This is a genomic window from Vibrio sp. VPAP30 (genome assembly GCF_001188205.1).
In the GTDB taxonomy this organism is placed as follows: Bacteria; Pseudomonadota; Gammaproteobacteria; order Enterobacterales; family Vibrionaceae; genus Vibrio; species Vibrio bivalvicida.
Genome location: NZ_LBLS01000016.1, coordinates 229,687 through 345,029 on the forward strand (window position 1 = coordinate 229,687; position 115,343 = coordinate 345,029).

Below are 115,343 nucleotides of genomic sequence, written 5' to 3' on the forward strand. Positions count from 1 at the left end.
CTGTATGTGATGCTACGCGCTTATAGCAGTTTCTCTGGCGTTAAAATAAGCGCTACACAACACTAATTAAACTAGCTAGGGAGTGGTACCGCTCTCTAGCTTTTTTCCTTCCTCTACCCGGCAAATAATAATTGGCTTGGCTTATTGATTAATTAGTGACAAATTCACTATACACATGAGAGAAAAACGAATAGTTCTCACTTCTTGAATATTTATTCTAACTTTGTAGGGCTTATAACCCCTATGGAGAGGATAATGAAATACACAAAAACGCTGGTGGCAATGGTACTTACGACGGCATGTGGCTATGCCTATGCTGAAGATAAAGTCTGGATATCAATTGGTGCCGATGCAGCAGGTACAGTCGCTAAATCGAACGCTGAGTCTATCTTGCCCCATTCGATTGCAAGTAGTGGCGATGTATGGGTCGGTCAAGTCGAAACGGAACAACTGGCCGAGCTTTCGCATAATATGCATGAAGAACACCACCGTTGCGGTGGCTATATGGTTCATGCGTCAGCGCAAAGTGCAATGGCGGCGAGTACAATGCCACAAAGTATTGCGCAGTTTGCACTTCCTCAGCCGTCACAGCAGTCGACGGTAAACGCATGGCTACCTTTGGTTAGTGCAACACAGTTAACTGACACTATTCGTTCTTTAACCAGTTTTAATAACCGTTTTTATACCACTACTTCAGGAGCACAAGCGTCAGACTGGATTGCTAATGAATGGCGTAGTTTGTCTTCGGTGATGAGCAAGGTTAACGTAGAACAGATATCACACTCAGGTTATAACCAAAAGTCAGTGGTATTAACAATTGAAGGTAGTGAAAAACCCAATGAGTGGGTAATCGTAGGCGGACATTTAGATTCAACGATTGGCTCACACACAGATGAACATACCATCGCACCTGGGGCTGATGATGATGCCTCTGGAATTGCCAGTGTGAGTGAAATCATCCGAGTACTAGCTGAGAATAATTTCAAACCTAAACGTTCAGTAGCCTTTATGGCTTATGCGGCAGAAGAAGTTGGCTTAAGAGGCTCGCAAGATATCGCCAATAGCTATAAAGCGCAGGGTAAAAACGTTGTTTCGGTCCTTCAGTTGGATATGACCAACTACAAAGGATCGACGGAGGACATCGTATTTATCACCGATTATACCGACAGCAATCTTACTCAGTTTTTGGCTAGTTTGATTGACGAATATCTTCCTTCACTGACTTATGGGTATGATCGTTGTGGCTATGCGTGTTCGGATCATGCTTCTTGGCACAAGGCAGGCTATTCCGCTGCCATGCCATTTGAGTCAAAGTTTAATGACTACAACCCTAAGATTCATACTCCGCAAGATACCTTACAAAACTCTGATCCAACGGGAAGTCATGCGGTCAAATTTACTAAGCTTGGCTTATCATATGTGGTTGAGTTAGCTAATGCGGTTGATATAGATCCGCCAGTTGATAATGTACTAAAAGATGGAGTGCCTAAAACTGGGTTATCTGGAGCGCGTTCAAGCCAGCAAAGCTATACATTTGAGCTTGTTTCTCAAAAAAGCTTATCTTTTACAACTCAAGGTGGAACAGGAGACGTCGATCTTTATGTGAAGTATGGCTCTGCTGCGTCCAAATCAAATTGGGATTGCCGACCTTATCGCAATGGGAACAGCGAAACATGTCGTTTTAGCCAAGCATCACCTGGGACATACCATGTCATGCTCGACGGTTACAGTGCCTACAATGGCGTAACGTTACAAGCGGTTTCTCAGTAGTTGTGAAAACGAAAAAGCGTCACAACGAGGTGACGCTTTTTCGATTCTAGCTATAGAGATTTAAATACTCATTTCGCCACGCAACACTTGCTGCATTCGTACTTTCACTTGATCGTAGTTTAGTCCTTGACTGAGCAAAAAGTGAAGTTTTGCCAGGGCAGCTTCAGGAGTCATATCGTAACCACTGATCACTCCAGATTCAGCAAGAGCGCAGCCTGTAGCGTAGCCACCCATGTTGACTTTCCCTGCCAAACACTGAGTTAGGTTGACCACGATGACGCCACGCTCAGAAGCATCTTTCAGGTGTCCAAGTAGCTCGGGATTTTGTGGCGCGTTGCCCACACCAAATGTCAGCAGGATCATCGCGTTGACTGGTTGCAGCAAAGTATTGCGAATAACTTCGTGAGAGATTCCTGGATACATTGTAATCACACCAATTGGTTGCGGTGTGATGTCATGAACCTTAAACTCGCCTTCTGGCTTGGCGTCCACCTTAATCTCACTACTGATCTGGATGTTGATACCAGCTTCAAGTAGTGGAGGGAGGTTTGGTGAAGTAAAGGCATTAAAACCGTCAGCGTGGGATTTAGTACTGCGGTTTCCGCGCATCAGTTTGTTATTGAAGAACAGAGTTACTTCATTGATTGGGTAGTTGGCAGCGATGTGTAGAGCGTTGAGTAGGTTTGCCTGACCGTCAGAACGCAGCTCAGCCAAAGGAATCTGTGAGCCAGTAACAATAACGGGTTTACCTAGGTTCTCTAACATGAAAGAGAGCGCCGAAGCGGTGTACGCCATAGTGTCAGTACCATGCAAAATGACGAAACCATCGTACTTGTCGTAATTATTGCGAATATCGTCAGCAATTTGCTGCCAATCTGCTGGTGTCATATCCGATGAGTCGATCAGTGGATCATATTCATGAATGGTAAACTCAGGCATTTCTGGTCGATGGAACTCTGGCATGCTTGCTAGTTGTTTCTCCATGAAGCCAGCGACTGGGACGTAACCGTGATCATGTGACTTTTGCATACCAATGGTACCGCCAGTGTAGGCTATATAAATATGTTTTCTTGCCATTGCTTTGAAACCAGTTAGTTGTAGGGGGAACAGAGCGGAGGATTATATAGCAATCTAAGCCAATAAAAAGGGGGCTTTCGCACGGACTGATTCAAATGACAGTAAATACTCGCCGAAGGCAGACACCTCCTTCTCCATTTAAACTCTGGGCTCTTTAGGTGTGAGCGTATTAAGTCGCAACCTACATCTCGCTCTAAAAGATTTTATCCTGCAGCAAATCTGAATAGACCAATAATGGTATAGGTATAAAAAAGCTCACAGCAGATACTGTGAGCTTTTTTTGAAGTAGCCAGAAGTTACTTACCTTAGGATACACTCACTGGTTTTTGGAGTGTATGAGCGTTAAAGCGATACAGTATCGTTAGTCCTGGAATTGTCGCAATCGCAACGTAGACTCCCACATAGGCAGAGCTAAGTAACATCGCTTCTGACACGATCAGTGGCGTGAGGCCTCCGAAAATAGACAACGCGATGTTGTAACCAACTCCTAAGCTGGTGGTTTGGTTAGCGGATTGTTGCCATAGTAGCGCGGCTAAGTTACCCAGAATGATTGCTGCTAAGCTACTGATACCTAACACCGCAAGTGCTTGCCATATGAATTGGCTAGAACCGAGCAGAGCGAAAAGCGGGATAGCAGCAAACAGCATAAATAGAGCCCCCAACTTAAAGGCTTGTTGTGGTGAAGAGCGTTTATCGACAATGAAAGAGAAAGCAAACAGCAAGACCACTAGGATCGAAGAGTTGATCAGCGCCAGGTTTTCGATGTTCATCGCTTTACCAAGGATACCACTCGCTAAGTTCTGAACATAGAACACCACGGCGCCAAGAATAGAGATGCAAAAAACTTTGGCAATGATTTGGCGGCTAGATTTACCCGCTACGATTTCTGCTTTTGGTAGTTCTGGCAAAGATAGGCGTAGGTATAGGCTGACCATGATATTTGCAACCCCCACGAGTAAAGGCACTCTCCATCCCCATTCACTCATTTCTTGCGCCGATAGGTAATGTTCTAGACCAGCAACAATCAATAGGGAAATGATGACACCCACAATCGAACTGGCAACAATCAAACTACTTACTCGTGAACGTTCAGATTTTTTCGCGTCGTACAGTAGGTAGTTGATCAGGGTTGGGTATTCGCCACCAAAACTAAATGCTTGGATCATCTGGAAGAAAAGGAAAACGACCACCACATATTGACCGATCATATCGACGGGGACAAAAGCCATGGCCACCGTTGCCAGACCTGTTAGCAGGTTACAAAAGACCAGTGCTCTTTTACGCCCATACCTATCGGCGTAGCGGCCAATTACGACTCCTCCAAATGGCCTAATCAAAAAACGTAAGGCGAACACGCCCCATACTACGAACTCTGAATGAGCGATGCCTTGGGTGGCAAATAACTGAGAAATGTACATCGATATCGACGCGAACACGGCGATATCATAAAACTCCATGGCATTGCCAAGGACAGCACTGGTGCGCTGTTTCCAAGTGAGTGACATTCTGTTTTACTCCTCTATAACTTCTAATTGATTTCCATCGGGATCTGAACAGAAAAAGTAACGGAAACTACCTAGCCTAGCGTTGTAAATAGTTGTGATGTTGGTGACTTCCGATAATTTTCTATGAAAGGTCTCTAGGTCATTCACCCGCAAAGCAAAATGGGTTATCCCCACCTTTTTTAGCGAGATCAGTGACTCAGGGATTGGGACAGAAACATCCCTATTAAAATGAAAAAGCTCGATTCTCGAGCCTTGGTTTTCCAACATATGGATGATTACCTGCTCGTCTTGAAAACTCCGTTCAAGCTGGTAACCAAACAATGCATAGAAATTGCGACTAGCGATTAGATCACCCACGGTTAGCGATACGTGATGAAACTGTCCAGACATGCGACTGTTACTCCGTGCTCAACCAGTTTCTTGAAAAAGACCGAATCGGGCTGATGCTGACAGTCTAGTTTGCATTTGATGATGTAGATACGACGTGCTTCTTCGGCCTCTTTGCAACCGCGAATTATGGAGACCTCTTTAAAGGTTTTCATCTCAAGAAAGTAACGAACGCTGGTTAGTTCATCGTGAGTTAGAGCGAGGTTGCCAAATATGTACTCTGCCTGCTCGACGTATCCACATTGACTGGTATTTGGTGTAGAAAGGATATCGATTGGAATCTGTATTTCTTTGTCGCTCCAACATTCCAGAGCCAGATGGTTCACTTTCGGTCGAAAGGCAATGGCCTGGCTCACAACATCGCAAGGCAGCGGGGTAATTGGCAGAGAGATCGAAAGGATTTCAAATAGTGAACCTTGGTTGGTGACGATGTCTACTCGGTTATGGCTCGCTTGAGATGACTCTTGGAAGTTCTGCACGCCTTGGCTGTTCCAAAGATTAATTCCCGGCTTTAGGCGCGAGTGGAGCTTTTTGTACAGCTCGTCACCCCAATAAGCTAGGTGCCAAGAGTAGTTGGTTGAAACAGTTTTAACTTGTTGACGTTGAATATCGACGCGAGAGAAAGATACCGTTTGCTCAACTCCCATGTATTCAACATAGCGTTTGAATACATGACAGATTGCCTCCATATCGGTATTGCGCACATCCATGGCTTATTATCGTTAATATTAGTGATGGTGTGCGCATTGTATCTTATGTGCTTAGTTTCATCATTAAAAATAATAATATATGGAATCAAAAAAAGCGCACCCAATATGACTGGAAGGTGCGCTTTAAGACTCAATCTAAGTTTTACTGGGTCTGACAGTTTAAACAGAACGCATACTGGCCTTTAGGATCATTGTAGCTCTGTAACAAGTTGGCATCTTGGATAACTTGCGCTGCGACTGGCTGTAACGCTTGTGGCAGTAGCGCAGTTGCATCAATGCCCAAAGAAACTCTGACTTGATTCATGAAGTCCTGAACAAATTGCTGAGCGGGTGAAAGTGGTTCTTCGACCCAGTACAAGTTGTAGTTTTCAACCTCAGCGAGTTTGGCGGCTAGAGCTACTGCATCATCGAAGTCACCAATTTTATCAATTAGGCCATGTTGAAGTGCGTCTTGTCCTGTCCAAACTCGGCCTTGTGCTATGTCATCGACCTTATCTAACGGAATCTCACGTGACTGGCTCACTAAGCCTACAAAGCGATTGTAACCATGTTCAATCCCCATCTGGAACGCCTGTGAAGCGCCTTTTGAAAGCCCCGTTGTCACCCCGACATCGGAGAAAGGTGAAGTACCAACGCCATCGGTATAAACACCGAGTTTGTTCAACCCTTTTTCGAAAGTAGTGACGACACTAAAGATGCCGATAGATCCCGTGAGTGTGGTTGGCTGTGCAACAATGCTGTCAGCACTCATAGAGATCCAGTACCCGCCTGATGCGGCTAAGCTCGACATTGATACCACAACAGGTTTGCCAGCTTCTTTCAGTGCATCAACTTCGTTACGAATCACCTCAGAGGCAAACGCACTGCCCCCAGGACTGTCGACACGAAGCACCACCGCTTTTACCTTGTCATCATTGCGTGCCTGGCGTAGCAGAGCTGCTACGGTGTCACCACCCACGGTTCCACGTGGTTGCGAACCATCCATGATAGCGCCGCTTGCCACAACAACAGCAATGTCGTCTGATGCTAAATCGAAGCTTGGCGCTATTGATGATTGATATTCATAGTAGTCAACGTAGTTGTAGCTGTCTTCGCCATTACTACCAAATACATCAATCAATTGTTTGCGGACTTGCTGACGCGTCGCTAGTTCATCAACTAGACCGATATTTAAAGAAAGAGCCGCTAAATCACCGTTGTTCTGTTTAAGTAAGGCTAAGAACTCATCCATATTAGGCGTAAGTGCATCAGAAGAAAGCTGACGGTTAGTCGCAACGTCATCCACATAGGCTCCCCAAAGTTGACCAAGCCAACGCGAGGCTGATTCTTTTGCCTCATCAGACATATCATCGCGCACAAATGGCTCGATGGCTGACTTGTAAGTACCCACACGGAATACGTGAGTGTTGACGTCCAGTTTTTCAAGCAAAGTTTTGTAGTACAAGGTGTAAGTGCTGTAGCCCTTAAGCATCACAGCACCATCCGGTGCGAGATAGATTTTGTCTGCGTAGCTTGCGAGGTAGTACTGGCTTTGGTTGTACATATCGCCAACAGCGTAAACAGGTTTGCCTGATGTTTTGAACTCGTTCAGAGCTTTGGCTATATAACGTAACTTAGTCAGGTTCGTTTCTGGCATATCTCGTAGCGCTAAGACTATCCCACTGACTTGTTCGTCATCTTTGGCATGACGAATGGTCTCAACAATATCGAATAGCACGTTTTCTTTCGGTAAGCTCTGACCAAAGAAGGAACCAGTCAAGGAATCCATAGGATTAACATAAGTTGGTTGTTCAACAATTGGGCCTGAAATATTAACAATCAGAGCAGACTCTTTTGGTACTGAAGGGGTAGGTGTATCAGCACTGGTATAGATGAAATAGATGACACCGATACTCGCCAAAAAAATCAAGTTAACCAGGGCAAGTCGAATGAAAGTGATGAGCTTCCATATCCCTTTAAAAAACAGGCCAACGAATTTAAATACTTTTTTCATTTTCTCTCCGCTACGGAAACCGTAGATGTAAGGCTTATCTGCTCTATGAGCATTTAAGTTCAGATTAGCTCCATCCTACTTAAACTAGTATACCCAAACAACCAGAAGATTGATCGGTGTTACAAAAATGTAAACGGGTGTTTGATTTTTGTTTAAGCTCTTCATATTGTGGTCAGACCACAACAATAAAAGAGTAAAGTGATGTCTACCATGTACCCGAACTTACTTCAGCCATTGGATCTAGGATTTACCCAGTTACGTAACCGAGTGTTAATGGGGTCTATGCACACAGGATTAGAAGAGCACAAAGAAGGGCTTGGTAAGCTCGCTGCTTTTTATGAAGAACGAGCAAAAGGTGGTGTAGGACTCATTGTAACGGGTGGTTTTTCACCCAACTTGCGCGGTAGACTGCATCCGTTTAGCGCTGAGTTTAGTAAAGTGAAACACGCTAAAGCACACAAAGTTGTCACGCAAGCGGTACACAAACATGGCGGAAAGATTGCGTTGCAATTGCTTCATGCTGGCCGATATGCGATGCATCCTTTTGCGCAGAGTGCTTCTGCTATAAAGGCGCCAATTGCCCGTTTTGCACCTAGTGAGATGAGTTCGCGCCAAATAAACAAAACCATCGCTGCATTTGCTAATAGTGCTGCTCTCGCTCAACAGGCTGGCTACGATGGTGTTGAAGTTATGGGCTCTGAAGGGTACTTACTAAACCAATTTATTTGTAAACGAACCAACACACGTTACGACGAGTGGGGTGGCAGTTACGATAACCGCATTCGTTTCCCACTTGAAGTGGTTAAAGCGATTCGAGAGGCGGCTGGAAAAGAGTTCATCATTATTTTCCGCCTTTCAATGCTCGACTTGGTCGAAGAAGGAAGCACTTTTGACGAAGTGGTCATGCTAGCAAAAGAGCTAGAAAAAGCAGGCGTGACCATTATTAATTCGGGTATTGGCTGGCACGAAGCTCGAATTCCTACCATTGCTACTCAGGTTCCACGTGGTGCCTTTACTTGGGTGACTGAGAAAGTTCGCCCACATGTCAGTGTACCTATTGTCACTTGCAACCGTATTAATACCCCGGAAGAGGCGGAAAACATCCTCGCTAGCGGCCATGCTGATATGGTTTCTATGGCGCGTCCGTTTTTAGCTGACCCGCACTTTGTGATTAAAGCCGAGCAAAACCGCTCACAAATGATCAACACCTGTATTGGCTGTAACCAAGCTTGTCTTGATAACGTATTTAAAGGTAAACGTGCAGGGTGTTTAGTGAATCCATTAGCGTGTCGAGAAACCGAGTTCACTGTGACACCAACAGTAGTGAAAAAGAATATTGCGGTCGTCGGTGCTGGGCCAGCAGGCTTAGCGTGTGCAACAACTTTGGCAGAAAGAGGCCACAATGTTGATCTGTTTGAGCGCAATGACCGCATTGGTGGTCAGTTCCGTTTGGCAATGCAAATTCCGGGTAAAGAGGAGTTTAGGGAAACGATTCGTTATTTTGCTAACCGCATTGATGAGACTGGTGTGAAGTTACATTTGGAAACAGATGCAAACTATGACTTACTCGCCGAGTACGATGAAGTTGTTATGGCGTCAGGAGTTGAACCGCGTAAAGTCAATATCGATGGTATAGAGACGCCGGAAAAAGTCGTAGATTATCAAACTCTGATCAAAGATAAGACTTATGTGGGCAACAAAGTCGCTATTGTTGGTGCTGGTGGTATCGGCGTTGATGTGGCAACCATGTTGACTGAGCCTGCTGGCCACAACCTAGATGATTGGTTACATGAATGGGGCATCGATAAAGAGATCTCACACCCTGGCGGACTTTTCCCATACCCTGACTCAATGAGCGATAAAACCGTCTGGGTACTCCAGCGCCGCAAAGGTCGTGTTGGTAAAGGGCCGGGTAAGACCACAGGTTGGATTCATAAGCGTACTCTAGAAAAACGCGGCGTGAATTTACTTGGTGGGGTGAGCTACGACAAAATTGACCAACAAGGCTTACATATTAGCATTGATGACAAGCCGCAATTGCTCGAAGCCGACACCGTTATTATTTGTGCAGGGCAAGAATCGGTACGACCGTTTGAAAATCAATGGCATCTACTCGGTGATAAACTCCACGTTATAGGTGGCGCCGATTATGCGGGTGAACTAGACGCAGTGCGCGCCATTAAGCAAGGCGTAGAGCTTGCTATCAAGTTGTAATCACTCTGCAGTTTAGATAGCAAAAGGTCTCTTTTTAGAGACCTTTTGTGTGTTTATTGTGCGTTCTCATCTAGAGGATAACGGTTTTGTTACCGTAAACAAATACGTGATCGTTGAGCACTTTGTTAAGTGCCTTACTTAATACGTTCTTCTCTACATCTCGACCAGCCTGTGCCATATCTTGTGCGCTAAAGTTATGGTCAACTGGGATAACATCTTGTTTGATGATCGGCCCTTCATCCAGATCGTTTGTTACGAAGTGAGCGGTTGCACCAATGATTTTTACACCACGTTCATATGCTTGCTGGTAAGGTTTAGCACCAATAAATGCAGGCAAGAAGCTGTGATGGATATTGATGATCTTATGGTGGTATTTCTCAACAAATGAAGGGGTAAGTACGCGCATGTACTTAGCGAGTACTAAGTAATCGGCTTGGTATTGATCAATCACTTCGAGCATTTTCCTTTCGTGCTCTTCGCGATTTAGCCCTTCATGAGATACATGATGATACGGGATGTCGAATCTCTCAGTCAGACTTTGTAACGTGTCATAATTGCCGACAACTGCTGCGATATCGACATCTAGACTGCCGTCGTAGTTCTTCATAAGAATATCACCCAAACAGTGTGCTTCTTTTGTTACGAGGATGACAACGCGCTTGCGGTTTGAGCCGATCAATTTACGCTTTGCCCCTTCAGGCAATGCTTGGTCGAGATCGGCTAAAAAGGTCTGGTCATTAAAGTAGCCTTCTAGCTCGGTACGCATAAAGAAATGGCCGCTCGTGTTGTCTACGAACTCGTTGTTGTGAATGATATTGAGCTGGTGCTTGTAACAAATATTCGTGATCTTTGAAATAAGACCAGGTGCGTCAGTGCAATGTGTCAGTAGTGTTTTCTTTTCCATTTGGTTAAAACTTCCGTGAATTATTTTTTTTGTATTGTGAATTTTTTACGGGCGTCCGAACGGTGAGATCGCGCGCAGTATTGAAGCTACAATTAAACTAATATCGAGCTGGTTTCAACAAATAATCTGAGTTAACCGATTGGCTAAGGTTATTTGCGGAGTATTTCTACTCTTAGAGTATCTTTTAGGTGGTATTTATGGATAAAGAGCTATTAGCCCGTAAGTTGTATTCTGAACGAGTAAGCGCCTTAACTGGCGGAAAAGAACTAGACGACGAAATCTTAGAGCAAATGTGGGAAAACCGTGCCTCCCCAAGTGAAGCGGCGCGCGCTATGATGGACGACCAAGAAGATGGTTTCTCTGGACCTGCTTGGTTAAATCGTTATCTCAATAAACGCTAACTCTCCAAGTCTGCTAGGGCGCGAAAATCTCATTCGCGCCTTGGTGTAAAAGCTGCCATAATCTCTTCCTCTTTAATAACTCTCTTCTGTGCATGATTTCAAAGACCTTTTCATCTGAGGGCGCGCTGGGTAAAGCCATTCCGGGTTTCCAACCGCGCCAAGCGCAGCTCGATATGGCGGAAGCGGTAGCAAGCGCAATAAAATCGCAAAGTCAGGTGGTGGTTGAAGCAGGTACGGGAACAGGTAAGACCTTCGCCTATCTTGTACCGTCTCTGTTAAGTGGTAAGAAAACCATTATTAGCACCGGCTCGAAAAACCTGCAGGAACAGCTCTTTCATCGAGATCTGCCTTTAATGGTCAATGCCTTAGGCTACTATGGTCAAGTTGCACTACTCAAGGGGCGTGCGAACTATCTGTGCCTAGATCGCTTGAGTCGCCAGATGGTAGAGAGCCACAATCAAACCGCAGATCCAACATTACTGAGCCAGTTAGTTAAAGTACGTAGTTGGTCATCGGAAACCAAAACGGGTGATCTTGGTGACTGTGATGCGATTGCTGAAGACAGTCCCGTGATTCCGACCATTACCTCGACCAATGATAACTGCCTTGGAAAAGAATGCCCAAGTTATCAAGAGTGCTTCGTACTTAAGGCAAGAAAGAAAGCAATGGACGCCGACATTGTTGTCGTCAATCACCATCTGTTTTTAGCTGATCTCGCAATCAAAGAGACTGGGTTTGGTGAGCTGATCCCTGAAGCAGAAGTGTTTGTCTTTGACGAGGCGCATCAATTGCCGGACATTGCCAGCCAATACTTTGGTCAGTCGCTGTCGAGTCGTCAAATCCAAGAGCTTAGTAAAGATATTGAGATAGCCTATCGCACCGAAGCAAAAGATATGCGTCAATTGCAAAAGGCAGGGGAGAAGCTGTATCAAACCGCGATGGATTTAAGGATCGTGTTGGGTGACCCCGGTTTTCGTGGCAACTGGCGTGAGGCAGTCACGTCGCCATCCATAGGGCGAGAGCTTAGACGCTTAGAAGACTCGCTCGATTTCGTTATTGAAGTGCTTAAGCTGGCACTAGGCCGCAGCCAATTATTAGATAGCGCGTTTGAAAGGGCTAATACCATCAAGGTGAGACTGGATAGAGTGTGTGATGTATCCATTACTGGTTACTCTTATTGGTATGAAACTACGCCGCGCCACTTTAGTCTGCACATTACCCCTCTTAGCGTAGCTGACAAGTTCCATGAGCAGATAGAGCTAAAGCAAGGGGCATGGGTATTTACCTCGGCGACTCTGGCTGTCAACGACGATTTTGGTCACTTTACTTCACGGTTAGGTTTGAAACCTCAGGCGCAAATGTCGCTGCCAAGTCCGTTTGATTATCAAATACAAGCACGCTTATGTGTTCCTCGATATCTTCCCGAACCAAACAGCTCGGGGTTGGCGGATAAATTGGTCAATATGCTGACGCCAGTTATAGAGCAAAACCAAGGACGCTGTTTCTTTCTTTGTACCTCTCATAGCATGATGAAAGAGTTGGGAGAAAGGTTTAGAGAGAGGTTAAGTGTCCCGGTACTGATGCAGGGTGAAACCAGTAAACAGAAAACCCTTGCCGAATTTATGGAGCTGGGTAATGCACTGTTGGTCGCGACAGGAGCGTTTTGGGAAGGGATTGATGTTAGAGGTGATACGCTGAGCTGTGTTATCATCGACAAATTGCCATTCACTGCCCCTGACGACCCGCTGTTAAAAGCACGAATTGAAGATTGTCAGCTCAAAGGAGGTGACCCATTTTCTCAGGTGCAAATACCGGATGCGGTCATTACTCTGAAACAGGGAGTAGGGCGACTGATTCGAGATAAGACAGACAAAGGGGCGCTGATTATTTGCGATAACCGACTGGTCACCCGCGATTATGGCGGTGTGTTTCTAGCGAGTTTGCCCCCAATACCGCGCACCCGAGATTTAGCTTTGGTGCAGGATTTTCTCGAACATAACTAAGCGTGCCATGCAGTAAACTGCCATACGATGTGGCATACGCATAGCAAGAAGAACCAGAATATTTAATACAGACCAATAACCAGAGATATCAATGAGTGTAAAGATCCTTGCTCTAGATACAGCGACTGAGAACTGCTCGGTTGCTCTTTTAGTTGATAATAAAGTTTATGTGCGCAGTGAAGTCGCACCTCGTGACCACACCAAGAAAGTACTGCCTATGGTTGACGAAGTGCTGAAGGAAGCAGGTGTATGCCTAACTGAACTCGATGCGCTCGCATTTGGACGCGGCCCTGGTAGCTTTACTGGGGTGCGAATTGGCATTGGTATTGCACAAGGTTTAGCGTTCGGCGCAGATTTACCTATGATTGGTGTGTCGACATTAGAAGCTATGGCACAAGGGGTTTACCGTAAACACGGTGCGAAGCACGTTGCGACTGCCATTGACGCGCGTATGAGTGAGGTCTACTGGGGGCGATTTGTTCGTCAAGAAGATGGCACTTGGAAAACGGTGGATGCCGAATGTGTGGCGCCGCCGCAGCAGGTTTCTGACCACAGCATTGCTGATGAGCAGCAGTGGTTGACTGCCGGAACAGGTTGGGATGCCTACCCAGAACAGCTTGCAGGTGTGAAATTTAACATGGCTAAGAGCGACGTACTGTTCCCAGATGCAGAAGACATTGTTCAACTGGCTAAGTTTGAGTTGGCTGAGGGCAATACCGTGGAAGCAGAAGAGGCTAGCCCAGTTTACCTTCGTGACACTGTTGCTTGGAAAAAGCTGCCTGGCAGAGAGTAGTTTAGCTAGAACCAGTAAGGCATAGACGGATAGTATGGTATCAATTAACGGATTACCTCCTTCGCTTCCCGGCCCAAACAAGGCTAATAAAGCTAACAAGCAGAACGAGGTTAAAAAATCTGGTGATAAAACGCCGGTTAGCCAGCCAACTAAGGTGGCTAACGCCGTGGCGCATTCCATCCGCCATGTTAATGAGTCTGAAATCCATAAAGCGCAAGTTCAATATGACCTTCCTGAGGGCAAGAGTCGTAAAGCGATGGAGGAGTATATGGATGTGATGCACCAAGCAAAGCGTGATGAACTTTCGCAGATGCTCGGTGTCGATATCTATATCTAATTTATGACTTTTGAAGCGCTTATGACTCAGCGACCTTTTCGATTATTATGTGTTCTTGCCAGTGCAGTTTTGCTATCGGCCTGTAGTTCGTTGCCCGACAATCTGAAGTCAGAGAACCCAGATATAATTACCGACTATCAAGTATGGCAATCTGTGGGTGACAAAAGCACAGAGGTGAGATTGGGTGGTTTAATTGCCGATGTAAAAAATCTAGCAGACCAAACTCGCATTGAAGTGGTCAATCTGCCGATTGGTTCTTCGGGTAAGCCAGATATCAATCAAGAGCCGGAAGGACGCTTTGTGGCTTATGTTGATGGTTTTGTCGATCCAGTGGCTCTATCTACCGGCAGATTGATTTCCTTACTTGGCCAAAGTCAAGGTCGAGAGCAAGGTAAAGTTGGTGAATACGCTTACGATTTCCCAGTGATGAAGGCAAATGGTTTCCATTTGTGGCGCATTGAAGAGCGTATCATCGTTCATGATTTCGATAGTTATCTCTATCCTTGTCGAGGCCTATACTGTAGCGATGTACGTTATGGCACGAGACAGGGTAAAGTGATTCAAGAAGTGAAGTAATGCGTTACGAACAAAAGCGTGCTGTCCGAGATGGGCATATTGCGACAATTGAGTATGGACACAGTGAAACGGCCGAAGTATCGGTCGTTTTTTTACATGGATGGTTAGACAACGCAGCGAGCTTTGAATCAGTCATGGCTTCTCTCCATGCTCTTAGCCCGGATTGGCATTTATGCGCAATCGATTTACCTGGACACGGCCTATCTAGCCACAAAAAAGATAGTAATTTCTACCCATTTCACGACTATATAGACGACGTTTATCAGTTATTGGCTAACTTATCACCAAACAGACTGGTATTGGTGGGGCATTCTCTTGGTGCTTTGATTGCAAGTTGTTATAGTGCTGCTTTTCCTGAACAAGTCAGTGGCTTAGTTCAGATAGAAGGATTCGGCCCTTTGGCGGAAAAAACGCAAGGAACAGTTTCTCGTTTAAGAGAGGGAGTACTCAGTCGCCAAAGAATCCGGAGAAAACCGACTCGCGTTATGCTATCAGAGCAAGAAGCGATAGAGCGGCGCGCAAAGGTCAATCAGATTGACGCTGAACTCATTGCGCCTATAGTGCTCCGCGGGCTTGATTCTTATCAGTCAGGCTGGGTATGGCGACATGATGTAAAGCTACAAAGTCAGTCTCTCTACCGTATGTCTTTTGAACACGCCGAGGTGTTTCGTCAACAAGTGCCTTGCCTACAGCAAGTGATTTTTGGCGAAGATGGTTTTTCTTATTTGCAGTCTTTTCAGCATGATGCTTCAGATTCCACTCATTTTGAAATGATCGAAGGCGGTCATCACTGTCATCTGCAAGCCCCTTCTAGAGTATCTAACCTAATTTTTGGTTTAGTTAACAAAATTTAAACAAGTGTTTGAGACTTTCGTGCTCAAGGGCTTCGCCTGTGCTGTAATAGACAACGTTGAAAATAGAGCTTTTCACATGGATAACAGCCAGTTAATTTCGAGGAGTTTTACCGTGGATAAACCTTGGTTATCACGCTATCCAGAAGATGTGCCTGAGCATATCGACCCAGATCAGTACCCATCATTGGTGGAAATGTTTGAACAGTCGGTTCAAAAGTACGCTGACCAACCTGCATTTATGAATATGGGTTCGGTGATGACTTTCCGCAAACTGGAAGAGCGTAGCCGAGCATTTGCGGCGTACTTACAAAATGAACTGAAGTTACAAAAAGGCGATCGTGTTGCTCTCATGATGCCTAATCTTTTGCAATACCCAGTAGCCCTATTTGGTGTTCTGCGCGCGGGGTTAATTGCCGTCAACGTTAACCCGCTTTACACACCTCGCGAACTTGAACATCAGTTGAATGACTCTGGTGCAAAAGCGATTGTTATTGTGTCGAACTTTGCTAATACCCTAGAACAAATTGTCGATAAAACGCCAGTCAAACACGTTGTACTGACGAGTCTTGGTCAAATGTTGCCACGTGCTAAGGGCACCTTGGTTGACTTCGTGGTTAAGTATGTCAAAGGTATGGTGCCTAAGTACGATTTGCCAGGAGCGATTTCGATGCGTAAAGCGCTACATAATGGGCGTCGCTTACAGTACGTAAAACCTTTTATGTCTGGAGACGATATCGCCTTCTTACAGTACACAGGCGGTACGACAGGTGTAGCAAAAGGAGCCATCCTAACTCATCGCAACATGATTGCTAATGTTCTTCAAGCAAAAGGTGCATACGGACCAGTCTTGTCTGAAGGGCGAGAGCTGGTTGTCACGGCTTTGCCGCTTTATCACGTGTTTGCACTGACAGTAAACTGTTTACTGTTCATTGAAATGGGTGGCCAAAATTTATTAATTACCAATCCTCGTGATATTCCGGGCTTTATCAAAGAACTGCAGAAGTATCCATTTACTGCTATCACTGGCGTCAACACCTTATTCAATGCATTGGTGAACAACGAAGACTTTCAGGAGCTTGACTTTAGCAAGCTGAAACTTTCTGTTGGTGGCGGTATGGCTGTTCAACGTGCTGTGGCAGAGCAATGGAAGAAGACGACAGGTATACATCTACTTGAAGGTTATGGTTTAACTGAGTGTTCACCTTTGGTGACGGGCAACCCTTATGACCTTACTGATTATACAGGAGCCATTGGTTTGCCTGTACCGTCAACGGAAGTTCGTATTGTTGATGACGAAGGTAACCCTGTTGCGAATACCGAAGTGGGTGAGCTTCAGGTACGTGGCCCTCAGGTGATGCAAGGCTACTGGCAGCGACCAGAAGCGACCAAAGAGGTTATCAATGCTGACGGTTGGTTATCTACTGGTGATATCGTTAAGTTCGACGATGAAGGCCTAATTCATATTGTTGACCGCAAGAAAGATATGATTCTGGTCTCTGGCTTTAACGTTTATCCAAATGAGATTGAAGACGTAGTCGCACTGCACGGTAAGGTACTTGAAGTGGCCGCAATTGGTCAGCCACACGAAGTGTCCGGCGAGCTGGTCAAGATCTATGTAGTTAAACGCGATCCAAGTTTAACTAAAGAAGAAATTATTGCTCATTGTCGTGAGCACCTAACAGGGTATAAGGTACCAAAACTCGTCGAGTTCAAAGAAGATTTGCCGAAAACCAATGTTGGTAAGATCTTGCGCCGCGTGTTGCGTGAAGAAAATGATGCAAACCTTGCCAAGTCAAAGTAACGCGATGAGAATTAAGCACTGATCAGTGTTTGATGATAGAATGCCGACTATATCCAGTCGGCATTTTTTATTGTCGCAAGAAACCGCTCATAGTGAGAAGTTAGTGAATTATCAGATTATTACCCAATCGGCGCAGCTCGATAGCGTTTGCCAGAGCGCACGAAACGTTGATGTCGTTATGTTGGATACGGAATTTGTCCGTACACGTACATACTACCCGCAACTAGGCTTAATTCAGCTTTTTGATGGACAGAATCTTTCTCTTATAGATCCAACGGTTATTGACGATATGACGCCGTTTGTGGAGCTACTGAAAGATACCTCTGTACTCAAAGTACTGCATGCGTGTGGTGAAGATTTAGAAGTGTTTCACAACAGCTTTGAGTGCTTACCATATCCCATGGTAGATACCCAGATAATGGCCGCTTTCCTTGGCCACGGCTTATCGACAGGCTTTGCCGCTTTAGTTGAAAGTTACCTAAACGTAGAGTTAGATAAAAGTGAGTCTCGTACAGATTGGCTTGCAAGACCGCTAACTGGCAAGCAGCTCGAATACGCTGCGGCCGATGTATATTACTTACAACCACTTTATGAGCAGCTATTTGAGAAGATCACCCAAGCGGGCTGGTGGGGGGCTGCACAACAAGAGAGTGACTTAATTGCCTCTAAGCGGATAAAAACACTTAACCTAGACACGGCTTACCTCGATGTCAAAGGTGCGTGGCAGCTAAAGCCGAGTGAGCTGGCCGTTCTTAAACCGCTCGCCACATGGCGTCTAAAAGAAGCGTTACGTCGCGACTTGGCGCTCAATTTTATATTTAAAGAGAACGATTTACTGACAGTTGCACGATTGGGAATTCAAAATCGTAATCAGATGGAACAAGAAGGGATGGATTACCGCTCAGTCCAAAGGCACAGTACTCGTATTATCTCAATTGTGAAAGCTGCCAAGAAAACACCGGTCGATGAATATCCAGAAAAGCTTGAACGTCTTATGGATATGCCTGGCTACAAGCAGAAATTTAAAGTGCTTAAAGATGAGGTAAAACGTGCCTCCCAAACAAGTGGCTTAGCGACGGAATTTTTGGCTTCTAAGAAGCAACTCAATCAGTTAATTTCCTGGGTATGGAAAAAAGATAGAGATCCAGCCCAGCTTCCAGACGTGATGCAGAGTTGGCGTTTGGAGCTGTTTGGTGAGAAATTAAATAAGCTTCTATAAAAAGTACAAAACAAATAAAACGGGCTTCCAATTGGAAGCCCGTTTCGTATTTAGTTTGATTAACCTGCTAACACGTCAGTAGCAACCTTGTAGCTAGGGTCCTCTTTGACGTTGATCTCAACTAAGCTGCCCGCTTTATCTAGCAGCTTACGACAGTCAGGGCTAAGGTGACGTAGATGAAGCGTTTTACCTTGTGCTGAGTAGCGCTCAGCTAAGGTTTCAATCGCTTCTATTGCTGAGTGATCGGTGACACGTGAATCGGCGAAATCAACAATCACGTCATTTGGATCTTTATACGCATCAAAGATCTCAAGGAAATTTGCGACAGAGCCGAAGAATACTGGACCATGAATCTTGTACTCCTTTGAGCCTTCTGCGTTGATATTGGTATCAGCGTAGATGTGCTTAGCGTGTTGCCATGCAAACATAAGTGCTGAAGCAATAACCCCCACGAATACTGCAATTGCAAGGTCGGTAAGCACAGTTACTACCGTGACGAGCACGATAACAAAGAAGTCTTGTTTTGGCACGCGGCGAGCCAGTTTGAATGTTGCCCACTCAAAAGTACCAATAACGACCATGAACATAACGCCCACCAGTGCCGCGAGAGGAATCATCTCAATGAGAGAGGAAGCAAACAGGATAAACATCAGTAGAGCGACGGCTGCGACGATACCTGATAGACGACCACGACCGCCAGAGTTTACGTTGATCATAGACTGTCCAATCATTGCACAACCACCCATAGCACCAAACACTGAACAGGTCATGTTCGCCATGCCTTGACCGATACATTCGCGGTTAGACTGACCGCGTGAGTTTGTCATCTCGTCTAGTACAGTCAGTGTTAGTAGAGACTCAATCAGACCGATAGCAGCAAGAATGATTGCGTACGGCAGGATAATTTGGAATGTCTCTAGGGTTAATGGAACCGCAGGGATAGAGAAAGTTGGTAACGATCCTGCCAATGTTGCTGCTTCATCACCTGACATAGTGCGCAGGAAGTCAACGACAGTGCGGGTTTCTAGATCTAAACCAACCACTAAAGCAGTTACAGTGACGATAGCCACAAGTGAGGAAGGTACTGCTGTAGTGAACTTAGGCAAGAAATGAATGATTGCCATAGTTAGCGCAACAAGGCCAAGCATGAGCATCATTTGATCCGTTGGCAGCCAGGTTAACGCTCCGGTTAAATCTGGTGCTTTAAACTGACCTAACTGAGCAAGGAAGATTACAATCGCTAAGCCGTTTACGAAGCCAATCATCACCGGATGTGGCACGATACGGATAAACTTACCCAACTTGAATAGGCCCGCTGCAATCTGAAGAATACCTGCAAGCATGATTGCGGCAAATAGATATTGCACGCCATGAGTGGCTACAAGCGAAACCATTACAACAGCCATTGCACCTGTCGCGCCTGAAATCATACCAGGACGGCCACCGAAAATAGAAGTTATAAGACCTACTATAAAGGCAGCGTATAGGCCTACCATAGGGTCAACGCCTGCAACAAAAGCGAAGGCAACGGCTTCAGGAACTAGCGCGAGTGCAACGGTTAAACCTGATAACACATCGTTTTTTACAGAGTGTTTAGAAAATTGGGGAAATTCAAACATATTTGCTCAGTTTGGCTAAGTGTTTAAAAGTATTCCGAATTGTTTCTAGTCGCCGCCGGGCAAAAATGCAATGTAAAAGAGCAGAGGGACCAGATTTCACAATTCAGATCGAGTCGGCGCATGCTACCGAAAAGTGTGATTAAGTTCAAGATTGATACAGATATTGGCTAATATTTGTGACAAATAAATGCTACTGACAGTATAGGCAGTACTTAACGATTATTCTGCGCAATCAGTATTCTAGCACATAAAAAAACAGCCTCTATCTATAGAGGCTGTTTAGTCATGGTATTGCTATTGGCTAGTATTGAGGTTTAGTCATTACTGCGCCCGATTGGTTGCGAGCGACTTGGCTGCCTGCACCGCGAGACTCGTAGCGCTCTGCCTTTAACGGAGCCGCGTTCACAGTGATTTCTTTCATCTCTGTGCTGCCTGGTGCTTTCGCCATTGCCGCTGATGCGTGACCTTTAAAGCTTGGTGCTACAACAATATCTGAAGATTTTGCTTTCACTTCTTCTACAGTAGGCTGTTGAACTTCAGTCGTTACAACTACTGTTTCTGCTTGAACAGGTTGTTCGGCCGCTTCAGACACAGTATTCACAGACTCAGCAATCACCACTTTTTGTGCCGCTTCTACTGCTTCAACTGGCTCTGGCTGAACTGCATCAACGGTAGTTTGTACAGGTTCTGCAGTAACTGGTTGTTCACGACGAACAATCACTTTACCCATCGCCATTTCTGGACACGCAAAGCCACCTAGTGAAGCTGCTGATGTTTCTACAACAGGCGCTTCTACGTTATCAGCTTTAGATTTCTGCTTTGGCGTAGGCTTAGTAATACCATAACTAGGCATCACTTTACCCATTGCCATTTCAGGGGATGCAACACCACCGCTGCGCAGGCGGAATGGGTTAGGACGACGATCACGACCGCGACGACGGCGTTGACCACTTGCACGAAGGTGACGTGGAGAACGACGATTACGGCGCTGTTTTGGCGGCTCGTCAGCGTTGTCTTCAGTCTCAAGTGCTTTCTCTTCAACTGCTTCAGCTTTCGCTTCGATTGAAACCTGCTTTGCTTCTTCCCCGGCTTTCGCTTTTGCAGCCTGATCTTTAACGCGCACCTGTTTTGAAAGTTTGCGACGCTGACGACGCTCTTTCACTTTTACAGCTTTCTCTTCCGTACGCTCTTTACGAGCTTCAGGCTTGTCGCTTTGTTGAGCGTCTGCTGCTAGTTTAAGGCCTTCTTCCGCAACCTTGCTTGATTTCGCTTCATCACGCTTGTTGCGGCGATCTTGCTTAGGCTTGCGATTTTGCTGTTTACGCTCATTAGGTTTAGCTTCAGTTGTTGCATCGTCACGTGTGTTCTTACGCTTGTTGTCGCGCTTGTCTTCACGATTATCGCTGCGGTTGTCGCGATTACCACGACGACGGTTGTCGTTGCGGTTGCGACGATTACGATTGTTGCGGTTACCTTCTTTGCGCTCTTTAGGTTTTTGCTCTTCTTGCTTTTCTTCTTCTTTGGCTGAGCCAAATAGGAAGCTGCCTAGAGCTTTAAAGAAGCGACTTACAATACCCTCTTGAGCCTGCTGTGAATCCACTTTCTTCTCTGGAGCTTTTGGCGCTGGTTTACTTGGAGCTGGCGCTGAATTGCTTGGAGAAGCAAAGCCTTTTAGGGCTGGTTCTTCAATCTTCTTAGGTTTGGCTTCAACTTCTACGGTAGGCTCTTTACCTTCTGCTTCCTTCATCGCTTCTAGCTTGGTAGGAAGTAGGTAAGAAAGAAGATCGAACTCTTCGCCTTCGCGGACACGGATTACATCGAAATGCGGTGTTTCCATGTCTGAGTTTGGTACTACTGTAATCTTAACTTCTTGGATGCGCTCAATATGGTTGACTGAACGACGCTTTTCGTTAAGTAGGTAAGAAGCAATTGGTACAGGAACAACAGCAAGTACTTGGGCTGTGTTGTCTTTTAGCGCTTCTTCTTCAATCAAACGAAGGACTGATAGTGCAAGAGATTCGTTATCACGAACCACACCCGTACCGCTACAACGTGGACAGATATGGTGACTCGCTTCAGCAAGCGATGGGCTTAGGCGCTGACGAGACATCTCTAATAGGCCGAAACGAGAAATTCGACCAATTTGTACTCGAGCGCGATCCATGCGAACGGAATCGCGAAGACGGTTTTCAACTTCACGTTGGTGACGAACTGGCGTCATATCAATGAAGTCGATAACCACTAGGCCACCTAAGTCGCGCAGGCGAAGTTGACGCGCAATTTCTTCTGCTGCTTCTAGGTTGGTGTTTAACGCTGTTTCTTCGATATCGCCACCCTTAGTTGCACGGGCTGAGTTGATATCGATAGAAGTCAAAGCTTCTGTGGGGTCGATAACGATAGAGCCACCAGAAGGCAGGCGAACTTCGCGTTGGAATGCTGATTCAATCTGGCTTTCAATTTGGTAGTGGCTAAATAGTGGTACTTCACCATCGTATTTCTTCACACGGTTTACGAAATCAGGGCGGACTAGCTGGATATGATCAAGTGCGCGTTCGTAAATCGTGTTGCTGTCGATTAGTATTTCGCCAATATCGCGACGTAGATAGTCACGAATTGCACGAACAATCACATTACTTTCCTGGTGAATTAGGAAAGGTGCAGCGTTTGAGTCAGAAGCTTGCTTGATTGCACCCCAGTGATTAAGAAGTACGTTTAGATCCCACTCTAGTTCTTCTGCGCTCTTGCCCACACCAGCAGTACGCACGATTAGACCCATACCTTGAGGTAGTTCCAATGTACTTAGTGCTGCCTTGAGTTGAGTGCGCTCGTCGCCTTCGATACGACGGGAGATACCGCCAGCACGAGGGTTGTTAGGCATAAGAACCAAGTAGCTACCCGCTAAAGAGATAAACGTAGTAAGAGCTGCGCCCTTGCTGCCACGTTCTTCTTTCTCTACTTGTACGATCACTTCTTGACCTTCGGTTAGCACTTCTTTAATGCTTGGACGGCCTTGGTAGGTGTAACCTTCAGGGAAGTATTCGCGGGCAATTTCTTTAAGGGGGAGGAAACCGTGTCTTTCTGCACCGTAGTCAACAAAAGCCGCTTCTAGGCTTGGTTCGATGCGTGTGATACGTCCTTTGTAGATATTTGCTTTTTTAGATTCATGTCCAGGGCTTTCGATATCTAAATCGTATAAGCGCTGACCATCAACCAAAGCAACACGCAACTCTTCTTTTTGAGTTGCGTTAATTAACATTCTTTTCATTGATAAATCTCGTTGTCATTTTTTGTTGTTCTTGTCACTGCTATCGCTTTCATGGTGCCTGATCCCATGGCTTATTCGTTGCAGCCTCCCGGCTGGAGGGATGCTCTGGGGCACTTCAGTCTCACAAGCCTTTCTCGTTCAGCTTGTAAGCCGCATAGTCGGCGGAAAATACTCAACATGATGTGCGACGAGTAGGGTGACAAGATTGCTAATTCCAATAATGTCTTACGCCGTATGCAGCATTTTGGTAAATTAGCGGGCTACTCAATCTATTGCTCAAAATATGGATTGATTTGTATAAAATGCATCCAAACCATATATTGCAGGTGTGAACTATAGCAGTACCCATTAAACTCAGCAATCTGCTTTATTATAAAACGCTAAAAAAGCTGATTTTATTTTCGGTAAGTGACTGTTTTATTGGTTTTATTAGGGGTGTTTTTGAAAATTGTAATAAAGTTGATGGATTTTTATTCGTAGCGGATTTTGAGTCTACTCTTATCGAGCAAATTTCCACAATGTTGCGAAGAAAATGTGAATCTGCGCAACTTAGAGTGTTAGAATAAGTTCATGAATGAAATTAGAACAAAAGTCCAATTCGTTGACATTGACGACGATATGGCGGGGCAGCGTATTGATAACTTCTTACGCAACCAATTGAAAAGTATCCCCAAAAGTGTGATTTATCGTATTCTGCGTAAAGGCGAAGTACGGGTAAATAAAAAGCGTGTAAAAGCTGAATATAAGCTTCAGGCAGGTGATCTTGTCCGTATTCCTCCAGTAACTATTGAAGAAAAACCGGAAGAGGTCGCGCCTAGCACAAAGTTAAACAGGGTTGCCGAGCTAGAGGACATGATCATCTATGAAGATGATCATATGCTGATTCTTAACAAACCTTCAGGCACGGCTGTTCATGGTGGCAGTGGTTTAAAGTTTGGTGCGATAGAAGCGCTTCGCGCTCTACGACCGCAAGCAAGGTTCCTAGAGCTTGTACATCGTATAGACCGTGATACGTCTGGAATATTACTTGTTGCTAAGAAGCGCTCAGCCTTGCGTCACCTTCAAGCTCAGTTCCGCGAAAAAACAGTGCAAAAATACTATTTCGCTTTAGTGATGGGTGAGTGGAAGGCCAGCTGTAAGAAGGTCAATGCGCCGCTACTTAAAAATGAAGTGAACAGCATTGTCCGGGTTAATCCAAATGGTAAACCTTCAGAAACGAGATTTAAAATCCTTGAGAAGTTTGCCAATGCAACACTGATCCAGGCGAGCCCAATTACTGGTCGTACTCACCAAATTCGCGTTCATACTCAATACACGGGTCATCCAATCGCATGGGATGATCGCTATGGTGACCGACGCTTTGATGCATACACTGGTAAGGTTGGCTTAGACCGTTTGTTCCTTCATGCTGCGAACATTAAGTTCCAACATCCATCAAATGATGAGTGGATGGAAATTAACGCGCCGATGGAGCCAAAGTTGGAAAAAGCATTGGCGGGGCTGCGTAAGCTTTAGAAAAAGGAACGGACTTCGTCCTATGGATAACGGGAACGTGCTGCGCCCTGTGGAACGCTGCGTTTCGAGAATAGAGTTCGGACTGCGCCGCCTTTCTAGACAAGAACGATGCTATATGCCGTCATTCCCTAGACTGACGAAGGAAGGAGTAGGGAATCTCCATAAGCTCGCGACTCGCGTTAAGAGATCCCCAACTCGGTCGTACCTCCCCCTCGGGGATGACTGTTTAATCCATTGAAATGAAAAGGGTTGACGCTATGTGCCAACCCTTCAAACTTGTCTCGCATCTCGCATCTCGCATCTCGCATCTCGCATCTCGCATCTCGCATCTCGCATCTCGCATCTCGCATCTCGCATCTCGCATCTCGCATCTCGCTAAAGCACCTCAACCCCTTGCGCTGCGAGCATATCAATCAAGTCAATCAGTGGCAGTCCGACTAACGTGTTTGGGTCTTTACCTTCTAATCGTTCAAATAGAGCAATACCCAAGCCTTCGCTTTTAAAGCTGCCAGCGCAGTAAAAAGGCTGTTCTTTATCAACGTAGCTCTCGATTTGCTTCTTGCTTAAGGATCGAAAGTGGACGGTAAATGCATCGACTTTTATATCCGTACAGCCAGTTAGAGTGTTATGTAGGGCTAAGCCAGTAAAGAACTGAATAGATTGGCCACTTTGTTGGGTCAACTGTTCGATGGCTTTTTCCCTTGTATGCGGTTTGCCGATGATTTTGCCGTTGATGACACAAACCTGATCGCTACCGATAACTAAGCTTGGTTGATTCACTGCGCATGATTCGGCTTTACCTTGTGCGAGTCTTTGAACGAGTGCCAAAGGTGATTCATTTTCGAATGGGGTCTCATCGAACTCAGGGGACGCAGTGTCAAATGCAATTGCTAGTTTATTGAGCAGTTGCTTACGATATGGCGATGTTGAGGCTAAAACTAGTTGGTAATTCGGCATTTTTCTTTACAATCGAAACAGAGTTGGTGTGAGCTTAATTCATATTATGTCTTTTATACTAGCTCTCTCGCTGATAAGGAAAAAAAGTACAAAATTTTGCCCTTTTTCTTTGACTATAAACGATTTGGAAGATAGAATTCGCGCCCTATGCAAAAGGTAAAAATACCGCGTACGATTGATCCGTCACGCGCTGCTCAGAAGCGACTAAATGTTGAAGGTATTATTCAAGTTAGTCTCTTTAAGCGCTTAGATGAATCAGTTGAAGGCGTTAAACGCGACGCCCAAGTGTCACTGTCATTTGACTTAGATGAACAGCGACTCGTTGTTATCTCTGGTAAAGCTAACATCGTAGTCGACTTAGAGTGTCAGCGCTGTAATGAGGTTTTCGCACATGAGTGCGATGTCCAATTCACTTATACACCCTACAAAGGTGAAAAGACTGAAGAGGAAGCACCGGAAGAGTACGATTTGGTAGATCTGAACGAGTACGGTGAGTTAGACCTAATACAGTTAGTTGAAGACGAGTTCATTCTAAACTTGCCTCAAATAGCAATGCATGATGAAGCGGATTGTAGCGTTGATTCAGATAATATGGTGTTTGGTGAGCTTCCAGAAGAAATTGTGGAAGAAGATAAGAAACCGAATCCATTTGACGTTTTAAAAAGCTTAAAGAAGTAATTCTTTAAGAACTTACATAGGAGTAGGGTCAATGGCCGTACAAAAGAGCAAGAAATCACGTTCAATGCGTGGTATGCGTCGTTCACACGATGCCCTAACTACAGCTGCACTTTCTGTAGACGCAACTTCAGGTGAAACTCACCTACGCCACAACGTAACTGCTGAAGGTTACTACCGTGGCAAAAAGGTTATCAACAAGTAAGGTTGACCTTTGCAAAATATAACCGTTGCACTTGATGCAATGGGCGGGGATTTCGGTCCTCGCGTCACAGTGCCTGCCGCCGTGCAGGCATTGTCGCATTTCCCAGAGCTAAAAGTGACCCTAGTTGGTGATCAGCACGCGATCACATCTCAATTATCATCTCTTGGTCATCAGCCGAATGCTCGCTTGAGCATTGAGCACACTGACCGAGTTATCTCAAACACCGAAAAACCTTCCCTCGCATTACGGAATCATCAAGGTAGCTCAATGGGCACTACGATTGATCTTGTCGCCGATAATCAAGCTGATGCTTGCGTAAGTTGCGGAAATACTGGCGCATTGATGGCCTTGTCACGTTTCAAGCTAAAATTGCTGCCAGGTATCGAAAGGCCTGCATTGATCTCTGCTTTGCCGACTTCATCAGGTGGTAGAACATGGATGTTGGATCTCGGAGCGAATGTATCGAGCGATGCAGACTCATTGTTTCAATTTGCAGTGATGGGAAGCGCTTTAGTTGAGCAGTACTTGCAGCGTCCACCTCGGGTAGCAATTTTGAATATCGGCGCTGAAGAAATAAAAGGTAATGACCTAGTCAAGCGCTGTGCAGAAATGCTTTATCAGACACAATCTGTTAATTTTGTCGGCTATATTGAAGGTAATCAGTTGCTGCACGATGCCGCAGATGTTGTGGTTTGTGATGGATTTGTCGGTAACGTTTGCCTGAAAGCGTGTGAAGGAACGGCGCAACTTTTTATCGATAAGTTGAAATCGAGCATGATGACCCAATCTCTAAAGGGTTGGATTGCAAGAATATTATTTTCTGGGCTTTTTAACGAGCTAAAAACCTTGAACCCCGACCAGTATAACGGCGCAAGTTTGCTAGGATTGCGCGGAATTGTCATAAAAAGCCACGGAAGTGCTGATGTAGATGCGGTAATCAATGCGATTGGTGAAGCTCTACATGAGGTCCAACGACAAGTACCAAGCCGTATTAGCGATCGTTTGGAAGCGGTTTTACTCGAGAGGCATTATTAGTCTTCATGTATAGCAAAATTTTAGGTACTGGCAGCTACCTGCCATCTCAGGTGCGTTCAAACGCAGACTTAGAGAAAATGGTAGATACAAGTGATGAGTGGATTGTTACTCGCACGGGTATTAAAGAGCGTCGAATTGCAGCAGAGAACGAAACTGTTGCTGACATGGGTTACCATGCGGCGAAGAATGCTATCGAGATGGCAGGTATCGACAAAAACGATATCGATATGATTCTGGTAGCAACCACTAGTGGCTCTCATGCTTTCCCGTCTGCGGCATGTCAGGTACAAGCACTTCTTGGTATTAAGCATTGCCCTGCCTTTGATATGGCAGCAGCGTGTTCAGGCTTTGTATATGCCTTGTCTGTTGCCGATCAGTACATCAAAACAGGCCATTGTAAAAATATTCTAGTGATCGGCGCGGACGCTTTGTCTAAAACGTGTGATCCCAATGACCGTTCAACGATTATCCTTTTCGGTGATGCTGCGGGTGCTGTTGTCGTTGGAGCAAGTGAAGAGCCTGGCATCTTATCGACAACCATTAACTCTGATGGTCGTTTTGGCGAGCTACTGAGCCTTAAGTTCCCAGACCGCCACGAGAAAGTACCAAGTGAGTCGGAGCACAGCGAAGATATCAATAGTTGGCTGCATATGGCAGGTAACGAAGTATTCAAAGTAGCCGTGACTCAGCTTTCGCGTCTTGTGAAAGAGACGCTAAAAGAGAATGGTATGGATAAATCTGATCTAGACTGGTTAGTTCCTCACCAAGCAAACTTACGAATTATCTCTGCGACAGCGAAAAAGCTCGCTATGTCGTTGGACCAGGTGGTTATTACTTTAGATCGTCACGGCAACACCTCAGCTGCAACAGTACCAACTGCGCTTGATGAAGCGGTACGTGACGGTCGAATCAAGCGTGGTCAAACGCTGCTGCTTGAAGCATTTGGTGGTGGCTTTACTTGGGGCTCAGCTCTGGTTAAGTTCTAATCAACAGAATTCAAATTAAAGATGCTAAAAGGGCATCTTTTCTTTCTTCTCTTTGTATAAAGAAATAGGTTTAAGGAAAAGAAAATGAGCAAGTTTGCTATCGTATTTCCAGGTCAAGGCTCACAAACTGTGGGTATGCTTGCTGAACTTGGCGAACAGTTTGAAGTCGTTAAACAAACTTTTGCAGAAGCATCGGAAGCACTAGGCTACGATCTTTGGGCGCTAGTCCAAAATGGTCCTGCAGAAGATCTCAACCAAACACACCGTACACAGCCTGCGCTTCTAGCATCATCAGTTGCTATCTGGCGCGTTTGGCAACAGCAAGGCCTAGAGCAGCCAACTAACCTAGCAGGTCACAGCTTAGGCGAATACTCTGCACTAGTATGTGCTGGTGTTATTGATTTTAAACAAGCCATCAAACTTGTTGAACTGCGCGGTCAGCTAATGCAAGAAGCGGTACCAGCAGGTACAGGTGCAATGTACGCAATTATCGGCCTAGATGATGATGCGATTGCTAAAGCGTGTGAAGAAGCGGCACAGGGCGAAGTGGTATCACCAGTTAACTTTAACTCTCCAGGTCAGGTAGTGATCGCTGGTAGTAAAGATGCGGTTGAGCGCGCTGGTGCACTGTGTAAAGAAGCTGGCGCTAAGCGTGCTCTTCCACTACCAGTATCAGTACCATCTCACTGCGCGCTAATGAAACCAGCAGCAGATAAGTTAGCAGTAGCACTTGAAGAGATCGAATTTAACGCACCTCAATTGCCAGTGATCAATAACGTTGATGTTATTGCTGAAACTGAACCTGCAAAAATCAAAGCTGCATTAGTTCGTCAGCTATACAGCCCAGTACGTTGGACTGAGAGCGTGCAACTAATGAATGAACAAGGTGTAGAGAAACTGCTAGAGCTTGGCCCTGGCAAAGTGTTAACTGGCTTAACAAAACGAATTGTTAAAACACTAAGCGGCGCAGCAGTAAACGATACTGCCTCTCTTGAAGCTGCTAAGTAATTTTAAGGACATAGGAATAACGAACATGATGAACCTAGAAGGTAAGATTGCTCTAGTTACGGGTGCAAGCCGTGGTATTGGTCGCGCGATTGCTGAACTACTGGTTGAGCGCGGAGCGATAGTCATTGGTACTGCGACTTCTGAAGGTGGTGCTGCTGCAATCAGCGAATATCTTGGTGAAAATGGTAAAGGTCTAGCACTTAATGTGACTAACGTTGAGTCTATTGAAGCAACACTTAAGACTATTAACGATGAGTTTGGTGCGATTGACATCCTGGTTAATAACGCAGGTATCACACGTGACAACCTACTGATGCGAATGAAAGATTCAGAGTGGGATGACATCATCGATACCAACCTAACGCCTATTTTCCGTATGTCTAAAGCAGTACTTCGCGGTATGATGAAAAAGCGCGCTGGTCGCATCATCAACGTAGGTTCTGTTGTTGGTACTATGGGTAATGCAGGTCAGGCAAACTATGCTGCGGCTAAAGCTGGTGTGATTGGCTTCACTAAGTCTATGGCACGTGAAGTGGCTTCACGTGGCGTTACTGTCAACACAGTAGCACCTGGCTTTATCGAAACAGACATGACTAAAGCTCTGAACGATGAGCAACGTGCCTCGACGTTGTCAGCGGTTCCTGCGGGTAGATTGGGTGACCCACGTGAAATTGCATCAGCGGTTGTGTTCCTAGCTTCTCCAGAGGCGGCATATATTACTGGTGAAACTTTGCATGTAAATGGCGGCATGTACATGGTGTAAATCGCTTACCTTGCAGTATTAGTGAACTTTTTCATTAAATTTCATTCAAAATTCTGCGGGTGAAGTAAATTTGCACTTAATGTCGTTAACTTGGCTATTTATTCTCGTAAAAATAGCCTATAGTTTGTGACTGTTGACATGAACATGCGCAAGTTTTGTGCATGATTTAAGTCAAAAATGTATTGAATTTCGGTTAAAATCGCTAAAATTGTGGTTTGACCAGCAAGGTCCCTCTTGCAACTTTCAGTAGTTCGAATAAACTACTGAATCATCGCATTAGGCGAAATCTGTAAAGGAAAAGAAAAAATGAGCAACATCGAAGAACGCGTAAAGAAAATCATTGTTGAACAGCTAGGTGTAGACGAAGCTGAAGTTAAGAACGAAGCTTCATTCGTTGATGATCTAGGTGCTGATTCTCTAGACACTGTTGAACTAGTAATGGCTCTAGAAGAAGAATTTGACACTGAGATTCCAGACGAAGAAGCTGAGAAAATCACTACTGTTCAAGCTGCAATCGACTACGTAAACAGCGCTCAGTAATCTATCTCTCCCAGGCGGCCTTCTGGCCGCCTGTGTTCTTTTTAACCCTTCTATCCTTCCATAGAATCATTTCAATCCCGGAGAATAATATCGTGTCCAAGCGTCGTGTTGTTGTCACTGGCATGGGTATGTTGTCACCGGTAGGCAACACCGTAGAATCATCTTGGAAAGCCCTGCTAGCAGGTCAAAGCGGTATCGAGAATATCGAGCACTTTGATGCTGAAAACTTTTCTACTCGCTTTGCGGGTTTAGTAAAAGGTTTTGACTGTACTGAATACATGTCTAAAAAAGATGCACGTAAAATGGATCTCTTCATTCAATACGGCATCGCAGCAGGTATCCAAGCTCTAGATGACTCTGGTTTACAAATCAACGAAGAAAATGCTGCTCGCGTTGGCGTTGCTATCGGTTCAGGCATTGGCGGTCTCGATCTCATCGAAACCGGGCATACTGCCCTTGTTGAGAAAGGTCCACGTAAAGTGAGCCCGTTCTTCGTACCATCAACCATTGTAAACATGGTTGCAGGTAACTTATCTATTATGCGTGGTCTTCGCGGCCCTAACATCGCGATTTCGACGGCGTGTACTACAGGTCTACACAATATCGGCCATGCGGCCCGTATGATTGCATACGGCGACGCAGAAGCTATGGTTGCGGGTGGTGCTGAAAAAGCATCTACTCCACTGGGTATGGCAGGCTTTGGTGCTGCGAAAGCACTTTCTACTCGCAATGATGAACCTCAAAAAGCATCGCGTCCTTGGGACAAAGACCGTGACGGTTTTGTTCTTGGTGATGGCGCAGGCATGATGGTTCTAGAAGAGTACGAACATGCGAAAGCTCGCGGGGCTAAAATCTATGCGGAGATTGTTGGTTTTGGCATGTCTGGCGATGCTTACCACATGACTTCTCCAAGTGAAGATGGTTCAGGTGGCGCTCTAGCGATGGAAGCAGCAATGCGAGATGCGGGTATCACAGGTACTCAAGTTGGTTATGTGAATGCTCACGGCACCTCTACACCAGCCGGTGACGTTGCTGAGATTAAAGGCGTCAAGCGCGCACTAGGTGAAGAAGGCTCTAAGCAAGTGAAAGTTTCTTCAACTAAGTCTATGACCGGCCACTTGCTTGGTGCTGCGGGTTCTGTTGAAGCGATCGTTACGGTGATGTCGCTCGTAGATCAAATGGTTCCACCAACGATCAACCTAGACAATCCAGAAGAAGGCTTAGATATTGACCTAGTTCCACATACTGCTAAAGAGGTTTCGATGGATTACGCTATCTGTAATTCGTTCGGCTTCGGTGGTACGAATGGCTCTCTAGTGTTTAAAAAAATCTAAATACCTTCTGAGTTAGATTAAATAGACGGCTTAGTGCTTTGGCATTAAGCCGTTTTGTTATTTAATGGGTTATAAATTCGCAATCAGTGATAAAAGGATATGACATGTTCATGGTGAATGGAGTCTATGCAGATTCAATTTCATTGACTGATCGCTCGTTCCAATACGGTGATGGCTGTTTCACGACTATGCTAACGCGTGAAGGCGAGATATGTCGGTGGCCACTGCATGTTGCTCGTATGAATGCTTGTTTGGATACGCTGCGTATTCCACGCCCAGATTGGAACGAGGTTGAAGGTTGGCTCAAACAAGTGGCCCGTAGTGATAATAAAGCCGGACTGAAACTGCATATCAGCCGCGGCGAAGGAGGCAGGGGATATAGCCCTACTCAAGTAACCTCACCAAATGTTACTATTAGCGACTTTATTTATCCGGCACATTATGAACAATGGCAGCAGCAAGGTTTAGTTCTCGGGGTGTGTGACTTACGACTTGGCCATAATCCGTTGCTTGCGGGGCATAAGCACAACAACCGACTAGAGCAAATTCTGTTAAAAGCTGAGCTTGAACAGCGCTCCTTTGCTGATGGAATTGCACTAGACATCGAAGGGAATGTAATTGAGACCACAATGGCAAATTTGTTCTGGTTTAAAGATTCAACCCTGTTTACGCCAGTTTTGGACAAAGCAGGGGTAAGTGGTGTGATACGCCGAGATGTTCTAGAGTGGGCAGCTATTCAAGGGATAAGTACTCAAATTGGAGAGTTTAAACTGGCTGAAGTGATGGAGGCTGATGAGGTCTTTGTGACTAACTCAATTTTGGGCGTTGCACCGATTCGAGCGATTAGTTCGCACCAGTTTGATATTGGAAATACAACCAAACGAATTCAGGAGATGATCGAGTCGTGATTAAAAAAATCACTCTATTTTTACTGCTTGTTGCAGCAATCGCTGCAGGCGGCTACGTCTATATTGTCAAACAAGTTGAGCAGTATCTCAATCAACCACTTCAAATCGAAGAGTCGCAGATTTTTACTATTGCGTCTGGGACCAGTTTTAATCGCGTACTCGAACAACTTACAGAGTCAAAAATGATTGACACGAGCGACGTGGTGAAGCTTGTGCGTCGTTTCCATCCTGAGCTAGCTCAACTGCGTGCTGGCACTTACTTATTGGTGTCAGATTCAACGCTGAAGAGCGCTTTGAAACAGTTTAAACAGGGCAAAGAGCACCAATTCTCGATTACTTTTGTTGAGGGTTCAAACTTTAAAGAGTGGCAAGAAACTATTCAAAACGCTCCTTATCTTAAGCATGAATTAGATGGCTTAAGTGAGGCCGAGATCGCCGAAAAACTGGGCGTTCAGCATCAAAAGCTTGAAGGTCTACTGCTTGCGGAAACCTATCACTATACGTTTGGTGCCTCGGACTTAGATATTCTTAAGCGTGCCGCCGATAAATTACAGATGGTACTTGATGAGCACTGGGCGACTCGCCAAGATAAGTTGCCACTCAAGACTTCTTATGACGCACTTATTCTCGCCTCGATTATCGAAAAAGAAACTGCAGTGGAATCTGAGCGAGAGCGCGTTGCGGCAGTATTCGTTAACCGGTTAAACAAACGTATGCGCTTGCAAACCGATCCAACCGTTATCTACGGAATGGGTGATAAGTACGATGGTAATATCCGCAAGAAAGACCTGCGTACACCGACACCTTACAATACCTATACTATCTTCGGTCTACCACCTACGCCGATCGCTATGCCCGGAGAAGCTTCTATTCAAGCGGCTCTAAATCCAGAAGATAGTAATTATCTTTACTTTGTTGCGAGTGGTAATGGTGGACATGTATTCTCAAAAACATTGGCCGAACATAACCGAGCTGTTCGAGCTTATTTAAAACAATTAAGAAGTAATAAATGAATAACGCGAAATTTATTGTCATTGAAGGTCTAGAGGGTGCAGGTAAAAGTACGGCTATAAAAGCAGTATTAGAAGCACTGAGAAATACTGGTGTCGAACACATAAAAAATACGCGTGAACCAGGCGGTACGGCATTGGCTGAGCAGCTACGCACATTAGTTAAGCAAGAGCATGAAGGCGAAGAGCTGCAAGATATGACGGAGCTGCTGCTGATGTACGCCGCGCGTGTTCAGCTTGTCGAGAATGTAATCAAACCTGCATTGGCTTCTGGCAGTTGGGTTGTTGGTGATCGCCATGATATGTCTTCTCAAGCTTATCAAGGGGGGGGGCGTCAGATACCGCGTGAAACCATGACGGCACTTAAACGCACCACCTTAGGTGACTTTAAACCTGATCTGACTATCTATCTCGATATCGATCCGAGAGTAGGCCTTGAACGTGCTCGTGGCCGCGGGGAGCTTGATCGAATTGAAAAAATGGATATGAGCTTTTTCGACCGTACGCGTGAGCGTTACCTTGAACTTGCAGAGAGTGATGACACCGTCGTTGTGGTCAACGCAGAGCAAAGTATTGACCAGGTCGCTGCAGACATCTCGGCTGTAGTGACCAATTGGGTGAGCGCATAGCATGAATGAGCTATACCCGTGGCTCTCTCCATTATGGACAGAGTGGCAATTAAACCTTCAAGCGGATCGGTTTTCAAATGCCGCTTTATTGATTTCTGATGAAGGGATGGGTTCTGAGCGCTTAGTAGAGCATTTTAGCCGAGCGGTGATGTGTCAGAACTATCCCGCTGAAGCGTGTGGCTTTTGCCACGGTTGCCAACTGATGGAGTCTGAAAGTCACCCTGATTATCATGTTGTTAAACCAGAGAAGCAGGGTAAGGCTATTACAGTCGAACAGATCCGTCAGTGTAATCGAATCGCTCAGGAGTCTTCACAGCTTTCCGGGTTAAGGCTATTTGTCATTGAACCAGCGGAAGCCATGAACGAATCGGCTGCGAACGCCTTGCTGAAAACGCTTGAGGAGCCTTCGGCAACTTGTATGTTCTTACTGGTGACCCACCGTGCTAACTCACTGCTACCGACTATAACTAGTCGATGCCAGCAATGGCACCTTACCGTACCTGAGTCCTCTGTGGTGACGAATTGGCTTAGCGAACAAGCAGAAAAGCCAGTTCCTACTTATGCCGCGCATATAAATGGTAATGCACCATTAGCAACGCTTGAGTTTATCAATCAAGATAAAATGAGTCAGTATGTATCGATTGAATCAGAATTCATCGCACATTGCCACAATCAAGCAGATGTGACTAAGCTTGCTAAAGAGCTAGCTTCAGAGCATGCCGAATATCTGAACTGGTTGTGGTACTTGTTAACCGATACGCAAAAAGTGCACTACGGGTTGGCAATGCCGTTCTTTACTCCGGGTGCTGAAAAGTTGGCTCAGATCGTCGAATATCAACGCCTGTACATCCAGACGCAGGAACTTGTGAAGCTCACGCAACAGTTAAGAACACATACGGGGCTTAACGCAGAGCTGCTTATATTAGATTGGCTTTTCAAATTCAACGGGGAAATATGTTTGTAGATTCTCACTGCCATTTAGACAAACTGGACTACCAAGAACTCCACCAAGGAATAGAAGACGTTGTCGCTAAAGCAAAGGCGGCAAACGTAAATGAGCTTCTATCTGTCGGTGTCACACTCGACTCTTTTCCCAACATGTTGGAAATGATAGAGCCATTTGACAATATCTATGCTTCCTGTGGGGTTCACCCACTGGATGTGGAAAGTGATTTTGCTCTCGATCGTTTGCACGAATATGCCTCACATCCAAGAGTTGTGGCTGTTGGGGAAACAGGACTCGATTACCACTATCAACCTGAAACCGCAGAGCTGCAAAAACTTCGATTCGAGCAACAGGTCGATCTTGCCGTTAAGCTAAATAAGCCTTTAATCATACATACGCGCAATGCACGGAAAGATACGTTAGCTATTTTGAAAAATGGCAATGCAGATTACTGTGGTGGTGTGATTCATTGCTTTACAGAGGATCTCGAGTTCGCGCAAGCGGCGATGGATCTCGGCTTTTACATTTCAGTTTCTGGCATTGTAACCTTCAGACAAGCAACAGAACTCAAAGAGGTGGTCAAAGCGCTGCCGCTAGAAAAGTTACTTATTGAAACGGATTCTCCCTATTTAGCACCTGTCCCTCATCGCGGTAAACAGAACCAACCTGCATATGTTGTAGAAGTCGCCTCTTATATCGCGCAACTGAAGGGGTGCTCATTGGGGGAGGTTGGAGAAAAGACCAGCGAAAACTTCAGGAATCTTTTTTTGAGATAGAAAAAGAGTTTTGGGTAAAAAAGGAGCTTTGGCTCCTTTTTTTTGTAATCAGCATCACAGGTAAACGCTTTTTTGGTGTTGTTTACTAAATTTGTTGAACTTGAGAGTTAAAAAAGTGCCTAGTGTAATTTTGTTACATGAAATAACAAATGACTCTATTTTATTTACCCATCAAAATTAATCGATATTTTTAATAACAAACCTAATATCAATGGTTTATCTCTTTGAAATGCATTTCAAAAGTGTTCTCTGATTGTGATCTAGCTATTAGTTTGAAACTAAATTTCGTAACTCGCTAGAAAGATTGATGAGCAACACTATATATTTAGAGGCAGAAAATATAGTGACATAAGTGGTTACATTTTTTCAGGGTGCTAACATTTAAGGCTACGGGGGTGTGCCGTTAGAGCCCAATAATTCTTATAACTTTTCAGGAGCATAAACATGTTTAATAACCTTTTTGCCAACCTGCAAAAAGTTGGTAAAGCTCTGATGCTACCAGTATCGGTCTTACCAGTTGCAGGTATTTTACTAGGTGTCGGTGCTGCCGACCTAGGCTTCATTCCAGAAATCGTTTCTAACCTAATGGAACAAGCTGGTGGCTCAGTATTCGGTCAAATGGCGCTGCTATTTGCTGTGGGTGTTGCACTTGGCTTTACAAACAACGACGGTGTAGCAGGTCTTGCTGCTATCGTTGGTTACGGCATCATGACTGCAACACTAGGCGTTATGGCTGGTGTTATGGGCGTTGAAAAAATCGACACTGGTGTACTAGGTGGTATCCTTGTCGGTGGTGTTGCTGCTTGGGCATTCAACCGTTTCTTCAAGATTCAACTTCCAGAATACCTTGGTTTCTTCGCTGGTAAGCGTGCTGTGCCAATCATTACTGGTTTCGCGGCTATTGGTCTTGGTATCCTTCTTTCTGTCGTATGGCCACCAATTGGCGGCGCGATTGCATCTTTCTCTGATTGGGCTGCTCACCAGAACCCACAAGTTGCATTCGGTATCTACGGTATCGTTGAGCGTTCTCTAATCCCATTCGGTCTGCACCACGTGTGGAACGTACCATTCTTCTTTGAAGCAGGTACTTGTGTTAACGCTGCTGGCGAAACTCAAAACGGCGTACTTACTTGTTACCTAGTTGCTGATGAAGCATCTCGTGCTGCTGGTAATGGCTTCGGTCAACTAGCGGGTGGCTACATGTTCAAGATGTTCGGTCTACCGGCTGCTGCTATCGCTATCGCTCACTCTGCTAAGCCAGAAAACCGTGCGAAAGTAATGGGTATCATGGCATCTGCTGCACTGACTTCATTCCTAACAGGTATCACTGAGCCAATCGAATTCTCATTCCTATTCGTTGCTCCGCTGCTATACGGTATCCACGCTCTACTTGCTGGTTCTGCATACATTGTTGCAAACACTCTAGGTTTTGTACACGGCACTTCATTCTCACACGGTCTAATCGACTTCCTAGTTCTGTCTGGTAACGCACAGAAGATGGGTCTAATGATTGCTGTTGGTCTAGTTTACGCTGCAATCTACTACGTGGTATTCCGCGCAGTTATTAAGGCAATGGACCTTAAGACTCCTGGTCGTGAAGATGAATCTGAAGAAGCAGTTGCTACTTCTGGTTCAGACATGGCAGGTGAGCTTGTTGCAGCATTCGGCGGCAAAGCTAACATCACTGGTCTAGACGCATGTATCACCCGTCTACGTGTTGCAGTTGCTGATACAGAAGCTGTAAATCAAGACAAACTAAAACAGCTAGGCGCAGCAGGCGTAGTGGTTGTTGCAGGTGGTGTTCAGGCTATCTTCGGTACTAAGTCTGACAACCTGAAAACTGAAATGGATGAGTGGATCCGTAACCACGGTTAATTCCCACTGACTCATCAAGTTTAACAAAGGAGGCTTCGGCCTCCTTTTTGTTTTTGAAGCAGGGACGGGCTGCGCTTCGCTTCGAGAATCGAGATCGGACTTCTTCCTCCGAGAGGTGATTATTGGTGTCTTATCTCAAGTTGTTGACACTCGCTGTTCCTGGAAGGCAAAATCATCTCTCATCTCTCATCTCTCATCTCTCATCTCTCATCTCTCATCTCTCATCTCTCATCTCTCATCTCTCATCTCTCATCTCGCATCCCACCTTCTGTCTTTATCCTCACCTTTCTCTGACATCTTTGCCCCACAAACTCGGACAATCGCACACTGTTTTATTTTGTACTAGATGGCATGGATATGAAAAAATATGGAATCTCCACTGTGGTTGGCGTATTGGCAATGGCGGGCAGTGTTTCAGTGGTCGCCGAAGAACCTAAATCGACAGATCTATCTGTTGGAATGGCATTAGATCAAGGGCTGAGTGTGGTGGTCGAGCTTGATAATCAGTACCGCTTTATTGTTGGCAATGATGGCGGCGCTTTTGATTACATTCTAAAACGTGGCTCATTTGAAGCGAATACCCCAGTGACTTGGTACGTCGGTGCTGGTGCATGGAGTGAGTGGGAAGGTAAAGAGTTTGGTGCCCGCCTCCCTTTAGGGCTTAATTGGAATTTGAGCAAAAGCTGGAATATGTATGGTCAAATACACCCAGAGCTTAACCTATACGGTGGCCCCGAGCTGCAAATTGGTGGTGCAATCGGCGTTAAGTACTCTTTCTAGTTGCCATCATTTTCCTCAGAAAGCTCTTGCGTTAGATGAGATTAGTTAAAATGGATAGTCAATCCTAAGTTGGCCGAAAACTGATTCATCCAATCAGTTTTAAACTTGATGATGCAAGAGTTGTCACCTGTCGTCGGCAAGTTACACACACCGCTTGTGTCGTTGTCGACGACCGTTCCCAACCAGCGGAGCTGAGTATTGATTGCAACAGTATCGGAAAAGTTGTACTCAAAGCCACCAAAAATACTAGCCGAGAACCCTAGTTCTTTGTTGACCCAGTCTGCATCTACGTAAGAGCCGCCAAGCCCTATGCCTAAGTAAGAAGAGATCTTATCTTCAATTGGATAGTAAACGCTGCTTTGAAAGTGTAGGTAGTGAATAGTGGTACTTACGTTGACTGTTTCGACATCTGTGTTTTGAGTGGCATAGAACAGACCTAATCGCCCGGTGTCGAAATCTGTTTCAATAGAGAGCGCGAAACCTTCCGAACCCTTTAAATCAAGCTCTTGTTGATTTTGATCCTCAACGCTTCCCCCCACGGTGTAACCAACCCAAGGGGAGATATACATCTCTGCATTCGCGACTAAACTCATCGTAGATAAAACTAACGTTAACGGTATCAGTGCTGGAGCGTTCATTCTTTATCCTTAATTCGATAACCATATGCTACTAATTGTGATGCTAACGCCATAATTCCGCACGAAAATTAGGTAATAATTGAAGATACCTCACAAGGATGTTATTACTTTGTTACACAATAAGGAGGTGTCTATGGAACACAATCTAAAATACGCCCTAGTGATTACGGCTGTTGTCTTCGCTGTTTTACTAGGTTTTGGTATTACCGCGATTACTACTGCGTAGCCTATCAATGAAGAATTGCGGTGTTATTACCAACGCTGCTGTACAACTTGATGCTCAACGATTGAAAAAGTACACCGGCGGTAAAAATGCATTGGTTGCTCAAGGGGGTGGCCAAAGAGGGATTTTTACTTCTGGTGTTATTGATGCTTTCCTCCTGTCTAATTTTGACCCATTCCACGCTTTCTATGGCACGTCAGCAGGTGCCCTCAATTTATGCGCATTTCTGTGTCGGCAAAGAGGAATAGGGCAATCGTTTATTCTCGATCTTACGACTGACCCTGAGTTCTTCCATCTTTTCCGTTATATTCGACACAATAAATACATGGGTCTAGATTGGGCGCTAGACAAAATATGTGATTACCCTTACCGCCTAGATATAGATATGGGTCGTAAAGTACTGGGCAAGCGCCAGGCGTTTGCGGCCGTAACCGATACCAGCAGGCTGTTCGATCACTACCTTCCGATGCTACAAGACGACTGGAGGAAAGTGCTGATTGCCACCTGCGCGATCCCTCGTTTGTATAATCAACCTGTTCAGTTTTCACATGGAGAATATGTCGATGGCGGTGTCTCTGCCTCTATTCCTGTTCAGGAAGCGTGGCGCAAGGAAGCTCGCTGTATCGTTGTCATCCGCACTGAAGGAGAAGATCTGACAACAGATACCGAAGAAGTCGATCAAGAGCCCCCCGTCGAATGGCTACGAGATTCATTCAACGTGATCCAAGACCACTGGCAAGAAAAGTTAACTCGATGGAAGCAAGACTGGAGTGTGTTTTTTAATGAACAAGTGCAGAAATCTCGGCAAGAGAAAACGGATAAAATGCATCTAGAAGTCCTCAATGGTGGGCGTTGGTTGTTTGGTGCCGATGATATTTATCGCTTAAGCCATTTGTTAGGGGATAAATTTGATTCGGGTTTAGCCGACATGCTGATGGTGCACTACCAGACGTATTCTTTGACTCAAGACTTTTTACATTCTCCTCCTGATGATTGTTTTATTTTACAGATTAAGCCAGACCAACCGCTGCGTTCGAATTCTTTGATGAGTGAAAGACAAGATCTGCTTCATGACTATCAAGTTGGGCTTGATGCGGGTTTCCAGTTTGTTGAGACGTTCTCTAAGTGTATTGATAAACCTACTTTTGCCCTAAAATGCTGAAAGGAGCACAAGGCTCCCTTCAGTGAAATGCCAATCGACGACTATGCGGCGAGTATTCGCATGCAGTTGGTTGAACCGACCACATCCATAACGTCACCTTGGGTAATGATAACCAAGTCACCATCGTCGAGAAGGCCTCTTTGTTTTAATGTTGCTACGGCCGCTTCAGCGGTTTCTAAGCCAATATCCGACTTATCATCAAAGAAGACAGGGAAAACCCCTCTGTAAAGCGCTGAGAGGTTCAGAGTGCTTTCATTACGTGATAAAGCAAAGATAGGTAAGCCTGAACTCAAACGAGACATCATCAACGCGGTACGGCCTGATTCGGTTAAAGTCACAATCCCTTTAACTCCGCGCATATGGTTGGCAGCAAACATTGTCGACATCGCGATGGTTTCTTCTCCGGTTTCAAATACTGAGTCCATTCGGTATCCAGAGCGGTTAACCGCAGACATCTTTTCCGCCCCTAAACAGACTTCAGCCATTGAGCGAACCGTTTCTAATGGATACTTACCTGCGGCTGTTTCACCGGACAGCATTACTGCGTCTGTACCGTCTAATACTGCATTCGCCACATCCATGACTTCCGCACGGGTTGGCATTGGATTCTCCATCATCGATTCCATCATTTGCGTTGCGGTAATGACGGTTCGATTAAGGGCTCGCGCACGACGAATCAGTTGTTTTTGCACCCCGATTAATTCAGGGTCTCCAATCTCTACCCCTAAGTCGCCACGTGCTACCATTACCGCATCAGAGGCGAGAATAATGTCATCGATGTTTTCTTCACTCTCTACGGTTTCAGCGCGCTCGACTTTTGCCACTAAGCGTGTTTGCAGACCAGCATCTGTTGCAAGCCTGCGCGCGTATTTCATGTCTTCGCCGTTACGGGGGAAAGAGACTGCAAGATAGTCAACCTTGATTTCAGCGGCTAGTTTAATGTCATTTTTGTCTTTGTCGGTGAGTGCTTCTGCCGATAACCCGCCGCCTTTCTTGTTGATGCCCTTATTGTTCGATAGAGGGCCACCGATAGTGACTTTTGTCCGAACCTGAGACTCAGTAACTGCAACTACTTGTAGCTGAACTCGGCCATCATCAAGCAATAAGATATCGCCTGTCGAAACGTCATTGGGCAACTCTTTGTAGTCAAGCCCGACAGCGTCTTTGTTTCCTTGCCCAGCTTCCAATTTGTTATCTAGGGTGAATATGTCGCCTATATTGAGCTGGACTTTGCCGTCTTTGAAGGTTGAGACACGAATTTTTGGGCCCTGCAAATCACCGAGTATGGCTATGTGGGTGCCTAGCTTAGCAGCTATGTTGCGCACTCTGGTCGCCCGTTCTCTGTGATCATCCGCGCTACCATGTGAGAAATTCATTCTTACTACATTGACGCCCGCTTCGAGAATTGCTTCGAGCACGCCGGGTATATCGGTAGAAGGTCCAAGAGTAGAGACAATTTTTGTTCTTCTTTGGATTGAGGTCATTCGGAGCTCCTTGATTGATGTTGCCACCGTCAAATTTAGGCGGCACCTATGCTTTGTTTCCATTCTTAAGTGCACTAGGCTCGATATAAGTATATACAGGCATGGCATCTGTGCTGTTATTTAAGATGACATTCTTATGTACGGCTGTGAAAAGGTGATGGAAGACATATTTATTTATGCAAAAAAATACGATTAGTTTTGTGATAATTTGTTCGCTATATGATTAGGTACACAAACAAACATGTTTATACGTGACCCTTGTCACGGCAATCCATCAAAGCTCTTCACAATTACTTCGCAAAGTAAAAAAATTACCAGGTTGTTGATATTTGGAGTACTCCATGTACATGGCTCAACCTGGCCATATTGATCATATCAAGCAGGTCAATGCTGGCCGTGTATATAAACTCATTGATCAAAAAGGCCCAATTTCTCGTATCGATCTCTCGAAACAGAGTGAACTTGCCCCTGCAAGTATTACCAAAATTACTCGAGAGTTGATTGAAGCACACCTCATTCATGAAACCACTGTTCAGGAAGCAACCAGTCGTGGCCGCCCTGCAGTTGGGCTGCAAGTGAACAATGAAGGGTGGCAGTTTCTATCTATGCGTCTTGGACGCGGATATCTAACGATTGCACTGCACGAACTTGGTGGTGACGTACTGATTGATACCAAAATTGATATCCATGAAGTCGACCAAGATGATGTGCTCGCGCGCCTTTTGCACGAAATAGATGAGTTTTTTCAGACCTATTCTGAGCAACTTGACCGTGTTACCAGTATTGCCATCACTTTACCCGGTCTAGTGAATTCTGAGAATGGTGTGGTACTACAAATGCCTCACTACAATGTTGAGAACCTACCACTAGGGCCTGAAATCTATAAAGCGACTGGCCTTCCAGTTTTTATTGCCAACGATACACGGGCATGGGCACTAGCTGAGCGTCTGTTTGGTCATTCGCAAGAAAACGAAAACTCAGTACTTATCTCTATTCACCACGGCTTAGGTGCAGGGATTATCCTTGATGGACGTGTACTTCAAGGTCGTCATGGTAACATCGGTGAACTGGGTCATATCCAAATAGATCCCAACGGTAAGCGCTGTCATTGTGGTAATCTAGGCTGCCTTGAAACCGTAGCTAGCTCACAAGCAATTCGTAATGAGGTGTCTGAGCGAATCGCTAAAGGTGAGAAATCCTCTCTTGCTGATATTGAAGAGATTTCAGTGGAAGATATCTGTGAGGCCGCGGCTAACAGCGATCCTTTAGCTGTCGATGTTATCGAAAAATTAGGACGCTACTTAGGCTCTGCTATCGCGATTGTGATCAATTTATTTAATCCTGAGAAGGTTTTAATTGGTGGGGTAATCAATCAAGCAAAAGATGTGCTTTATCCAGCGATTCAAACCTGTATCGAAGAGCAATGTCTACCTGTTTATCATCGTGACTTAGAGCTGGTTGAGTCGCGCTTCTATAAACAAGCTACCATGCCTGGTGCTGCATTAATCAAGCAAGCTTTGTACGATGGTCTTCTGCTGATGAAAGTTATTGAAGGATGATGTTTTCTGAGCAGTTGCTCTCCTTTATCTTTTAAATAAACCCATATAATCTTTGAATGATATGTGGGTTTATTTTTGTCTTAGTCTTGCTATAGACTACTTTTGTTATATATACATTTGTTGGGAAGCAGTATGTCTGGAGTATTAAATACCGTCGATCAGCGAACTAACCTTGTTGGTGAAAACCGCTTGGAGCTGTTGTTGTTTAGTTTGAATAGCCGACAGATCTTCGCCATCAATGTATTTAAAGTACGTGAAGTGATTAAAGTGCCACCACTGACTAAAATGCCAGGATCGCATCACCATATTACAGGGGTCGCATCGTTACGCGGGGTTTCTGTTCCTGTGATTGACCTGCGGGCGGCTATTGGTTTCCCTCCGTCTCGCCTTGAAGATCAAGAAGAGAATCTAATCATTACCGAGTACAACCGCACCATTCAAGGTTTTTTGGTTGGCCAAGTGCGCAACATTGTGAATACTGCTTGGACGGAGATTCAGCCTCCACCTAAAACGGCTGGGCGTGCAAATTACTTAACAGCGATTACTCATGTAAAGGATGGTAAAGAGACTGCGATCGTTGAGATTATTGATGTTGAAAAGGTGTTGGCGCAAATCATCGATTACGATATTTCGATTTCTGAAGGGGTGTTAGATCACGATTTAGTTAACGAAATGGTCGGGCGTAATGTCTTGATTGTAGATGACTCCTCGACGGCACGCACTCAGGTTAAAGGTACGCTTTCACAGCTCGGTCTCAATATTATAGAGTGTCGCGATGGGCTTGAAGCGTTGAATCTTCTAAAGTCATGGAGTGACGAAGGTAAGAATGTGGTTGAAGAACTGCTACTAATGATTACGGATGCAGAGATGCCTGAGATGGATGGTTATAAGCTAACCCATGAAGTTCGCTCTGACCCAAGAATGAAAGATTTATACATTACGCTTAATACTTCTCTCAGCGGTAGCTTTAATGAAGCTATGGTAGAAAAGGTCGGCTGTGATCGTTTTATTTCTAAATTCCAACCCGATTTGTTGGTTGAAGTCGCTCAAGATCGCTTAAGAGATATAGTATCTAAATAGCATTCAGCACGGACGGTGCTCTGTCAAAATGGATATAAAAGGGAGTCTTCACTCTCTTGTGGCTTTTATCGAGTTAGTGAAATTCGTGCGATTTACTTCTGAGCCCTTGTAGTTTATCTGTCATATCAATCAGTCTACCAGCTATCACATGATGGACATCACCTTCTTTTTCCAAGATGCCTTTTACCTGTAGAATCTTCGCTGTCAGGTAGGCTTGTTTCTGTGCCCGCGCAGTCGCTTTCCAAACCACGACATTAATATTTCCAGTATCGTCTTCTAGAGTGAAAAAGGTTACGCCAGCAGCGGTTCCCGGTGCTTGTTTTCCTGTCACAATACCAGTCACCGTTACCAGTGATTGATGTTCTTTTTCGGCTAAGTCTCTCATTCGGGTAAATCGCCCTAGCTCACCTGCGTTATCAAGTAAGGTTATTGGATGTTTAGCGAGCGACAATCCGGTGGCAGCGTAATCTTCAACTAGGGTTTGGCTCTCTGAGGGCGTAGCAATCACTTGGCTTTCTGGTTCTTCAATATTTTGAAACAAAGGCAAATCAGAGAGTGAGTCCATCATTGCCCAGCGAGTTTGATAGCGGTTGTGGCTTAGGGTATACATCGCATTGGCAGAAGCGAGAAGCTCAATATCTCGCTTGGATAAGCCGATATGTTTGATTTGCCCTGAATGAGTAAATTGCCCTTTGTCTCTGGCATTTAGGATCTGCTCGGCGCTTTGTTGGCTGAGTCCTTTCACTTGCCTTAAACCCAATCGGATAGCTAGTTTGCCTTGGTGGTGGGTGACTTGGTGGTCATACATGGAAGCATTAACGCAAACAGGCAACACGATGACCTTGTGTCGCCGCGCATCCTGTACAAGCTGTGAAGCGCTATAAAAGCCCATCGGCAGGCTATTGAGCAGTGAAGTGTAAAAAGCTTCAGGGTAATAGTGTTTCAACCAGGCAGAGCAATAAGCGAGCACGGCAAAGGAAGCTGAGTGACTTTCTGGAAAGCCATATTCACCAAAGCCTAAGATTTGGTCAAAGATACGCTCGGCAAACTCCAATTGATAGCCACGGCTGAGCATACCTTCTACCAGCTTGGTTTTGAATTTGACTAGGTCGCCACTCTTTTTCCAAGCCGCCATTGCTCGGCGCAGCTGATCTGCCTCACCGCCACTAAAACCGGCAGCAACCATGGCAATCTTGATCACTTGTTCTTGGAAAATAGGTACGCCAAGGGTGCGCTCTAGTACGGCACGAACCTCTTCGGAAGGGTAATCGACGGCTTCTTCTCCATTTCTCCGTTTCAGAAATGGGTGCACCATATCCCCTTGAATGGGGCCGGGACGAACAATGGCGATTTGAATCACTAAGTCATAGTAAGTGGCGGGTTTTAAGCGTGGCAACATGCTCATCTGTGCCCGAGACTCAATTTGAAACACTCCCACGGTATCCGCCCGCTGGATCATCTTATACACCTGCTCATCATCTTGGCGGCGAGTAATTTCGGCAATGGTCAAAGTTTGCTTATGCAGGCGTTCGACCAAATCAAAGCACTTACGAATGGCCGTAAGCATACCTAAAGCCAGCACATCCACTTTGAGTAGTTTGAGGGATTCAAGGTCGTCTTTATCCCACTGAATAACAGTGCGATCTGGCATAGAGGCATTCTCGACCGGCACTAGTTCATACAGAGGACCAGCGGCAATAATAAAGCCACCGACATGCTGTGATAGGTGACGTGGAAAGCCGAGAATCTCGTTGACCAAATTGATGAACTGCTCCCCTTTGAGAGAGTCAGGTTGTAGCCCGAGTTCGACGATTTGAGCTTGCCAGCCGAGTGCACGGTCACGGCGATTAACATTTTTAATAAAGTAATCGAGCTGGCTTTCTTCAATGCCTAGCGCTTTACCCACATCTCGCACTGCACTTTTAAAGCGATAAGAAATCACGGTCGCGGCTAAAGCAGCACGCTCTCGGCCATATTTCTGATAGATGTACTGGATAACTTCTTCGCGTCGTTCATGTTCGAAATCAACATCAATATCGGGTGGCTCATCGCGTTCGGCGCTGATAAATCGCTCGAATAGCACCGAAATTTGTCTAGGGTCTACAGAGGTGATTTCAAGGCAATAACACACCACGGAGTTGGCCGCAGAACCGCGCCCTTGGTAGAGGATTCGGCGACGTTTAGCGAACATCACGATGTCGTGGATGGTGAGAAAATAAAACGGATAATTAAGCTCATCAATCAGTTTAAGCTCTTTGTCTATTGTTGCTTGAATATCGCTTGGAACGCCTTTAGGAAAGCGCAGCTTTTTCCCATACTCAACCAAGTCGATGAGATAACCCATTGGTGTGTAGCCATCGGGAACCAACTCACTAGGGTATTCGTATTGTAGATCGCCTAAGCTAAATTCGCAGCGCTCGGCGATTTTTACGCTCTCTTGCAGCCATTCAGGTTTAAATAACTTGGCGAGTTTTTCCTGACTACGCAGGCTTCTTTCCGTATTGGTTAGTCGCTGTTCGCCTAATTCATTGACACTGCACCCAGACTGAATAGCACTCAGCGTGTGTTGTAGAGGCAAACGGGTCGCAGTATGCATGAGTACACCGCCACAGGCGCTAATCGGTAGCTGTATCTCTTGGGCAAGTTGCTCGCAGTGCTCAAGGTATTGCTTATCGTCAGATTTTAAGTGGCGCTGAATACCTAGCCAAAGTCGATGTTTATGATGCTGAGCAAGCCAGTTTCCCCATTTATGGTCACTGGATTTATGACTGGGTAACCAGAGAATGAGGCAGCGCTTGGCGGACATTAAGTCCCATTCGGAAAGTTGGTAACTGCCTTTTTCGGAACGCCTTCTCGCATTGGTGATAATACGGCAGAGCTCAGCGTAAGCCTCTCGGTTTGGGCACAACAACACGATCTGACACTCTTGGCTAAGCCAGAACATACTGCCAACAATAAGCTCAATATTAAGCTCATGCTTCTTACTTGCCGTGTAGGCACGTACCACGCCTGCAACCGAGCATTCATCAGTGATCGCTAAGGAGTGATAACGCAGAAAATCTGCTTGCAAGATCAGCTCTTCAGCGTGTGAGGCGCCAGTGAGAAAAGAGAAGTTACTTTGACAAAAAAGTTCAGCGTAAGACATCACATGCGCTCCGGACTAACAAAACAATCCATGGACGAACCAGTGCTTGTCTTGATTACGAAATACCCATAACCAACGCCCTTGGTCACTACGAGCGACAAAGTAATCGCGAGTCATATCATCACCGTCCCACCAGCCTGTCACGAAGCGTTCAGGGCCTTGAATAATAGAGACTTTCTCCTGTAAAGGTTCTGGCGCGGGCAAAAGGATATTAGGTCGTAATCTTTGACTTTCCACCTTGGTCGGAATGGGAAGGGTAGGGTCACAGAGAAAGGTGGCTTTTTCTGGGCGAGGATCGTGGCAGTGAGCCACCTTACGTACCTTGTCTTTACCTAGTTTTGCTTGCAATAGGCCAATCAGTTCTAACTCAGTCTGTTCACCTTGGAAGCCTTTAAAAAGGTCGGCGCTGGTGGATTCAAGCTCGCCGCTGCGAATTAAGCGCAGTGTCAGCCCTTGGACGGGGGCATCGAGCTTTAAAGATTCCATCGTTAGCTGGCACAATATCATCCAACGCGCAGCGAGGTAATCACCACTGGCTGAGTAAAAGCGTACGGAAGCATCGTCTTTGTCTCTTTGATGTAAGACCAGCTCCAACTCATAGCCGACTTGGTTACGTAGAGTCAGAAAATACTCAAGCTTGTTGAGCAGCTTAGTGAGAGGTTTCTCTAACCACTGAATATTCTCAATATCGAACAACAATTCTTGATAGTTTTCGAAATGCTCTGGTGGGTGATAGAAATCGATAGGATGCTTAAACTGTCCCATCAATTTGCCCACATAGTTGACCAAATCAATATCAAAGCGGCGAGCGAGCTCTTTGATTGGGATATCGAGCAAATCGGTGAGTGTCGTGATGCCAACCCGTTGGAGCTTTTCCACCGTCTTGTGATCAAGCTCGGTTGCAGTAAGAGGAAAAGGCTTGATGACCTTGATGAGTTGTTCTTTCTCTAGAGTCAGTAGGGCAGTACTGGCTTTTCCTAAGGCGATAGCCGAGAAAGGAGAAAAGCCGCTCGAATAAGAGTAGCTGAGTTGTAGTTGCGTTAAGTGCTGTGAAACGCGCTGCCAATAGGGTTCTAGCCCACCATAGAGTGACAACATATTGGTGGCTTTGAGTAACACGCCTTGCGGTGGCAACAGACAAATATCTGAGGTGACCATATATAGCCACTGGGCAATATCAAGCAGAGTTTGCTGCTCAACCTTTTGATCATAAGGGTGAACTTGAAGCTGGTGACACATCGCACTTGCACTACCTAAACCCATGCCAGTTTGTACTCCTTGCTGACGGGCAATCTCATTACACTGAACGATCTTAAAGCGCTTAGACTCAACAATCGCCAGTGGCAAGGATGCCTGTTCTGAGAAAAGTGCATCAAGTTGTAGAGTTGGAAAGTGTAGGTAGATCCAGCTTTGCATAACTACCCTTGCTGACGAATTGGGAAAGGAATAACCACTGGCGGTTTAGGCTGCAAAGTTAGGTTTGGCCAGGCTGCACTCATATCAATCACAAAGCTGCCTTGAGGCCAACCACCTTTACGCTTGGTGATTGTCACCTCTACGCCTAAAGCGTGCGGAAGGAGTGTCATACTTAAACTGACAGGCAGTGAAAACAGACTTTTTTTGGCGGTTTTAAAGATAAAATGCAAACAGTTTCCATGTTCACTAGCAACCTGTAGTCGTCTTGCTTGATGGACTTCTAATTCGGGGTGCCAGAGTAATACATTGCTGCATGCGCCGCTGCGTAAACATTGTTCGGCAGCCCAAAGAGCCTCTTTATCATTTTGTGGGTAGATAAGTAGGATTTTATTGTTATCTAAACCTTCATTATTAAGCTGCTCAGCACACAGGTAACCAGGAGGTTGAATGAAGACAGATAACCTCTCTTGGCTAGTGTTTTTAAGGTGTGGCAAAAGTAGGCGTAATTCACCAATACTAGATGCACCTTGTAGCTCGACAACTCCATGTTTAGGAAAGCCGCCTTCAAGCTTTTGATCCAACAGTTCATGCCCAGTCGGGTAGTAGTCTCTGTTGTCAGGTGTTTGAGAACCTGACCAAAGCCATTGTTTTTGCTTAAGATGTTCGATTAATTCATACATAACAAAATACCTGTATATACATACAGTATAAATTATTATGAATTATCGGCAAGGGGATGAAAGATCGAATGGATAAAAAAACGCCTTGTGTTTACACATAAAAACACAAGGCGTTGAATTTTATTGGGGTTTGTAAGATCTATTTTTTCGGCTGAGCATCGATACATTCGCCATTAACGGCTTTACCTTCTGGTGCCATCAGGTAGAGATACAGTGGCATAATATCCTGTGGTGTTTTGAGCAAGTCTGCATCTTCAGCAGGGTAAGCTTTAGCACGCATGCCTGTACGAGTCGCACCAGGGTTAATCGCATTCACGCGGATCGTGGTATCGCTAAGCTCATCAGCAAGGATCTGCATCATACCTTCAGTGGCAAATTTCGACATAGCATAAGTGCCCCAGAAGGCACGACCACTGTGACCAACCGTTGATGAAGTAAAGACAATACGCGCGTCTTCTGATTTATGCAGTAGAGGCAGTAATGCTTGAGTCATCAAGAACTGAGCCTTGACGTTGACCTGCATAATATCGTCGTAAGTGTCTTCACCGATTTGGTCGAATGGGCTAATCACACCAAGTAGGCTTGCGTTGTGTAAAACGCCATCTAAGCGACCACATTGACCTTCAATGGTATCAACCATATCAAGGTAGTTTTGCTTAGTCGCGCCTTTCATATCAAGTGGGATGATTGCTGGCTGAGGGTATCCCGCCGCTTCAATTTCGTCGTAAGTCTGTTCCAGTTTTTTCACTGTACGACCAAGTAAAATCACTGTTGCACCGTGCTCAGCATAAGAGAGAGCAGCTTGCTTACCAATGCCAGCACCTGCGCCAGTCACCAGTATGACTTTACCTTTCAAGGCATCTGAAGAAACAGCATATTCCACGATGTGTATCCTTTTGTAATGATTTTCTTTATGATTCCGTAAGATGGTGGTTACAATACACTAATTCGCACAATAGAGGATGCTCACATTGGAATTTTTGTTGGACTATGGGCTTTTTTTGGCCAAGATTGTGACTGTAGTAGTCGCGATTGTAGCGATTTTAGTGATTGCCAAAGCCGTTGGTGGCAAAAGCGGTGGCTCGAAAGGGGAGTTGGAAATTACTAACTTAACGGATCAGCACAAAAATACCGTTGAGCAGCTAGAGCACCACCTGCATGACGAAGCGTTCATTAAAGCGCGCGACAAAGCAGAGAAGAAACAAGAGAAAGAGAAACACAAATCTCGCGAGAAAGAGATCAAGAAAGCCTCAAAAGAGGGCGATCTTGATAGTAAACGTGAACCTCACCTGTTTGTTCTCGACTTTAAAGGCAGTATTGATGCTAAAGAGGTCGCTTCATTACGTGAAGAGGTGACGGCAATCTTAGCCGTTGCCCGTGAAGGTGATGAAGTGCTACTGCGCTTAGAGTCTGGTGGTGGCATGGTGCATGGTTATGGCCTGGCTTCATCACAGTTAGATCGCATTAAAGCAGCCAATCTGCCCTTGACCATTGCGGTAGATAAAGTCGCGGCAAGTGGTGGCTATATGATGGCATGTATTGCGGACAAGATTGTGTCAGCACCCTTTGCCATCGTTGGCTCTATCGGTGTGATTGCCCAGCTACCCAACTTCAATAAAGTGCTGAAAAAGTATGATATTGAGTATGAGCAGCTTACAGCGGGTGAATACAAGCGTACTTTAACTATGTTTGGTGAGAACACGGACAAAGCGCGTGAGAAGTTTAAACAAGAGCTAGAAGAAACACATGGCCTGTTTAAAGACTTTATTCGTGAGCGCCGCCCTGACCTTGAACTGGATAAAGTGGCAACAGGTGAACACTGGTTTGGTACGCAAGCTCACGACCTAGGTTTGGTTGATGAGATCAAAACTTCAGACGATCTTGTAGTTGAAGCATGTAAAGATAAAACCGTACTTGCGATTCACTATGTAGAGAAAAAGAAACTGACCTCAAAGCTTGCTGGATTAGCAGGTGAAGCGGCAGATAATGTATTAATGAAGCTGATTGATCGCGGCCAACGCCCTATCGTCTAATTCGCTGCATATCTAATACTAGAGCGCCCACCTATTTTGGTGGGCGCTTTTGTATCTGCTTAAGATAACTCTTACTTAATATATGAGTCGAGAACCTTGAGCACGATTTCCATATCTGTTTCGCGTTGATCTTTCTCTTCTTCGAGCACGACATGCTCAATTAAATGCCCTTTAATCACTTCCCGCATTAAACCATTTACGGCACCACGAATAGCTGCGATCTGCTGCAAAACATCCTGACATTCATGCTCTTCATCTAGCATCTTTTTTAGACCATTGACTTGACCTTGGATCTTACTCACTCGGGCTTTAAGCTTTTTCTGATCTTTTACTGTGTGTGACATGGCATATCTTCTTTACGTGTTAGGCGGAAAGATTCTAACCGATAATGTAGCATCTAAATTATACTGGGGGGTAGTATTATGTACTGGGGGGGAGTATGATTTCAGCCAGATCGAAACAACAATAGAGAACAGCAATGGATTTTGTAGCACTTTTACAACAAGGTAACGGCTGGTTTTTTATCCCAAGTGCAATCTTACTTGGTGCTTTACATGGCTTAGAGCCCGGGCATTCGAAAACCATGATGGCAGCGTTTATCGTTGCGGTGAAAGGGACGGTCAAACAGGCAGTGATGCTTGGGCTAGCAGCAACACTTTCTCATACCGCTGTAGTCTGGCTAATCGCTGTTGGTGGTATGTACATCAGCCAGAAGTTTACCGCTGAAGCTGCTGAGCCTTGGATGCAGCTCATATCAGGTGTCATCATCGTTGCAACCGGGTTATGGATGTTCTGGAGAACATGGAGTGGAGAGCGCGCATGGCATAGTGCTCACCATCACTCACAGGATTGGAAAACTCAGGTGGTTGATACTGGACATGGTCATGTGGCGCTATCGATTGTCGAAGAAGGGATTGACCAGAGATTTCAGTTGAAAACGCTAAGCAGTAAGCCGTTGAAGGCTGAAAGCGTAAAATTGGTGCCATCTGGTGTGGAGCAGCAAGCTATTGATGCCTATGAATTTGTAGAGCGTGATGGCTACCTAGAATCGACCTCATCTCTGACACAACGGGATGATGTGAAGGTCAAGCTAATGATTGGACATCACGATCACACCCATGACTTTGATGTGCACTTTCACTCTAACTCGGATTTGAACAATGGAGAGAAAGAGTATCAAGATACCCATGAACGCGCTCATGCAATGGATATTCAAAAACGTTTTGCAGACAGAGAGGTGACTAACGGACAAATACTTCTGTTTGGTCTAACTGGTGGATTAATTCCATGCCCTGCAGCGGTCACCGTTCTCTTGATCTGTTTGCAACTAAAGGCCATGACATTAGGCGCGACCTTAGTGGTGTCATTCAGCATTGGCCTAGCGCTGACTCTAGTTGCAGTCGGTGTGGTTGCGGCTATCGGCGTACACAAGGCGACATCTAAATGGAGTGGTTTGAATGATATTGCTCGTCGAGCTCCTTATCTATCAGGCGTTTTAATTAGTGCGGTGGGGTTGTATATGGGTATGCATGGCTACACCTCGCTCATGAACTAAGTGCAGAGATTTTTTGCATGAAATGTGTGCTTTACCTAAATGAAAGCTGGCTGTGAGTACTTAGTCACATGAGGCCCCACAGACAATGTGGGGCAAATGATCGGTCTTATTGGTTTACTAGTTCAACTGCTTCACGTGTGAGCTTGGCAAGCTCATCCCATCGACCTTCAGCGATAAGCTTTTTATCAACCATCCAAGTCCCACCACATGCTAAGACGCGAGGAACAGCGAGATAATCTTTGATGTTGGAAGGGTTGATGCCACCTGTCGGCATAATATGAACGTCCCCGTAAGGAGCAAGCAGTGCTTTAACCATATTGATACCACCTGATGCTTCAGCAGGGAAAAACTTTAATGTAGTTAAGCCCATTTCGAGAGCGGTTTCAATAGTACTTGGATTGTTGACGCCAGGTACGATATCAATACCGATCTCTTGGCATGCGCGAACGGTATTTGGGTTAAAGCCCGGCGAGACAATAAAGGTAGCGCCGGCTTGTTGTGCTACCAGTGCTTGCTCTTTATTTAACACTGTGCCTGCGCCAATTAACATCTCAGGTTGCGCTTCTCTTAGTAATCGAATTGCGTCAACCGCTGCATCGGAACGAAAGGTAATTTCAGCTGCTGGTAAGCCGTTTTCAACTAACACCTTACCTAAAGGCAAAATATCCTCCGCGTTATCGACAGCGATGACTGGAATGACTTTGAGTGCTTTTAGCTGCTCGTTTAAGTTAGACATTGTTTTTTCCTATCTAAAGTTTTGCTTTGCGGTATTCGTATGTGATTTAGAAATGATAGCGCCTTTATGCTGAATCACTTCTCCGGCAAGTTGATTGCCATTCGTGAGTTGGTAATATGGCTAAGCGAACGAACATTCTAGTTAAAGCGAAAGATAAGACGAAGACACCACATACACCAATAACCAACTCTAGCTGTATTTGGTTGCTATATCTAGAGCCGATGAAAGTGACGTGGGAGTTATGAAGAACCAGTTCTATATAACAAGCCCCACATTGAGTGGGGCTGGCATATATGTCGCTACTGAGCTTTTGACTGTGAGCCGCTAGGCTTACGATTTGCAGATTTACGGCGTTGTTGGTTGTTGCCACCTGCATTACCAGCTTTGGGTTTTCCACCCGAAGGTTTACGTTTAGCCTGACCACCATTACCTTTATCATCACCATTTGGTTTACTATGACCAAAGTGACGTTTGTTCTTACTTGCTGGCTTATTGCCACGCGAATTATCGCCAGAACGTTGGCCATCGACGTGGTCGACTTTTGGTTTTTTCGGCTTCTTAGGTTTCTTTGGCTTAATAGGGCGCGTATCAAGCTTAGATTCAGGTAGTTCATTAACTGGCTTGTAACCTTCGAGTTCTATACGAGGAAGCACTTGCTGGATTAGGCGCTCAATACCAAATAGGTCAAAGGCTTCATCTGCTTCAACCAGAGAGATGGCCTTACCCACTTCACCAGCGCGGCCAGTACGGCCAATACGGTGCACATAGTCTTCAGAGACATTAGGCAGTTCGTAGTTTACCACTTGCGGAAGCTGAGGAATATCAATACCGCGCGCGGCAATATCGGTGGCAACTAACACACGAACATCACCTGATTTAAAATCGGCCAATGCACGAGTACGTGCACCTTGGCTTTTGTTACCATGAATAGGCGCGGCAGTAATGCCTTCTTTGTTAAGGAAGAAAGCTAAGCGGTTTGCACCATGCTTTGTTCGACAGAAAACCAGCGTTTGTTGCCAGTTACCATCTTTGATGAGTTTGGCTAGCATTGGTGCTTTCTTACGCTTGTCAGCAGGGTAGATGCTTTGCTCGATCGTAACTGCGGTTGAGTTTTCAGGGCTCACAGACACTTCGACCGGGTCATTGACTAACCCTTTCGCTAGTTGGCGAATTTCTGCTGAAAAGGTTGCCGAGAACAACAAGTTTTGACGCTTAGCCGGCAGTAAATCAAGAATCTTACGGATGTCGCGGATAAAGCCCATATCTAGCATGCGGTCGGCTTCATCTAGTACGAGTACTTCTAACTGGTCAAACTTAACCGCATTTTGTTGGTATAGATCAAGCAAGCGTCCAGGCGTCGCGACCAACACATCACAACCTTTACGCAGCTTCATCATTTGTGGGTTCACTTTAACCCCACCAAAGACGACCTGAGAGGTAAGGCGTTGGTGGCGACTGTATTTAAATACGTTCTCCTGAACCTGAGCGGCAAGCTCACGTGTTGGTGTTAATACCAAAGCGCGAATATGATTGCCTTTTACGCGTTGACCATTGTCTAGGCGCTCAAGAATTGGCAGAGTGAAGCCTGCGGTTTTACCTGTACCCGTCTGCGCTGCTGCCATGACATCTTTACCTGCTAATACTGCAGGAATTGCTTGCTCCTGAATTGGAGACGGTGTGTCATAGCCTTGTTCTTCAATAGCTTTGAGGATTGGGGCAGAAAGGCCTAAAGAGGTAAAACCCATATACTGTTCTCTGTGTAAAGTGGCTCTCGGCAAATTAATTCGACGAGAAAAAGGGCGCCATTCTGCGCCCTTTAGCTTGTAACATCAACTTAATTATTTATTTGTTAGCCACTGACGGCGAGTGAAAAAATATAAGGCGGCAAAGATAAAACCAGAAAGCATACCAAATAGATGTGATTCTACTGCAACACGGGCGTTGATTAATTCGCTAGTGGAGCTTGAAGCGCCCATGGTCAATTCCCAGATGACTTTAGCCATCACGCCAACCACCAACAGCCAACTACTCTTTCTGCCATTCAAGGTTTCTTGTAGGGCAAAGTAAGCAAATAAACCGTGTAAGACACCTGAAAGACCGACATAGCCTTTCATACTACTGAGAAAATTAAGAACCCCAACGGCAAGGCCAATGAAAACTTGACACACAAGAAGTAACCTGGGAGTTGGCTTAAATATGTAGCTTATCACCCACAGTCCTGCTAGGTTCATTCCTAAGTGGGCGAAGTTGGTATGAGTGAAATTTCCTGTTAGGATTCGCCACCACTGACCTTCAAGAATAAAGTTGCGGTGCCAATTGACTTGCGATGCTAAAGGTTCGAATTGAAGGCCTAGACAAACTAAGCTGATAGCGATTAACAGAAATAATAAGCGCACACTATGTCCCGATACTGTTCTCAATGTGGAAAATCACTCAAAGCTTGTATTTGTGAGTGGATACAAAGCCTAACATCGAATGTTGAGTTGGTCATCCTACAACATCACAGTGAAAGCAATAGGCCGATGGGCACAGCGAGAATATTAAAGTTGTCATTGGCAAACAGCCATTGTTTTGCAGGAGAAGATTTTTCTACTCATGATGAGTTGAACAGGTTGCTCAGTGACAGCAGTTACCACCACTTTGTGCTTTATCCAGGTGAAGGTTCTCTCAGCCATAGCGAAGTCGCCGTAAAGTTATCGGCTCAGCAAAAGGTGCGCGTGATCCTATTAGATGGAACTTGGAAGAAAGCTTATAAAATGTGGCAATTATCAACCAACTTGCACCGTTTGCCGCTTATACACTTACCTGATGACTTACAAGGCAACTACCGCATTCGTAAAGCGCCGAGCGATAACAGCCTCTCGACGGTTGAGGCCGGCTACCATATTTTAACTCTACTCGAACCTCACCGAGATTTCTCAGCGTTGATTGATACGTTTAATCAAATGGTTGAGTTCCAAATTAAACAAATGCCACCGGGTGTATTTGAAAAGAACTACCGCCCGTAACGCAAAGGTACACGAGGAATATGCGGCAAAGTCAAATTTAGCAACTAAACTTGATCCAAGTGCGATGTTGTTAATCAGTGCTTTAGAATCAAAACCATTAATTTGACGTACAGATAATCAATGGGATTGGTACAACCAAGTACAATGCCGCGCAATCGTTTAGCTTTTGGTTAGGCGATGCTTCGTATAATCCCGCAGATAGGGTGCGGGAGTCTCTACCTGAAACCGAAAATTTCAGATTACGAAGAGTTAAGTGCACGGCGCTTTTCTCTTTGTATGCCTTCTATTTCTCTAGAGAAAAGCGCTTGTTAGAACTCAATCCATACGAATGGAGAGACAAGCATGAACCAACCCCTTTTTATTCAGCAATTACCTAAAGTTGAACTGCATTTGCATATTGAAGGCTCACTTGAGCCGGAGATGATGTTTAAACTCGCTCAGCGCAATCAAATCTCTTTGCCTTTTACTACGCCAGAAGAAGTAACAGCCGCATACCAATTTACCAATCTACAATCTTTCCTTGATATCTATTATCAGGGTGCGAATGTTCTTATCCACGAGCAGGATTTCTACGATCTGACTTGGGCCTATTTGTTACGTTGTCAGAAAGACAATGTCATTCACAGCGAAATCTTCTTTGACCCGCAAACCCATACTGATAGAGGGATTGCTTTTGATACAGTGATTAACGGTATTCACCGTGCACTAGAAGATGGCCGCGAACAACTAGGTATTACCAGTCAGATTATCATGTGTTTCCTGCGTCACTTAGACGAAGAGAGTGCTTTTGATACCCTGTTTCAGGCTCTGGAATATAAAGACAAGATTGTTGCGGTCGGATTGGATTCGTCAGAATTAGGTCATCCGCCAGAGAAGTTTGCTCGCGTATTTGCCAAGGCATTAGAAGAAGGGTTCTTAACCGTGGCTCATGCAGGGGAAGAGGGGCCGGTCAGTAATATCTATGACAGCCTAGAGCTATTGAAGGTGAGCCGTATTGATCACGGAGTAAGATGTTCAGACGATGAAAACTTGCTGTACGCTTTAGCTCAAAGTCAGATGCCATTAACGGTATGCCCATTATCCAATACTAAGCTCAAAGTATTTGAGGATATGCACCAACATAACATTGTTGAATTACTAAGACGAGGCATTTGCGTCACCATCAACTCTGATGACCCTGCGTACTTTGGCGGCTATATGACGGATAATTTTCTAGCGGTAGCCGAGGCTCATTCACTCACCAATGAAGAGCTGGCTAAATTTACTCGCAATGCTATTTCAGCCAGCTTTATTAGTGATGAAAATAAGCAGAAACTTAGAGAAAGGCTGGGAGATTTTATAAGTTCTGTTTGTTAATGGGTCAAGCAATCAGGCGCTTATCTGAGCGCCTGATTAATATTTAATTGGAAGAGAATAGCTGCTGGTGGAGCCTTTGAGCATGCCCATCGGTCATTGAAGATATGTAGTCAGCAATGACTCGGAATCCTCCGCTTCTGGTCTCTTTTTCCAACCATTCCTGACGCACATTAATTGGTAGTAAGCGCTCGGGATCGGCACTGAGTGCTTCGAAAATATCCATAATGATCTGCTGACCTTTGTATTCTACCACTTGAACGTGGGGCACTTGAATCACATAGTCGCTGACGAACTTTTTCAACACATCGAGCGCTTTAGCCATAGTAGGTTCAAGTACCGCATTAAAGGCTAGTATTTCGCTCTGGAAAGGGGCATCAATCGGTTTAATCGAAATACTGGTCAGTAGTGCGTTAACCATGCCGCCGATCGCATCCTTACGTTGATAATGAGTGCCTGAAAAGAGCATCTCGGTGATCGAGGCAATATGCTTTTCAAACCAAGCATCGCCACACTCAGATAAATGGCTAGAAGCACCTTCAATCCACTGCTGGCGATTAACCATACCCAGGACAATGGCATCTTCAAGATCGTGTACCCCATAAGCGATATCGTCCGCCAGTTCCATAATCGAACAATCAATCGACTTATAGCGCGTTTTGCTATGTTGCCTGTCGCTGATACTTTCAGCCCGCATCTGACTGAACAGTAATCTATCTTGCTCACACAATGGTTCTACCACCCAGTCAAACAGCGTTTTATCACAGTCATAAAGCCCCTTAGCGGGTGACCAGTCTTTTGCTCTCAGTCTGCGCTGGTGAGAAACACTTTCTGGTACATGAGCAGCGCGTGTTTGGCTAATCATGGCTGGGTACTTGATGAGTCCGAGTAAAGTGCGACGTGTGAGGTTCATTCCGAACTGTTCGGTATACGGCTCTAGCTTGGTGACTATGCGAAATGTTTGGGCATTGCCTTCGAAACCACCGTGTTCACGCATCATATAATTGAGAGCGACTTCACCGCCGTGACCATAGGGCGGATGACCAATGTCGTGGGCAAGACATAAAGAGTCAATTAGGCTATCACTGGGTAGTAAGTCCCTGAACTCAGGTTGTTTCTTTTTCAACTGAGCAACAATTCCCGTACCTAATTGTGCGGCTTCAAGTGAGTGAGTCAGGCGGGTACGATGGAAGTCGTCAAAGCTATTGCCATGCACTTGAGTTTTAGCCTGCAAACGACGAAACGCTGCAGAGTGAAGGATGCGCGCGCGATCTCTTTGATATGGGCTGCGATGGTCATCGCGACGAATCTTATGTTCATCATCGTGGCGTTCATGCCATAAATCACTGATTTTAAACGTCATAGGCTGCATCCCCTGTTTTTTCTTACCGTACACGTATACGCTAGTGACTGCAAGGCTAGTCACGCATAGTAAGAATCAGTATCGCAGCGACAGCAAGAAAGCTGGTCATCATCAAGAACACATCATTGTAGGCCATAATCGCTGCGTCTCTTTGCATTGTAGCAACCAAACTGGCTTGAGCTTGCTGCATTGCTGTTGCGGCATCACTGCCCGCCTGGATAAAGAAGCTTTGCTTTTGATGAAGGGTTTCCCAACCTAATTGACTAACAGTGGGTAGAGACTCCTTAATATGAGCGAGATGCTCGCGCGTTTTGTTATCAAGTAGGGTAGCGATAACAGCGATGCTGAAAGCTCCTCCTAGGTTGCGCATAACGTTAGTTAAGGTAGAGGCGTCGGGTGTATCATGCTTGGCGATGTTTTTCATTGCCACTAAAGACAGCGGCACCATAATAAATGGGCTGCCAATGGCGCGTAGTACCATAGATAAAATCAACTGCTGACCACCAAAATCAACCGTCATATGAGTGTTGACGTAACAACTTAAGCCAAACATGGCAAAGCCGAACGTGACCAAGTACTTGGGCTTAATAATTTGGGTTAACTTAGGTACGAGTGGAAAAATTAACAGCTGTGGAAAGCCCATCCACATCAAGACTTCTCCAATCTCCATCGCGTTATATTGTTGAATCTGAGTCAGATACATCGGCAATACATAGATGGAGCCAAGAAGTGCCATCCCTAGGATCAGATAAGCGAGACAAGACATGGCAAACTGCCCATCGCGGAGTAATCGCAAGTTGACCAATGGTTTTTTGTGCTGCAGTTCGTTAATCACAAAGTAGACCAAGCTCACAGCGGAGATGATGCTCAAGGTAATAATAAAGCGAGAGCTGAACCACTCTTCACGATTGCCTTCTTCCAGTACCACTTCTAAGCAGCCCAAGCCAAGCGCCATGGTGGCAATACCGAACCAATCGGCCTTTTTCAGTGTGGCTAATTGTAGCGGCTCGTCATCCAAACCATAGCGAATCATAGCAATCACTAAGAAAGCTGGTGGGATATTGATATAGAAGATGTAGTGCCAAGATAGGTTTTCCGTCAACCAGCCACCAAAAGTAGGGCCAATAGACGGGGCAAAAGTAGCAGTAATACCAAATAAAGCCATGCCTACTGCACGTTTATTAAGTGGCAAAAGCTGTATGACCAATGAAAAGGCTAGGGGGATCAAAGCGCCACCACTAAAGCCTTGCATTGCGCGGAATACGATCATCGAGGTCATGTTCCACGAGAAGGAACACAACAGCGAAGAGAGCGTAAACATCGCGGTTGTCCAAGTCAGATAACGGCGCTTCCCCAACGCTTTGGATAGCCAGCCACTGAGTGGAATCGCGATCATTTCAGCCACAAGATAAGACGTCGAGATCCAAGAACTTTCGTCTAAAGTCGCAGAGAGCGCTCCTTGAATATCTTTCAGTGAAGAGTTGGTGATCTGGATGTCCAGGATTGCCATAAACGCACCGATAAGACCACCAAACAGAGCTATCCAGTGACGGGTTGGGACTTGTTGCTCTTCAATCGTTGGGCTAACAGCAGTATTTGCCATGGTTAGCCTCGGGTATCAATAGTAGCGACAACAGATAAACCAGGGAGTAAACGCCCTTTAAGCTCTTTAGCATCAGGAATGATAATTTTTACGGGTACACGTTGAACGATTTTAGTGAAGTTGCCCGTTGCATTCTCTGGTGGTAGAAGAGCAAACTTGGCTCCGGTGGCAGGAGAAAAACTCTCAACTACCCCCTCAAGTGGTTCTCCAGGGAAAGCATCAAGTTCCACTGCGACTTTCTGCCCTTTGTGAATACCACTGAGCTGAGTTTCTTTGAAGTTCGCTTCTATCCATACTGAGTTATTAGGTACTAAACTCATCAATGGTGCGCCAGACTGAACTAACAAACCTTCACGAACACTGCGTTTACCTATAATGCCGTCAGTTGGGGCATAAACTTTGGTGTAATCTAAATTTAATTGGGCTTGTTTTAGCCCGGCTTGCGCTTCTGTGACCGAAGCTCTTGCTTGCTCTATTTCGCTGGCGATAACATTGAGTTGATCGTTTGCTGCCACCAAGCTTGCTTTTGCTTCTTCGAGTGCTGCCATCGTGACTTTTTGTTGAGCGAGCATACTGTCGACTTCATCTTGAGAAGCATAGTCGCGTTTTAATAGGCTGCGTGAGCGTGCCACTTGTTGAATGGCACGGTCATATTCGGCTTGTGCAGAATCAACACGGCTTTCAGCTTGATGAATTTGGCTGCGTTGTAACTTTTGCTGAGCAACGAGGTTGCCTTCACTCGCTTCGGCAACGACTAGATGAGCTTTGGCTTGCTCTAATGCCGCTTGAAAATCGCGGTCGTCAATCCGCACCAAAAGGTCTCCCTGTTTGACGGCTTGGTTATCCGTGATGTAAGACTGGGCAATATAGCCAGAAACTTTTGGGCTGATACTAGTGATGTCGCCTTGTAGGTAAGCATTATCAGTAGACTCAAAATATTGACCGTAAGTGAGCCAGTAACCACCGCCTAGCAAGCCAAGCGACAGCATGAACACTGTTGCAATTAAAGGGGTTTTGTTACGTTTGCGCGGCTTGGCTTGGGCGTTGTGGTTTTTGGTCATAGTAATTCTCGTTGGGGAAATAAGGGTGTAACAAATTGTAAAGGAAATGGATTGGTTGATAAGATAGAAAAAAATGAAAACACTGTTGCACAGATTGATCTAATGCCTGGAGGGAATAATCGATGGACTTAAACGCGATAAACGTGTTTGTACAAGTGGTTGAGTGCGGAAGTTTTACCCAAGCTGCAGAGTCGTTGAGTATGACTAAGTCTACGGTCAGTCGAAAGTTAGCCGAGTTAGAGCGGCATTTAGGTGTGAGGTTGATCACTCGTTCAACCCGTAGTTTAGTGATCACCCCTGAGGGAGAGCGCTTTTATCAATCTAGCCAGCAAATGCTTGAGCTTCTTAACCAAGCTGAGCTTGAAGTGAGTGCCAACCAAGATTTGATCAGAGGCCCACTGAATGTCGTTTTTCCTGTCGAACTAGGCCAGCAAGTATTAAGTAAGCACATTCATCAATTTTTAGCAGCTCATCCCCATGTCACTTTAAACTTAGAGTTAACCAATCGTGAAGTGGATATCATCGCAGAGGGTATTGATCTGTATGCGCAAATTGGTGAGTTGGCAGATTCAAGCTTGGTATCAAGGTATCTTGCTTCTTCAACACGTATTTTGGTTGCTAGCCCTGAGTACATTGAAAAGTTCGGCCAGATTGATACCCATCATGATCTGAAACCGCCACATCAGCTTGTTGAAGTCTCTAACAAAGGTGCTCGTTTTCCTAAATGGCACCTTGGCTTAGAAGACGTATCCTATCAAATTGACTTACCGTATCAGCTTAGGGTTAATACCATCACGTCGTGCTTGAACGCATGTATTGATGGATTAGGGATATCTGTGTTGCCAGAATTTATTTGCTTAGAGCACCTCAATAGTGGCCGATTAGTGCGACTTTTACCTGATTACATTATGCCGGAAGTGAGTGTTAGTCTGGTGTATGCCGATAGGCGATTAATGCCAAAGCGTAAAAAAGTGTTCATTGATTACCTGCTTGATGCTTTTCATAAAGAGCATCCACGTACTAACTAATCTCATCTAACGAAAGCTCAAAACTTGGCGCAAAGGTGGTGAGGAAATACGCCATCTCTGGCGTTTGACGCTCTTTTAAAGTGACATCTAGGCGCTTTTTAGCTAATGCATATTCGTGGTTTCCCGCACTTAGCTCTTCAAGACATTTCAAATAAGCACAGATGGTATCTGCTTGTTTTACGATTGCTGCATCTTCTGTGTGAGCACACTGAGAGACTAGATACGGTGCAAAATCGTCTCGAAACTCTTCGGGCAGCATCGAAAGCAACTTTTGCTCCGCTGCTGCTTCAATCTTTTTATACTCTTTAGCTATCTCTGGGTTGTAGTATTTGACTGGAGTCGGTAAGTCCCCGTTAGTTCGCATTTAAGAAACCCCCATTAGTTGCTAACCGAATAAAAGGTAAATATAACAATTGTTTGCCAAAAAAATCTGATGACAGCTGTACGTTCGTTTACATCTGCGTTATTGACTTAAAGTTGTACAACATACTACGCCTTAGAGGAGTAAATGAGCTCTACCTCTAGGTTATCAAGTTGTATGTGGAAAGCCTTCTTTAATTGAATAACTTAAGTGATTTTATAAAGCTAGTGCTTTAGTGCTCAAGGTCTCTTCATTATACTAACGATGTAATATGCAACTGTGATAAATTATTGATAGATATTTTAAAAGCTACACAATGATTATGACTGGAAACATAGAACTTACAACACTCACAGATTCAAATGCAGACTCTTTCCTACTAAAACTGTTTGGAACGTCAGGACATAAACATATTTTAATCGATGGTGGCTTCAAAGGGGATGGCAGGAAAGCACTAAAGCAAATAGAGGGGATACTTGAAGAAGGTGGCAAAATTGACGTAGTCATCTTAACGCACGTCGATAAAGATCATGTTAATGGTCTCTTAGCGCTTTTTGAAAGTGATAGCGTTAACCGTGAGAGTATTGGCAAAGTAGTCTTTAATGTGCCTCACAGTGAAGCAGAAATAAAGGTAATCAAAGAAAAGAGTACTCAGTGCGGCTATCAAGAAGGCAACACTCTGCTTGGATTGATCATAAGCAAAGATATAGATCTTGTTCAAGCACATCAAGGCTGCTCGATTGAGATCGATGAGAACATTATTATTGATATTCTGTCTCCAACCAAAGAGGCATTGGAAGCTAATCATGATAATTGGCGAGATACTAACATTGGCCATGATGAAGACGAAGAGTACGACAAAAACGTGCTACTTACTAAGAAGTACAAGGAAGACGATAAGCCACAAAATCTATCAAGTATTGTCTGTTTGATAACTTGTGATGAACAGAAAATGTTGTTTTGTGGGGACAGCGTTCCTAGCCAAATACTAAGTGCTGACATCGAATGTACACCTGTAACCTTGTTCAAGGTTCCGCACCATGGAAGCAAGTACAATATTTCGAAAGAACTGTTGGAAAAATTTCCCGCGGTTAAGTATCTAATACCTGGAAATAGAAGTTCATATCCAAATTATTATACCATTGCTCTAATAGAGGAAAATTCAAAGCATTCGGAAGTTTTCGTACCGAAAGGTTCATGGGTTCATAGTAAACGTCGAAATAACGAGATCGAATTGAATTTTTCGGAATATGAGTTTGGCACAAAGGTTAAACTATAATGGTTGATATTGGTTGTTTTCACTCTGCGTTAGTTAAGGTGAAATCTAAGTTAACTGGAAGCGGTGTGTGGATTAGCTTAGGATTTGCCGAGCATTCCTATGTACTTACGGCAGAGCATAATATTGATAGCCATGATTTTGAAGTTTTCGATAATACAGGTAGAAAGCTTGACTCCAGCTACGTTTGTAAACTGGACGGATTGGATATATCGATTCTTAAAATTAATGAAAGGTGCACAAATAAAATTGAGCTGTGCCTAGAAGATTCCACCAGAATAGATAAAGACTCTAGCTGCTGGATATTGGGATATCCTAAATCTTTGGTTAAAACCTCTGACTTTAAAGCGATTGAACATGAAGGAACAATCCTGTTCGATAATGAGAATGTTTTCTTTAGGATTGATGAAAACCTTCCTAGCTATGCCGATAGGGATAATGTTGAAGGCTTTTCTGGTGGGCCTATATTTCAGGTTACAAAGAACGTAATATATTTGAAAGCTATTATTACTGATAGCTTTGACGATAACTTTTCATATAAAAGAATATACGGTGTGCGGTCGAGGGATATATATACAAAACTTCCTAAAGAAATAGTTAGTGAGTTATATAGTCAGGAGTGCATAGAAGAAATAGTTGATAAGTCATGTAAACTTCTAGATGAGAAAATAATTGAATACATTATTAATGGTAATTTTTTAGATAAATTAAATTGTATAGATTTAAATGGACTGGAAGCTTGTGATTACTTTTACCTTCCTGACGATAAAGATAAAATCACACAACATGTATCATTGTTAAGAAATGAAGAATCTCTTAAGTCATATATACATTCAAGAATTATCTCCATGGTTATGGATGAAACATTATCGAATGTCAGCTTGAATCCGACAAAATTTGAAAGCAATAAATTGTTCACTATACATGTAACGGATTTTACTGAAACACACCAACTGATAGCTAAGTTAATAAAGCAAGAGAATAGTCTCGACTATTCAAATGCAATAATAATGATAATCTACTCTACAGATGACAATGACCTAAGTTATGTAAAGAAAAAAAGAATATCTAAAGTTATTTCTAACTTTGCAGATGGGAGAGAGCCTGAACTATATCATGATTCTATTCCAATTAATGAAAAAGCAAAGTTAAGAAGTTTCCTTGAAACTAGAAAGAGTGCGGATATGAAGTTTTCAATTATAAATATTAAATTCCTAGTGAAAATGGTTGTAGAGCAGATAAGGAACGAGCTATATGATGAGTGTTATAATCAGCAAGATCTTCAAAGAGAAGTTATGGAGGTAGTCAAATATTATGAATAGTATCAATTGTAAAGATTTGCTGTTTGATGATATGCCTTCCGCTGAAAAATTCATTTTGGAAAACGAGATTGAAATATTCTCAGATGAAGGTGATTTGATTCTTTGTTATATGAACTCGCCTGAAGGTATCAAGAAGAATTGGAATGACATAACAACTAGAACTGCGCTTGACTTTCAATCAAATCTTATAGACCAAGTAATATCTAGAAATCTACTATTGGTATTTTGTTCTACTGAAGAAATTGATATTGATACTAAAAAAGAAATACAGTCAGACACATACTGTTGTAGAAAGATAGCTAGAAGTAAAGTCGAGGATTTAGAAAGTAGTATAAAAGACCTGATCTTTTATGGAACAGAAAAAAAAGAAGAAGTAAAAAAAAGTTCCCTAAAAGAAATAATAGAAAAAGAACACAATGAAGTATTTCAATTGATGGCTATATAATGATGAATAAAAACAAAATCAAGAAAATAACACTGGATAGTTTCAGAGCTTTTTCTGATGAGAAAGAGCTAGATTTTGAGATTGATAATAAGGTAGCCGATATAGTTGTTGTATATGCACCTAATGGTACTGGAAAAACTAGCACTATTGAAGGTATAGAATGGGCAGCAACAGGTAAAGTATCTAGGTTAGATACAATTATTTCTAATAATAACGCAAAGAATAGGAACCCCAAAGAGGGGAACATACTCAAAAACAGATACAGTGGCAAAAAGATAGGTTCTGTTAAGTTAGAACTCGAAAGTGGAAAGTTAATACATAGAGAAACAAAACCAAAAAGTAGAAGAAATCATGATTACTGTCCAGGAATTTCGAAAAGCTCTATAAAGGATGTAGAAAACTTCAATAATAACATTCTTAGTCAAGGAACAATTAGCAAATTTTCATATGAAGCTAGTAGTGGTAGCTTATTTCAGTCACTAATTGGTAATAAAGGTAACTCAGAAGATATTGAGGTATATGATAAGATCAACTCTATTAAAAGTAGCATAGATAAGTCCAATTCAGAGAGAAGAACTGAAATATCATATATCAAGTCCTTGATATCAAATGAAAGTAAGGATGTTTCATTACTTGAGGGTAGTATTACTGAGGGGGCTGAGTTTTATTCTTCTGAAGATTATACCTTATTTAAGAAAAACTTTATGTTTTTCCAAGATATTTCTGAAAAGAGTATAAGTGATTCAATTAGCTATCTGACTGAAATTAAAACGTCGTTTGAAAACTTAAAGTCAAAGCTAATAGGTTTTGATTTGGATGAGTACAAAGAACGCTCTAGAGATAACTTAAATGCTTCCAAAGTAATGAAATTAGAAAGTGAGCTTATAGAGAAGAATGCAGATTTTGAACGTATTGAAAAAAAATCTATTAGTATAGAATCAAAAAAAGATGAGTTAAATACACTACTTTCACCTAGAAACATTGAAAATATAAATAATAAAATAGGAGAATTCGATGAGGTTAGTTTTAGTATTGAGAACTGTAAAGATTACATTGAAAGAGTTTCAACTGTAAATGGATTAGTTCAGAAAAAAATAAAAAGTATTAATTTATTAGACTTAATAGACCAAGATAAAAAACTATCAACTTCTGAAGGGTTGATTAATGCATTGTTTGGAAAGGTTGATAATGAAGAAATTACTCTCTTAAGTGAAAAGCTATTTATAAGTAAAATAAATCAGAAAATTTCGTCTAAGTCTAATTTACTTGGCTCTATTACAAAAAAGTCATTTATTGATGCAAACCATGAACTAAAATATGTGTTGGAGTTGAATAAAAAAACGCATGACCTAGAGCAGCTAAATATAAAGATAAAAGATCTGAATAGTGAGAAAGAAAAAGTAATTTCATTTGAAGAGAAGCTTGGTATTATTAAATCTTATGTTATTGAAGTCATAAATGAAAGAACTTTGAGTAGTTGTCCAGCCTGCGGAACAGTCTATGATGATACAAATAAACTAATAGATTCAGTAAACAGTTTAAAAACTGACTCAAGGCAACTTATTGATGGAGCTATAGAAACTCTTAACAAGCAAAAGCTTGAATTAGTCGGTGAAATTAAAAATTTAAATGATACCATCGATAATCTAGTTTCTGAGTTAAAGCAAGGAATTAATAAAGAAATAGATCAGCTTAGGGAACGTAAACAACAAGCATCGAGCTTATACACTTGTTTGTCTGATCTAAATATTAATTATACGCAAATTAATATAATTGGTTTGTTAGAAAAAATTTCATTTATCAAAAAAAATGTTGAAAGTCGATTATCTTTACTTTCTAGAAAAAAAGATAAGTATGAGAATTGGTCGGGGCGGATTACTTTTATCTTATCTGAAAAATCAAAAGAGCAATTGACTTATGAAGCCGAACTTAAACGTTTGAAAGATACAATCAAAGTACAATTTGATTTGAGTATCAATGAACTAATTTTAAAGTCAAAATCATATCATATTTGTTTGTTTGAACGTAACAATCTGATTCTTATGGATAAGAAATCAAAAAGTGATCTTCAAATTTTTGAAAAACAATTAGCAGAGCTAAAAGAAAAAATATCCAATCTAAAAGTCTATGCTGGTTTTTCGAAAGATATGATTATGAGGGATGTTATTGAAATATCTCAGAAAAATAAAAGGGTTATTCGAGCTGATTATAACTATATAAAAAGTCAAATTACATCATATAGAACTAGTAACAATTTCTTTTTCGTCGACCTTATAACCCGAATTGAACAAAAGTGTTCTGCCTTCTTAGCTAATCTATTAACTTCACAAAAAATAGCGAGTAAGAAAGAAAATATTATTGAAAATAGAAAACTATTAGAAATTAAGAATCGGGAATTGAGGGAAGGTAACTCTAATTTGGAAAAGGTTAACCTTGCACTAGATGAGGCAATGTCTTACTTCTCCGAGTTGGCAAGTGATAGCATCAATAGTGAAGTTCTCAACGATATGTTTATGTATGTTGAACCACATTTAAAATATGACGAGATATCATTTCGTGTTGATCTTAATGGTAATAATAAAGGGATTTATATCCAAGCAAGATCTAACTCAATGGATGATGATAATACACCTATCTATTACCTAAGTGAAGCGCAGATCAATATATTGTCGATTTGTATTTTCCTCGCTGACCATGCAAGGTCGGATGAATCAGCTATCAATGCAATTGTAATCGACGACCCCGTACAGAGTATGGATGATTTAAATAGCTATGCTTTGATAGATTTATGTAAGATATTTTCTAGACGATTTAAGAAACAGATAATAATAACTACTCATAATAGAAGTTTTTTCAATTTGTTTAGAAGTAAACTGCCTGAGGAACGTTACTCTACGAAGTTTATTAGCTTGTAGTTTTAAAGAGCCAACTATTGGCTCTTTTTCTTATTTGATGGTTCATTAGGTTACCATTATTCTGGGAGGATTTATGGGGCGTGTTGGTAAAAAGATAAAAATGAAGAAGCTAAAATTAAATGTTCTTAATTTTCAATTCACACATTTAAAAGATATTTTAAATGTTGAGAGTGAAATTAACCTGTATCCGAACATTGCAATGACTTCAATTCTTCATGTTCTTATCGTACCCGATAATGATGATGTACATAGCTATTCACCATTTCAAGGGTACAATCTAAATCTATTTGACTCCAAGTATATAGCTCTTTTACATTTAATGAGTATTATGCCTTCAACCGCCAATGAAGTTTATATGAGCCAAGATGAATTAATAGACTTTAGAAATGGTTACAGTGTAGGTACATACTTATTACTCGATAAGTCAAGTTTCGCAAAGAGGATAGGTGCTTTCGAGGGGCTTCCTTTCATATATTGCTACTGTATAGATGAAGATGCTGTACAGCACGTTAATGACGTTTGTAAGAACTTTAAATACCCTCCAATAACCGTTGGATGGGAAGAAACTTGCGATGTAGTTATTAACAAAGAGTTCAGAACTTTTTCTTTAGATGAATCGATATGTGATAGATTAAAACTTGTGCAAGGTGAAGGGGGGTTGCCAGAAAAAGCTGATTTATTCTTTGATGATTCCTGTAGGAGAGAGGCGGTTTTTAATGATATCAAGTTACCATCATATAATCATGCTGTAACTAATCCCAATGAAGCAGTCTTATATAGTTTAGGTTTTCAATTACCTAATCAAGAGAAACTAAAAAGCGGTACTGACAGAGGTGCATATATTGAAGCGATGGTTAACAGTTCAAATGCTGTTAAAGAGCTTACGAGTACCTGCGTCCAATCATCTAGCAAGTCAGACTTGATTCTATATTGTCCGAGCATTTATACCTATTTGTATGATTTCAATAGTCAATTCTGGAATAACATAAAGATGAAGGAAAAGAGCAAGGTTGTTAGAGATTTTATCATGAATGGATTATTTAAAAATCCAAATTATTCAGGGTTTGATTTCTCGGTAAAGAATGACCAACAATCTAAAGAGTTGCAAAAAAGTGATCTTGTCAGACAAATAGCTGAGATTCGAAAGTTTGAACTGGCATTTTCTTCTGGAGCTATTAACTTTCTGAGCGTATCTAATAATGCACCTGCACTTAGGTTGCCAAATAAGCTGAATTTTTATCATAGTAGTCTAAGAGACATAGAAAGTTTGTCGAAGTCAGACAAACAAAAATCTGAAACAAAGCTTAAGCGAAAATTCGACCAATTTACTTCTGGTATGAAGGACGAAATCGGAGAGGTTCTATCCGACTATATAGTAACAAAGTCTTCCTCTCTAACTATTTGTACGGACTCTATACTAGAGTGGGTCTGCCTTGACCGAATTCCTCTCATGTTCACACATGAAATATCAAAAATTTCGACTACCCCAGGCAACAAGTTCCTTCAAGAAGCAACTAACTTTTCGAGTTTTTCCCTATCTAGAAAGCAATTAAACTCTATCACAGTCATACGCTCATTTAAGGATAATGACCCCATAAAGCATGTCTTGGAAGAAGCTATAAACAGCTATATAGACGATGAGAGCGTTCTTAACATAGAGTTTAAAGATGTATCCAATATGGAGGAATTTGTTGAAGCAGTTAATAGTTGTGATGATAATATTCTAATACTTGATTGTCACGGTAACCATGGTGGAGAGGATTCTCATGGATGGTTACAGATAGGTTTAGATCGAGTAGATACCTGGACTTTGCCAGTTGTCTATCCGCCTATTGTTATATTAAGTGCTTGTCTAACGGCAGCAATTGGAGGCTCACATGCTTCTGTAGCTAATGGATTTTTATCCAAAGGTAGCTTATCTGTTCTAGGCACTCTATTGCCTGTGGATGCAGTTAAGTCTGCGAATTTCATTGGTTCGTTACTAAGGCGTACAAGTGTTTATTTGGATGCTCTGGTAGATCTAAATGCTCCGATGATTACGTGGAGGCGATTTTTATCTTGTTTTTTAAGGATATCTTATTGTTCTGATTTTCTATCAGCATTACGAGACGAACGCCAAATCATTACTTTCGAACAATGCGATGAAATTTATGGATATTGTCAAACGATAATCAATTCTCAACAATCAGATTGGTACGATGGAGTTTTGATGACTATGCAAGAGGTATGTGGAATTGAAGCTAGTATTTTGGACTCTGAAATCCAAAAGTTAGGATTGACCGAAACGATGTACTATTCGCAACTCGGAAGGCCAGAAAATATAATCATTGATTTAACCATATGATGCTAGTGATTTATAACCATATGTAATTAATAAACCGTGATAGTGATTGGGCTTCACGGTTTTACTTATGTCCTGAATTCTTCATTAAGCACATCTATAAAGTAGTTCGCGACTTCATCACGAAACGTCCTTCCACCACCAGTTGCGTTTATCCAATAGCTATTTGTTGAATCCATTTTAAACGCTTTACAATTTTTCCAGTGTTGGGCGTTTTTCTCGTAGTCTAATTCCGCTAGTTTATTACCAGCCAGATAGTAGTCATTTAATGTGATGTTTTTTTTGTTTTTTAAGTGAAAAATAACAAGGCCAAGCGCTTGCCAAATTTGCATCGAACGATGGAAGCCATTTTGATTCTGTTTGATAGTTTTTTCTAATCCATTTAGCCAGCCCTTCATAAACTGTGTTATTTCAGGAATTACACTATTAACAAGATTGGCATTTATAGAGCTCTTGTCTGTTAGATGGGTTGGAAGACGCTTTTCAATTCTTAAGTTTCGTCCTCCTAGGCTTCCTAAGATTATGTATATAAGAGAACTCTGTGTTGTGATATATGTTTCAGATTTTGTTATCTTGTTTATGCGTGAAACGCCACCAAATTTCTCTAGGTTTAAATTGATTTCGAGTTGATGACAACCGTCCACCAAAGGAGATTTTTGTTCCTTGTTTACAAGCAGGTTTTGTGAGTAAACCCTAGTGTCGTTTGTATTTATATCAGTGAATAACTTATAAATATCAGAATCACTAACTTTATCAGAAATGGAATACATGATGTTTAATTGGATATCCATTCCGCAAAGAAAATTATTATGTAAAGCAGTGAGCTTTCTTTGATTTGTGGTTCTCTTTTTAGTAAACGGATTATCTATACCTTTAAGCTGTGCTATCGCACTTATCAGATTAAATCCATCTAAAATCAGGGTCTTATCTTTTTCAAAAGTGATCTTTCTAAAAAAATCGCCCAGATCTTTCTCTTTAACTTTTCCATTTAGAAAAAAAGTAACCCTTAATACATCTGTAGGGCTATTTTGCTCGATTGATTGCTCAAGGTATTGAGTTAGTTGAGACACTCGCTCTTTGTTGGTTGGGCGCTCAAAACTAGAAGAAATAATATCAAAAAAAACGTGATGCTCTGGTAGCAATTCAAATAGCTCTGATACTTTTATCACAGACTGAAATTTACATATGCCACCTGTTGTATTGATGGAGTACAGGCCGTTAAAGCTAATCTCATTTGAACTATTCATAAACCCATTAACGCATTGTTTTTTATGGATTGTACAAAAAAGGTCGATAAATCTCTTGAATGGGGCGTCGCCCCGATCAAGAATGCAGGCCAAATTTGTTACTTTTTGGAGGCGATAGTGATAGAGCAAGAGAGAGAAAAAGTGCGTTTTGGTATGACTACCAAACAGATTTTTGGAAACGTGACGCATACCAGTTTTAATGGTGTTTACACTATGTCAACGGTTATGCCTATAGGTGATCTATTGAGAACTTGTTCACTAGACTTTTTACCAAGTCACTTGAAGAGCATGTACTCGGAAATTCAAAGGGTAGCTAGTCCGCAAAGAAGGAATGGCTTTGAAGATTACTGTTTTAAACATCTAACTCACTCTATTGATGTCGGAGGAGTGATTCCCCCTGTACTCATTGGGTGTATGTCAGAGGTGCAATGCGAATTATCGCATGAGCCTCGTAACAATGATGTACTTACAGTCCAGCCTGAACGAAATTTCATAGTTGATGGTTTAAACAGACTTTCAACAGCCGCAATGGTGTTAGGCGATTGCGATAACAGTTTAATAAAGAAGGGCACAGATTCAGACGCTAGACGTCAACGAAGGGTAAAGCTTTCTGTGCTGCTTGAAAAGCTGAGTGTTCAAGTTGTATTTATCTTCAGAAAAGACAGAGCTCTAGAGGCCAACGATTTTTCACAGATATTCGCTGATGTTAATGGTCAACAACAACCAATGAGCACTAACAAGTTGATGAAACTTACTAGAGCCGATGAAGTTGTTGTATTTGCGAGAGAACTTGGATCTTTGCCTATTGTTGAGTCGCATGGTGGTATGAGTATTGACTCCAGTAGAGTGTCTGAGAAAAGCGAATTTATTATAACTTTAAATACATTGACTCGATTTGTTTTAGGAGCGCTTGGCGGGTACAAGCTACAAAGCAAGGTTAGGGGAGTTCGAGAAATGGCGGATGGGGCAATACTTACAAATAAGCACATAAACCAAATAAAAAATGATCTGTCGCTTTTTTTGGAAACCTGGATTGAAATTCAAGGAGACAGATACTCGGATGATAGGAATGGGTTTCAGGTTGTGACAACGCTAGTACAAGCTCTTGGGTTAGTCTTTCATCAATTATGGCAAACCTGTGCAGATCTTCTTCCCGCAGAGCGAACCAATATTATATATCAGTCGGCTAAGGCCTTAGGAAAACTCGATTACTCGCGTAGAGCTGAACATTGGCACAACTGCGACTGTGTCGCACTTGCAGAAGATGGGTCTTATAAAGTTGTAACGGGAGGTGCTTCGTCGCGTGTTCATTTTGCTAAGCATTTATCAAGCAAGGTGGGTGTCAGTTACACATTAGATTCAGGACGGTGATCCCCTTATGAGGTCGTAAACTAGGTTGAACGACCTCAAATTAGTTTGGTGATAATAATATAACTTATTGAAATTATTTGAGCACAATTGCCACCATCTGTGTTTAATGGCATATTGTCAGGATGGTAGACCTAGCTCTATCTAAACCTAGTACATTGAGTTTATGTGCCTCGCCAATTTAGCCTATGGCTGTTACTTATGGCTCCAAACATCAAAACAGACCAAAGCAAAGATATGATTCCCATCCCTTGCAACTATACAGATTTTGATCCTGATTTTACCTTTACATGTCGTAACATGGAATGCAGGGAACGTTTGCTTCCCAAACAGTATTTGGATTTTGCACTTGACGACTTGGAAAGTGGTCGTTGTGAGAAAGCTAGGATTAATTCATTTTCAAATGCTAAACGAGCGCTACATTTGCAGGTTGAAACACTCGCAAGCTTGTTTGGTTTCGATTTACTTAAAAAGGCGAGTCAACGCTTTACTACCTTTCCTCAGTACATCAAGTATCTAGAAAGATGTGGAGTCGTTACTCCTAGAATTTTAATGAAGCTGAATAGAGTCAGAAACGCTGTAGAACACCACTATTACGTACCTACTTTCGATGAAACAGAAAACTTTATTGACGTAGTAGAGTTGTTCATAGCGGCAACGGAGCGTTCAATTTATCAGTTTCCTGTCGATATCGAGTTTCTGCCAGCGACAATATTATCTAATAAAGTTCCTAATATAAGTCTGATTTGTCTAGAGCCTTATAGTGGAGAAATTTGCTTAAACGCGAATGACTTGGATGATTCACAGTACAGAATCAAGTTGACCCCAGACCAAGACGAATACTTCCAATGGCTTAAAGTTATATTGTCTGGAGCTCATCTAAACGATTATAAGATTTCCCACGAACCTTTGATTCATGAAGACACGTAGTCCGTAACTGAAGCGAAAGTGTGCGTTGCTTTGATTAAGGTGCACTTGGATATAAACCAAAAGGATTTGTAATGACCCCAACTAGTTTTATATGTGAGCGATCGTCAGAATATAACTTGCTTCCAGAGTTGATTAGAATCTTAAGGAGTCGTTTTGAAATTGTTGTTCCTGTATACCCATGGATATCTAGGGAAGGCTCAAAATTATCAATGCGAGTTAACAAGGACTTTAAATTTAGAGTGTTAGGTATGTACGCTAGACGTCCGAAAGTACATTCTTCAATAGATTCAATTATCAATGTCAAATTCAGTGGACAGATAGTATATGGTTCTCTTGAAGCCAATAGACATGGAATATCAATGATTGCGGGTTGTCCACTCGTTAGAGACTTTCAAGAGATGTCTTCATGCGAGAAGTACTTGTGGGCTGATATGTCTAGGTTTACAGATGAGCAGGTGGATATGGTCACTGAAGTCTCGATTGATGGAACTTTGTTAAACTCTGAACCAACGTTATTTTTACATGATGAGCAAGAAATACTTACCCTGGCTCAAAAAAGTACGAGAGAGTTCACTTTGCCAGAGTTTATTGAAGTTATTAAGGCTGTGAAAATGGCTAGCATAGGTGGCTGTGAATACTCATCGATGTCGTTTATGGGGGGATATAAACCTGTATATTTGCTGTTTTCGAATCCAGCCTAATTTGTACCTGACAATGATAGATTTCATTAAGACCAATCTTGACTAAGGAATGTAAAGTATGCCAATAGCTTGTGAGTATCCAATCCCTAAAAACTGGCAAGATTTCGAGAGAATGCTTCAAGATTTGCATCCTGAATTGACCTTATATGGTCGTCATGGGCAAGATCAAGATGGCATCGATTTGGTTTCACATGATGGCTCACATGCACTACAAGCAAAAAAACGTGGACTTGAAGTTCAACATATTACAATACAACATTTATCTTCATGGGTAGAGCGAGCCAAAGCATTTTATGAAGAAGTTTCATTTGAGCGCTTAATACTAGCGACAACCCAAAAAAGGGATAAGAATCTTCAGGCTGCATTGCTAAAACACATCAAAAGCAATGATGACATACCGTTTCAGGTAGAAATATTATTTTGGGATAGTATAGAGGAGCTTTTGATTCAGCGACCTGAATTAGTTCGGAAATATTATGCTACGGTACTATATGATCCTATTGTTATTAGGCAGTTTCAATTGGGTTCTCTAGACACTTATATTGAAACAACCCTATTAAGTTCCTTAGTTAGTAAACACTACCCTCAAGGATGGCCGAGCATTGATCTACTAGTGCAAGATTTGCCGACTCGCTTAAGTAGTGGTTTTGGCCATGAAATGAGGCTCACAACTCTGAAAGAGGATCTACAACCTCTTTATGAATGGTGTTACCGCATCTTAGTAGAGGCTCGAGCTAATGAAAAGTTCATTAATAACATATTTAGCCAGCCCCAAATTCTCCCATTGGAATGGGCTTCTTCTTATGTAAGTCAGCTCAGGGAGACAGATATTGTTGCTGTATTCGAAACAGAAATGGCGCTGCTTCACTGGGCTAGAAAGATGATCTCCTTAATTATAAAAGTGCAAAACGTGAATGATGCAGTTCTTCTCAGGGGTGATATTGACTTTGCTGACAAATGTGAAGATGCAATCCAATCACTGAATGCATTAACATCTTGTATAAAATTGAATGCAGAGGCGCTATCTGCTTATAAATCGTTGAAGAGTAATTTGCGTAATCGAGGTATTACAGAGTACCTAGATACAAATCATGACTCAAATTATCACCTTTTGGGGTTCTATGGATATAAGCCTGTGGCTGAAACTTTTGGCTCGGCAGGGCCTGGAATTAAACTGTTCTTTGAACCTTTAGAGCAGATCGGAGTTCGAGCATGGGTGATTCTGGAAGGTACAGAGTTTGAAAACGCACTCCAGATGGGAAAACGATACTTAAAGCCATTACCTGACTGCTCTCATATACGCATTTTGGTACTAGGCAGTAATTAGGTGCTAGTTAATGTATCACCGTATTGTTAGGTAGTGTGCTTCAAAGAATTTTATGCATACAGTCTAAATTCTAAAAGTTTAGTAGTGTCATAAGTTCTTTATACTATTCCAAAAATTTTCATCTTTACCTAATGAAAAGTCTAGTTTCCCGCTTTGAGTTGCTAGGAGTAACGAGGCAACTCGAACATAGTGCATATAAGTAGTTCTAATGTCCTCGTGGCCTAGTTGTCGTCTTAGAGCATCTTCAATTGCTGCATCATAGTGAGAAGCGTTTATCTGATCTGTGGTCAAGTGCTTTATTATAAATGAGGTTGCGTACCAGTCTCTTGTGTTGTGAAATGACCAACGGAAATTTCTGTCATTCAACTTTTTCTTCGCTGAGTAAGTTCTATCTGCTATCATTTTTGGGGTCACAGGGACTCCAGCCTTGTTTAGAAAAAAGGTGTTGTCAGGTTTAATTCCCGAGTGTTTACTTTGAAATAGTTTTCTTCTGTCGTAATAGAACGGTAAATATGAGGCGCAGATTACCTTCCAGGCTGACATGTTCACTTCTAGTGTTCTAATTTTGCTCCCTTTTTCCATGACAGTGAAAGGAAATGTATTTGGTTCTCCGCGACTTTTTCTGCCTTGGGTTAGATTACTAAGGATTTCTGGGTAGCTACGAATGTGGTCGTTGATACCGATACCTATATATGGGAACGAGCACACTCCTTGTTCTCGCATTCCAGTCGCTAAGGCTAGCATTAGCATTGCAGGGTAAACTGGGTCGTTATATGCCTTCATTAAGCTTTGGATATCCTCAGTGCTCATGATCGTAACCTGTTTATGCTTTCTAGAGCACCGAGACATATGTCCCCGTTTTATACCAATGTCTATATTAGAATAATCAGGGCATTCGCCAGAGAATACACTAATATTACTGAGAAGCTTACTTTCGTCTCGATAGTTATATTTCCAACTTGATGATGTGATACTGGTAAGTGTAGGGAAGTTCTTTTTTTGTGCCCAAGAGTAAAAATCAAATACTATAGATGCATCTTGGAAGATTGTTTCATCATTTGGCCTTTGCTTCATTTCTGAATCTCGTGTATTTACTATTGAACCTTGCCATTCTCTGATATCACTGTTTCGCACATTCCTCCAAAATGTGGAATCAATGCAATTCCCCTTTGAAATTATAAACTCTAAGAATCGTTTTATTGCAGACGAATAACGCTCGCTGGTCTTGATGCTTTTGAACGCTCTATCTTTTAGGTACAAATTTACGGCACTTAAAAGTACTTCAGTTCCATTGCGATTTTTTAGTATCAGTACGTGATGTTTGAGGTCTCTTTCTTCAAAACTATAACTAACTAAGGATCGTTCAATTCTCATTTTACTTTGCCATTGCTAAGAAGGGGGGAGGTGTCACAGTAGTTACTGACCAGAAGCCATCGGCAAGTTCAGGATAAGAGAGTAGCTTATATAGCTTATCTATGAACGTATTTTTAAATTTACTAGGGAACCTCTTCCTACAGTAATACTGAGCTAATTGAGGTGTTTGCCCCTTGGCTGAAATAGCGAAAATCGGTGTGTCGGAAACTTTTTCTAATAAAAGTTGAAAATGTTTCGCTTGAGGGTGATTACTTTCAACTACTAGTATCTTCCCTTGCGGTAGCATCACTTTTAGTGATTCTAATTCGCAACTTAAGAATGGTTGAAAGAAAACTATGGCGTCTGGCTTAGATGAGTAGCATATATCAATAGCCTTTTTCAGAGCTAAGTCTTCTGCTTTTAAAAAGAGCCTCATCATAGTTGACTCATCCATATTGCTAGATAGAGCACTATAGTCAGGGGAAACATTACATAAGAGTTGTGAATTAGTAGATGAGGTTATGGGAGCGTTTTTCTCTTGCTCAGATAGTAATGAACGCATTTCGGCTAGTTCACCAATTAATTCTAAATTGGCTTTTGCCATCTCATCTATTTGATTTTGTAATCTAGTTAGAGCAACCCTGTCCTCATTCGCTTCAAACGCATGCGCGTCCATCTTCATCAAATCTGAGTAAACAATCTGTCTAAATCGTTTTTGTTCATCATCCTTTTCTTTTGCAAGTCGCGCTATTTCATCGTTAAGTAACTTGATCTTATGCTCTAGTCGAATTGTATCATTAGCTTCGATTTCCAATGAGGCTTCACCGCGAATAAATGGAAGCATGCATTTGTAGTCTCTTGATATGCATTGCCTTGTTATTCCCACAGTTCTAGCCACCTCAGAAATCGTGAACGATTTTCTTCCAGTTTGAGCTTGTAAACTAAGTATTGCTCGCTTTATCTTCTCTTCTGTGTCAGTTGAACGCTTTGGCAGCAGATGGTGAAATTTATCGTAGAGAAAGGTTCGGGAAACACCAAGCTCTTTTGCTAGTTTTGACACAGAAAAAGAGTTGGACTTTTTAAGCACCTCTATAGCTCTGGATATATCTTTTTCGCTTAGTTTCATTTTTTAGTGCCCCAAGCATTTGGTGTCGACGCTTTGTGAGATAGTTTTTCTAATAACTGCTTGTGAGATATGACCTGATTTTCATAGTATTCAGCAACACTTGGGTTGATACACCCGTCGATATACTTTAGTTTTTGCTTGTAGTAATTGAGTTGAGCTTCTATGTTGTTGATCGCATCTTCTGTGAGGAGGATATGGGGGCATTTTTTGTAGTCACAGAACTCGATATCAGGAGAACTTGAACCAGTTACCTCCATGCAAGGTGGAACTGATTTATCATCTCCTGTCTTCAAGCAAAAGCCACCTATTGGCACCTTAGAAACGAAGAGCGGAACCCCTGCCTCTAATGATGTTCGGACATAATCTTCTATATCCGTTGTCAGTATTTGCCCTTTAAAGTGGCGACTAAAAAACCTTTTTTTCATTTTCACTGACAGACGCCCATAGGTGTTGTTGTTCGCTATCTCCTCGAAAATATCAACGAGGTCTTCAGTGTAGTTATGCTCGATTAACTCCACGACACTTTGAACCATTAGCTCGTTTCTAAGAATGTATCGCATTGTCATTCCATAGCTTTTGTGTCCAAATAGTTGGCGTATCAGTTCAATATTAGATTCACTCTTAGAGATAAGTAGCCAAGCAATTGTTTTTCTCAATTGGTGAGTATGGGCATCATCTATGCCAGTGATCTCAGCAATAAGTGCTTTAATGTCTTTTCCTATAGTGTCCAACTTAATCTTCTTATATTTCTTATGGTTGATGATGTCAGAAACTAATAGGTAGTCACTATTCAATTTAGTACGATTATCTTCAAAGAGCTTCAGTAGGACGTCAATTGCATCTCTAACAATAACTGGTACAGGTATTGAGTCACTTTCACCTTCGTCATCTTTTGCCGTTTTATATCTAATTATATCAAGATAGAGATCACCATTTTTTTTATATGCTCGCTTTGCCTTTAATTCAGCAATCTCTTCTCTTCTTAATCCAGTAAACAGAGCTATGATAAAAATGCAACATCGTTTTAGCTTAATCACGGAGGGGCGTATTTCAGTAATATTGATAGTGGTTCGATATTGCCAGCCACAAGAATAACCGAGACTACTTACTATCTTTGTAATTGGTTTGAAATCATAGAGCATTACCCCATTTGAGATTTCAGGGATTTGAATATGTTGTAAGGTTTTGAAAAGTTTCTTTGTTTTGCCGTCTTGTCTAACTGCCCCATAAGATTGTCCTTGACCTAATCGTCCTCTGTTTCTTATAAGGTTTGAGCACTCAATAATAGTTGGTGAAAGTTCTTGTATGTATTTTACCGACTCATCAAAAACAGATTTGATTACGTCAGCAGAGAGGGGGCTCCATGGAGAGGTACTCGCCTCTTTAAGTTGATGAATCTCAGAACGTAGTTTTTTGTTAATTATTGAGTGTTTACTGTACGGGATTGTTAATTGAGAGGGTAATAAGCCTTTTTCTGTTAAATCACACCATGTATCAAAAAAAAGTATTGCACTAGAGAGTTTTAGTGAAGAGCCGACAACGTTATTTCTATATTGCTCTACGCATTGGTCTATGTATTGCCTACATTGCTTTTGAGTGATGTTCGATAGCAGTCTACTGGTTGTAAGTCCTTTATTGAGAAGGAAGTACTTAGCCGTAGTCACGAACATACTGAACCTACTACTCGCAGTCTTCCAACTAGTGATATTCAAGTTGATTTTCTTTGGAAAATGGTAATACGAGAAGATTTTAACGATTGTGACAATATCTCTAATATTCGACAAATCTCTTTGACTGGTGATTCTATCGAAGTTCATTGTTAGATGCTCTGATTGTGCATGTTGTATGCGCCAGCTATCTTCGCTGAATTTTATACCTTCTAAAATCTCAAAGTCTTCACTTAGGTCAGCTTTACTAAAGTCTATAAGCTTCATGTGTAATTCTCCGAGATAATTGGTGGGAGAAGGTATCCTTCTGATGCACTTCTAAGTTCTGCTTCTTCAATTTCTTCTTTATAAGGCCAGCAATCAATAACTTCTTTTGCTGCTTTGAATTCATCGCCATGGATGGATTCAAAGTGACTATCGCGTGAGGTTCGGCGTATTTGATCTAAATATAAGTATCTATCAACAATGAATGGGATGTTGTTACTAGTAACTGATGATTGAGAGCAAAGGAGGCATTTGTTGAATTGTCTACAAGGTGTTTTAATTTTTCCGTGAGTTACTTTCCAGTCTGGCCTCGTAGGGTCATTACATATTGCAAGTGGAGACTCCCCGCATTGATTAGAGTAAATAGTGAGTATTTTCTTTTGAATAGAGCGATGTGTTCGTAGGGGTATCAAGGTGCCTTTGAACGAACCATCACTAATACTTTCTGCTATGCTGTCGAGTTCACAAGATAGTTTGTCTTTTCGGATTTGGTTGAAATGAGCGTTATCTTTATAGATTCCATCGGTAATCGCCGAAGTTGAATGCCCAAATAAGATTACCTGGAGCAATAGTGGTAGGTTGTTTTCGGTCTCATTGAGGTATAGCCTAGTTGGCCTAAGTTGACGAAGATCTAAGTTAAATCCAAGTTCATTAGCTAGATATTTCTGTGCAGCTTGGCGATTTACTTCGCCTCTTGCTGGATGAGAGGCAACAATTTGAACTTTCGTATTAGTTGTAAAACTGACAAACGCAGGGGGTGCATTAATGTCTGAAATAGCTTTTGAGTACAAATGACCCTGTCTAAGTCTAGATGTCCTTTTAACAAGCAACTTAATTAAATTGTAGGCGCTGTATCGATTTTTTTTTGAGCTCGGATGAATCATTTCTCGTTGCTCTCGTATGCGGGAATTTTTATTTAATGCTGCACCTTTAGCCTTTGTTGACTTAATGAAGACCCAATCACTCTCTATTGGGATAGGGTCAAATGTAAAATCGTATGGATTAATTTTATCTGTGATATCAGGCGACCACCCTGTTTCGAGGCAAATAGCAGTCTTTATGGCTATCATCTCTCTAAAGTCAGGGTAAAGATATGAGAGAATTTCCTTGTTGTTTAAACTTGGCTCATTGGGTATGAAGGGAGTGTAAGATTTTACGTTTTGCATTACGATACGCTTCATTATCGTAACAATAGGGTTATTAAGATTGGTATAGGTAAGGTCTCTAGGTACGTAGTACTTGCCACCTGTTTTCTGCATTTCCCGAGTAACATTATTAGGGTATTCAGGGTGAGCAGAGTAGAAAGTTGCCAACGTGTCAACTAGGTTACTAGTCCAGTTTTTGAAGCGAGGTAAGTTGTTATCTTGGTTGTCTTTTCTCCAAAATTCCAGACCAGTTCTAGTACTTGGGACTCCTGTCTTAATCGCGACTGACGCTATAGATTCCTTTTGATAGGCCAAGTCTATTTGTTTCTTTAGAAAGGATCTGAGTGTATCTAGTTGTTCGGTCGATAGAGGCTCAAAGTGTGATGGTTTGGGTTTTGGTGGGGTTGGCCATGAGCTTGGGCATCTTGTAAAACAATTAAGTATAGAGTTCGCCTTTTCGAATAGTCTTCTTACAGTTGTCGATATAACATAGCGACGTTTTGAGGGCTTAGACAATGATAAGTAATGATTAAATTCAAGGAAATTGAACTCGCCGAACTTTGATAACAAAATATCTTGCGTCCTACTAGCTATCAAGAACTCTCGAAAAACTATCAATGACGACTTTTCGTCGGACGTTAACTCTACTTTGCTACTATCAAGTACCGCTTCGGTTAGTTGATTAATAGTAAAGTATTCTTGTGTCATTGAGGTGTCTACCCAGAAATTTTATCAAAAGTTGTTGTGCAACTTTCGCAAAACACATCCATAAAATCTTGTACTTCAGGCATATCTGTTTTGAGCTGTTCTATACGTAATGCTAACCCTTCTTCTACGTGTAGAAACTCATTGTTGTGAAATCTTAACTCATTAATTGTTTTTATATATGCAGCTAGGATATCTGCCGCTTTTACTATTGATTTGTATTGGGGGTCAACATGCCTTTGAACGATTAGTCCCTCAAATTCCTCGCGTAAGTCTTCAGGTAGTGTATCTAAGCATTCTAGTTCCGCTATATCTTCAAGTTTTTTAAAAGCTGCTGTGAATTCGGGGCTGTGATACTTGGTTTTTGAGTTGATGTCTTGCAATTTAGTCTCTGAGATCTCGTGATATATAGCTATCACAGCCGCTCTATCAGGGCTGAGTGTACCTCCATATCTTTTGTTCTTAATGACGGTAAGTAAGTGCGCGATGACAGATACCTGATGACAGTGCTCTGAAACGTTTTCTTCTTGAAAGCAATGCATTAAGGCCCAACGTTTGATCAGTGGTAATCGAGTTATCCAAGCCATAAATGTGCTGTTTTTCTCTTTCACGCTACGCTCCTTAATCTGCTACTACATGTAAACATAGTACAAAATACGAACTAAGAAAGTGTTTTACGCAAAAAAAGGAAAACGAACTAATCACCTGTTAAAACTTCACTGGTGTCGTGGTACATACCGAGAATCGCTATTCTTTCAGGGTTTAAGTTTCCGTCAAATTTTTTGTTTTTGATAACGGCTAAAGCGTGAGCTACAAATGCGACTTGTAAGCTATGTTCCGAGATGTTCTCGGTCGATATCGATCGCATCAACGGCCAGCGCTGAATCAGTTTCATGCGAGCCAAGTGAGCAAAAAAGTGACTTTCCTTTGGATTGGTGTTTGGCATTTGTACCCCCTAAACAAAAAGGACACTCGGTGAGTGTCCTTTAAGCATATGAAAGTTCAGCGCTAATTACTACTGACTATAGGTTGATAAGAAGCGTTCAAAGCGGCCAATTGCCATTTCTAAATCCTCAACATGTGGCAAAGTCACAATGCGGAAGTGATCGGGTTTTGGCCAGTTGAAGCCTGTACCTTGAACAAGCAGCACTTTTTCTTGAATTAAGAAATCGAGCACCATTTTCTGATCGTCCTTGATGTTGTACATCTTAGTGTCGATTTTCGGGAACAGATACATTGCACCTTTTGGTTTGACACAAGAGACACCAGGGATCTGGTTAATCAGCTCAAAGGCTTTATCACGCTGTTCCAACAAACGGCCACCTGGCAAGATCAGTTCATTGATACTTTGATAGCCACCCAGTGCAGTTTGAATTGCATGTTGCATTGGAACGTTGGCACATAAGCGCATTGAAGAGAGCATGTCAAGGCCGTTGATGTACCCTTGAGCTTGATGCTTAGGCCCGGTAAGAAACATCCAACCACCGCGGAAACCACAAACACGGTAAGCTTTTGACAGGCCGTTAAAAGTGACTACCAGCACATCTTCAGTTAAGGTTGCCACTGAGGTGTGCGTGGCACCATCGTAAAGTACCTTATCGTAAATTTCGTCAGCGAATATAATCAGCTTGTGCTGGCGAGCAATTTCGATCACCTCAAGCAAGAAGTCGCGGCTATAGACCGCTCCTGTTGGGTTGTTCGGGTTGATCAGCACAATACCGCGGGTCTTTGGCGTGATCTTCTTTCTTATGTCATCTAGGTCTGGGTACCAGTCGGATTCTTCGTCACACATGTAGTGAACGGCTTTACCACCAGACAAGGCAACCGACGCGGTCCAGAGTGGGTAGTCAGGTGCTGGGACAAGCATCTCGTCGCCGTTATTTAGCAAGGCTTGCATGGCCATGACAATTAACTCTGACGCACCGTTACCCACGTACACATCCTCTACATCAAGAGAGCGAATACCTTTACGTTGATAGTGTTGAACTACCGCTTTACGAGCTGAGTAAATGCCTTTTGAATCGCAGTAACCTTGAGATGTTGGTAGGTTACGGATTACATCAACCAGAATTTCGTCAGGGGCGTCGAAGCCAAATGGGGCGGGGTTACCAATGTTCAGCTTCAGTATTTTATGCCCCTCTTCCTCCATGCGCTTAGCATGTTTGAGTACAGGACCCCTAATGTCATAGCAGACATTGTCGAGTTTTGACGACATCCCGATATTTTGCATTGGTTAAAACCTAAATATTATTTAATTTCTTTATTAAAGTACCTTAAAAAGAGGTTCTTTAGAATAAAAATCTGATTAGATAACAACATTTAAAGGCCTGTAGCACGCCCGTTATCACAGGATTTTGCAAAACATTGGTTTCAACCTTGATTTGAGTAAGGTCTATAAATAGAGTAGCGACATATAATGAAATAATAGTCCCCATGCATACGAGGCTGATTTGTCATACTTTCATCAAGCCGTAACTGAACTTATCGAACGCGTAAAGGAAGCAGAAGATGGTGTAAACCGTCTGGTTCAAGTTCTTGAGGAAAAACCTGACTTTGCATTTATCGACTGGTTGGAAGCGCAGCCACTATTCCCCAAGTTTTATTGGCAATCGCGCGATACCCGAGAAGAGGTTGTGGCACTTGGCCAACTGCATACTTTTGTTGAGCCAGAACCGGCTTATACGATTTTGGCCGAAGACCAGCGTATTTGGGGAGGGCGATCCTTTGACGGTCATACGGGCAAGAACCGCCGTTGCATGTCCTCATTTTTCTTCCTACCGCAAATTGAGCTAATTCGTTTTGATGAGCGGTGGTCACTGGCGGTGAATTTCAATGCCGAAAAGCATCGCACTTTGGCAAGCTTGTATAAACTGCAGCTAGAAGTCTCGCCGATACTACCAGTCTCTTCGCATATAGAAACGATTCAACATACTCCAGAAAAAGGGCAATGGTCACAGTTGGTTGACAAAGTGCTAACTGGTATTAAAAACGATGAATTTAAGAAAGTGGTGCTAGCGCGTAAAACCGAGGTGAACCTAGATAGGCCTCTTTGTGCATCTCAGTTATTGAAAGCGAGTTATCTGCAAAATCATCACAGTTTTCACTTCTTGCTCTCGTTAGATAAGAAACACAGCTTTTTGGGCTCTACGCCAGAGCGTCTGTATGCTCGCCAAGGGCAAGAACTTTATACCGAAGCTCTTGCAGGTACGATAGGGCGAGGTATTAATGCAAGCCAAGATATGGAGTTGGCCAACTGGCTTTCTAATGACGTTAAGAATCTCAATGAAAACCAATATGTTGTCGACGATATTATTGATCGCCTAACTCCGCATTCGGAACATGTTGAAGTCGAGCAAGAGGCGAGGTTAGTCCGCTTACGCAAAGTACAGCATTTAAAGCGCAGCATTCATGCTCACCTTCGTAAAGGAGTCAATGGGGTCCAGTTACTTAGCGCTTTACAACCCACAGCCGCCGTGGCGGGTTTACCTCGTGAAGAGTCGATGGCATTTATCCAGAAAAATGAACCGTTTGCTCGCGGCTGGTATGCTGGTTCTATGGGTTTCATCAGCCAGCAACGCGCCGAGTTTTGCGTTGCTATCCGTAGCGCTTTGGTACTCAACGATCAAGTGCAGCTCTTTGCTGGGGCAGGAATTGTTCCTGGTTCAGTGGCAGAGTATGAATGGCAAGAGCTAGACAAAAAGATGTCAACGTTACTGTCTTTGATTTCAGATAACCCTCCATTGGGAGTAGCTTCGTAGATGAGTGGCGGTTCATACTCAATTGAGCAAGCAGTTGTAAATCGCATCTGGTGCCAAACCCTTTTTGAAGAGCTCTCGCGCTTTGGTGTGACTGACGTATGTATTGCACCTGGTTCCCGCTCAACACCACTGACCTTAGAAGCAGCTGAAAACCCACATTTGAATCTGCATACCCATTTTGATGAACGTGGTTTAGGCTTTCTTGCGCTTGGGTTGGCGAAAGCCAGTTGTAAACCTGTGGCCGTGGTGGTGACTTCTGGCACGGCAGTAGCAAACTTATTGCCCGCGATTGCAGAAGCTAAGCTAACAGGTGAAAAACTGGTGGTATTAGCTGCAGACAGACCAGTGGAATTGATTGACTGCGGTGCCAATCAAGCTATCAACCAATCAGGGATCTTTTCTTCTCATATCAGCGAAGTGCTCGAACTTCCAAGCCCTGCTTTGAGTACGCCTTTGAAGTGGCTGCTCACATCGGTAGATAAAGTGATGCACAGCCAGTCAAGATTGGGGGGAGCGATACATATCAATTGTCCATTCCCAGAGCCTTTGTATAGCACTCAAGCTAAGTCTATCTATCAAGGCTACCTTGATTCTGTTTCTCGCTGGTGGAACGGCAATACAACCTATACACGACAGTTTTCTAATTTGGGTAAACCACAGGCACATTTTAGCGACTTTGCTGATAAGAAAGGGGCGATTGTACTAGGCAGTGTCACGCTAATTGAAGCGCGACTGGCCAAGCAGTTAGCCGAAAAATTGGGCTGGCCTCTCTTGTGCGATCCTCAGTCTGGAGTCAACTCTGCTTGGGCTCACTATGATTTATGGCTGCAAAACCCTCTGCGCTCAGGGCGATTCAATCAGTGCGAGTTGATCCTGCAAATCGGCTCAAGGATTGTTTCAAAGCGTTTGAATCAGTGGCTTATTCAACAGGTCGAACAGTTTGGTGCTGAGTATCATTATCTTTCTCCAAGCGTAGATAGAAACAACCAAGCGCACTTAATACAAACTCACCATATTACTGAAATTGAGTCTTGGTTGCATACCTGTATCGAGTCTTTTCCGCCGTTAATGAACAGTGAATCGGGCTGGGCTAATGAGCTTACTGAGTTATCTCAACAGGTAGCCGATTTAGCCGCACTTCATCTCAATACCGATTCGCAATTAGATGAGATTGCGCTGGCGCTAAGCGTGAATCAACTGCCGAACCAAGCGCAGGTTTTTTTAGGCAATAGCCTATTTGTGCGCTTGGTGGATATGTTTAGCAACCATGACGGCTATGCTGTATACAGCAATCGCGGGGCATCGGGGATTGATGGATTAATTGCGACCGCTTCTGGGGTTGTACGTGCCAAGAAAGTGCCGACTGTGATTTATATCGGTGATACTTCTTTGCTTTATGATGTTAACTCGCTCGCGCTACTCACCCATGAAAAAACACCCGTGGTGGTTGTGGTGACCAATAACGATGGTGGTGCAATTTTTGATTTGTTACCTGTACCAGCGCAGCAAAAACAATCACTCTATCAAATGCCGCACGGCTATGATTTTGAGTTTGCAGCAAAACAGTTCAAGCTAGGCTACAACAAGCCTGAAACTTTGGCTCATTTTCACCAGCTAGTGAATGACCATTTAGTCGACGGCCAAGGGGCGCTGCTTGTTGAAGTGCAAACACCTCCTGATCAGGCATCATCTCAGTTAAAAGAATTTATCCAACAAGTTCATGCTTTATAGTCGTTCAAGTTTAAACCTAAACCATGCGAGCCCGGTAATTGTATTTTTACACGGTTTGCTCGGCTCTGGTTCGGATTGGCAAGCTACTCAAGTCTATTTATCCAATTTTCCTACTATTTCATTAGATTTACCAGGACATGGACTCAGTGCATTAGAATCTTGTTGCAACTTTAGACACTGCTGCGATCAAATATCTGACACTCTTCTTACTTATGTGACGCCACATAAGCCTATAGTATTGGTTGGCTACTCGATGGGGGGGCGTATTGTAATGACTGGAGTTGCTAATGGTTACTTTTCTTCTCTCAATATTCAGTCAATTATTGTCGAAGGCGGCAATTTCGGATTAAAGAGCGAAGCAGAGAAGCAGCAAAGATGGCAGAGTGATAACCAGTGGGCGAATCGCTTTCGCAACGAGCCTATTGAACAGGTATTAAGCGACTGGTATCAGCAGCCCGTGTTTAGTTCGCTAAATCATGAGCAAAGACAAAAACTGATTGATAAACGGAGTGCTAATCTAGGCTCATCGGTAGCAAACATGCTAGAAGCGACATCGCTCGCCAAACAAGATTATCTACTCGATGCTTTGAAACAGTCGGGTGTCGAGACTCATTATATATGTGGCGATAGAGACAATAAGTTTAGTCAGTTGGCCAAACAAAGCGGTTTGTCTTTTAGCCAGGTTGCGGGGGCAGGGCACAATGTCCATGTTGAACAGCCACAAGCTTTCGCAACGATTGTAAAAACTCAGCTAAATACCTTTCGCTAGGTAGTCAGTTGAGCCAATAAGTAAATAAACTAGGAATCACCATGGCAAAAACAGTCGGTATCTCAGAAGAAGAACTATACGCTCCAGTTAACTGGAATGACTGCACAGGTGAATATGAAGATATTCAGTACCACAAATCAGAAGATGGAATCGCTAAGATTACTATCGCTCGCCCTCAAGTTCGTAACGCATTCCGCCCACAAACCGTCAAAGAAATGATCAATGCGCTGACAGACGCGCGTTATGATGAAGGGGTTGGCGTCATAATCCTTACTGGTTTAGGTGAGAAAGCATTCTGTTCTGGCGGTGATCAGAAGATTCGTGGTGACTACGGAGGCTACCAAGATGATTCGGGTACCCACCACTTAAATGTTCTTGATTTCCAGCGTCAAATTCGTACATGTCCAAAGCCAGTGATTGCTTCGGTTGCAGGTTGGGCTGTAGGTGGTGGTCACGTTCTACATATGATGTGTGACTTAACCATCGCGGCTGAAAACGCACAATTTGGTCAAACAGGACCTAAAGTAGGCTCATTTGATGGTGGCTGGGGTGCTTCTTACATGGCTCGTATTGTTGGTCAGAAGAAGGCACGTGAAATCTGGTTCTTATGCCGATTCTATGATGCGCAAGAGGCGCTCGATATGGGGTTAGTTAACACGGTTGTTCCCGTTGAAGAACTAGAGAAAGAAACGGTTCGCTGGTGCCGTGAAACTCTCCAGCACAGCCCAATGGCACTACGCTGTCTGAAAGCGGCGCTGAATGCCGACTGTGACGGCCAAGCTGGTCTTCAGGAGCTTGCAGGTAACGCAACCATGATGTTCTACATGACGGAAGAAGGTCAAGAAGGCCGTAATGCGTTTAATGAGAAGCGTCGTCCTGACTTTAATAAGTTCCCACGTAACCCTTAATTTGTTGTTTATATTGTCGCGTTGGCATCAATGACTGTTTCGAGGGTGCTCATATAGGTTTCTATATTCTGCGTCCTCTCTTTATTCTTGAGGCTACAGCTTAGATATCAACGTACAAATGGGTGAAATATCCAACGCAAGCTACATTTATATCAATAAAGAAAGGGATATTGCTATGAGATCAGCCAAACTGTATCGCTATGAATTGCCGATGGACAGTGGCGTGATACTGCGTGAACAAAAGCTCAAGCAGAGAGAGGGATTTATCGTTGAGCTGGTTCTTGATGGTGAAATTGGTCGAGGTGAAATTGCGCCCCTACCTGGTTTTAGTATTGAGACAATGGAAGATGTTTACTCGCAATTGATCGAGCAACTGGCGTTGTGGCAACAAGGCCAAGCACTCAATTTTGATGAGCTGTACCCATCTGTCGCATTCGGCTTGTCAATGGCTAGCTTAGAGCTGAATAAGCAACTTCCACAACAAGGCTGTTTTCAAGCTGCGCCATTGTGTTCGGGGGATCCAGATGAGTTGTTACCTAAGCTAAACGCGATGACAGGCAATAAGGTTGCGAAAATAAAAGTTGGCCTATATGAGCCCATTCGTGATGGGATGCTGGTCAGCCTGTTCTTAGAGTCGATTCCTGACTTGACCTTGCGTTTGGATGCAAACCGAGCGTGGACAGCAGAGAAAGCGCAGCAATTCGCGAAGAAGATTGCCCCATCGCTACGTGGTCGGATTGCTTTTATCGAAGAGCCTTGTCAATCTCCGGGAGACAGCTTCTCTTTCGCCATCAATACGGGCATTGCCATAGCTTGGGATGAAACACTGCAACATGCTATCCGCGAAGAGGAGTTTAAGCTAGAAGACCTCAACGGTGCTAAAGCGATCGTGGTCAAACCCACTTTGATTGGATCAGTGGAGCGCAGTATCGAGTTGATAGACAAAGCGAAATCACTTGGGATAAAGGCGGTAATTAGTTCGAGTATTGAGTCGAGCCTAGGCTTAACTCAGCTAGCAAGACTGGCTCATTGGCAGTTACCTGACGAAGTGCCGGGCCTTGATACGGTCGGCCTCTTTGCTCAGCAACTAGAAGTCGCGTGGCCTGGCTGTGACCTTCCAATAGCTCGTTTGTCTGATCAGGCTTTAATCTGGCAGGCGTAATGGGTCACTTATCACCGCTACGTCAATGGGCTCAATCGAGCCCATCTTTATTTGCTCTGTCTACACCTTCAAAAAGTTACACATGGGCTGAGCTAACAACTGTGGTCGAGCAGGTGGCTAACTCATTGGCAAGCCAAGGTATTGGAACGGACAGTGTATTGACTTGTGTTGGCAAGAATAGCCCTGAACTCATCTTGGTTTATTTGGCCTGTCTCGAGCTAGAGGCGATTTGCGCCATCACCATGCCGCAAACAGAGACAGAATTTCAACAAAAACTCAGCACTTTATATTCGAAGCCGAGTGAGGCTAAAGTGTGGCTCTCTAGTGATATTCCGCACCTTTACAACTACCAAAACATTGAGCTGAAGTTATCAAACAATCAAACTGGTTATGCCTCCTTTAATAACGACTCGCTGGCTTCTATCATATTTACGTCTGGTTCTACGGGCTTGCCTAAAGCGGTAGCTCATACCTCTAAGCAGCATTTGGCTTCCGCTCAAGGTTTGTTGCAGCGCTTTAAGTTTAAACGAGGAGATACCTGGTTACTGAGCCTACCTATGTACCATGTCTCTGGATTGGCGATTATCTATCGCTGGCTGTTCAGTGGTGCAAGCTTGAAAATGGGCAAAGGGGAATTGGCTGAAGATATTCAGGGAGTCACCCACGCCTCTTTAGTCTCTACCCAACTTAAGAGGCTTGTCGATAATGAAGTGAAGTTGTCGCTTAGTCATGTATTGCTAGGTGGCAGTCATGTACCGGTGGAGCTTAGTAAGCAAGCTGAAAAACTTGGCATCGAAACATGGCTTGGTTACGGAATGACAGAAGCTGCATCAACAGTGACAGCAAAACGCATTGATGCTCAATCCAGTGCTGGAGAGTTGCTTCCCAAACGTAAATTACGCTTGAAAGGGCAAAGGATTTTTATTGGAGGTAAAACTTTAGCTGCTGGCTATTATGTTCAAGGAAAACTCACTCCAATAACTGAAGACGGTTGGTTTGACAGTAAAGATCTCGGCGAGATGCTTGATCAGGAACTGAAGATTATTGGCCGCGCAGACAATTTGTTTATCTCTGGTGGTGAAAACATCCATTGTGAAGAGATCGAAGAGGCCCTGAACAAACTTCCATTCATAAATCAATCTGTGATTGTACCTATAGAAGACAGCGAGTTTGGCCATAGACCAATCGCCGTTATTGCCACAACTGATACGATTGATAAGCAGAAAATCGCAGAGTATCTTAAAGGCTCGCTAACAAAACTGAAGTGGCCAATTGCTTACTACAAAATGCCGGAAGAACTGTTGCAAAGTGGGATAAAAGTGTCGAGGCACAAAGTCAAGCAGTGGCTAGAGGGCCAACTTAGTTAATTTGGCAATTTCATAGTCCAAATATGAATTTAGTATTCTTATAACCCTAACTCATAATGTTTCTAGATATTTAAGGGTTAGGGCATAAGGATGATTAAGGCAGTACTTGTGATAGGCGTGATATTACAGATTGTTGTTGCTATCCAAAGTGAAGGTCTCGCGAGATCATTAGCTGAGCTCTCTGCGTTTTTGTTGGTTTTGGCCATTGTCTTTAACTTAAAGACGAGCAAGCGCAAAAAGCAGCAGTGTAAAACTGAAGATGCTTAAGCGAGGGTTATCCAAGCTAAAGATGTCGTAGAGATTAGAATCCACAGAGTGACACCAAAAATCAGGGGCTTAGGTCCGGAAGACTTAAGCTTTTCCACTGAAATTCCGCACCCAATCAAGAACAAGCATACCACTAGTGCTCGTTTCGCTATATCAAAAACCCCCTGATAAATGGCTTCAAATTGGGGCATCAAATCACTGACGGCAATGGCCACGCAGTAAAATAAAATAAAGTAAGGGACGGTGACTTTTTTCGACTCACTGCGAAATAGGAATGCACTGACAAAAGCGACAGGAATGATCCATAGTGCACGCGCTAATTTAAGCGTCGTTGCCGTGGTTAATGCTTCTTCACCGTAGGCTGAAGCTGCTCCCACCACAGAAGATGTGTCGTGAATAGCAATCGCGGCCCATGTGCCAAAAGTGTGTTGATCGAGGTTGAGTGCATGTCCAATGACTGGGAAAACAAATAACGCGATAGAGTTAAGCACAAAAACCGTTGCGAGAGATAAGCCAATTTGTTCGTCGTTGGCTTTGATTGCCGGAGAGACTGCCGCAATAGCACTACCGCCGCAGATCGCGGTACCCGATGAAATCAGATATCCCGTCTCTCTATTTAACCCTAGTGCTTTCGCTAACCACCAGCCAATTACCAGTGTACCAACAATTGTTGCGATAATGATGCCAATCCCATCAGAGGTGACGGCTAACGCCTGCTCAAATTGAATACCAAAACCTAAGCCCACGATCGAGTAGGCCAATAGTTTCTTGGTTACTTTGGCAAGATTATATTGAGTCGGAACTAAGCCTAGTGACGCTAACAGGAACCCAATAACCAACGCAGTAGGGGATGCCACAAATGGTGTGAAGCAAATAGTCAGTGCAATCCAAAATGGTAATTGAGTTTTGATATTGTTCATTTTCTGGGAGGACAGCAAAGTTAGAAAGACAGGAGCCAGTATTCTAGCTGACTCACAGCGACAAAGAGAGCCGATTGATTTGAACAAGCGTTAAGAAAAACTTAACGTTTGTATGGCTCTTGCGTGCTAGGGCTAACGCCAATCACCTCTTAGTGCTGCGACTTTGCTGTGCATCGCTTCTGTAGACGCGCTTTCTGGCGCGACAGGCTCGCCCACTTCAATTTCGAGCCTAGACCTGAAACGAGTCGGTAGCCCTTTACATGCTGCACCTTTATAGCGGCTAAAGTAACTGCCCCATAGCCCTTTTAATGCGATAGGAATGACAGGGACAGGACTCCGCTTGAGGATAATATCCATACCACGCATAAATTGATTCATTTCCCCATCTGACGTTAGGTGACCTTCAGGGAAGATACAGACAATGTGTCCTTCCGATAGTGCCTTCTCTACCTCATTAAAAGCGCTAATGATCGAGCGTCGATTGTTTGCCGAGATCGGGATGACCCCAGCGCGTTGTAAGAATCGTTTGAGTGGTGGCAAGTTGGCGTATTTTTCTTCCATTACAAAGCGAATCAATCTAGGGCACACCGCACTTAACAGTAACGCATCCATATAGCTGACGTGATTGCAGACTAACAGTGCGCCGTTTTTTTCAGGTAAGTTTTGCGTATTTTTATGACTGACGCGGTACATGGTATGGGTGATGACCCAAGTCAAAAAGCGCACCACAAAAATAGGGACTTGCATAAACAAGTAGCCAGCGACCAAGAGGTTTAACACCGCCAATAACAAGAAAAGTTGAGGAATAGAGAGTTCAATGATGGTTAAACACACAATGCCTAAGACGGCACTACCAACCATAAACAGTGAGTTGTAAATATTAAGTGCAGCAATGACTTGTGCTCGTTCGGCCACTTTCGCTCTCTGCTGCATTAAAGCGTATAAAGGGACAATAAAGATCCCCCCAGAAGCACCAAGCAGAAGCAGGTAAGCAAACAACGACCACAATGGTTTGTGCATCACAAATTCGCTAAAGCTTGCAAACTCAGGCAGTTGCTGAGGGACTGAGATAGCCATCAAAGCACCAAAAATAGTAATGCCTAAACTACCTAAAGGCACAATGCCCACTTCGATACGGTGGTTGGAAAGCTTGTCGCAAGCTAACGAGCCTACTGCAATTCCGACAGAAAACAGTGCCAATAAGAAAGAGACCGCGCTTTCGCTACCATTGAGGTGCAGTTTAGTGAAATTTGGGAATTGAGTGAGGTATGCAGCGCCTAAAAACCAAAACCAGCTAATAGCCATTAGTGAGCGGAAGATGGTTTTGTCCGCTTTAGCAATAGCGATGGTTTTCTTCGTCTGTTTAACAGGTTGCCATTTAAATTCTAGCTCAGGTGCGCTCGCGGGGGCTTCAGGAATTGAACGGCTAGATAGATAACCAAATATAGCGAATAGAACAACGCAGGCCGCAGCAACATATTTAGCGCTCTCTGCTGAAGCGATGACACCCGCTCCAAGTGTTCCCAATAATATTGCGAGAAATGTGCCCGTTTCGACCAAGGCGTTGCCCGGAACAAGTTCATTCGCTTTTAACTGTTGTGGTAACAAAGCATATTTGACTGGTCCAAAAAACGCAGATTGGGTGCCCATCAAAAACAGTAAGATAAGCAAAATGATATAGCTTTCAGTGATAAAACCAATGGCACCAAGGCACATGATACCGATCTCGGCGAGCTTTACTTTACGAATGAACCAAGATTTTTCGTACTTATCAGCAAGAACACCAGCAGAGGCAGAGAAAAGGAAAAAGGGAAGAATGAATAAGCCTGCCGCTAAGTTGATGAACAAATTACTAGAGATCGGTAATACGCCAGCACCAGCGAAAGCAACAAATAACAATAAAACATTTTTAAAAATGTTGTCGTTAAATGCACCGAAAAACTGGGTAATGAAATAGGGTAGAAATCGCTTTTGCCCTAGTAGAGAAGTTTGGCTATTCGACATTAAGGGATTACCAATTATTTAAGTAATTAGAGAGCAAGTTTTCTATCAGCACCTTTCCATCAATTGGCTCTGCTGCGAAAAATTTATCGTCGACACTTAACAGCGTGATCCCATGTACTCCAGACCAAAGCACGCGGCTTGCTTGCAGCACTTCTTTTGGGCTTCGTTCAGGAGCTAAAACCTGGAGAAGTTGCTCCAGCATTCCGGTCATCGAATCAATGCGTTCCGCTTGCCACTCGGGGAGCGTCTCACCATTCATATTATGTTCGAAGATTAGTTGCCAACGATGTGGGTGGCGCTGAGCAAAATCATGGTAGCAGTAGGCGAGTTCATACAAAGCTGATTTAGGGTCTTGGCAATGGGAAACCACAGCTTTAGCTTCTTCTGAAAGTTCGTCGAGAGTTTGGGCAACTGCGTGGAGAAGTAACAGGTTGTAGCTGCCAAAGACATTGACCAGAGTACTTGGTACATAGCCGATCATTGTCGCAATCTTCCGCAAGCTTAACTCGTGATAGGTATTACTTACTAAAAATTCTTTGACGGTGTTAAGCGTGAGCGCGATAAGCTCTTCACGCGTATGATCGTTTCTTCGGGCCATGATAAGTATTCTAAAATGAACAATGTTCAATATTCTAATGAGCCAGTACCTATATCGTCAACCGCAGTAAGGGTAAATTGCAATATTCTGATACATGTGTCGGAGACGTTTTGGTTTGATTATAAGACTAGTAGGGTTAATATAGATTAATAAGAATAAATTGATAACCTTAATAGGATCCTCAAAGGAAGAATATGAAACGACTCTTTTCCCTTGTTGCTTTACTTATGGTTTCTGTGGCGATCACGCCAATTGCAGAAGCGAAGAAGTTTGGTGGCGGTAAATCATTTGGCAAAAGTTTTAAAACAGCGCCTGCGCCAAAACAGCAACAAAAGAACACCAACACTATTGGTAAAGAACAAACCAGTAAAACTCAAAGCTCAAGTAAGAAAGGCTTGATGGGCGGTCTACTAGGTGGATTGCTTGCGGGTGGTTTGCTCGCTGCTTTCTTCGGTGGCGCATTTGAAGGTATCCAGTTTATGGATATCCTGATTATGGGTCTAATTGCCTTTGTTATCTTTAAACTGATGCGAGGTATGCTTGGTGCTAAGCAAGGCAGTATGAATCAGAATCGCCAGCAGCCTGCTTTTGGCGGTTCTTCAACGCCTAAGTTTGAACAGCCAAATGTTCACAACTTTGAGCAACCACAAAATAGCGGAGCGCAAGCTGGTGGCTTTGGTTTCGGTGCGCAAACAGACGTCCCTCACAACTACCCACCGGGCTTCGACCAAGCTGCATTCGTTAATGGTTCTCGCGAGCACTACCGAATTTTGCAAGGTGCATGGAACCACAACCAGCTTGAAACAATCGAAGAATACGTGTCGCCAAGTTTGTATCAAGACCTGATATCGGAGCGTGCGAAGCTAGATGGTGAACAGCATACGGATGTTATGTATGTTGATGCAGAAATTGTTCGCGCAGATTTCGACGCAAGTAAAGCTCAGCTAAGCCTACAGTTTAGTGGTCGTTACCGCGATGCCGAAGAAGGGGTCGAAGAAGATATTACCGACGTGTGGCACTTAGAACGTGACCTAACAACACCAAATGCGCCATGGTTGATTGTTGGTATCCAAGCTTAAACAGTCATGTCGTGTAATAAACGCCTGAGCGATTTGCTCGGGCGTTTTTGTATGTGCTTTACAGCGCGAGACTGATACAATTTTAAGACAAAAACAATGACGAGAAGGTAAGTAAAGTGGCTGAATTTAAATACAAAAATCTAACCCAAGAAGAGCAAGACAAGCTTGATGCAGCGGTATTTCGTCGGTTCTTAACCCATCTTGATGACAATAAAGACGTGCAAAATATAGACTTGATGATTTTGGCCGGATTTTGCCGAAACTGTTTTAGCAAGTGGTATAAAGCTGAAGCTGAGACACAAGGTTTAGAGCTGGATATTGATGACGCACGTGAACGTGTTTACGGCATGACTTACGATGAGTGGAAACAAAACCACCAACCGAAAGCGACACCAGAGCAACTGGCGGCGTTTGAAGCGCGCCAAAACAAAAATTAAATACTGTTATCTGCGAAACCGCCACTCCTAGAGTGGCGGTTGTTTTTTTAGCCGAGTTGACTGTTGTTGCTAGATGTGATGGTTAGCTAATTTGGCCTGTTGCCTCGAATTCTTCGAGTTTAATTGTATAGGGCTGTGTATCGCCAATATTCTCTTTTACCCACTCATCGTTGTAGTAAGTATCTAAGTAACGTTCGCCACTATCACATAACAAGGTAACAATGGAGCCCTTTTCACCGCGCATTTTCATTTCACTTGCCAACTGAAGAACACCATAGAGGTTTGTTCCAGTAGAAGCGCCAACTTTACGGCCTAGAATTTTCTCAAGCCAGTGTGCGGTTGCTACAGAAGCGGCATCTGCAATTGTGCGCATCTCATCAACGACACCTGGAATAAAGCTTGGCTCAACGCGGGGGCGGCCGATACCCTCAATTTTACTGCCACAATTTCCAGTTAGGTTCTTATTGCCTGTTTTGTAGTAGTCGTGAAACACAGAATTTTCTGGGTCTACAACACATAGCTTAGTGTCGTGTTTCTGGTAGCGAATAAAGCGGCCAATTGTTGCTGACGTACCACCTGTACCAGGGCTCATTACAACCCATGTCGGTACTGGATGATCTTCCATTTCCATTTGGCTGAAAATTGAGTTGGCAATGTTGTTGTTGCCGCGCCAATCTGTCGCACGTTCTGCGTAAGTAAACTGATCCATATAGTGACCGTTTAGCTCTTGAGCTAGGCGGTGAGATTCTGCATAGATCTGATCTGAGCGATCTACTAGGTGCGCTTGACCACCATAAAATTCAATTTGCTCAATTTTTTTACGTGCAGTGGATTTTGGCATAACGGCAATAAATGGTAAGCCTAGCAAGCGAGCAAAGTAAGCTTCTGATACCGCAGTACTGCCTGATGATGATTCGATGATCGTCGTTTCAGGGCCGACCCATCCATTACAAATCGCATAAAGGAAAAGTGAACGCGCTAGGCGATGCTTTAGAGAACCTGTTGGGTGTGTACTTTCATCTTTTAGATAGATATCAATACCGTCAATGCTAGGTAGGTCAAGCTTAATTAAGTGAGTATCGGCACTACGCTGATAATCGGCTTCAATTTTACGAACAGCGTTGTTAATCCAGTTATGGTCTGTACACATCGGGTTTCTCCTTAGAATCGTTATGAGGTTAATTTACCTATTTGAATGGAGAAAAGCTTTGCTATTTTTGTTGTAATTTGCTTTATTTGGAGAAAATATTTCTCTTTTGTGGTGTGTTTCGATATGGAAATAGATAAGACTGACCGAAAAATCCTCGATCTATTGCAGAACGATGCGACTTTGTCACTGAACGATTTGGCTGAAGCCGTTAACTTAACCACGACACCTTGCTGGAAACGACTGAAAAAGCTCGAAGAGGCAGGGGTGATTCAAAAACGCGTTGCATTATTGAATCCGGAAAAGCTTGATCTTTCCTTCACCGCTTTTGTTTTAGTCAAAACGAGCGACCATTCACATGAGTGGTATAGCCAATTTGTCTTGACCGCTTCGCAGTTTCCAGAGGTGATGGAATTTTATCGGATGGCTGGAGAGTACGATTATATGATGAAAGTATTGGTTAAAGACATGCAATGCTTTGATCACTTTTACAAAAAATTGGTTAATTCGGTAGAAGGAATCTCTAACGTGACTTCAACTTTTGCGATGGAACCATTGAAATATACGACAGCATTACCAATATGCCATACGTAAAGAAATGTATGGCAGAGTAAAGACGGGTAAAGCTCATTTTAATCGTGCTAGTTGTGGCTAATCTTTGGGAAAGAATACATAACAAGGATGAATAAAATGTCAGCATTACCGTCAACTAACCCCCTAGCTTTTGCCGTTGCAGCGCTATTGCTCAGTGGCTGTAACGGAGGAGACGAATCGGGAGAGTCATCTTCGACGCCTTCTGTGTCAGGCAACAACATCACCAATCTCTTTTTTGCTAACCTTTCTGGTGATTGTCAGCAATACCTTGGAACCTTCTTCTCCACAGTCAATGATCTTCAACGTTCGCTAATTTACACTGGCCAAACACAGATCACTTCCAGTGGTAGTCATTGCATTATTCAATCTAACGCGATTCCCAACCATGATTTTAATGATGCCTCTGCCTCTTTCGCGACCAATGTTTCAGAGCAGTCAACCTATTATGAATTTACCGCTTCACCGAGCTTTTCGGGGTCGACTACCGCGTTGAGTTTAGGGACTTCTGAAGCCATTTTACTTAATGGTGTGAAGGTCGATTTACTTGCCGCTGCTTGTTATGGCGTTGGTAATGAACGCACAGGTTGCGGTCAAAGTGAGATAAGTAACCCGTGGCGGTATGACCCAATGTCATCACTCAATGGCTTTGGTACCGATATTCACAATGCCCATGTACAGCCGACAGGGGAGTATCATTACCATGGCAACCCAGTGGCCATGTTTGTTCAAGATTGCGCGGGGGGAGAGGCGTCTCCGGTGATTGGATTCGCCGCCGATGGTTTCCCAATCTATGGCAGTTGTTTCTTAGATACTTCGACCAGTCAGGTAAGAAAGGCAGCATCAAGTTATCGCCTAAAAACAGGCGCGCGTGTCGATGTAGGAAGTTATACCGCACCTGTGGTTGGCGGCAATGTTGTAAGCAGTAATTATGATGGTCAGTTTCGTGGCGATTGGGAATACTCTGCGGGTTTAGGCGATCTAGATGAATGCAATGGGATGACAGTCAATGGTCAGTATGGTTACTACGTAACAGATACTTTTCCTTGGGTGATTAACTGTTTCAAGGGCAGTGTTAATTCAAGTTTTAGTGGTTTTAGTGCTGAACGCTCTCATGGACATTCGCATTAACGAAGCCCCCGAATGGAGGCTCCATAGTTGACGGTTGGTGTGTTACCCGATGAATCGCATCACACCTTCTTGGACTGCTGATGCGACTAAATCACCATTGCGGTTATAGATTTCACCGCGCACCAAGCCTCGGGTATTGCTTGCTGTTGGACTCTCAATAACATAAAGCAGCCATTCGTCCATCTTAAATGGGCGATGAAACCAGATTGAATGATCAATAGTCGCAACTTGGAATTTCGGTGTCATTAAAGAAACGCCGTGAGGATGCAGCGCGGTCACTAAGAACCCCCAGTCGGAGGCATAGCCTAGCAAATACTGATGAATCAGCTGATTGTCTGGTACTTCGCCATTGGCGCGGATCCATAGATATTGCTTAGGATCTACTTTCTCTGGCTTAAGAGGGTTCACGACCGTCACAGGACGCATTTCGATCGGTTTTTCGCCGCAGAACGTCTTCTTGAGTTTTTCCGGTAAAAAGTCAGCAATGCGCTCCGCAAGCTCAGATTCTGAAGAAAAATTTTCTGGCCCCGGAATTTCTGGCATGGTGTTTTGATGTTCAAATCCAGGTGCTTCGCCATGATAAGAAGCGGTAAGGTAAAAAATGGGACGGCCATTTTGAATGGCTTTCACACGGCGAGTGCTAAAACTACGACCATCGCGCAGATTTTCAACATCATAGACAATCGGTTTTTCTGGATCGCCAGGGTAGAGGAAATAGCTGTGAAATGAGTGGACCGTACGATCCTTATCCACTGTGTAACGTGCTGCAGACAGAGCTTGACCAATTACCTGACCGCCGTAGACTTGCGGAAGCCCTAGGTTTTCACTTTGGCCTCGGAATAGGCCTTCTTCTAGCTTTTCCAATTGGAGCAAGTCTAGCAATTCACTTAGAGGTTTACTCATTTTCTCTACCTTAAAGATTCTTATCTACTTGGCATTTTACTCAGTTTAGTGACAAATAAAACAGTTGTTTGATTTGAGGTGCAGTTTGCTTTTCAAGGGTCAACAAGTGCCAATGTCATCTGAAACTCAACATAGTTAAAGTCTTGTCAATAATCATCAAATTGCAATGACAAGCGTATAGAGGCTACTTATACTTCTTGAAAATCTAATAGTTAAGAGAGTCTTTATGAAAAAGGTACTTGTATTATTTGCATCTTTGGTTGTGGGGTCGGTACTAGTAGGGTGTCAGTCTTCGCCATCAACTCTGACTGAAAACAAAGTCGACACTGTGACGGGGACCGTTGCCTACAGAGAGCGAATTGCATTGCCAAAAGGTGCGTTGATTACAGTGACTTTGCAAGATGTTTCTTTAGCCGATGCACCTGCAAAGATCATCGCTAAACATAGATTTGAAACCAATGGTGCGCAATCTCCATTTAAATTTGATCTTGCATACCATACGTCAAAAATCGATCCTCGCCACCGCTATAGCGTGAGCGCTCGTATTGAGGTCAATGGAAAACTGCGCTTTATCACAGATACTATGTACCCAGTTATCACAGACTCTGAGTATACGAATAATGTTGATTTACGCCTTGTAGGGGTGCGTCATTAGCCCTTCACCTTAGGTGGCAGCGTTATCATGGCTGCCATCGATATCTGCCTAGTTTTACTTTTCCATCAATACTCACTTCTATCCCTTCCGCAATCAGAGCCTCACGTTGCCTGACTAAATCTTCTCCTTTGAGCGAGATACGACCTTGGCTATTTATAACGCGAAACCAAGGCAGTTTACTGTCTGGCGGAAGGTTGCCTAGCGCTTTACCTACGTGACGTGCGTAGCCTGGGTAACCAGATAATTTTGCGATCTCGCCATAAGTACTGACTTTTCCAAAAGGAATTTGGTGAATTACTGCAAAGATTTGCATTAAAAACTGGTCCATAATGACAGTGTCCTAGTACAGATTTCCAAGGAATGGATAGGGAGAGGGCATGGTATTTTCAACATTTCAATTCTTAGTAACAACTTTGTTAGCGGTTGTGTGTGCGCGAGCTATTAGCCTGAGCGAAGGTGATATTCCGGTATTAGCACTGGTCATTCCTGCGCTTTGGATTTTCCCTCAGGGTGGCGTTATTGGCCTAGTATTAATGGCAGCAATGACGAGCTATGGGCTCACTCTTCCTCATCAGCCTATCACACTTTCTGTTGGTTTATGGGTCTTGTTCCCGTTACTTATGGTGGCTTTTTCGCGACGAAGTAGTCTAAGTGTGATTCTAACTAGCTTTTTGATTGTTGCTACTTTGCTTATTGGCATTATGGTCACTCAAGCGGGCGGTAAGCTCGCCGGAGAACCCATCGTGACCTTAATTCAAACTTGCGCTGTCGCGGTGATATGGTGGGCGGCATCACACTGGAAACCATCTAACACTCATAGTTGGTGGGCGCTTGGATTAATTCTGCCGCTATGGTTAGCCGATCTCTCTTATGCGGCTTTGATTGCCCTTTGTATCACCGGAATCATGGCCTCTATGGAAAGCTTGTCTAAATTGCAAACTTTTCGTTGGAGCAAGTTACTTTGTTGGACTTTACCCACGGTTGGGTTCGCAGCGCTGGTGGTCTCGCCAAGTATTGAAGTCCCCAATCCGGTGTTTGTGGTGTGGATCTGTTTATTGGGTACGGCTTGGATGACAGACTACATTCTGCGCAGCGTAGAAGAGAATCAAGATATATAAATAGCTTTTAGTATTGACTAAACACACACTTGGCATAGGCAACTTGTTGTGTCAGAATTGTTTGAAATTCGCCCAGGTCGGGTTGGGCAGGGCTTTAATCTCAAGAGCAAGTTATCGAATATATATAGTTATTCAAAAGGGACTTATGGGCAAGTTGGGCCTAATCTGGCAAACGAATCTGCTTATTTTCTGCGTACTGTTTACACCAGTTGCACTGAGTGGTGCTGCCTATAAAGTGGGAATTGAAGCCGATGATTTTGTTACACGGACCCTATTTGACGCGGTTTCTGAACGTTTCGGTTTTCAAGTTGAATATGTTTACTATCCAAGCTTTAGTGACATTCTTTTTGCAGTAAAGCACGGGCAAGCCGACTTTGCTGCCAATGTCACCTTTACTCCAGAACGCGCGGAGTATTTTGACTTTTCTAGCCCGACTAATATTGAGTTTACCTATCTATACAGTTCTCACAACGCCACTTTAGAATCGGCGAATGTCATAGGTATTCCTGAAGGAACAATATACGGCGAGCTGATTGCGGTTAATTACCCGCATATTACTCAGATTGAATACACTGGGCACGAACAGGCTAAAGCGTTACTCGAAGCAACAACAGTCGACGGTATTGTTGATGCGATTAACCAACTGAAACCGATGTTGCTAGCAGGCTATGATGCTCAGTTGTTAAACAACCAACTGTCTATAAAGCCTGTCTCTATTATTGCGCCGAAGCACGTTCACCGAGATTTGCTGACATCCATCGAAGCTTATATACACAGCGCGGAAATACAAAAACGCCTGAGACAATCAGTAAAGCAATATCAGTTCGAGCTTCGTCAGCAAGCATTGCGCCAGTCGGTCATCGATAGCAATTTAAACCTCAATCGCACCTATAAAGTGAAGCTTGAACATGTTGGACAGTACGCGATGTACCATAACAATGGTCAAGTGACAGGCATTAGTGCGGATGTCGTTAAACAGGCGTGTGAAATTTTGCTACTTAAATGTCAAGTTGTCAGCGCAGCTGATGAAACATGGGAAAGCATGTACCAAGACTTTGTCGCTAAGCGGATCGATATCATTGCCCCTTTAATCGTGTCTGAACCTAGAAAGCAAATCGCGGAATTTAGTGATCCTTATTACTTTCCAGAAGTCGTTATGATCAAGCGTGAAGGGTACAAAGATGCAGTTTATAGCAATGTGTCAGAACTGATCGTTGAAGATATAGGCGTCTTAAAAGATGATTTTTATGCTGATCTGCTCGCGCAACTATTACCCAATAAAGAGCTAAAGTCTTTTGCTACTTCGCAGCAAATGTATACCGCCTTGCTGGGGGGAGAGATAGATTACATGGCGACAAGTCAGGCAAGCTTCAACAAAAAGTTGCGTGAATCTAGTGATTTATTACCGTTAGAAGAAGACCAAATGATTGGCAGTTTCTATCGTTCTGATGTCGCGATTGGTTTTGCTAAAAATGAGGTTGGCGCAAGTTTAGCCCCACTGTTTACTCGTGCGATTAAAATGCTTGATACTGCATCTATTATAGAGCGCTACGATTATCAACCGAACTGGCGTGCCACGCTTCAAGCAGAGCAGGCTTTTTCTCGAAAAAGCAATATCCTTTTTGTTATGGTCATTGGATTTATGCTTATTGTCTCATTGTACTTGCACAGCCAATCAAATACCGACCCTCTGACTCGCCTAAAGAATCGTCGCTCTATGCATCAAAGGTTTATCAGTGGTGTAAATGCTGATCTCACGGTCATCTATCTCGATGTAAATAGGTTCAAGCAAATTAATGATACATATGGGCACGAGGTGGGCGACCAAGTGTTAAAAAGTGTCGCTACGCACATTGAAAAAGTATGGAAAGGACGTTGCTATCGAATCGGTGGTGATGAGTTTATTTTGGTTGGAAAGGCCAAGAAACAAAGCGTATGTAATGTACTCGACAAACTTCAAGTAGTTCCATTTGTTTCTCAAGAACAGCAATTATCATTCGATGTATCGATTGCAATTGGCCTCTCTTTGCCAAGGCGCACATTTATGAGCTTACAAGAAGTTCTAAATGAAGCCGATGAGGCTATGTATCAACATAAACAGCAGTCGAAACAGTCTGCCAATGAAGATTTGAATGACGATAAAAACGTCCTTTACTTCAATTAATGGTCACTCACTAAGCAGTTGAAGCGAAATAGGGCGATTTCTGCTGTAATAGACTTGAAATACCCCTGCGGATGTTTGATAATCCTCCCACTCCTTAGCGACGCTAAGGAAACAGAATCTATGGAGGCCCTGGTCCTCCCGCAACAATAGCTCGTGAACTCGGTCAGGTCCGGAAGGAAGCAGCCGCAGCGAGTGACTTGTGTGCCGGGATGTGGCTGGGGCTTCCACCCATTTGAAGCCTGCAATATATGTTCGCATAAATTGCAGGCTTTCTTCATATTCAGGTCATCTGAATTATGGAACTAGCTTCCACGCCATTTCCCAATACAATCCGACGCCCGGTTCATACTGATTGGCAGATTCTGACCACTGCTGACAATAGCCGCTGGCTTGACTATCCAGACATTGGTAAATGTTGCCATCCTTTTCCTGAAGAACCTGAGTGCCGGCTTGATAACTCACTAAGCTTTCAGGGAAGACGTAATCGTAGCGAGGTAAAGGGTTAGTATTCGTTATCGACAGTAACCAGTGTTTATAGCTTTCAATGGCTTCTTCTTTCATGAAAATCAAGTGATCCCCGTCGAGTTGTAGTGCTCCATCTCCAGAGCGATAGTCAGGCGCGGTCTCAATATGCTCGCGCGTTTCAAGAACAGGTTCAATCAATGGAAGATTACCCAATTCCACCAGCGCTTCACCTGTGTATGGTGGTACAAAGCTGTCTTTTAGGCCATATACCATGCCAATTGGAGTGACCTTATCCTCCAAGTAACTAACGCCTTCGCCGATTTCAAATTCCGTCTGCATCATAGACCAAAAAAGTGAGGCTTCTGATCCCGTAGCGGATTCCGGTACGACTCCCTGCCAAGATACTGAGTTAGAAGTGTAAGTAACTGAGTTGGTAAGGATACGGCTAAAGTTTGTACCAGGTACTTGTAGGAAGCCGCCATTCAAGCCTTGACCGGAGGTAGTTGAGAGGAATCCGTGCCCTAGAATCGTGCCCAGAGATGTTCCAAGGAAAGTTATCTTGGTTTTGTCTAAGTCAGGCACACCATCAGGAGAAGGTAAGAAGTCCAGCTCTTGTAAAGATGTGTTGATTGCATTGAGGAGAGTGTGCATATCAAGGTTACTTTGCACAGCACCGCCGGGCAGGCTGGCTGCATTTTCCGGGGTCATGATTGAGCCAACGTGCCCAGAGTCATCTTCCGCTCTCGAGCCATGCCACACCCAGTCAATGGCGATCACAGCATGACCATCTTCAAGCGCCGGCGCGGCAACGGAACTGGCATCTGACTGGTCGCCATTAAGCCCGTGGGCATAAATAACAATAGGGGTTGAGTGTGATAGCGCGTCTTTGGGGAACAGGATAGTAAAATCTAGCCACACATCACGCGACTTATCGCTAATTCTGCCGGTATGTTTGTCTCGAAAGTCTTGAGACTGCAAGCGCCCCTTGAGCGAATAAACCACTTCATTGCTGTCATGCACATAGCCAGAGTTATCCCAGTCAAATTCAACCTTTGGTGCTGTCTGAAGCACTTGCTCCTTCAATGGTGCGAACTGTTTTGTTGCGTCATCCTTGGTGACAGTCGTGAAAACGGTCAGAGAAAGGATCTCCTCTCTTTCGATGCCCTTAGCTTCAAGATACTCAATGTAAGGCTCGTAGAAATTGGATAGCTCTGATCCATCTTGGCTCAATGCTTGTTTCACTCCTTTGGAAGGGTGAAAGTGCTCACCGCTTTCACTTTTCAGCTTGTTAGTGACCACCGCAATGTGAGTATTGCCATAGTTAAATCTTGCTCTTGGGTAGATTGAAAGTACGTGGCTATCGTCGGCTTTAACGTCCGCTGGCTTGCTCGACAAAGGAGCAATAGGCACGTTTTGGTCGATGCTGTAATCGAAAACCTGAATGGTGTTACCACCATCTTCAGGTAGGCTTGCTACATCAAATGGTTGGTGAAATTCAAATAGTACGGGAGCGGCAACTGAGAATCCGGTTTTACCATTGACAATATCTTTAGGGGTAAAGTTCTTAGGGAGTTCTTGAACAAAGCTGTCGGAAAACACCGCATTCTTTATGTTAATACGAACCCCAGTCTCTGACTGGCTATCCTCTTTTGTAAACGCCTGATTGCTTGGCCATGGTAAACCGCATGAATCGCTTGCTAATGGATTACAGTGATTGGTATCCGCTGCACCCCATGCACTGCCCGTCAAAAATGTCATACCCAATACAAACTTGTTTAATTTCATAGTTTTTCTTCTCGCCTAGTTGTTGTGAACTCTTCTTGTCAGCACTCCTTGCGCTATAGATAAAATTGCCTATATGCGCCTAGTTGCTTTCTAGAACTCTATGGCGAGAGGAAAATGAATGCTTGCTAATGATCATTAATAGTTATTAATTTTTATTTATTCATTCTCTGCAATGATCATTAATGTTCATATTAGATGTGAGGGTGATTAACTAAGGTTTTGATATAAAGAGATAAATTGATTTTTATAAACACTGAAATATAGCACTGGTTTTTTAGTTAGCCATAAGATGACAAGTTCGCCTTTAGAAATAAGGCTTGCGCTCATGAGGTGTTTTTATTGGCTAACTTATGGATTTCGCTCGGATCTGGTACAGAAACCTGGTCGATGTATGACTTAAATGATGTGTATCTATAGAGTTAAATCCCACACCTGTGAGATTCAAGCTTGTCAGTAATCGCTCACTTTCAACATAATAACCGTTCATACCATTTGAACCTTGAATGTATGTTTGATAGCGTAACTGTTTGTTAAATATAAGATATTGGTGAATTACTGCTGAGTTTTATAACAGTAGTGCTTCACTATTTAGGCTGTTTTACATATGCGTTCACTGAGTGGGATAAGTCAGCTTAATGAACGCTTTTAAGGATCGATAGATGCGTTTTCACTTAACTACATTAGCTGTATCTGTGGCGCTTATTGCCGGGTGCAGTTATCAAGGAGTTCAGACTGTGGCTCAACCTTCTCAATTAGAACTCGCGGTTCAGCAAGTTCCGGCTCCTGTGGCCAAGAAAGAACCCTATGCGCTTAACAATCACGGTGAGCGCCGTATAGATAACTACTACTGGATGCGCGACGATGAGCGAAAAGATCCTGAGATCTTGGCGCATCTCGAAAAAGAAAATCAATACACGGATTCGGTGTTAAAGCACACTGAACAGCTACAGGAAAAATTATTCCAAGAGATCAAAGGGCGTATTGCAAAAGATGACAGTTCAGTTCCTGTAAGAGAAGGGAGCTATTTCTATTCGAACGAAGTCTCTGGCGACAATGAGTACCCTATCTACCAGCGCGCCAAAGATTTCTCAGGGACAGATAAGACCGTGATCTTAGACGTCAATGAGCTGGCGAAAGAGCATGAATTTTTCAGTACGGGTGGCTTGTACGTTAGCCCAAATGAGAATTTGCTGGCGTACGGTGAAGATACCCTAAGCCGCCGAATCTACACCATTAGAGTCAAAGATATTACCACAGGCGAATATCTCAAAGATGAAGTCGAGGGGGCGTCGAGCGGTGTGGCTTGGCAAAATGACAATCAAGCTTTCTACTACATCAAGAAAGATCCTCAAACCTTACTGGGCTACCAAGTCTATCGTCATGTGCTAGGAACGCCACAAAGCAGTGATGAGCTGATTTACCAAGAAGATGACAGCGCGTACTACATGTCTTTAGGCAAGAGCAAAGACGGCGAACAAGTTTACATCTTCCACTCAAGTACTGAGACTAGTGGGGTTTCTGTCATTGACGCCAATGATCCTAAAGCCAAGGCTGAACCTTTCTACCCGAGAGAGGAAGGCATTGAGTACAGCATCGCTAAGCTTAACGATTGGTATTTTATCTACACCAATTATCAGGCTGTGAACTTTCGTTTAATGAAAGTGCATAAGGATCAGATGCATGACCGCTCGAAATGGCAGGATGTTATTGCCGCGGATGATAAAACCCAACTGGTCGATTTTACGCTGTTTGAAGACCACTTAGTTTATGAGCAGCGTAAAGACGGTTTAACCACGGTTAAGGTGCGTCAGCTTTCGGCGGGGAAAGAATTTCCATTAGCCTTTAACGACACGGCATTTGCGGCTTACATGACTGGCAACCGAGAGCTCGACAACTCAAAGGTTCGTATTTACTACAGTAGCCTGACTACGCCGGGGACGTATTATGATTTCGACCTAGAATCAGGTGAATCCGAAATCATGAAGCAAACGCCAGTGCTTGGTGATTTTGATGCTGATAACTACCAATCTGAACGTATCATGATCACCGCTCGAGATGGGCAGAAAGTGCCGGTTTCGCTGGTTTATCGCAAGGATAAGTTCAAAAAAGACGGCACGAATCCTATCTATCAATACGGTTATGGCTCATACGGTCACACGATCGATCCTACTTTTGGTTCAGCGCGTTTGAGCCTGTTGGATCGCGGATTCGTCTATGCGATAGCGCATATCCGTGGCTCTGAAATGCTGGGAAAACCTTGGTATGAAGACGGTAAAAAACTGACCAAACAAAATACATTCAATGACTTCATCGATGTTACTAAAGGCTTAACGGAAGCCGGTTATGGTGCCAAAGACAAAGTGTTTGCCGTCGGTGGATCTGCGGGTGGTTTATTAATGGGGGTTGTTATAAATCAAGCACCTGATCTGTATCGCGGTATTGGTGCCCATGTCCCGTTTGTGGACGTGGTTACAACCATGCTGGATGAGTCTATTCCCCTGACAACCAATGAATACGATGAATGGGGTAACCCGAATGACAAGCCATACTACGATTACATGCTGAGCTACTCACCGTACGACAACGTCAAAACGCAGAGTTATCCGAATATGTTAGTGACAACGGGCTTGCACGATTCTCAAGTTCAGTATTTTGAGCCTATGAAATGGGTCGCGAAATTGCGAGAACTGAAAACGGATGATAATGTGCTGCTGTTTAAAACAGATATGGAGGCGGGTCATGGTGGTGCATCTGGTCGCTTCAAGCGTCTGCGAGAAGACGCGCTTGAATACGCCTTTTTCTTAGATCTGCTTAACGAAGAGTAAAATGTAACCAAGTTATCGATATGCCCGCCTTGTGCGGGCATTTTTATGGAAACTCTGGTCTAATTTGCTTTTCAACATCAATAATTTTCTGATACTCCCCCGACTTTATGAGTTGCTCAATACCCAAACGTAGCGCTTCTTTGAGTTCTTGGCTGCGGCTGAGGTTTTGTTTCGAAAACATCACAAACATGTCATTTTCAATTATAGGCTTTGGGTGAACCTTAAGCTGGTTTATTTGTATCGCAGGAAGGATATTACCCATCATATAGTATCCACGTTCAAGCCCTGCGGGGTAGGCGTCGATTCTATATTTACCAAGCTTAATAAAATTCACATCATCAGAGTTAGAAACTTCAAGCTCTATCCCGTTTGACTGCATTAAACGCGTGACTTCGTATTCTTGGGTTGCGCCTATCCTAAAACTGTTGAGGTCAGCGATGTCTTGCCAGGCAAAGCGGCTATCCATGTGATAGAAAAACACAACTTTTTGTACGAACAGAGGGCTTGAAAACAAGAACAGTTCTTCGCGCTCACTGTTTTTAAACCAAGGAAATGTACCATCGTATCTATCTGTTTGAGCATAACGATAAGCACGAGCCCAAGGGTGGTAATCTATTTGCACTTCATAGCCCTGTGTCGCGTATGCAGCCTTTACTAGTGTTTCAGAAATTTTGTAGTTTGGGTTGTTTTGGCTACTTGTATATGGTTCCCAGTCTCCGACGACAAGCCTGACCACCCTTTCATTAGCATGAGCTGAACACAATATTGAGAAAGAGAACAGTAGGATTGATAGTGTGAGTTTACTCATTGTTTATACCTTGACGAACCTTACCTAAAAATTTAGATGACAATACACTCAATATATAGGTTATGGGTGTGGTGGTGTATTTTTTTGAACAGGTATCTACTATAAATTTGTGCAGAAAGTAGAAACAGAGACTGGGTCACAGGCGGTTTTTATGCCCGCTTTAATGGTGGGTTAACTACACTTCAAACATATCCCTATGATTGTGGTGTTATTGAGCATGCTCAACAAGCAATAACACCGCTGATAGCTAGATTCAGCCTTAGGATGTACGTTATGTCAGCTAACTTATCCCATACTTTAAAGCTAGACTCAGAACAAACCGCGCAGAGTGTTTTGGCGCTGATTACTGAGTTGGTTCGCGAGCTTCACCATGACCCGTCTTCCGTATCTTCCGTCGAACTAGATAGTGATTTTGACCATAATCTTGGCTTTGATAGTCTGGCGCGTGCCGAGCTTATTCAGCGGAGTGAAAAGCGGTTTGATATTGTGCTGCCGGACTCTACTTTAGCCACAATTGAAACGCCACGTGACTTAGTGCGAGAGGTGCTGCAGGCATTGAACCAAGAGGGTACTAAGGTTTCTCATCAGCTTGCAAAGCAGATTAAACTTGAACGAGTTGCTTTAGTACCAGAACACGCGCAAACCTTGCAACAGATGTTAGACTGGCAAGTAGAAGCGCATCCTGAGCGTCCCTGTTTATACATTTATCAAGGGGACAATCAGATAAGCGAAATCAGTTATCTCACCTTGCGTAATAAAGCTTTGCAAGTGGCCGCCGGACTGGTTGCACAAGACATAGCGCCAGGGGAGTGCGTGGCGATTATGCTACCAACGAGTGAAGAGTACTTCTTTAGTTTTTTTGGTATCTTATACGCCCGCGCGATTCCAGTTCCTATCTATCCGCCCACTCGTGCATCGCAAATCGAAGATCATTTAAAGCGTCATGCGAATATTTTGCACAACGCTCAAGCAAGGTTGTTGATCACCGTACCAGAAGCGAAATCATTGTCGCAGTTGTTGCGATTGCAAGTACCTGAAATAGAATCAGTTGTGACTTATTCAGAACTGGACCAGCACGCCAGCGAGTTGTGTGTTGGTGAAGCTAAAGGCTCGGATATTGCATTTTTGCAGTATACCTCGGGCAGCACAGGGTTACCTAAAGGTGTAGCGCTGACCCACTCCAATTTATTGAGCAACGTACGAGCAATGGGGCAGGTCGTTAAAGCTGATTCAAGTGACGTATTTGTAAGCTGGTTACCTGTGTACCATGATATGGGCCTTATTGGCGCTTGGTTTGGTAGCCTTTACCATGCAAGCCCCTTAGTCATCATGTCACCTTTGATGTTTCTTTCTAAGCCACAGCGATGGCTGTGGGCGATACACCATCATCATGGAACCTTGTCTCCTGCTCCTAATTTCGCTTACGAACTTTGCATCAATAAAATCGATGATAGTGAATTAGAAGGGCTAGATCTGAGTCATTGGCGCCTTGCATGGAATGGCGCAGAGCCAGTTAGCCCTAGCACCATTGAACGTTTTACCCAAAGGTTTGCCAAGTATGGATTTCGACCAGAAACCATGTCACCAGTGTTTGGTTTAGCTGAATCTTCAGTGGGATTGACTTTCCCAACGGCGCAGAGGTTGCCACAAGTCGAACGAATTCAAAGAAAGGCATTGACCTGCTTTGGTAAAGCCATTGCCGCGGAGGGAGAGGATAACGATGTGATTCAAATTGTTGGTCTGGGGCTGCCTCTTCCAGGT

At 43.5% G+C, this 115,343-nt stretch carries 98 protein-coding genes, 1 other RNA gene, 2 pseudogenes and 1 riboswitch (2 of these 102 only partly in view); of the genes and pseudogenes, 62 read left to right on the forward strand and 39 right to left on the reverse strand.

Translation table 11 applies throughout. The annotated features are described in order from the left end of the window. Together ZX61_RS05285 and ZX61_RS05290 are read left to right on the forward strand one after the other, a co-directional pair. Positions 1-66: the 3' end of a serine protease gene (locus ZX61_RS05285; RefSeq protein WP_049843662.1), read on the forward strand. The gene continues 1,374 nt to the left of window position 1, outside the view; only the last 66 of its 1,440 coding nucleotides appear in the window; the start codon falls outside the window, past its left edge; the stop codon is at positions 64-66. Between the two features lie 189 nt (positions 67-255). Then, positions 256-1,770 (forward strand): M28 family metallopeptidase, encoded by a 1,515-nt coding sequence (locus ZX61_RS05290; protein WP_049843663.1) that lies wholly within the window; start codon positions 256-258, stop codon positions 1,768-1,770. Between the two features lie 60 nt (positions 1,771-1,830). Here ZX61_RS05290 and ansA read toward each other — a convergent pair whose 3' ends face one another. The 5 genes from ansA to sppA all read right to left on the reverse strand — a co-directional run bounded on the left by ansA (position 1,831) and on the right by sppA (position 7,442). After that, positions 1,831-2,847 (reverse strand): asparaginase, encoded by a 1,017-nt coding sequence (gene ansA / locus ZX61_RS05295; RefSeq protein ID WP_049843664.1) that lies wholly within the window; start codon positions 2,845-2,847, stop codon positions 1,831-1,833. Positions 2,848-3,152: 305 nt separating this feature from the next. Beyond that, positions 3,153-4,352 (reverse strand): MFS transporter, encoded by a 1,200-nt coding sequence (locus ZX61_RS05300; RefSeq protein WP_049843665.1) that lies wholly within the window; start codon positions 4,350-4,352, stop codon positions 3,153-3,155. Between the two features lie 6 nt (positions 4,353-4,358). Beyond that, positions 4,359-4,742, reverse strand: coding sequence for a VOC family protein (locus ZX61_RS05305; protein WP_049843666.1), 384 nt, complete (start codon positions 4,740-4,742; stop codon positions 4,359-4,361). Beyond that, positions 4,712-5,449: a hypothetical protein gene (locus ZX61_RS05310; protein ID WP_049843667.1), complete on the reverse strand. Its 738-nt coding sequence runs from the start codon at positions 5,447-5,449 to the stop codon at positions 4,712-4,714. The genes ZX61_RS05305 and ZX61_RS05310 overlap by 31 nt, the downstream gene beginning before the upstream one ends. Positions 5,450-5,591: 142 nt before the next feature. After that, the gene (gene sppA / locus ZX61_RS05315) at positions 5,592-7,442 is read right to left on the reverse strand and encodes a signal peptide peptidase SppA (RefSeq protein ID WP_049843668.1); all 1,851 of its coding nucleotides are present in this window, start codon (positions 7,440-7,442) and stop codon (positions 5,592-5,594) included. A gap of 201 nt (positions 7,443-7,643) precedes the next feature. Here sppA and ZX61_RS05320 point away from each other — a divergent pair, with 201 nt between their 5' ends. Further along, entirely contained in the window at positions 7,644-9,656 is a 2,013-nt protein-coding gene (locus ZX61_RS05320) for an NADPH-dependent 2,4-dienoyl-CoA reductase (protein WP_082173382.1), read from the forward strand. 70 nt (positions 9,657-9,726) lie between these two features. On the opposite strand, the gene purU is transcribed toward ZX61_RS05320, so the two are convergent. Next, positions 9,727-10,560 (reverse strand): formyltetrahydrofolate deformylase, encoded by an 834-nt coding sequence (gene purU, locus ZX61_RS05325; protein WP_049843669.1) that lies wholly within the window; start codon positions 10,558-10,560, stop codon positions 9,727-9,729. Positions 10,561-10,757: 197 nt separating this feature from the next. On the opposite strand from purU, the gene ZX61_RS05330 reads away from it, so the two are divergent. The 8 genes from ZX61_RS05330 (at position 10,758) to rnd (ending at position 18,544) form a co-directional block, all read left to right on the forward strand. Beyond that, positions 10,758-10,961: a hypothetical protein gene (locus ZX61_RS05330; protein WP_049843670.1), complete on the forward strand. Its 204-nt coding sequence runs from the start codon at positions 10,758-10,760 to the stop codon at positions 10,959-10,961. Between the two features lie 92 nt (positions 10,962-11,053). Beyond that, a complete protein-coding gene (locus ZX61_RS05335; RefSeq protein ID WP_049843671.1) occupies positions 11,054-12,964 on the forward strand; it encodes an ATP-dependent DNA helicase in 1,911 nt (636 codons plus the stop codon). Between the two features lie 91 nt (positions 12,965-13,055). Further along, positions 13,056-13,757 carry a tRNA (adenosine(37)-N6)-threonylcarbamoyltransferase complex dimerization subunit type 1 TsaB gene (gene tsaB, locus ZX61_RS05340; RefSeq protein ID WP_049843672.1) on the forward strand — a complete coding sequence of 234 codons (702 nt, stop codon included), beginning with the start codon at positions 13,056-13,058 and terminating at the stop codon, positions 13,755-13,757. A gap of 34 nt (positions 13,758-13,791) precedes the next feature. Further along, positions 13,792-14,094, forward strand: coding sequence for a hypothetical protein (locus ZX61_RS05345; RefSeq protein WP_049843673.1), 303 nt, complete (start codon positions 13,792-13,794; stop codon positions 14,092-14,094). A gap of 21 nt (positions 14,095-14,115) precedes the next feature. Then, positions 14,116-14,670: a Slp family lipoprotein gene (locus ZX61_RS05350; protein WP_049843794.1), complete on the forward strand. Its 555-nt coding sequence runs from the start codon at positions 14,116-14,118 to the stop codon at positions 14,668-14,670. Beyond that, positions 14,670-15,524 carry an alpha/beta fold hydrolase gene (locus ZX61_RS05355; RefSeq protein ID WP_049843674.1) on the forward strand — a complete coding sequence of 285 codons (855 nt, stop codon included), beginning with the start codon at positions 14,670-14,672 and terminating at the stop codon, positions 15,522-15,524. Before ZX61_RS05350 ends, ZX61_RS05355 begins: the two co-directional genes overlap by 1 nt. A 112-nt stretch (positions 15,525-15,636) precedes the next feature. Beyond that, on the forward strand, positions 15,637-17,325 hold the full coding sequence (gene fadD / locus ZX61_RS05360) for a long-chain-fatty-acid--CoA ligase FadD (protein ID WP_049843795.1): 1,689 nt from the start codon (positions 15,637-15,639) through the stop codon (positions 17,323-17,325). A gap of 103 nt (positions 17,326-17,428) precedes the next feature. After that, complete coding sequence (rnd, locus tag ZX61_RS05365) at positions 17,429-18,544, forward strand: ribonuclease D (RefSeq protein ID WP_049843675.1); 1,116 nt, start codon at positions 17,429-17,431, stop codon at positions 18,542-18,544. Between the two features lie 59 nt (positions 18,545-18,603). On the opposite strand, the gene ZX61_RS05370 is transcribed toward rnd, so the two are convergent. Then, positions 18,604-20,163 (reverse strand): SulP family inorganic anion transporter, encoded by a 1,560-nt coding sequence (locus ZX61_RS05370; RefSeq protein ID WP_049843676.1) that lies wholly within the window; start codon positions 20,161-20,163, stop codon positions 18,604-18,606. A gap of 301 nt (positions 20,164-20,464) precedes the next feature. Next, positions 20,465-23,428 carry a ribonuclease E gene (rne, locus tag ZX61_RS05375; RefSeq protein WP_049843677.1) on the reverse strand — a complete coding sequence of 988 codons (2,964 nt, stop codon included), beginning with the start codon at positions 23,426-23,428 and terminating at the stop codon, positions 20,465-20,467. Positions 23,429-23,998: 570 nt separating this feature from the next. On the opposite strand from rne, the gene rluC reads away from it, so the two are divergent. After that, positions 23,999-24,943, forward strand: a complete 945-nt coding sequence (gene rluC / locus ZX61_RS05380; protein WP_049843678.1) for a 23S rRNA pseudouridine(955/2504/2580) synthase RluC — start codon at positions 23,999-24,001, stop codon at positions 24,941-24,943. 375 nt (positions 24,944-25,318) lie between these two features. On the opposite strand, the gene ZX61_RS05385 is transcribed toward rluC, so the two are convergent. Then, positions 25,319-25,900 (reverse strand): Maf family protein, encoded by a 582-nt coding sequence (locus ZX61_RS05385; protein WP_049843679.1) that lies wholly within the window; start codon positions 25,898-25,900, stop codon positions 25,319-25,321. A 147-nt stretch (positions 25,901-26,047) separates the two neighbouring features. Between ZX61_RS05385 and yceD the strand changes: the two genes are divergently transcribed. From yceD to ZX61_RS05460, 15 genes are all read left to right on the forward strand, one after another. Beyond that, complete coding sequence (gene yceD / locus ZX61_RS05390) at positions 26,048-26,578, forward strand: 23S rRNA accumulation protein YceD (RefSeq protein WP_049843680.1); 531 nt, start codon at positions 26,048-26,050, stop codon at positions 26,576-26,578. 31 nt (positions 26,579-26,609) lie between these two features. Next, positions 26,610-26,780 (forward strand): 50S ribosomal protein L32, encoded by a 171-nt coding sequence (rpmF, locus tag ZX61_RS05395; RefSeq protein WP_004414666.1) that lies wholly within the window; start codon positions 26,610-26,612, stop codon positions 26,778-26,780. A 9-nt stretch (positions 26,781-26,789) separates the two neighbouring features. Beyond that, complete coding sequence (gene plsX, locus ZX61_RS05400) at positions 26,790-27,815, forward strand: phosphate acyltransferase PlsX (RefSeq protein WP_049843681.1); 1,026 nt, start codon at positions 26,790-26,792, stop codon at positions 27,813-27,815. Between the two features lie 5 nt (positions 27,816-27,820). Further along, entirely contained in the window at positions 27,821-28,801 is a 981-nt protein-coding gene (locus ZX61_RS05405) for a beta-ketoacyl-ACP synthase III (protein ID WP_049843682.1), read from the forward strand. Positions 28,802-28,885: 84 nt separating this feature from the next. Beyond that, on the forward strand, positions 28,886-29,809 hold the full coding sequence (fabD, locus tag ZX61_RS05410; protein ID WP_049843683.1) for an ACP S-malonyltransferase: 924 nt from the start codon (positions 28,886-28,888) through the stop codon (positions 29,807-29,809). Between the two features lie 28 nt (positions 29,810-29,837). Continuing rightward, on the forward strand, positions 29,838-30,572 hold the full coding sequence (gene fabG, locus ZX61_RS05415) for a 3-oxoacyl-ACP reductase FabG (protein WP_049843796.1): 735 nt from the start codon (positions 29,838-29,840) through the stop codon (positions 30,570-30,572). A gap of 306 nt (positions 30,573-30,878) precedes the next feature. Next, positions 30,879-31,112 carry an acyl carrier protein gene (gene acpP, locus ZX61_RS05420; RefSeq protein WP_004406112.1) on the forward strand — a complete coding sequence of 78 codons (234 nt, stop codon included), beginning with the start codon at positions 30,879-30,881 and terminating at the stop codon, positions 31,110-31,112. A gap of 92 nt (positions 31,113-31,204) precedes the next feature. Then, a complete protein-coding gene (fabF, locus tag ZX61_RS05425; protein WP_049843684.1) occupies positions 31,205-32,446 on the forward strand; it encodes a beta-ketoacyl-ACP synthase II in 1,242 nt (413 codons plus the stop codon). A 104-nt stretch (positions 32,447-32,550) separates the two neighbouring features. Next, a complete protein-coding gene (gene pabC, locus ZX61_RS05430; protein ID WP_049843685.1) occupies positions 32,551-33,354 on the forward strand; it encodes an aminodeoxychorismate lyase in 804 nt (267 codons plus the stop codon). Then, positions 33,351-34,367, forward strand: a complete 1,017-nt coding sequence (mltG, locus tag ZX61_RS05435) for an endolytic transglycosylase MltG (protein ID WP_049843686.1) — start codon at positions 33,351-33,353, stop codon at positions 34,365-34,367. Before pabC ends, mltG begins: the two co-directional genes overlap by 4 nt. After that, positions 34,364-34,993: a dTMP kinase gene (gene tmk, locus ZX61_RS05440; RefSeq protein WP_049843687.1), complete on the forward strand. Its 630-nt coding sequence runs from the start codon at positions 34,364-34,366 to the stop codon at positions 34,991-34,993. Before mltG ends, tmk begins: the two co-directional genes overlap by 4 nt. A gap of 1 nt (position 34,994) precedes the next feature. Further along, a complete protein-coding gene (gene holB / locus ZX61_RS05445) occupies positions 34,995-35,957 on the forward strand; it encodes a DNA polymerase III subunit delta' (RefSeq protein ID WP_049843688.1) in 963 nt (320 codons plus the stop codon). Further along, positions 35,948-36,715: a TatD family hydrolase gene (locus ZX61_RS05450; RefSeq protein ID WP_049843689.1), complete on the forward strand. Its 768-nt coding sequence runs from the start codon at positions 35,948-35,950 to the stop codon at positions 36,713-36,715. Before holB ends, ZX61_RS05450 begins: the two co-directional genes overlap by 10 nt. 444 nt (positions 36,716-37,159) lie before the next feature. Beyond that, a complete protein-coding gene (gene ptsG, locus ZX61_RS05455; RefSeq protein WP_049843690.1) occupies positions 37,160-38,590 on the forward strand; it encodes a PTS glucose transporter subunit IIBC in 1,431 nt (476 codons plus the stop codon). 357 nt (positions 38,591-38,947) lie between these two features. Next, positions 38,948-39,370, forward strand: coding sequence for a hypothetical protein (locus ZX61_RS05460; RefSeq protein WP_049843691.1), 423 nt, complete (start codon positions 38,948-38,950; stop codon positions 39,368-39,370). Positions 39,371-39,411: 41 nt separating this feature from the next. Here the strand turns inward: ZX61_RS05460 and ZX61_RS05465 are convergent, their stop codons facing one another. Beyond that, a complete protein-coding gene (locus ZX61_RS05465) occupies positions 39,412-40,008 on the reverse strand; it encodes an outer membrane beta-barrel protein (protein ID WP_049843692.1) in 597 nt (198 codons plus the stop codon). A gap of 133 nt (positions 40,009-40,141) precedes the next feature. On the opposite strand from ZX61_RS05465, the gene cydH reads away from it, so the two are divergent. After that, positions 40,142-40,234, forward strand: a complete 93-nt coding sequence (gene cydH / locus ZX61_RS23940; protein ID WP_150114958.1) for a cytochrome bd-I oxidase subunit CydH — start codon at positions 40,142-40,144, stop codon at positions 40,232-40,234. Positions 40,235-40,241: 7 nt separating this feature from the next. Continuing rightward, positions 40,242-41,393, forward strand: a complete 1,152-nt coding sequence (locus ZX61_RS05470) for a patatin-like phospholipase family protein (RefSeq protein ID WP_049843693.1) — start codon at positions 40,242-40,244, stop codon at positions 41,391-41,393. 41 nt (positions 41,394-41,434) lie between these two features. Here ZX61_RS05470 and pyk read toward each other — a convergent pair whose 3' ends face one another. Next, complete coding sequence (gene pyk / locus ZX61_RS05475; protein WP_049843694.1) at positions 41,435-42,877, reverse strand: pyruvate kinase; 1,443 nt, start codon at positions 42,875-42,877, stop codon at positions 41,435-41,437. A 341-nt stretch (positions 42,878-43,218) separates the two neighbouring features. Between pyk and mlc the strand changes: the two genes are divergently transcribed. Beyond that, on the forward strand, positions 43,219-44,436 hold the full coding sequence (mlc, locus tag ZX61_RS05480; protein ID WP_049843695.1) for a sugar metabolism global transcriptional regulator Mlc: 1,218 nt from the start codon (positions 43,219-43,221) through the stop codon (positions 44,434-44,436). 132 nt (positions 44,437-44,568) lie between these two features. Further along, the gene (locus ZX61_RS05485; RefSeq protein WP_049843696.1) at positions 44,569-45,516 is read left to right on the forward strand and encodes a chemotaxis protein CheV; all 948 of its coding nucleotides are present in this window, start codon (positions 44,569-44,571) and stop codon (positions 45,514-45,516) included. A gap of 73 nt (positions 45,517-45,589) precedes the next feature. Here ZX61_RS05485 and ZX61_RS05490 read toward each other — a convergent pair whose 3' ends face one another. The 4 genes from ZX61_RS05490 to ZX61_RS05505 form a co-directional block, all read right to left on the reverse strand. Next, positions 45,590-48,661 carry an error-prone DNA polymerase gene (locus ZX61_RS05490; RefSeq protein ID WP_049843697.1) on the reverse strand — a complete coding sequence of 1,024 codons (3,072 nt, stop codon included), beginning with the start codon at positions 48,659-48,661 and terminating at the stop codon, positions 45,590-45,592. Between the two features lie 15 nt (positions 48,662-48,676). Continuing rightward, a complete protein-coding gene (locus ZX61_RS05495) occupies positions 48,677-50,077 on the reverse strand; it encodes a Y-family DNA polymerase (RefSeq protein ID WP_049843698.1) in 1,401 nt (466 codons plus the stop codon). Between the two features lie 2 nt (positions 50,078-50,079). After that, positions 50,080-50,757: a translesion DNA synthesis-associated protein ImuA gene (gene imuA, locus ZX61_RS05500; RefSeq protein WP_049843699.1), complete on the reverse strand. Its 678-nt coding sequence runs from the start codon at positions 50,755-50,757 to the stop codon at positions 50,080-50,082. A 139-nt stretch (positions 50,758-50,896) separates the two neighbouring features. Continuing rightward, complete coding sequence (locus ZX61_RS05505) at positions 50,897-51,640, reverse strand: YciK family oxidoreductase (protein WP_004746632.1); 744 nt, start codon at positions 51,638-51,640, stop codon at positions 50,897-50,899. Between the two features lie 88 nt (positions 51,641-51,728). Here ZX61_RS05505 and sohB point away from each other — a divergent pair, with 88 nt between their 5' ends. Then, the gene (gene sohB / locus ZX61_RS05510) at positions 51,729-52,790 is read left to right on the forward strand and encodes a protease SohB (RefSeq protein ID WP_082173391.1); all 1,062 of its coding nucleotides are present in this window, start codon (positions 51,729-51,731) and stop codon (positions 52,788-52,790) included. Between the two features lie 71 nt (positions 52,791-52,861). Here the strand turns inward: sohB and rcnR are convergent, their stop codons facing one another. Further along, positions 52,862-53,134, reverse strand: a complete 273-nt coding sequence (rcnR, locus tag ZX61_RS05515; protein WP_049843701.1) for a Ni(II)/Co(II)-binding transcriptional repressor RcnR — start codon at positions 53,132-53,134, stop codon at positions 52,862-52,864. A gap of 134 nt (positions 53,135-53,268) precedes the next feature. On the opposite strand from rcnR, the gene ZX61_RS05520 reads away from it, so the two are divergent. Beyond that, entirely contained in the window at positions 53,269-54,345 is a 1,077-nt protein-coding gene (locus ZX61_RS05520; RefSeq protein ID WP_049843702.1) for a nickel/cobalt efflux protein RcnA, read from the forward strand. Between the two features lie 106 nt (positions 54,346-54,451). Here ZX61_RS05520 and ZX61_RS05525 read toward each other — a convergent pair whose 3' ends face one another. The 3 genes from ZX61_RS05525 to rrtA all read right to left on the reverse strand — a co-directional run bounded on the left by ZX61_RS05525 (position 54,452) and on the right by rrtA (position 57,477). Beyond that, entirely contained in the window at positions 54,452-55,081 is a 630-nt protein-coding gene (locus tag ZX61_RS05525; RefSeq protein ID WP_049843703.1) for a bifunctional 4-hydroxy-2-oxoglutarate aldolase/2-dehydro-3-deoxy-phosphogluconate aldolase, read from the reverse strand. Between the two features lie 299 nt (positions 55,082-55,380). Next, positions 55,381-56,826, reverse strand: a complete 1,446-nt coding sequence (locus tag ZX61_RS05530; protein ID WP_049843704.1) for a DEAD/DEAH box helicase — start codon at positions 56,824-56,826, stop codon at positions 55,381-55,383. A 93-nt stretch (positions 56,827-56,919) separates the two neighbouring features. Continuing rightward, complete coding sequence (gene rrtA / locus ZX61_RS05535) at positions 56,920-57,477, reverse strand: rhombosortase (protein ID WP_049843705.1); 558 nt, start codon at positions 57,475-57,477, stop codon at positions 56,920-56,922. A 3-nt stretch (positions 57,478-57,480) separates the two neighbouring features. Here rrtA and ZX61_RS05540 point away from each other — a divergent pair, with 3 nt between their 5' ends. Both ZX61_RS05540 and ZX61_RS05545 read left to right on the forward strand, forming a co-directional pair. Further along, positions 57,481-58,089 carry a tRNA-uridine aminocarboxypropyltransferase gene (locus ZX61_RS05540; RefSeq protein ID WP_049843706.1) on the forward strand — a complete coding sequence of 203 codons (609 nt, stop codon included), beginning with the start codon at positions 57,481-57,483 and terminating at the stop codon, positions 58,087-58,089. Between the two features lie 162 nt (positions 58,090-58,251). Then, positions 58,252-58,351: riboswitch (purine riboswitch) on the forward strand. Between the two features lie 80 nt (positions 58,352-58,431). Continuing rightward, positions 58,432-59,445, forward strand: a complete 1,014-nt coding sequence (locus ZX61_RS05545) for an adenosine deaminase (RefSeq protein WP_049843707.1) — start codon at positions 58,432-58,434, stop codon at positions 59,443-59,445. A gap of 43 nt (positions 59,446-59,488) precedes the next feature. Here the strand turns inward: ZX61_RS05545 and ZX61_RS05550 are convergent, their stop codons facing one another. The 3 genes from ZX61_RS05550 to ZX61_RS05560 are packed head-to-tail and all read right to left on the reverse strand — an operon-like array spanning position 59,489 to position 63,469. Further along, a complete protein-coding gene (locus ZX61_RS05550; RefSeq protein ID WP_049843797.1) occupies positions 59,489-60,805 on the reverse strand; it encodes an anti-phage deoxyguanosine triphosphatase in 1,317 nt (438 codons plus the stop codon). 55 nt (positions 60,806-60,860) lie between these two features. After that, the gene (locus ZX61_RS05555; RefSeq protein ID WP_049843708.1) at positions 60,861-62,408 is read right to left on the reverse strand and encodes a DHA2 family efflux MFS transporter permease subunit; all 1,548 of its coding nucleotides are present in this window, start codon (positions 62,406-62,408) and stop codon (positions 60,861-60,863) included. Positions 62,409-62,410: 2 nt separating this feature from the next. Further along, on the reverse strand, positions 62,411-63,469 hold the full coding sequence (locus tag ZX61_RS05560) for an HlyD family secretion protein (protein ID WP_049843709.1): 1,059 nt from the start codon (positions 63,467-63,469) through the stop codon (positions 62,411-62,413). Positions 63,470-63,591: 122 nt separating this feature from the next. Here ZX61_RS05560 and ZX61_RS05565 point away from each other — a divergent pair, with 122 nt between their 5' ends. Next, positions 63,592-64,497, forward strand: coding sequence for a LysR family transcriptional regulator (locus ZX61_RS05565; RefSeq protein WP_049843710.1), 906 nt, complete (start codon positions 63,592-63,594; stop codon positions 64,495-64,497). Here the strand turns inward: ZX61_RS05565 and yfbR (ZX61_RS05570) are convergent. Beyond that, positions 64,490-64,849, reverse strand: a pseudogene (gene yfbR, locus ZX61_RS05570) (5'-deoxynucleotidase); the annotation flags it as partial. The gene ZX61_RS05565 and the pseudogene yfbR (ZX61_RS05570) overlap by 8 nt on opposite strands. 325 nt (positions 64,850-65,174) lie before the next feature. Between yfbR (ZX61_RS05570) and ZX61_RS05575 the strand changes: the two are divergent. The 5 genes from ZX61_RS05575 to ZX61_RS05595 all read left to right on the forward strand — a co-directional run bounded on the left by ZX61_RS05575 (position 65,175) and on the right by ZX61_RS05595 (position 73,160). Beyond that, entirely contained in the window at positions 65,175-66,137 is a 963-nt protein-coding gene (locus tag ZX61_RS05575) for an MBL fold metallo-hydrolase (protein WP_049843711.1), read from the forward strand. Beyond that, entirely contained in the window at positions 66,137-67,456 is a 1,320-nt protein-coding gene (locus ZX61_RS05580) for a trypsin-like peptidase domain-containing protein (RefSeq protein ID WP_049843712.1), read from the forward strand. Before ZX61_RS05575 ends, ZX61_RS05580 begins: the two co-directional genes overlap by 1 nt. Beyond that, the gene (locus tag ZX61_RS05585) at positions 67,449-67,901 is read left to right on the forward strand and encodes a hypothetical protein (RefSeq protein WP_049843713.1); all 453 of its coding nucleotides are present in this window, start codon (positions 67,449-67,451) and stop codon (positions 67,899-67,901) included. Before ZX61_RS05580 ends, ZX61_RS05585 begins: the two co-directional genes overlap by 8 nt. Further along, positions 67,901-70,816: an AAA family ATPase gene (locus ZX61_RS05590; protein WP_049843714.1), complete on the forward strand. Its 2,916-nt coding sequence runs from the start codon at positions 67,901-67,903 to the stop codon at positions 70,814-70,816. The genes ZX61_RS05585 and ZX61_RS05590 overlap by 1 nt, the downstream gene beginning before the upstream one ends. A 73-nt stretch (positions 70,817-70,889) precedes the next feature. Continuing rightward, a complete protein-coding gene (locus ZX61_RS05595; RefSeq protein WP_200904214.1) occupies positions 70,890-73,160 on the forward strand; it encodes a hypothetical protein in 2,271 nt (756 codons plus the stop codon). A gap of 65 nt (positions 73,161-73,225) precedes the next feature. Here the strand turns inward: ZX61_RS05595 and ZX61_RS05600 are convergent, their stop codons facing one another. Beyond that, complete coding sequence (locus ZX61_RS05600) at positions 73,226-74,404, reverse strand: hypothetical protein (RefSeq protein ID WP_049843715.1); 1,179 nt, start codon at positions 74,402-74,404, stop codon at positions 73,226-73,228. A 117-nt stretch (positions 74,405-74,521) separates the two neighbouring features. Between ZX61_RS05600 and ZX61_RS05605 the strand changes: the two genes are divergently transcribed. From ZX61_RS05605 to ZX61_RS05620, 4 genes are all read left to right on the forward strand, one after another. After that, the gene (locus tag ZX61_RS05605; protein WP_082173392.1) at positions 74,522-75,775 is read left to right on the forward strand and encodes a DNA sulfur modification protein DndB; all 1,254 of its coding nucleotides are present in this window, start codon (positions 74,522-74,524) and stop codon (positions 75,773-75,775) included. Positions 75,776-75,973: 198 nt separating this feature from the next. Continuing rightward, positions 75,974-76,702: a hypothetical protein gene (locus tag ZX61_RS05610; protein ID WP_049843716.1), complete on the forward strand. Its 729-nt coding sequence runs from the start codon at positions 75,974-75,976 to the stop codon at positions 76,700-76,702. A 71-nt stretch (positions 76,703-76,773) separates the two neighbouring features. Next, positions 76,774-77,403: a hypothetical protein gene (locus ZX61_RS23945; protein ID WP_150114959.1), complete on the forward strand. Its 630-nt coding sequence runs from the start codon at positions 76,774-76,776 to the stop codon at positions 77,401-77,403. A 58-nt stretch (positions 77,404-77,461) separates the two neighbouring features. Then, entirely contained in the window at positions 77,462-78,730 is a 1,269-nt protein-coding gene (locus ZX61_RS05620) for a hypothetical protein (protein ID WP_049843718.1), read from the forward strand. Between the two features lie 87 nt (positions 78,731-78,817). On the opposite strand, the gene ZX61_RS05625 is transcribed toward ZX61_RS05620, so the two are convergent. The 7 genes and pseudogenes from ZX61_RS05625 to ZX61_RS05655 all read right to left on the reverse strand — a co-directional run bounded on the left by ZX61_RS05625 (position 78,818) and on the right by ZX61_RS05655 (position 87,220). Further along, a complete protein-coding gene (locus ZX61_RS05625) occupies positions 78,818-80,104 on the reverse strand; it encodes a tyrosine-type recombinase/integrase (RefSeq protein ID WP_049843719.1) in 1,287 nt (428 codons plus the stop codon). Position 80,105: 1 nt separating this feature from the next. Further along, complete coding sequence (locus tag ZX61_RS05630; protein ID WP_049843720.1) at positions 80,106-81,209, reverse strand: hypothetical protein; 1,104 nt, start codon at positions 81,207-81,209, stop codon at positions 80,106-80,108. After that, a complete protein-coding gene (locus tag ZX61_RS05635) occupies positions 81,206-83,143 on the reverse strand; it encodes a tyrosine-type recombinase/integrase (RefSeq protein WP_049843721.1) in 1,938 nt (645 codons plus the stop codon). The genes ZX61_RS05630 and ZX61_RS05635 overlap by 4 nt, the downstream gene beginning before the upstream one ends. Beyond that, positions 83,140-84,993, reverse strand: coding sequence for a hypothetical protein (locus ZX61_RS05640; protein WP_049843722.1), 1,854 nt, complete (start codon positions 84,991-84,993; stop codon positions 83,140-83,142). The genes ZX61_RS05635 and ZX61_RS05640 overlap by 4 nt, the downstream gene beginning before the upstream one ends. Before the next feature lie 8 nt (positions 84,994-85,001). Continuing rightward, positions 85,002-85,601 carry a 5'-deoxynucleotidase gene (gene yfbR, locus ZX61_RS05645; RefSeq protein WP_049843723.1) on the reverse strand — a complete coding sequence of 200 codons (600 nt, stop codon included), beginning with the start codon at positions 85,599-85,601 and terminating at the stop codon, positions 85,002-85,004. A gap of 89 nt (positions 85,602-85,690) precedes the next feature. Beyond that, positions 85,691-85,936, reverse strand: a pseudogene (yfbR, locus tag ZX61_RS05650) (5'-deoxynucleotidase); the annotation flags it as partial. Between the two features lie 69 nt (positions 85,937-86,005). Beyond that, a complete protein-coding gene (locus tag ZX61_RS05655; RefSeq protein WP_049843724.1) occupies positions 86,006-87,220 on the reverse strand; it encodes a pyridoxal phosphate-dependent aminotransferase in 1,215 nt (404 codons plus the stop codon). A gap of 220 nt (positions 87,221-87,440) precedes the next feature. Here ZX61_RS05655 and ZX61_RS05660 point away from each other — a divergent pair, with 220 nt between their 5' ends. The 7 genes from ZX61_RS05660 (at position 87,441) to ZX61_RS24300 (ending at position 94,952) form a co-directional block, all read left to right on the forward strand. After that, positions 87,441-88,748 (forward strand): isochorismate synthase, encoded by a 1,308-nt coding sequence (locus tag ZX61_RS05660; protein ID WP_049843725.1) that lies wholly within the window; start codon positions 87,441-87,443, stop codon positions 88,746-88,748. Then, complete coding sequence (menD, locus tag ZX61_RS05665) at positions 88,749-90,479, forward strand: 2-succinyl-5-enolpyruvyl-6-hydroxy-3-cyclohexene-1-carboxylic-acid synthase (RefSeq protein ID WP_049843726.1); 1,731 nt, start codon at positions 88,749-88,751, stop codon at positions 90,477-90,479. Next, entirely contained in the window at positions 90,469-91,248 is a 780-nt protein-coding gene (gene menH, locus ZX61_RS05670; protein WP_049843727.1) for a 2-succinyl-6-hydroxy-2,4-cyclohexadiene-1-carboxylate synthase, read from the forward strand. The genes menD and menH overlap by 11 nt, the downstream gene beginning before the upstream one ends. Before the next feature lie 41 nt (positions 91,249-91,289). Beyond that, positions 91,290-92,156, forward strand: coding sequence for a 1,4-dihydroxy-2-naphthoyl-CoA synthase (menB, locus tag ZX61_RS05675; protein WP_049843728.1), 867 nt, complete (start codon positions 91,290-91,292; stop codon positions 92,154-92,156). 175 nt (positions 92,157-92,331) lie between these two features. After that, entirely contained in the window at positions 92,332-93,318 is a 987-nt protein-coding gene (gene menC / locus ZX61_RS05680; RefSeq protein WP_049843729.1) for an o-succinylbenzoate synthase, read from the forward strand. Beyond that, positions 93,318-94,685 carry an o-succinylbenzoate--CoA ligase gene (gene menE / locus ZX61_RS05685; RefSeq protein ID WP_049843730.1) on the forward strand — a complete coding sequence of 456 codons (1,368 nt, stop codon included), beginning with the start codon at positions 93,318-93,320 and terminating at the stop codon, positions 94,683-94,685. The genes menC and menE overlap by 1 nt, the downstream gene beginning before the upstream one ends. A gap of 90 nt (positions 94,686-94,775) precedes the next feature. Beyond that, positions 94,776-94,952, forward strand: a complete 177-nt coding sequence (locus ZX61_RS24300; protein ID WP_167350316.1) for a hypothetical protein — start codon at positions 94,776-94,778, stop codon at positions 94,950-94,952. On the opposite strand, the gene ZX61_RS05690 is transcribed toward ZX61_RS24300, so the two are convergent. From ZX61_RS05690 to ZX61_RS05700, 3 genes are all read right to left on the reverse strand, one after another. Further along, positions 94,949-95,872 (reverse strand): YeiH family protein, encoded by a 924-nt coding sequence (locus ZX61_RS05690; RefSeq protein WP_049843731.1) that lies wholly within the window; start codon positions 95,870-95,872, stop codon positions 94,949-94,951. The two genes, ZX61_RS24300 and ZX61_RS05690, sit on opposite strands and share 4 nt — an antisense overlap. Before the next feature lie 132 nt (positions 95,873-96,004). Further along, positions 96,005-97,876, reverse strand: a complete 1,872-nt coding sequence (locus ZX61_RS05695; protein ID WP_049843732.1) for an MFS transporter — start codon at positions 97,874-97,876, stop codon at positions 96,005-96,007. A 7-nt stretch (positions 97,877-97,883) separates the two neighbouring features. Then, a complete protein-coding gene (locus tag ZX61_RS05700) occupies positions 97,884-98,474 on the reverse strand; it encodes a TetR/AcrR family transcriptional regulator (RefSeq protein WP_049843733.1) in 591 nt (196 codons plus the stop codon). A 194-nt stretch (positions 98,475-98,668) separates the two neighbouring features. Here ZX61_RS05700 and ZX61_RS05705 point away from each other — a divergent pair, with 194 nt between their 5' ends. Continuing rightward, the gene (locus ZX61_RS05705; protein ID WP_049843734.1) at positions 98,669-99,553 is read left to right on the forward strand and encodes a Tim44 domain-containing protein; all 885 of its coding nucleotides are present in this window, start codon (positions 98,669-98,671) and stop codon (positions 99,551-99,553) included. Positions 99,554-99,669: 116 nt separating this feature from the next. Beyond that, a complete protein-coding gene (locus ZX61_RS05710; protein ID WP_049843735.1) occupies positions 99,670-99,990 on the forward strand; it encodes a DUF1244 domain-containing protein in 321 nt (106 codons plus the stop codon). An 82-nt stretch (positions 99,991-100,072) separates the two neighbouring features. Here the strand turns inward: ZX61_RS05710 and ZX61_RS05715 are convergent, their stop codons facing one another. Then, positions 100,073-101,140, reverse strand: coding sequence for a PLP-dependent cysteine synthase family protein (locus tag ZX61_RS05715; RefSeq protein ID WP_049843736.1), 1,068 nt, complete (start codon positions 101,138-101,140; stop codon positions 100,073-100,075). A 123-nt stretch (positions 101,141-101,263) separates the two neighbouring features. On the opposite strand from ZX61_RS05715, the gene ZX61_RS05720 reads away from it, so the two are divergent. Beyond that, on the forward strand, positions 101,264-101,731 hold the full coding sequence (locus tag ZX61_RS05720) for an Lrp/AsnC family transcriptional regulator (RefSeq protein ID WP_049843800.1): 468 nt from the start codon (positions 101,264-101,266) through the stop codon (positions 101,729-101,731). 96 nt (positions 101,732-101,827) lie between these two features. Further along, entirely contained in the window at positions 101,828-102,859 is a 1,032-nt protein-coding gene (locus tag ZX61_RS05725) for a YHYH protein (protein WP_049843737.1), read from the forward strand. A 42-nt stretch (positions 102,860-102,901) separates the two neighbouring features. On the opposite strand, the gene tesB is transcribed toward ZX61_RS05725, so the two are convergent. Continuing rightward, complete coding sequence (tesB, locus tag ZX61_RS05730) at positions 102,902-103,762, reverse strand: acyl-CoA thioesterase II (protein WP_049843738.1); 861 nt, start codon at positions 103,760-103,762, stop codon at positions 102,902-102,904. 226 nt (positions 103,763-103,988) lie between these two features. On the opposite strand from tesB, the gene ZX61_RS05735 reads away from it, so the two are divergent. Next, positions 103,989-104,417, forward strand: coding sequence for a YbaY family lipoprotein (locus ZX61_RS05735; protein WP_049843739.1), 429 nt, complete (start codon positions 103,989-103,991; stop codon positions 104,415-104,417). Positions 104,418-104,442: 25 nt separating this feature from the next. On the opposite strand, the gene ZX61_RS05740 is transcribed toward ZX61_RS05735, so the two are convergent. Beyond that, positions 104,443-104,745 carry a DNA base-flipping protein gene (locus ZX61_RS05740; protein ID WP_049843740.1) on the reverse strand — a complete coding sequence of 101 codons (303 nt, stop codon included), beginning with the start codon at positions 104,743-104,745 and terminating at the stop codon, positions 104,443-104,445. Positions 104,746-104,794: 49 nt separating this feature from the next. On the opposite strand from ZX61_RS05740, the gene ZX61_RS05745 reads away from it, so the two are divergent. The 3 genes from ZX61_RS05745 to ffs all read left to right on the forward strand — a co-directional run bounded on the left by ZX61_RS05745 (position 104,795) and on the right by ffs (position 107,923). Continuing rightward, on the forward strand, positions 104,795-105,535 hold the full coding sequence (locus ZX61_RS05745; protein WP_049843741.1) for a hypothetical protein: 741 nt from the start codon (positions 104,795-104,797) through the stop codon (positions 105,533-105,535). Between the two features lie 145 nt (positions 105,536-105,680). Continuing rightward, positions 105,681-107,699: a GGDEF domain-containing protein gene (locus ZX61_RS05750; RefSeq protein WP_235431293.1), complete on the forward strand. Its 2,019-nt coding sequence runs from the start codon at positions 105,681-105,683 to the stop codon at positions 107,697-107,699. 127 nt (positions 107,700-107,826) lie between these two features. Continuing rightward, positions 107,827-107,923: signal recognition particle sRNA small type (ffs, locus tag ZX61_RS23570), an RNA gene on the forward strand. Positions 107,924-107,993: 70 nt separating this feature from the next. Here ffs and ZX61_RS05755 read toward each other — a convergent pair. Further along, positions 107,994-109,949: a chitin-binding protein gene (locus ZX61_RS05755; protein ID WP_049843742.1), complete on the reverse strand. Its 1,956-nt coding sequence runs from the start codon at positions 109,947-109,949 to the stop codon at positions 107,994-107,996. A 659-nt stretch (positions 109,950-110,608) separates the two neighbouring features. Between ZX61_RS05755 and ZX61_RS05760 the strand changes: the two genes are divergently transcribed. Continuing rightward, on the forward strand, positions 110,609-112,774 hold the full coding sequence (locus tag ZX61_RS05760) for a S9 family peptidase (protein ID WP_049843743.1): 2,166 nt from the start codon (positions 110,609-110,611) through the stop codon (positions 112,772-112,774). A 43-nt stretch (positions 112,775-112,817) separates the two neighbouring features. Here ZX61_RS05760 and ZX61_RS05765 read toward each other — a convergent pair whose 3' ends face one another. Then, positions 112,818-113,582 (reverse strand): substrate-binding periplasmic protein, encoded by a 765-nt coding sequence (locus ZX61_RS05765; RefSeq protein WP_049843744.1) that lies wholly within the window; start codon positions 113,580-113,582, stop codon positions 112,818-112,820. Between the two features lie 273 nt (positions 113,583-113,855). On the opposite strand from ZX61_RS05765, the gene ZX61_RS05770 reads away from it, so the two are divergent. Then, a protein-coding gene (locus ZX61_RS05770; protein WP_049843745.1) for an AMP-binding protein crosses the window boundary here: on the forward strand, positions 113,856-115,343 show its 5' portion. It continues 1,338 nt past the right edge of the window; the window shows 1,488 of its 2,826 coding nt (coding positions 1-1,488); the start codon lies at positions 113,856-113,858; its stop codon lies off the right edge, out of view.

Excerpts from the sequence above, each read along its gene's own strand:
- ZX61_RS05545 (WP_049843707.1), top strand. The coding sequence starts at position 58,432 with ATGAACCAACCCCTTTTTATTCAGCAATTACCTAAAGTTGAACTGCAT.
- ZX61_RS05585 (WP_049843713.1), top strand. The coding sequence starts at position 67,449 with ATGAATAGTATCAATTGTAAAGATTTGCTGTTTGATGATATGCCTTCC.
- ZX61_RS05765 (WP_049843744.1), bottom strand. The coding sequence starts at position 113,582 with ATGAGTAAACTCACACTATCAATCCTACTGTTCTCTTTCTCAATATTG.
- acpP (WP_004406112.1), top strand. The coding sequence starts at position 30,879 with ATGAGCAACATCGAAGAACGCGTAAAGAAAATCATTGTTGAACAGCTA.
- ZX61_RS05490 (WP_049843697.1), bottom strand. The coding sequence starts at position 48,661 with ATGTCTTACGCTGAACTTTTTTGTCAAAGTAACTTCTCTTTTCTCACT.
- ZX61_RS23945 (WP_150114959.1), top strand. The coding sequence starts at position 76,774 with ATGACCCCAACTAGTTTTATATGTGAGCGATCGTCAGAATATAACTTG.
- menD (WP_049843726.1), top strand. The coding sequence starts at position 88,749 with ATGAGTGGCGGTTCATACTCAATTGAGCAAGCAGTTGTAAATCGCATC.
- ZX61_RS05485 (WP_049843696.1), top strand. The coding sequence starts at position 44,569 with ATGTCTGGAGTATTAAATACCGTCGATCAGCGAACTAACCTTGTTGGT.
- holB (WP_049843688.1), top strand. The coding sequence starts at position 34,995 with ATGAATGAGCTATACCCGTGGCTCTCTCCATTATGGACAGAGTGGCAA.
- ZX61_RS24300 (WP_167350316.1), top strand. The coding sequence starts at position 94,776 with ATGATTAAGGCAGTACTTGTGATAGGCGTGATATTACAGATTGTTGTT.
- rcnR (WP_049843701.1), bottom strand. The coding sequence starts at position 53,134 with ATGTCACACACAGTAAAAGATCAGAAAAAGCTTAAAGCCCGAGTGAGT.
- pyk (WP_049843694.1), bottom strand. The coding sequence starts at position 42,877 with ATGACCTCAATCCAAAGAAGAACAAAAATTGTCTCTACTCTTGGACCT.
- ZX61_RS05580 (WP_049843712.1), top strand. The coding sequence starts at position 66,137 with ATGGTTGATATTGGTTGTTTTCACTCTGCGTTAGTTAAGGTGAAATCT.
- rluC (WP_049843678.1), top strand. The coding sequence starts at position 23,999 with ATGAATGAAATTAGAACAAAAGTCCAATTCGTTGACATTGACGACGAT.
- fabG (WP_049843796.1), top strand. The coding sequence starts at position 29,838 with ATGAACCTAGAAGGTAAGATTGCTCTAGTTACGGGTGCAAGCCGTGGT.
- ZX61_RS05560 (WP_049843709.1), bottom strand. The coding sequence starts at position 63,469 with ATGACCAAAAACCACAACGCCCAAGCCAAGCCGCGCAAACGTAACAAA.
- ZX61_RS05305 (WP_049843666.1), bottom strand. The coding sequence starts at position 4,742 with ATGTCTGGACAGTTTCATCACGTATCGCTAACCGTGGGTGATCTAATC.
- ZX61_RS05320 (WP_082173382.1), top strand. The coding sequence starts at position 7,644 with ATGTCTACCATGTACCCGAACTTACTTCAGCCATTGGATCTAGGATTT.
- ZX61_RS05625 (WP_049843719.1), bottom strand. The coding sequence starts at position 80,104 with ATGAGAATTGAACGATCCTTAGTTAGTTATAGTTTTGAAGAAAGAGAC.
- ZX61_RS05620 (WP_049843718.1), top strand. The coding sequence starts at position 77,462 with ATGCCAATAGCTTGTGAGTATCCAATCCCTAAAAACTGGCAAGATTTC.
- ZX61_RS05705 (WP_049843734.1), top strand. The coding sequence starts at position 98,669 with ATGAAACGACTCTTTTCCCTTGTTGCTTTACTTATGGTTTCTGTGGCG.
- ZX61_RS05690 (WP_049843731.1), bottom strand. The coding sequence starts at position 95,872 with ATGAACAATATCAAAACTCAATTACCATTTTGGATTGCACTGACTATT.
- ZX61_RS05715 (WP_049843736.1), bottom strand. The coding sequence starts at position 101,140 with ATGTGTACAGACCATAACTGGATTAACAACGCTGTTCGTAAAATTGAA.
- ZX61_RS05635 (WP_049843721.1), bottom strand. The coding sequence starts at position 83,143 with ATGAAGCTTATAGACTTTAGTAAAGCTGACCTAAGTGAAGACTTTGAG.
- ZX61_RS05520 (WP_049843702.1), top strand. The coding sequence starts at position 53,269 with ATGGATTTTGTAGCACTTTTACAACAAGGTAACGGCTGGTTTTTTATC.
- ZX61_RS05565 (WP_049843710.1), top strand. The coding sequence starts at position 63,592 with ATGGACTTAAACGCGATAAACGTGTTTGTACAAGTGGTTGAGTGCGGA.
- ZX61_RS05330 (WP_049843670.1), top strand. The coding sequence starts at position 10,758 with ATGGATAAAGAGCTATTAGCCCGTAAGTTGTATTCTGAACGAGTAAGC.
- ZX61_RS05575 (WP_049843711.1), top strand. The coding sequence starts at position 65,175 with ATGATTATGACTGGAAACATAGAACTTACAACACTCACAGATTCAAAT.
- ZX61_RS05720 (WP_049843800.1), top strand. The coding sequence starts at position 101,264 with ATGGAAATAGATAAGACTGACCGAAAAATCCTCGATCTATTGCAGAAC.
- ZX61_RS05370 (WP_049843676.1), bottom strand. The coding sequence starts at position 20,163 with ATGTTTGAATTTCCCCAATTTTCTAAACACTCTGTAAAAAACGATGTG.
- purU (WP_049843669.1), bottom strand. The coding sequence starts at position 10,560 with ATGGAAAAGAAAACACTACTGACACATTGCACTGACGCACCTGGTCTT.
- ZX61_RS05465 (WP_049843692.1), bottom strand. The coding sequence starts at position 40,008 with ATGAACGCTCCAGCACTGATACCGTTAACGTTAGTTTTATCTACGATG.
- ZX61_RS05540 (WP_049843706.1), top strand. The coding sequence starts at position 57,481 with ATGTCCCGATACTGTTCTCAATGTGGAAAATCACTCAAAGCTTGTATT.
- ZX61_RS05595 (WP_200904214.1), top strand. The coding sequence starts at position 70,890 with ATGGGGCGTGTTGGTAAAAAGATAAAAATGAAGAAGCTAAAATTAAAT.
- ZX61_RS05290 (WP_049843663.1), top strand. The coding sequence starts at position 256 with ATGAAATACACAAAAACGCTGGTGGCAATGGTACTTACGACGGCATGT.
- yceD (WP_049843680.1), top strand. The coding sequence starts at position 26,048 with ATGCAAAAGGTAAAAATACCGCGTACGATTGATCCGTCACGCGCTGCT.
- ZX61_RS05460 (WP_049843691.1), top strand. The coding sequence starts at position 38,948 with ATGAAAAAATATGGAATCTCCACTGTGGTTGGCGTATTGGCAATGGCG.
- ZX61_RS05495 (WP_049843698.1), bottom strand. The coding sequence starts at position 50,077 with ATGCAAAGCTGGATCTACCTACACTTTCCAACTCTACAACTTGATGCA.
- imuA (WP_049843699.1), bottom strand. The coding sequence starts at position 50,757 with ATGTATGAATTAATCGAACATCTTAAGCAAAAACAATGGCTTTGGTCA.
- ZX61_RS05700 (WP_049843733.1), bottom strand. The coding sequence starts at position 98,474 with ATGGCCCGAAGAAACGATCATACGCGTGAAGAGCTTATCGCGCTCACG.
- tsaB (WP_049843672.1), top strand. The coding sequence starts at position 13,056 with ATGAGTGTAAAGATCCTTGCTCTAGATACAGCGACTGAGAACTGCTCG.
- ptsG (WP_049843690.1), top strand. The coding sequence starts at position 37,160 with ATGTTTAATAACCTTTTTGCCAACCTGCAAAAAGTTGGTAAAGCTCTG.
- menH (WP_049843727.1), top strand. The coding sequence starts at position 90,469 with ATGCTTTATAGTCGTTCAAGTTTAAACCTAAACCATGCGAGCCCGGTA.
- mlc (WP_049843695.1), top strand. The coding sequence starts at position 43,219 with ATGTACATGGCTCAACCTGGCCATATTGATCATATCAAGCAGGTCAAT.
- menE (WP_049843730.1), top strand. The coding sequence starts at position 93,318 with ATGGGTCACTTATCACCGCTACGTCAATGGGCTCAATCGAGCCCATCT.
- ZX61_RS05745 (WP_049843741.1), top strand. The coding sequence starts at position 104,795 with ATGGTATTTTCAACATTTCAATTCTTAGTAACAACTTTGTTAGCGGTT.
- ZX61_RS05740 (WP_049843740.1), bottom strand. The coding sequence starts at position 104,745 with ATGGACCAGTTTTTAATGCAAATCTTTGCAGTAATTCACCAAATTCCT.
- ZX61_RS05350 (WP_049843794.1), top strand. The coding sequence starts at position 14,116 with ATGACTCAGCGACCTTTTCGATTATTATGTGTTCTTGCCAGTGCAGTT.
- ZX61_RS05610 (WP_049843716.1), top strand. The coding sequence starts at position 75,974 with ATGGCTCCAAACATCAAAACAGACCAAAGCAAAGATATGATTCCCATC.
- tesB (WP_049843738.1), bottom strand. The coding sequence starts at position 103,762 with ATGAGTAAACCTCTAAGTGAATTGCTAGACTTGCTCCAATTGGAAAAG.
- ZX61_RS05600 (WP_049843715.1), bottom strand. The coding sequence starts at position 74,404 with ATGAATAGTTCAAATGAGATTAGCTTTAACGGCCTGTACTCCATCAAT.
- ZX61_RS05590 (WP_049843714.1), top strand. The coding sequence starts at position 67,901 with ATGATGAATAAAAACAAAATCAAGAAAATAACACTGGATAGTTTCAGA.
- ZX61_RS05310 (WP_049843667.1), bottom strand. The coding sequence starts at position 5,449 with ATGGATGTGCGCAATACCGATATGGAGGCAATCTGTCATGTATTCAAA.
- ZX61_RS05640 (WP_049843722.1), bottom strand. The coding sequence starts at position 84,993 with ATGACACAAGAATACTTTACTATTAATCAACTAACCGAAGCGGTACTT.
- ZX61_RS05750 (WP_235431293.1), top strand. The coding sequence starts at position 105,681 with ATGGGCAAGTTGGGCCTAATCTGGCAAACGAATCTGCTTATTTTCTGC.
- ZX61_RS05655 (WP_049843724.1), bottom strand. The coding sequence starts at position 87,220 with ATGCAAAATATCGGGATGTCGTCAAAACTCGACAATGTCTGCTATGAC.
- rne (WP_049843677.1), bottom strand. The coding sequence starts at position 23,428 with ATGAAAAGAATGTTAATTAACGCAACTCAAAAAGAAGAGTTGCGTGTT.
- ZX61_RS05735 (WP_049843739.1), top strand. The coding sequence starts at position 103,989 with ATGAAAAAGGTACTTGTATTATTTGCATCTTTGGTTGTGGGGTCGGTA.
- ZX61_RS05345 (WP_049843673.1), top strand. The coding sequence starts at position 13,792 with ATGGTATCAATTAACGGATTACCTCCTTCGCTTCCCGGCCCAAACAAG.
- ZX61_RS05335 (WP_049843671.1), top strand. The coding sequence starts at position 11,054 with ATGATTTCAAAGACCTTTTCATCTGAGGGCGCGCTGGGTAAAGCCATT.
- tmk (WP_049843687.1), top strand. The coding sequence starts at position 34,364 with ATGAATAACGCGAAATTTATTGTCATTGAAGGTCTAGAGGGTGCAGGT.
- ZX61_RS05630 (WP_049843720.1), bottom strand. The coding sequence starts at position 81,209 with ATGAAACTAAGCGAAAAAGATATATCCAGAGCTATAGAGGTGCTTAAA.
- ZX61_RS05355 (WP_049843674.1), top strand. The coding sequence starts at position 14,670 with ATGCGTTACGAACAAAAGCGTGCTGTCCGAGATGGGCATATTGCGACA.
- pabC (WP_049843685.1), top strand. The coding sequence starts at position 32,551 with ATGTTCATGGTGAATGGAGTCTATGCAGATTCAATTTCATTGACTGAT.
- ZX61_RS05470 (WP_049843693.1), top strand. The coding sequence starts at position 40,242 with ATGAAGAATTGCGGTGTTATTACCAACGCTGCTGTACAACTTGATGCT.
- ZX61_RS05300 (WP_049843665.1), bottom strand. The coding sequence starts at position 4,352 with ATGTCACTCACTTGGAAACAGCGCACCAGTGCTGTCCTTGGCAATGCC.
- sppA (WP_049843668.1), bottom strand. The coding sequence starts at position 7,442 with ATGAAAAAAGTATTTAAATTCGTTGGCCTGTTTTTTAAAGGGATATGG.
- ZX61_RS05695 (WP_049843732.1), bottom strand. The coding sequence starts at position 97,876 with ATGTCGAATAGCCAAACTTCTCTACTAGGGCAAAAGCGATTTCTACCC.
- ZX61_RS05760 (WP_049843743.1), top strand. The coding sequence starts at position 110,609 with ATGCGTTTTCACTTAACTACATTAGCTGTATCTGTGGCGCTTATTGCC.
- menB (WP_049843728.1), top strand. The coding sequence starts at position 91,290 with ATGGCAAAAACAGTCGGTATCTCAGAAGAAGAACTATACGCTCCAGTT.
- menC (WP_049843729.1), top strand. The coding sequence starts at position 92,332 with ATGAGATCAGCCAAACTGTATCGCTATGAATTGCCGATGGACAGTGGC.
- ZX61_RS05530 (WP_049843704.1), bottom strand. The coding sequence starts at position 56,826 with ATGGGTTTTACCTCTTTAGGCCTTTCTGCCCCAATCCTCAAAGCTATT.
- cydH (WP_150114958.1), top strand. The coding sequence starts at position 40,142 with ATGGAACACAATCTAAAATACGCCCTAGTGATTACGGCTGTTGTCTTC.
- ZX61_RS05450 (WP_049843689.1), top strand. The coding sequence starts at position 35,948 with ATGTTTGTAGATTCTCACTGCCATTTAGACAAACTGGACTACCAAGAA.
- ZX61_RS05525 (WP_049843703.1), bottom strand. The coding sequence starts at position 55,081 with ATGTCTAACTTAAACGAGCAGCTAAAAGCACTCAAAGTCATTCCAGTC.
- ZX61_RS05550 (WP_049843797.1), bottom strand. The coding sequence starts at position 60,805 with ATGACGTTTAAAATCAGTGATTTATGGCATGAACGCCACGATGATGAA.
- ZX61_RS05725 (WP_049843737.1), top strand. The coding sequence starts at position 101,828 with ATGTCAGCATTACCGTCAACTAACCCCCTAGCTTTTGCCGTTGCAGCG.
- ZX61_RS05405 (WP_049843682.1), top strand. The coding sequence starts at position 27,821 with ATGTATAGCAAAATTTTAGGTACTGGCAGCTACCTGCCATCTCAGGTG.
- rpmF (WP_004414666.1), top strand. The coding sequence starts at position 26,610 with ATGGCCGTACAAAAGAGCAAGAAATCACGTTCAATGCGTGGTATGCGT.
- fabD (WP_049843683.1), top strand. The coding sequence starts at position 28,886 with ATGAGCAAGTTTGCTATCGTATTTCCAGGTCAAGGCTCACAAACTGTG.
- ansA (WP_049843664.1), bottom strand. The coding sequence starts at position 2,847 with ATGGCAAGAAAACATATTTATATAGCCTACACTGGCGGTACCATTGGT.
- ZX61_RS05755 (WP_049843742.1), bottom strand. The coding sequence starts at position 109,949 with ATGAAATTAAACAAGTTTGTATTGGGTATGACATTTTTGACGGGCAGT.
- ZX61_RS05555 (WP_049843708.1), bottom strand. The coding sequence starts at position 62,408 with ATGGCAAATACTGCTGTTAGCCCAACGATTGAAGAGCAACAAGTCCCA.
- ZX61_RS05385 (WP_049843679.1), bottom strand. The coding sequence starts at position 25,900 with ATGCCGAATTACCAACTAGTTTTAGCCTCAACATCGCCATATCGTAAG.